The 110,605-nt window shown below is 67.2% G+C and carries 110 protein-coding genes, 2 tRNA genes and 1 pseudogene (1 of these 113 only partly in view); 55 read left to right on the top strand and 58 right to left on the bottom strand.

The annotated features are described in order from the left end of the window. The 5 genes from AC3A6J_RS11165 to AC3A6J_RS11145 all read right to left on the bottom strand — a co-directional run. On the bottom strand, positions 1 to 673 hold the 5' portion of the coding sequence (locus AC3A6J_RS11165; RefSeq protein WP_487859989.1) for a molybdopterin molybdotransferase MoeA. The gene continues 629 nt to the left of window position 1, outside the view; 673 of the gene's 1,302 nt are visible here — the first part of the coding sequence; its start codon is at positions 671 to 673; its stop codon lies off the left edge, out of view. Beyond that, entirely contained in the window at positions 666 to 1,211 is a 546-nt protein-coding gene (gene mobB, locus AC3A6J_RS11160; protein ID WP_487859988.1) for a molybdopterin-guanine dinucleotide biosynthesis protein B, read from the bottom strand. The genes AC3A6J_RS11165 and mobB overlap by 8 nt, the downstream gene beginning before the upstream one ends. An 81-nt stretch (positions 1,212 to 1,292) precedes the next feature. Beyond that, entirely contained in the window at positions 1,293 to 2,708 is a 1,416-nt protein-coding gene (gene thrC, locus AC3A6J_RS11155; protein WP_487859987.1) for a threonine synthase, read from the bottom strand. Next, positions 2,705 to 4,027 carry a homoserine dehydrogenase gene (locus AC3A6J_RS11150; protein WP_487859986.1) on the bottom strand — a complete coding sequence of 441 codons (1,323 nt, stop codon included), beginning with the start codon at positions 4,025 to 4,027 and terminating at the stop codon, positions 2,705 to 2,707. The genes thrC and AC3A6J_RS11150 overlap by 4 nt, the downstream gene beginning before the upstream one ends. 99 nt (positions 4,028 to 4,126) lie before the next feature. Further along, positions 4,127 to 5,356 carry a pyridoxal phosphate-dependent aminotransferase gene (locus AC3A6J_RS11145; protein WP_487859985.1) on the bottom strand — a complete coding sequence of 410 codons (1,230 nt, stop codon included), beginning with the start codon at positions 5,354 to 5,356 and terminating at the stop codon, positions 4,127 to 4,129. A 99-nt stretch (positions 5,357 to 5,455) separates the two neighbouring features. Here AC3A6J_RS11145 and AC3A6J_RS11140 point away from each other — a divergent pair, with 99 nt between their 5' ends. From AC3A6J_RS11140 to AC3A6J_RS11115, 6 genes are all read left to right on the top strand, one after another. Continuing rightward, positions 5,456 to 5,839, top strand: coding sequence for an Mth938-like domain-containing protein (locus tag AC3A6J_RS11140; RefSeq protein WP_487859984.1), 384 nt, complete (start codon positions 5,456 to 5,458; stop codon positions 5,837 to 5,839). Positions 5,840 to 5,968: 129 nt separating this feature from the next. Next, a complete protein-coding gene (locus tag AC3A6J_RS11135) occupies positions 5,969 to 6,445 on the top strand; it encodes a peroxiredoxin (RefSeq protein ID WP_487859983.1) in 477 nt (158 codons plus the stop codon). Positions 6,446 to 6,666: 221 nt separating this feature from the next. Beyond that, positions 6,667 to 8,469, top strand: coding sequence for a PhoH family protein (locus AC3A6J_RS11130; protein WP_487859982.1), 1,803 nt, complete (start codon positions 6,667 to 6,669; stop codon positions 8,467 to 8,469). A 164-nt stretch (positions 8,470 to 8,633) separates the two neighbouring features. Continuing rightward, entirely contained in the window at positions 8,634 to 9,005 is a 372-nt protein-coding gene (locus tag AC3A6J_RS11125; RefSeq protein WP_487859981.1) for a VOC family protein, read from the top strand. Between the two features lie 3 nt (positions 9,006 to 9,008). Further along, complete coding sequence (locus AC3A6J_RS11120; RefSeq protein WP_487859980.1) at positions 9,009 to 9,461, top strand: GyrI-like domain-containing protein; 453 nt, start codon at positions 9,009 to 9,011, stop codon at positions 9,459 to 9,461. A gap of 31 nt (positions 9,462 to 9,492) precedes the next feature. Further along, the gene (locus tag AC3A6J_RS11115; RefSeq protein ID WP_487859979.1) at positions 9,493 to 10,206 is read left to right on the top strand and encodes a helix-turn-helix transcriptional regulator; all 714 of its coding nucleotides are present in this window, start codon (positions 9,493 to 9,495) and stop codon (positions 10,204 to 10,206) included. A gap of 21 nt (positions 10,207 to 10,227) precedes the next feature. On the opposite strand, the gene dnaB is transcribed toward AC3A6J_RS11115, so the two are convergent. The 7 genes from dnaB to ppsA form a co-directional block, all read right to left on the bottom strand. Continuing rightward, positions 10,228 to 11,637 carry a replicative DNA helicase gene (gene dnaB, locus AC3A6J_RS11110; RefSeq protein ID WP_487859978.1) on the bottom strand — a complete coding sequence of 470 codons (1,410 nt, stop codon included), beginning with the start codon at positions 11,635 to 11,637 and terminating at the stop codon, positions 10,228 to 10,230. 173 nt (positions 11,638 to 11,810) lie between these two features. After that, positions 11,811 to 12,263, bottom strand: coding sequence for a 50S ribosomal protein L9 (rplI, locus tag AC3A6J_RS11105; RefSeq protein ID WP_487859977.1), 453 nt, complete (start codon positions 12,261 to 12,263; stop codon positions 11,811 to 11,813). Positions 12,264 to 12,275: 12 nt separating this feature from the next. Further along, positions 12,276 to 12,557, bottom strand: coding sequence for a 30S ribosomal protein S18 (gene rpsR, locus AC3A6J_RS11100; protein WP_007830781.1), 282 nt, complete (start codon positions 12,555 to 12,557; stop codon positions 12,276 to 12,278). Positions 12,558 to 12,578: 21 nt separating this feature from the next. Continuing rightward, positions 12,579 to 12,896, bottom strand: coding sequence for a primosomal replication protein N (priB, locus tag AC3A6J_RS11095; RefSeq protein ID WP_487859976.1), 318 nt, complete (start codon positions 12,894 to 12,896; stop codon positions 12,579 to 12,581). 4 nt (positions 12,897 to 12,900) lie between these two features. Next, positions 12,901 to 13,278 (bottom strand): 30S ribosomal protein S6, encoded by a 378-nt coding sequence (gene rpsF, locus AC3A6J_RS11090; protein WP_487859975.1) that lies wholly within the window; start codon positions 13,276 to 13,278, stop codon positions 12,901 to 12,903. A gap of 125 nt (positions 13,279 to 13,403) precedes the next feature. Beyond that, positions 13,404 to 13,892: a hypothetical protein gene (locus AC3A6J_RS11085; RefSeq protein WP_487859974.1), complete on the bottom strand. Its 489-nt coding sequence runs from the start codon at positions 13,890 to 13,892 to the stop codon at positions 13,404 to 13,406. A gap of 123 nt (positions 13,893 to 14,015) precedes the next feature. Next, positions 14,016 to 16,409: a phosphoenolpyruvate synthase gene (gene ppsA, locus AC3A6J_RS11080; RefSeq protein WP_487859973.1), complete on the bottom strand. Its 2,394-nt coding sequence runs from the start codon at positions 16,407 to 16,409 to the stop codon at positions 14,016 to 14,018. Positions 16,410 to 16,596: 187 nt separating this feature from the next. Here ppsA and ppsR point away from each other — a divergent pair, with 187 nt between their 5' ends. Beyond that, positions 16,597 to 17,418, top strand: a complete 822-nt coding sequence (gene ppsR, locus AC3A6J_RS11075) for a posphoenolpyruvate synthetase regulatory kinase/phosphorylase PpsR (RefSeq protein ID WP_487859972.1) — start codon at positions 16,597 to 16,599, stop codon at positions 17,416 to 17,418. 18 nt (positions 17,419 to 17,436) lie between these two features. Here the strand turns inward: ppsR and ahpF are convergent, their stop codons facing one another. Beyond that, positions 17,437 to 18,993, bottom strand: a complete 1,557-nt coding sequence (gene ahpF / locus AC3A6J_RS11070; RefSeq protein WP_487859971.1) for an alkyl hydroperoxide reductase subunit F — start codon at positions 18,991 to 18,993, stop codon at positions 17,437 to 17,439. Between the two features lie 91 nt (positions 18,994 to 19,084). After that, positions 19,085 to 19,648, bottom strand: coding sequence for an alkyl hydroperoxide reductase subunit C (gene ahpC / locus AC3A6J_RS11065; protein WP_487859970.1), 564 nt, complete (start codon positions 19,646 to 19,648; stop codon positions 19,085 to 19,087). A 256-nt stretch (positions 19,649 to 19,904) separates the two neighbouring features. Between ahpC and bfr the strand changes: the two genes are divergently transcribed. From bfr to hemP, 13 genes are all read left to right on the top strand, one after another. Then, a complete protein-coding gene (bfr, locus tag AC3A6J_RS11060; RefSeq protein ID WP_487859969.1) occupies positions 19,905 to 20,381 on the top strand; it encodes a bacterioferritin in 477 nt (158 codons plus the stop codon). Positions 20,382 to 20,516: 135 nt separating this feature from the next. Beyond that, the gene (locus AC3A6J_RS11055; protein WP_487859968.1) at positions 20,517 to 21,161 is read left to right on the top strand and encodes a PepSY-associated TM helix domain-containing protein; all 645 of its coding nucleotides are present in this window, start codon (positions 20,517 to 20,519) and stop codon (positions 21,159 to 21,161) included. A 38-nt stretch (positions 21,162 to 21,199) separates the two neighbouring features. Continuing rightward, positions 21,200 to 21,733 (top strand): DUF2271 domain-containing protein, encoded by a 534-nt coding sequence (locus AC3A6J_RS11050; RefSeq protein WP_487859967.1) that lies wholly within the window; start codon positions 21,200 to 21,202, stop codon positions 21,731 to 21,733. 61 nt (positions 21,734 to 21,794) lie between these two features. Beyond that, on the top strand, positions 21,795 to 22,601 hold the full coding sequence (locus AC3A6J_RS11045) for a DUF4198 domain-containing protein (protein WP_487859966.1): 807 nt from the start codon (positions 21,795 to 21,797) through the stop codon (positions 22,599 to 22,601). 14 nt (positions 22,602 to 22,615) lie between these two features. After that, the gene (locus AC3A6J_RS11040) at positions 22,616 to 23,668 is read left to right on the top strand and encodes an FAD:protein FMN transferase (protein WP_487859965.1); all 1,053 of its coding nucleotides are present in this window, start codon (positions 22,616 to 22,618) and stop codon (positions 23,666 to 23,668) included. Continuing rightward, a complete protein-coding gene (locus AC3A6J_RS11035; protein ID WP_487859964.1) occupies positions 23,665 to 25,056 on the top strand; it encodes a sulfite reductase subunit alpha in 1,392 nt (463 codons plus the stop codon). Before AC3A6J_RS11040 ends, AC3A6J_RS11035 begins: the two co-directional genes overlap by 4 nt. A gap of 216 nt (positions 25,057 to 25,272) precedes the next feature. Continuing rightward, on the top strand, positions 25,273 to 27,573 hold the full coding sequence (locus tag AC3A6J_RS11030; protein ID WP_487859963.1) for a catecholate siderophore receptor Fiu: 2,301 nt from the start codon (positions 25,273 to 25,275) through the stop codon (positions 27,571 to 27,573). An 87-nt stretch (positions 27,574 to 27,660) separates the two neighbouring features. Further along, positions 27,661 to 28,341 (top strand): Fe2+-dependent dioxygenase, encoded by a 681-nt coding sequence (locus AC3A6J_RS11025; RefSeq protein WP_487859962.1) that lies wholly within the window; start codon positions 27,661 to 27,663, stop codon positions 28,339 to 28,341. A gap of 124 nt (positions 28,342 to 28,465) precedes the next feature. Further along, entirely contained in the window at positions 28,466 to 28,738 is a 273-nt protein-coding gene (locus AC3A6J_RS11020; RefSeq protein ID WP_487859961.1) for a (2Fe-2S)-binding protein, read from the top strand. Between the two features lie 108 nt (positions 28,739 to 28,846). Beyond that, positions 28,847 to 29,545: a TonB family protein gene (locus tag AC3A6J_RS11015; RefSeq protein ID WP_487860057.1), complete on the top strand. Its 699-nt coding sequence runs from the start codon at positions 28,847 to 28,849 to the stop codon at positions 29,543 to 29,545. 21 nt (positions 29,546 to 29,566) lie between these two features. Beyond that, entirely contained in the window at positions 29,567 to 30,283 is a 717-nt protein-coding gene (locus tag AC3A6J_RS11010) for a MotA/TolQ/ExbB proton channel family protein (RefSeq protein ID WP_487859960.1), read from the top strand. Positions 30,284 to 30,288: 5 nt separating this feature from the next. Then, positions 30,289 to 30,702, top strand: coding sequence for an ExbD/TolR family protein (locus AC3A6J_RS11005; RefSeq protein ID WP_487859959.1), 414 nt, complete (start codon positions 30,289 to 30,291; stop codon positions 30,700 to 30,702). Positions 30,703 to 30,797: 95 nt separating this feature from the next. Continuing rightward, positions 30,798 to 31,010 carry a hemin uptake protein HemP gene (hemP, locus tag AC3A6J_RS11000; RefSeq protein WP_487859958.1) on the top strand — a complete coding sequence of 71 codons (213 nt, stop codon included), beginning with the start codon at positions 30,798 to 30,800 and terminating at the stop codon, positions 31,008 to 31,010. A gap of 179 nt (positions 31,011 to 31,189) precedes the next feature. On the opposite strand, the gene AC3A6J_RS10995 is transcribed toward hemP, so the two are convergent. Then, a complete protein-coding gene (locus AC3A6J_RS10995; protein WP_487859957.1) occupies positions 31,190 to 31,597 on the bottom strand; it encodes a GlcG/HbpS family heme-binding protein in 408 nt (135 codons plus the stop codon). A 161-nt stretch (positions 31,598 to 31,758) separates the two neighbouring features. Between AC3A6J_RS10995 and AC3A6J_RS10990 the strand changes: the two genes are divergently transcribed. Then, the gene (locus AC3A6J_RS10990) at positions 31,759 to 32,460 is read left to right on the top strand and encodes a Bax inhibitor-1/YccA family protein (protein WP_487859956.1); all 702 of its coding nucleotides are present in this window, start codon (positions 31,759 to 31,761) and stop codon (positions 32,458 to 32,460) included. A gap of 47 nt (positions 32,461 to 32,507) precedes the next feature. On the opposite strand, the gene rlmD is transcribed toward AC3A6J_RS10990, so the two are convergent. The 4 genes from rlmD to surE form a co-directional block, all read right to left on the bottom strand. Beyond that, a complete protein-coding gene (gene rlmD / locus AC3A6J_RS10985) occupies positions 32,508 to 33,959 on the bottom strand; it encodes a 23S rRNA (uracil(1939)-C(5))-methyltransferase RlmD (RefSeq protein ID WP_487859955.1) in 1,452 nt (483 codons plus the stop codon). A gap of 73 nt (positions 33,960 to 34,032) precedes the next feature. Next, a complete protein-coding gene (locus tag AC3A6J_RS10980) occupies positions 34,033 to 34,917 on the bottom strand; it encodes a peptidoglycan DD-metalloendopeptidase family protein (RefSeq protein ID WP_487859954.1) in 885 nt (294 codons plus the stop codon). Between the two features lie 11 nt (positions 34,918 to 34,928). Next, entirely contained in the window at positions 34,929 to 35,702 is a 774-nt protein-coding gene (locus AC3A6J_RS10975) for a protein-L-isoaspartate(D-aspartate) O-methyltransferase (RefSeq protein WP_487859953.1), read from the bottom strand. A 2-nt stretch (positions 35,703 to 35,704) separates the two neighbouring features. Then, positions 35,705 to 36,463: a 5'/3'-nucleotidase SurE gene (gene surE, locus AC3A6J_RS10970; RefSeq protein ID WP_487859952.1), complete on the bottom strand. Its 759-nt coding sequence runs from the start codon at positions 36,461 to 36,463 to the stop codon at positions 35,705 to 35,707. Between the two features lie 134 nt (positions 36,464 to 36,597). On the opposite strand from surE, the gene AC3A6J_RS10965 reads away from it, so the two are divergent. After that, a complete protein-coding gene (locus tag AC3A6J_RS10965) occupies positions 36,598 to 37,584 on the top strand; it encodes an NADPH:quinone oxidoreductase family protein (protein WP_487859951.1) in 987 nt (328 codons plus the stop codon). A 91-nt stretch (positions 37,585 to 37,675) separates the two neighbouring features. On the opposite strand, the gene AC3A6J_RS10960 is transcribed toward AC3A6J_RS10965, so the two are convergent. The 3 genes from AC3A6J_RS10960 to AC3A6J_RS10950 all read right to left on the bottom strand — a co-directional run bounded on the left by AC3A6J_RS10960 (position 37,676) and on the right by AC3A6J_RS10950 (position 39,058). Further along, the gene (locus AC3A6J_RS10960; RefSeq protein WP_487859950.1) at positions 37,676 to 38,020 is read right to left on the bottom strand and encodes an H-NS histone family protein; all 345 of its coding nucleotides are present in this window, start codon (positions 38,018 to 38,020) and stop codon (positions 37,676 to 37,678) included. Between the two features lie 254 nt (positions 38,021 to 38,274). Then, positions 38,275 to 38,350: transfer RNA gene (locus tag AC3A6J_RS10955), tRNA-His, on the bottom strand. Between the two features lie 75 nt (positions 38,351 to 38,425). Continuing rightward, the gene (locus AC3A6J_RS10950; protein ID WP_487859949.1) at positions 38,426 to 39,058 is read right to left on the bottom strand and encodes a YbhB/YbcL family Raf kinase inhibitor-like protein; all 633 of its coding nucleotides are present in this window, start codon (positions 39,056 to 39,058) and stop codon (positions 38,426 to 38,428) included. A 148-nt stretch (positions 39,059 to 39,206) separates the two neighbouring features. On the opposite strand from AC3A6J_RS10950, the gene AC3A6J_RS10945 reads away from it, so the two are divergent. Both AC3A6J_RS10945 and AC3A6J_RS10940 read left to right on the top strand, forming a co-directional pair. Continuing rightward, positions 39,207 to 39,455, top strand: a complete 249-nt coding sequence (locus AC3A6J_RS10945) for a GlsB/YeaQ/YmgE family stress response membrane protein (protein ID WP_487859948.1) — start codon at positions 39,207 to 39,209, stop codon at positions 39,453 to 39,455. Positions 39,456 to 39,477: 22 nt separating this feature from the next. Beyond that, positions 39,478 to 39,810: a hypothetical protein gene (locus tag AC3A6J_RS10940; protein WP_487859947.1), complete on the top strand. Its 333-nt coding sequence runs from the start codon at positions 39,478 to 39,480 to the stop codon at positions 39,808 to 39,810. A 31-nt stretch (positions 39,811 to 39,841) separates the two neighbouring features. On the opposite strand, the gene AC3A6J_RS10935 is transcribed toward AC3A6J_RS10940, so the two are convergent. From AC3A6J_RS10935 to AC3A6J_RS10910, 6 genes are all read right to left on the bottom strand, one after another. Further along, the gene (locus tag AC3A6J_RS10935; RefSeq protein WP_487859946.1) at positions 39,842 to 40,516 is read right to left on the bottom strand and encodes a histidine phosphatase family protein; all 675 of its coding nucleotides are present in this window, start codon (positions 40,514 to 40,516) and stop codon (positions 39,842 to 39,844) included. Between the two features lie 101 nt (positions 40,517 to 40,617). Continuing rightward, positions 40,618 to 42,531, bottom strand: coding sequence for a SurA N-terminal domain-containing protein (locus tag AC3A6J_RS10930; RefSeq protein WP_487859945.1), 1,914 nt, complete (start codon positions 42,529 to 42,531; stop codon positions 40,618 to 40,620). A gap of 72 nt (positions 42,532 to 42,603) precedes the next feature. Beyond that, a tRNA-Val gene (locus AC3A6J_RS10925) sits at positions 42,604 to 42,679 on the bottom strand. Positions 42,680 to 42,707: 28 nt separating this feature from the next. Continuing rightward, the gene (locus AC3A6J_RS10920) at positions 42,708 to 42,980 is read right to left on the bottom strand and encodes an HU family DNA-binding protein (RefSeq protein ID WP_007830705.1); all 273 of its coding nucleotides are present in this window, start codon (positions 42,978 to 42,980) and stop codon (positions 42,708 to 42,710) included. Positions 42,981 to 43,212: 232 nt separating this feature from the next. Next, on the bottom strand, positions 43,213 to 44,298 hold the full coding sequence (locus tag AC3A6J_RS10915) for a tartrate dehydrogenase (protein ID WP_487859944.1): 1,086 nt from the start codon (positions 44,296 to 44,298) through the stop codon (positions 43,213 to 43,215). Beyond that, a complete protein-coding gene (locus tag AC3A6J_RS10910) occupies positions 44,295 to 45,209 on the bottom strand; it encodes an alpha/beta fold hydrolase (protein ID WP_487859943.1) in 915 nt (304 codons plus the stop codon). Before AC3A6J_RS10910 ends, AC3A6J_RS10915 begins: the two co-directional genes overlap by 4 nt. Before the next feature lie 70 nt (positions 45,210 to 45,279). Here AC3A6J_RS10910 and AC3A6J_RS10905 point away from each other — a divergent pair, with 70 nt between their 5' ends. Continuing rightward, positions 45,280 to 46,242, top strand: coding sequence for a LysR family transcriptional regulator (locus AC3A6J_RS10905; protein ID WP_487859942.1), 963 nt, complete (start codon positions 45,280 to 45,282; stop codon positions 46,240 to 46,242). A gap of 34 nt (positions 46,243 to 46,276) precedes the next feature. Here the strand turns inward: AC3A6J_RS10905 and AC3A6J_RS10900 are convergent, their stop codons facing one another. Genes AC3A6J_RS10900 through uvrC form a run of 3 tightly spaced genes read right to left on the bottom strand, consistent with a single transcriptional unit; the run spans position 46,277 to position 49,729 of the window. After that, positions 46,277 to 47,161 (bottom strand): DMT family transporter, encoded by an 885-nt coding sequence (locus AC3A6J_RS10900; RefSeq protein WP_487859941.1) that lies wholly within the window; start codon positions 47,159 to 47,161, stop codon positions 46,277 to 46,279. After that, positions 47,158 to 47,724 (bottom strand): CDP-diacylglycerol--glycerol-3-phosphate 3-phosphatidyltransferase, encoded by a 567-nt coding sequence (pgsA, locus tag AC3A6J_RS10895; protein ID WP_487859940.1) that lies wholly within the window; start codon positions 47,722 to 47,724, stop codon positions 47,158 to 47,160. The genes AC3A6J_RS10900 and pgsA overlap by 4 nt, the downstream gene beginning before the upstream one ends. A 43-nt stretch (positions 47,725 to 47,767) precedes the next feature. Continuing rightward, entirely contained in the window at positions 47,768 to 49,729 is a 1,962-nt protein-coding gene (uvrC, locus tag AC3A6J_RS10890; protein ID WP_487859939.1) for an excinuclease ABC subunit UvrC, read from the bottom strand. Positions 49,730 to 49,780: 51 nt separating this feature from the next. On the opposite strand from uvrC, the gene earP reads away from it, so the two are divergent. The 3 genes from earP to AC3A6J_RS10875 all read left to right on the top strand — a co-directional run bounded on the left by earP (position 49,781) and on the right by AC3A6J_RS10875 (position 52,627). Further along, a complete protein-coding gene (gene earP, locus AC3A6J_RS10885) occupies positions 49,781 to 50,881 on the top strand; it encodes an elongation factor P maturation arginine rhamnosyltransferase EarP (protein ID WP_487859938.1) in 1,101 nt (366 codons plus the stop codon). A 191-nt stretch (positions 50,882 to 51,072) separates the two neighbouring features. Then, positions 51,073 to 51,627 carry an elongation factor P gene (gene efp, locus AC3A6J_RS10880; RefSeq protein WP_012746921.1) on the top strand — a complete coding sequence of 185 codons (555 nt, stop codon included), beginning with the start codon at positions 51,073 to 51,075 and terminating at the stop codon, positions 51,625 to 51,627. Between the two features lie 136 nt (positions 51,628 to 51,763). Then, positions 51,764 to 52,627, top strand: coding sequence for an LOG family protein (locus AC3A6J_RS10875; RefSeq protein ID WP_487859937.1), 864 nt, complete (start codon positions 51,764 to 51,766; stop codon positions 52,625 to 52,627). Between the two features lie 28 nt (positions 52,628 to 52,655). Here the strand turns inward: AC3A6J_RS10875 and AC3A6J_RS10870 are convergent, their stop codons facing one another. The 5 genes from AC3A6J_RS10870 to pncB all read right to left on the bottom strand — a co-directional run bounded on the left by AC3A6J_RS10870 (position 52,656) and on the right by pncB (position 58,874). Next, on the bottom strand, positions 52,656 to 53,819 hold the full coding sequence (locus AC3A6J_RS10870; RefSeq protein WP_487859936.1) for an MFS transporter: 1,164 nt from the start codon (positions 53,817 to 53,819) through the stop codon (positions 52,656 to 52,658). After that, positions 53,816 to 55,123, bottom strand: a complete 1,308-nt coding sequence (locus tag AC3A6J_RS10865; RefSeq protein ID WP_487860056.1) for a DNA recombination protein RmuC — start codon at positions 55,121 to 55,123, stop codon at positions 53,816 to 53,818. Before AC3A6J_RS10865 ends, AC3A6J_RS10870 begins: the two co-directional genes overlap by 4 nt. A gap of 95 nt (positions 55,124 to 55,218) precedes the next feature. Then, complete coding sequence (locus AC3A6J_RS10860; protein WP_487859935.1) at positions 55,219 to 56,205, bottom strand: 2-hydroxyacid dehydrogenase; 987 nt, start codon at positions 56,203 to 56,205, stop codon at positions 55,219 to 55,221. 11 nt (positions 56,206 to 56,216) lie between these two features. Further along, a complete protein-coding gene (locus tag AC3A6J_RS10855) occupies positions 56,217 to 57,629 on the bottom strand; it encodes a sodium:proton antiporter (RefSeq protein ID WP_487859934.1) in 1,413 nt (470 codons plus the stop codon). Positions 57,630 to 57,653: 24 nt separating this feature from the next. After that, on the bottom strand, positions 57,654 to 58,874 hold the full coding sequence (gene pncB / locus AC3A6J_RS10850) for a nicotinate phosphoribosyltransferase (RefSeq protein WP_487859933.1): 1,221 nt from the start codon (positions 58,872 to 58,874) through the stop codon (positions 57,654 to 57,656). Between the two features lie 173 nt (positions 58,875 to 59,047). Here pncB and AC3A6J_RS10845 point away from each other — a divergent pair, with 173 nt between their 5' ends. Next, positions 59,048 to 59,272 carry a CsbD family protein gene (locus AC3A6J_RS10845; RefSeq protein WP_487859932.1) on the top strand — a complete coding sequence of 75 codons (225 nt, stop codon included), beginning with the start codon at positions 59,048 to 59,050 and terminating at the stop codon, positions 59,270 to 59,272. 78 nt (positions 59,273 to 59,350) lie between these two features. Next, positions 59,351 to 59,758, top strand: coding sequence for a hypothetical protein (locus AC3A6J_RS10840; RefSeq protein WP_487859931.1), 408 nt, complete (start codon positions 59,351 to 59,353; stop codon positions 59,756 to 59,758). A gap of 88 nt (positions 59,759 to 59,846) precedes the next feature. On the opposite strand, the gene AC3A6J_RS10835 is transcribed toward AC3A6J_RS10840, so the two are convergent. Then, positions 59,847 to 60,290: an acyl-CoA thioesterase gene (locus tag AC3A6J_RS10835; protein WP_487859930.1), complete on the bottom strand. Its 444-nt coding sequence runs from the start codon at positions 60,288 to 60,290 to the stop codon at positions 59,847 to 59,849. A gap of 237 nt (positions 60,291 to 60,527) precedes the next feature. Here AC3A6J_RS10835 and AC3A6J_RS10830 point away from each other — a divergent pair, with 237 nt between their 5' ends. Then, positions 60,528 to 61,079: a phasin family protein gene (locus AC3A6J_RS10830; protein WP_487859929.1), complete on the top strand. Its 552-nt coding sequence runs from the start codon at positions 60,528 to 60,530 to the stop codon at positions 61,077 to 61,079. A gap of 133 nt (positions 61,080 to 61,212) precedes the next feature. Continuing rightward, the gene (locus tag AC3A6J_RS10825; RefSeq protein WP_487859928.1) at positions 61,213 to 61,971 is read left to right on the top strand and encodes a 3-hydroxyacyl-CoA dehydrogenase; all 759 of its coding nucleotides are present in this window, start codon (positions 61,213 to 61,215) and stop codon (positions 61,969 to 61,971) included. On the opposite strand, the gene AC3A6J_RS10820 is transcribed toward AC3A6J_RS10825, so the two are convergent. Then, a complete protein-coding gene (locus AC3A6J_RS10820) occupies positions 61,919 to 62,860 on the bottom strand; it encodes a YihY/virulence factor BrkB family protein (RefSeq protein ID WP_487859927.1) in 942 nt (313 codons plus the stop codon). The two genes, AC3A6J_RS10825 and AC3A6J_RS10820, sit on opposite strands and share 53 nt — an antisense overlap. A 79-nt stretch (positions 62,861 to 62,939) precedes the next feature. Here AC3A6J_RS10820 and dnaG point away from each other — a divergent pair, with 79 nt between their 5' ends. After that, a complete protein-coding gene (gene dnaG, locus AC3A6J_RS10815) occupies positions 62,940 to 64,931 on the top strand; it encodes a DNA primase (protein WP_487859926.1) in 1,992 nt (663 codons plus the stop codon). Between the two features lie 125 nt (positions 64,932 to 65,056). Here dnaG and AC3A6J_RS10810 read toward each other — a convergent pair whose 3' ends face one another. After that, on the bottom strand, positions 65,057 to 65,398 hold the full coding sequence (locus AC3A6J_RS10810; protein WP_487860061.1) for a hypothetical protein: 342 nt from the start codon (positions 65,396 to 65,398) through the stop codon (positions 65,057 to 65,059). Between AC3A6J_RS10810 and rpoD the strand changes: the two genes are divergently transcribed. The 4 genes from rpoD to sugE all read left to right on the top strand — a co-directional run bounded on the left by rpoD (position 65,328) and on the right by sugE (position 70,543). Continuing rightward, positions 65,328 to 67,604 carry an RNA polymerase sigma factor RpoD gene (gene rpoD / locus AC3A6J_RS10805; protein ID WP_487860055.1) on the top strand — a complete coding sequence of 759 codons (2,277 nt, stop codon included), beginning with the start codon at positions 65,328 to 65,330 and terminating at the stop codon, positions 67,602 to 67,604. The two genes, AC3A6J_RS10810 and rpoD, sit on opposite strands and share 71 nt — an antisense overlap. Positions 67,605 to 67,704: 100 nt before the next feature. Continuing rightward, positions 67,705 to 68,940 (top strand): multidrug effflux MFS transporter, encoded by a 1,236-nt coding sequence (locus AC3A6J_RS10800; RefSeq protein WP_487859925.1) that lies wholly within the window; start codon positions 67,705 to 67,707, stop codon positions 68,938 to 68,940. A 13-nt stretch (positions 68,941 to 68,953) separates the two neighbouring features. After that, complete coding sequence (locus tag AC3A6J_RS10795) at positions 68,954 to 70,081, top strand: HPP family protein (protein WP_487859924.1); 1,128 nt, start codon at positions 68,954 to 68,956, stop codon at positions 70,079 to 70,081. 141 nt (positions 70,082 to 70,222) lie between these two features. Next, complete coding sequence (gene sugE / locus AC3A6J_RS10790) at positions 70,223 to 70,543, top strand: quaternary ammonium compound efflux SMR transporter SugE (RefSeq protein ID WP_487859923.1); 321 nt, start codon at positions 70,223 to 70,225, stop codon at positions 70,541 to 70,543. A gap of 6 nt (positions 70,544 to 70,549) precedes the next feature. On the opposite strand, the gene AC3A6J_RS10785 is transcribed toward sugE, so the two are convergent. The 3 genes from AC3A6J_RS10785 to AC3A6J_RS10775 are packed head-to-tail and all read right to left on the bottom strand — an operon-like array spanning position 70,550 to position 73,727. Then, the gene (locus AC3A6J_RS10785) at positions 70,550 to 71,524 is read right to left on the bottom strand and encodes a tripartite tricarboxylate transporter substrate binding protein (protein ID WP_487860054.1); all 975 of its coding nucleotides are present in this window, start codon (positions 71,522 to 71,524) and stop codon (positions 70,550 to 70,552) included. Between the two features lie 56 nt (positions 71,525 to 71,580). Next, positions 71,581 to 72,783 carry a CaiB/BaiF CoA transferase family protein gene (locus AC3A6J_RS10780; RefSeq protein WP_487859922.1) on the bottom strand — a complete coding sequence of 401 codons (1,203 nt, stop codon included), beginning with the start codon at positions 72,781 to 72,783 and terminating at the stop codon, positions 71,581 to 71,583. Beyond that, positions 72,780 to 73,727, bottom strand: coding sequence for a hydroxymethylglutaryl-CoA lyase (locus AC3A6J_RS10775; RefSeq protein WP_487859921.1), 948 nt, complete (start codon positions 73,725 to 73,727; stop codon positions 72,780 to 72,782). The genes AC3A6J_RS10780 and AC3A6J_RS10775 overlap by 4 nt, the downstream gene beginning before the upstream one ends. A 100-nt stretch (positions 73,728 to 73,827) precedes the next feature. Between AC3A6J_RS10775 and AC3A6J_RS10770 the strand changes: the two genes are divergently transcribed. Next, positions 73,828 to 74,745, top strand: a complete 918-nt coding sequence (locus AC3A6J_RS10770; protein WP_487859920.1) for a LysR family transcriptional regulator — start codon at positions 73,828 to 73,830, stop codon at positions 74,743 to 74,745. 18 nt (positions 74,746 to 74,763) lie between these two features. On the opposite strand, the gene AC3A6J_RS10765 is transcribed toward AC3A6J_RS10770, so the two are convergent. From AC3A6J_RS10765 to AC3A6J_RS10725, 9 genes are all read right to left on the bottom strand, one after another. Next, entirely contained in the window at positions 74,764 to 76,464 is a 1,701-nt protein-coding gene (locus AC3A6J_RS10765) for a tannase/feruloyl esterase family alpha/beta hydrolase (RefSeq protein ID WP_487859919.1), read from the bottom strand. Positions 76,465 to 76,503: 39 nt separating this feature from the next. After that, complete coding sequence (locus tag AC3A6J_RS10760; protein WP_487859918.1) at positions 76,504 to 77,211, bottom strand: ABC transporter ATP-binding protein; 708 nt, start codon at positions 77,209 to 77,211, stop codon at positions 76,504 to 76,506. Further along, a complete protein-coding gene (locus tag AC3A6J_RS10755) occupies positions 77,204 to 77,974 on the bottom strand; it encodes an ABC transporter ATP-binding protein (protein ID WP_487859917.1) in 771 nt (256 codons plus the stop codon). Before AC3A6J_RS10755 ends, AC3A6J_RS10760 begins: the two co-directional genes overlap by 8 nt. Then, positions 77,971 to 78,981, bottom strand: coding sequence for a branched-chain amino acid ABC transporter permease (locus tag AC3A6J_RS10750; protein WP_487859916.1), 1,011 nt, complete (start codon positions 78,979 to 78,981; stop codon positions 77,971 to 77,973). The genes AC3A6J_RS10755 and AC3A6J_RS10750 overlap by 4 nt, the downstream gene beginning before the upstream one ends. A 118-nt stretch (positions 78,982 to 79,099) precedes the next feature. Then, positions 79,100 to 79,975 carry a branched-chain amino acid ABC transporter permease gene (locus tag AC3A6J_RS10745; protein ID WP_487859915.1) on the bottom strand — a complete coding sequence of 292 codons (876 nt, stop codon included), beginning with the start codon at positions 79,973 to 79,975 and terminating at the stop codon, positions 79,100 to 79,102. Between the two features lie 45 nt (positions 79,976 to 80,020). Further along, positions 80,021 to 81,193 (bottom strand): ABC transporter substrate-binding protein, encoded by a 1,173-nt coding sequence (locus AC3A6J_RS10740; protein WP_487859914.1) that lies wholly within the window; start codon positions 81,191 to 81,193, stop codon positions 80,021 to 80,023. A gap of 151 nt (positions 81,194 to 81,344) precedes the next feature. Further along, on the bottom strand, positions 81,345 to 82,337 hold the full coding sequence (locus AC3A6J_RS10735; protein ID WP_487859913.1) for a PDR/VanB family oxidoreductase: 993 nt from the start codon (positions 82,335 to 82,337) through the stop codon (positions 81,345 to 81,347). 43 nt (positions 82,338 to 82,380) lie between these two features. Then, positions 82,381 to 83,157 carry a GntR family transcriptional regulator gene (locus tag AC3A6J_RS10730; protein WP_487859912.1) on the bottom strand — a complete coding sequence of 259 codons (777 nt, stop codon included), beginning with the start codon at positions 83,155 to 83,157 and terminating at the stop codon, positions 82,381 to 82,383. Continuing rightward, positions 83,154 to 84,263 (bottom strand): aromatic ring-hydroxylating dioxygenase subunit alpha, encoded by a 1,110-nt coding sequence (locus AC3A6J_RS10725; protein ID WP_487859911.1) that lies wholly within the window; start codon positions 84,261 to 84,263, stop codon positions 83,154 to 83,156. The genes AC3A6J_RS10730 and AC3A6J_RS10725 overlap by 4 nt, the downstream gene beginning before the upstream one ends. Positions 84,264 to 84,407: 144 nt before the next feature. Between AC3A6J_RS10725 and AC3A6J_RS10720 the strand changes: the two genes are divergently transcribed. The 3 genes from AC3A6J_RS10720 to AC3A6J_RS10710 are packed head-to-tail and all read left to right on the top strand — an operon-like array spanning position 84,408 to position 87,638. Next, entirely contained in the window at positions 84,408 to 85,529 is a 1,122-nt protein-coding gene (locus AC3A6J_RS10720; protein WP_487859910.1) for a 5-methyltetrahydropteroyltriglutamate--homocysteine S-methyltransferase, read from the top strand. Between the two features lie 26 nt (positions 85,530 to 85,555). Continuing rightward, positions 85,556 to 86,221: a glutathione S-transferase family protein gene (locus AC3A6J_RS10715; RefSeq protein ID WP_487859909.1), complete on the top strand. Its 666-nt coding sequence runs from the start codon at positions 85,556 to 85,558 to the stop codon at positions 86,219 to 86,221. A gap of 37 nt (positions 86,222 to 86,258) precedes the next feature. Then, a complete protein-coding gene (locus AC3A6J_RS10710; protein WP_487859908.1) occupies positions 86,259 to 87,638 on the top strand; it encodes a phospholipase D-like domain-containing protein in 1,380 nt (459 codons plus the stop codon). Here AC3A6J_RS10710 and AC3A6J_RS10705 read toward each other — a convergent pair. Further along, positions 87,616 to 88,728 (bottom strand): ROK family protein, encoded by a 1,113-nt coding sequence (locus AC3A6J_RS10705; RefSeq protein WP_487859907.1) that lies wholly within the window; start codon positions 88,726 to 88,728, stop codon positions 87,616 to 87,618. The genes AC3A6J_RS10710 and AC3A6J_RS10705 overlap by 23 nt on opposite strands. Positions 88,729 to 88,830: 102 nt before the next feature. Between AC3A6J_RS10705 and AC3A6J_RS10700 the strand changes: the two genes are divergently transcribed. Then, positions 88,831 to 90,384, top strand: a complete 1,554-nt coding sequence (locus AC3A6J_RS10700) for an ABC transporter permease/substrate-binding protein (protein ID WP_487859906.1) — start codon at positions 88,831 to 88,833, stop codon at positions 90,382 to 90,384. A 49-nt stretch (positions 90,385 to 90,433) separates the two neighbouring features. On the opposite strand, the pseudogene AC3A6J_RS10695 reads toward AC3A6J_RS10700, so the two are convergent. Continuing rightward, positions 90,434 to 91,246 (bottom strand): annotated as a pseudogene (locus AC3A6J_RS10695) (LysR family transcriptional regulator); the annotation flags it as partial. 100 nt (positions 91,247 to 91,346) lie between these two features. On the opposite strand from AC3A6J_RS10695, the gene AC3A6J_RS10690 reads away from it, so the two are divergent. Continuing rightward, positions 91,347 to 92,588, top strand: a complete 1,242-nt coding sequence (locus tag AC3A6J_RS10690) for an MFS transporter (RefSeq protein ID WP_487859905.1) — start codon at positions 91,347 to 91,349, stop codon at positions 92,586 to 92,588. Here the strand turns inward: AC3A6J_RS10690 and AC3A6J_RS10685 are convergent. The 5 genes from AC3A6J_RS10685 to AC3A6J_RS10665 form a co-directional block, all read right to left on the bottom strand. Beyond that, on the bottom strand, positions 92,573 to 94,009 hold the full coding sequence (locus AC3A6J_RS10685; protein ID WP_487859904.1) for an aldehyde dehydrogenase family protein: 1,437 nt from the start codon (positions 94,007 to 94,009) through the stop codon (positions 92,573 to 92,575). The two genes, AC3A6J_RS10690 and AC3A6J_RS10685, sit on opposite strands and share 16 nt — an antisense overlap. A gap of 50 nt (positions 94,010 to 94,059) precedes the next feature. After that, the gene (gene gudD / locus AC3A6J_RS10680) at positions 94,060 to 95,424 is read right to left on the bottom strand and encodes a glucarate dehydratase (RefSeq protein ID WP_487859903.1); all 1,365 of its coding nucleotides are present in this window, start codon (positions 95,422 to 95,424) and stop codon (positions 94,060 to 94,062) included. A 47-nt stretch (positions 95,425 to 95,471) separates the two neighbouring features. Next, positions 95,472 to 96,383: a 5-dehydro-4-deoxyglucarate dehydratase gene (gene kdgD / locus AC3A6J_RS10675; RefSeq protein WP_487859902.1), complete on the bottom strand. Its 912-nt coding sequence runs from the start codon at positions 96,381 to 96,383 to the stop codon at positions 95,472 to 95,474. Between the two features lie 35 nt (positions 96,384 to 96,418). Further along, positions 96,419 to 97,393 (bottom strand): Bug family tripartite tricarboxylate transporter substrate binding protein, encoded by a 975-nt coding sequence (locus tag AC3A6J_RS10670; protein ID WP_487859901.1) that lies wholly within the window; start codon positions 97,391 to 97,393, stop codon positions 96,419 to 96,421. 78 nt (positions 97,394 to 97,471) lie between these two features. Then, positions 97,472 to 98,293 (bottom strand): FadR/GntR family transcriptional regulator, encoded by an 822-nt coding sequence (locus tag AC3A6J_RS10665; RefSeq protein ID WP_487859900.1) that lies wholly within the window; start codon positions 98,291 to 98,293, stop codon positions 97,472 to 97,474. Between the two features lie 88 nt (positions 98,294 to 98,381). Between AC3A6J_RS10665 and AC3A6J_RS10660 the strand changes: the two genes are divergently transcribed. The 12 genes from AC3A6J_RS10660 (at position 98,382) to asd (ending at position 110,501) form a co-directional block, all read left to right on the top strand. After that, positions 98,382 to 99,206 carry an NAD-dependent epimerase/dehydratase family protein gene (locus AC3A6J_RS10660; RefSeq protein WP_487859899.1) on the top strand — a complete coding sequence of 275 codons (825 nt, stop codon included), beginning with the start codon at positions 98,382 to 98,384 and terminating at the stop codon, positions 99,204 to 99,206. Between the two features lie 88 nt (positions 99,207 to 99,294). After that, positions 99,295 to 100,287: a TRAP transporter substrate-binding protein gene (locus AC3A6J_RS10655; RefSeq protein WP_487859898.1), complete on the top strand. Its 993-nt coding sequence runs from the start codon at positions 99,295 to 99,297 to the stop codon at positions 100,285 to 100,287. Positions 100,288 to 100,332: 45 nt separating this feature from the next. Then, on the top strand, positions 100,333 to 100,866 hold the full coding sequence (locus AC3A6J_RS10650; protein ID WP_487859897.1) for a TRAP transporter small permease: 534 nt from the start codon (positions 100,333 to 100,335) through the stop codon (positions 100,864 to 100,866). Continuing rightward, the gene (locus tag AC3A6J_RS10645) at positions 100,866 to 102,149 is read left to right on the top strand and encodes a TRAP transporter large permease (RefSeq protein ID WP_487859896.1); all 1,284 of its coding nucleotides are present in this window, start codon (positions 100,866 to 100,868) and stop codon (positions 102,147 to 102,149) included. The genes AC3A6J_RS10650 and AC3A6J_RS10645 overlap by 1 nt, the downstream gene beginning before the upstream one ends. Before the next feature lie 14 nt (positions 102,150 to 102,163). Then, on the top strand, positions 102,164 to 103,159 hold the full coding sequence (locus AC3A6J_RS10640) for an NAD(P)-dependent oxidoreductase (protein ID WP_487859895.1): 996 nt from the start codon (positions 102,164 to 102,166) through the stop codon (positions 103,157 to 103,159). 19 nt (positions 103,160 to 103,178) lie between these two features. Then, on the top strand, positions 103,179 to 104,030 hold the full coding sequence (locus tag AC3A6J_RS10635) for an amidohydrolase family protein (protein WP_487859894.1): 852 nt from the start codon (positions 103,179 to 103,181) through the stop codon (positions 104,028 to 104,030). Then, on the top strand, positions 104,027 to 105,049 hold the full coding sequence (locus AC3A6J_RS10630) for a lactonase family protein (protein ID WP_487859893.1): 1,023 nt from the start codon (positions 104,027 to 104,029) through the stop codon (positions 105,047 to 105,049). Before AC3A6J_RS10635 ends, AC3A6J_RS10630 begins: the two co-directional genes overlap by 4 nt. Next, entirely contained in the window at positions 105,046 to 106,635 is a 1,590-nt protein-coding gene (gene garD, locus AC3A6J_RS10625) for a galactarate dehydratase (protein WP_487859892.1), read from the top strand. The genes AC3A6J_RS10630 and garD overlap by 4 nt, the downstream gene beginning before the upstream one ends. 27 nt (positions 106,636 to 106,662) lie before the next feature. Next, positions 106,663 to 107,424: an SDR family NAD(P)-dependent oxidoreductase gene (locus AC3A6J_RS10620; RefSeq protein ID WP_487859891.1), complete on the top strand. Its 762-nt coding sequence runs from the start codon at positions 106,663 to 106,665 to the stop codon at positions 107,422 to 107,424. A gap of 18 nt (positions 107,425 to 107,442) precedes the next feature. Next, a complete protein-coding gene (locus AC3A6J_RS10615; protein ID WP_487859890.1) occupies positions 107,443 to 108,513 on the top strand; it encodes a lactonase family protein in 1,071 nt (356 codons plus the stop codon). A gap of 40 nt (positions 108,514 to 108,553) precedes the next feature. After that, the gene (locus AC3A6J_RS10610) at positions 108,554 to 109,549 is read left to right on the top strand and encodes a Bug family tripartite tricarboxylate transporter substrate binding protein (RefSeq protein ID WP_487859889.1); all 996 of its coding nucleotides are present in this window, start codon (positions 108,554 to 108,556) and stop codon (positions 109,547 to 109,549) included. 100 nt (positions 109,550 to 109,649) lie between these two features. After that, complete coding sequence (gene asd, locus AC3A6J_RS10605) at positions 109,650 to 110,501, top strand: archaetidylserine decarboxylase (protein WP_487859888.1); 852 nt, start codon at positions 109,650 to 109,652, stop codon at positions 110,499 to 110,501. Positions 110,502 to 110,605 lie beyond the last annotated feature (104 nt).

The following is a 110,605-nucleotide window of genomic DNA, read 5'->3' as shown; positions in this document are numbered from 1 at the left end:
TGTAGATGGCGCCGGGCTTCATGGCCTCGGGTGCGACCTCGTCGGGCATCACCAGCTCGTCGCCGGTGGACAGCAGCGCGACACGCGGGCGCCGCGCCACCTGCAGCCGATCGAACCCGACGCTGGCCGCAAGGCCGAGCCCTGCGGGCGTCAGGCGCTCGCCCTTGCCGAGCACGACATGGCCGGCCGCCACGTCCTCACCGGCACGGCGGATCCACTGGCCGGCGGAGGGCACCGAGGCGATGCGCACGGCGCCGAGGCCTCCCTCCTGCGGCAAGGGCTCGGTGTCTTCCTGCATCACGATGGCATCGGCACCCTCGGGCACCTGCGCGCCGGTGAAGATGCGCGCCGCGGTGCCGGCTGCCAACGGCGTGCCGACGCTGCCCGCCGGGATGCGTTGCGCGACCTGCAGCATGGCCCCTGGCGCGGCGCAGTCGGCCACGCGCACCGCGTAGCCGTCCATCGAACTGTTGTCGCGCGGCGGCACCGTGATCGCGGCAACCAGGTCCTGGGCGAGCACGCGGCCATCGGCATCGAAGGTGCCGACGCTCTCGGCCGGCAGCATCGGCCTGGCCTTGGCGAGCAGGATGGCCAGCGCCTCGTCGAGCGCCATCAGCGGCGGGCGCGACGACGATGCGGAAGAAGACACGGAAGAAGGCGGTGAATCAGCCATGGTGCCTCGGTTTGTAGTCGAAGCGATCGCCGCTGTCGATCAGCCACTGGGCGATGCCCTCGATGTCGTCGAGGTCGAACAGCGGCCGCTCGGTGGGCTCGGGCAGGCTCTCGGGCGCATTGGTGGCAATGGCGGTCACGAACGGATCATCGATGTACTGCAGGGGCCGCGGCTTCTGGCCCGGCTCGGGCGCGCGCCAGACCTCGATCTTGAGCAGGTCGCTGTGCTTGAAGCCCTCGACCAGCACCCAGTCGACACCGTCGTAGAGCTCGGCGATGAGCTCGTGCACCGACAGCTGCGCGGGCTGCTCGAATTCGCGGATCAGCGCCAGCCGCCGGTCGGACGCCACGACCACTTCGAAGGCGCCGGCCTCGCGGTGGCGGTAGGTGTCCTTGCCGGGGTGGTCGATGTCGAACTTGTGGTGCGCATGCTTCACGACCGAGACGCGCTGCCCATGGAGCCTGAGCACGGGGATCAGGCGCTCGACGAGCGTGGTCTTGCCCGAACCCGAATACCCGGAAAAACCGATCACCTTCATGACGAGTTCCTGAGGCCGCGCGTCAAGCGCGAGCCGAATGCTGATGCAAGGCGGCCATCACGACGTGCTGGCCGGCGCCGTTCAATCGCAGTTCTCGGCGATGTAGGCCTTCACGGCCTCCGCATCGGCCGCAAGCCTGACGACTCGCTTGGGCAGCGACTCGATGCCCTCGAACCTGGCCGGTCGCGGGGGCTCCTGCCCGAGCGCTTCCACCAGCGTGGCGGCGAACTTGATCGGCAGCGCGGTCTCGAGCACCACCATCGGCACGCCCGGCGTGAGGTGCTCGCGCGCGGTCTTGAGGCCGTCGGCGGTGTGCGGATCGATCAGCGTGGCGAAGCGCTTCTCGGTGTCGCGGATCGTCGCGAGCCGGTCTGCATGCGTGCTGCGGCCGCTGCGGAAGCCGAAGCGCTCGGCGGCCTGCGCGAAGACCGGATCGGCGCCGAGGTCGAACTTCGCCTCGCGGCCCAGCTGGTCGACGAACAGCGCGCGCAGCCTGCCGGCATCGCGCCCGACCAGGTCGAACACGAAGCGCTCGAAGTTGCTGGCCTTGCTGATGTCCATCGACGGGCTGGAGGTCTCGTGCGTGTCGACCCCCGCGCGCACGCGGTAAACGCCGGTGCGGAAGAACTCGTCGAGCACGTCGTTCTCGTTGGTGGCCACCACCAGCGTGTGGATCGGCAGGCCCATCATGCGCGCCACGTGGCCCGCGCAGACGTTGCCGAAGTTGCCCGAGGGCACCGCGAAGCTCACGAGCTTGTCGTTCGATGCCGTGGCTTGGAAGTAGCCCGCGAAATAGTAGACCACCTGTGCGAGCAGCCGCGCCCAGTTGATCGAGTTGACCGTGCCGATGCGGTACTTGCGCTTGAAGGCCAGGTCGCTCGACACCGCCTTGACGATGTCCTGGCAGTCGTCGAACACGCCGGTGATGGCGATGTTGTGAATGTTCGCGTCCTGCAGGCTGAACATCTGCGCCTGCTGGAACGGGCTCATGCGACCGTCGGGCGAGGTCATGAAGACGCGCACGCCCTTCTTTCCGCGCATCGCGTACTCGGCCGCGCTGCCGGTGTCGCCGCTGGTGGCGCCGAGGATGTTGAGCTCGGCGTCGCGGCGGGCCAGTTCGTACTCGAACAGGTTGCCGAGCAGCTGCATCGCCATGTCCTTGAAGGCCAGCGTGGGGCCGTTCGACAGGGCTTCGAGGTAGACGCCGTCTTCGAGCTCGCGCAGCGGCACGATCTCGTCGGAGCCGAAGACCTCCGCGGTGTAGGTCTTGGCGCAGAGCGCCTTCAGGTCCGCCGGCGGAATGTCGTCGATGTAGAGCGAGAGGATCTCGAAGGCGAGTTCGGCGTACGGCAGGCTGCGCCACTTCGCGAGCGTGGCCGCGTCGACCTGCGGATAGTGCGCGGGCAGGTAGAGCCCGCCGTCCGGCGCGAGGCCCTCGAGCAAAATCTCGCAGAAGCGCTTGCGGTCGGGATGGCCGCGGGTGCTCAGGTAGTTCACTTCAACTCTTCCTTGCGGATGCGCACGATCGGCTGCAGCACCGTGGGCAGCGCCTGCAAATGCGCGAGCGCATCGTCCATCGTGCCTTCGCGCGCATCGTGCGTGAGGATGATGAGGTCGGTCTGGTTCGAGCCTTCGCCGCCCACTTCGTCGGCTTCGCGCTGCAGCACCGCGTCGATGCTGATGCCGGCATTGGCGAGCAGGCCCGTCACCTTGGCCAGCACGCCGGCCTCGTCGGCCACGCGCAGGCGCAGGTAGTAGCTGGTGACGACCTCGGCCATCGGCAGCACCTGCAGGTCGCTCATCGCATCGGGATGGAAGGCGAGGTGCGGCACGCGGTGGGCCGCGTCGGCCGTGTGCAACCGGGTGATGTCGACCAGGTCGGCGATCACCGCGCTCGCGGTCGGCTCGCTGCCTGCGCCCTTGCCGTAGTAGAGCGTGGTGCCGACGGCATCGCCGTGCACCACCACCGCGTTCATCGCGCCCTCGACGTTGGCGAGCAGCCGCTTCGACGGCACGAGCGCCGGATGCACGCGCAGTTCGACGCCTTGGGCCGTGCGCTTGGTGATGCCGAGCAGCTTGATGCGGTAGCCGAGCTGCTCGGCGTACTTGATGTCCTGCGCCGCGAGCTTGGTGATGCCCTCGATGTGCGCCTTGTCGAACTGCACCGGGATGCCGAACGCGATCGCGCTCATGAGGGTGGCCTTGTGCGCGGCGTCGACGCCCTCGATGTCGAAGGTGGGGTCGGCCTCGGCATAGCCGAGGCGCTGCGCCTCCTTGAGCACGGTCGCGAAGTCGAGCCCCTTGTCGCGCATCTCGGAGAGGATGAAGTTGGTGGTGCCGTTGATGATGCCGGCGATCCACTGGATGCTGTTGGCGGTGAGGCCTTCGCGCAGCGCCTTGATGATCGGGATGCCGCCGGCCACCGCAGCCTCGAAGGCCACCATCACGCCCTTGGCATGGGCGGCCGCGAAGATCTCGGTGCCGTGCACCGCGAGCAGCGCCTTGTTGGCCGTGACCACGTGCTTGCCGGCCGCGATGGCCTCGAGCACCAGCTGCTTGGCGATGCCGTAGCCGCCGATCAGCTCGATCACGATGTCGATGTCGGGGTTGGCGATGACGGCGCGCGCGTCGGCCACCACCTGAACGCCCGCGCCCGCCACCTCGCGTGCGCGCGCCTGGTCGAGGTCGGCGACCATGGTGATCTCGATGCCTCTGCCGGCACGGCGCTTGATTTCTTCCTGGTTGCGCAGCAGCACCTTGAAGGTGCCGCTGCCGACCGTTCCTGCGCCGAGCAGGCCTACCTGGATGGGTTTCATGGGAGATTCGGGTTCAATGGTTTCGTAGAAATGGACAACAGGGCCCGCCGCCGCGCGGCGGCCTCGTCAGCGGCGCAGCAGCAGCGGTCGGCGAAGGCCTCACGCGCTCTTGCTGCGCAGGCGGTAGGTCTCCAGGAACATGGCGATGCGGTTGATGGCCTCGCGCAGGTCGTCTTCATGCGGCAGGAACACGATACGGAAATGGTCGGGCGTCGCCCAGTTGAAGCCCGTCCCCTGCACCAGCATCACCCGGGTTTCCTTCAGCAGCTCGAGGAAGAACTGCCGGTCGTCCTCGATCGGGTAGACCGCGGGATCGAGCTTCGGAAACATGTAGAGCGCGGCGCTCGGCTTGACGCAGCTCACGCCCGGGATCGCGGTGATGAGCTCGTAGGCCAGGTCGCGCTGGCGCCGCAGACGGCCGCCCTCGCCGACGAGGTCGTTGATGCTCTGGTAGCCGCCCAGCGCGGTCTGGATCGCCCATTGCCCCGGCACGTTGGCGCACAGCCGCATGTTCGAGAGCATGTTGAGGCCCTCGATGTAGTCGCGCGCGCGCTTCTTGTCGCCCGACACCACGAGCCACCCCGCGCGGTAGCCGCAGGAGCGATAGCTCTTGGACAGCGAGTTGAAGGTGAGCGTGAGCACGTCGGTCGACAGGCTCGCGATCGCGGTGTGCTTCACGCCGTCGTAGAGCACCTTGTCGTACACCTCGTCGGCGAAGATCACGAGGTCGTGTTCGCGCGCGATCGCCACGATGCGCTTGAGCAGGTCGTCGGAGTAAAGGGCGCCGGTCGGGTTGTTCGGGTTGATCACCACGATCCCCTTGGTGCGGGGCGTGATCTTGGCGCGGATGTCATCGAGGTCGGGCATCCAGCCGTTGGCCTCGTCGCAGAGATAGTGCACCGGCGTGCCGCCCGACAGGCTCGAGGCGGCGGTCCAGAGCGGATAGTCGGGCGCGGGCAGCAGCATCTCGTCGCCGTCGTTGAGCAGCGCGTTGGTGGACATCGCGATCAGCTCGCTCGCCCCGTTGCCCAGGTAGATGTCGTCGAGCGCGACGCCGGCGATGCCCTGCTTCTGGGTCTCGTGCATCACGGCCTTGCGCGCCGCGAAGATGCCCTTGCTGTCCGAATAGCCCGCGGATGCCGGAAGGTTGCGGATCATGTCCTGCTGGACTTCTTCCGGCGCGTCGAAGCCGAACACGGCGAGGTTGCCGATGTTGAGCTTGATGATCTTCTGGCCCTCTTCCTCCATCTGCTTGGCCGCATCCATGATGGGGCCGCGAATGTCGTAGAGCACATTGGCCAGTTTGGCCGATTTCCTGAACTGCTTCAAAGGGCCCTCCCGGGCGCGGGTTACTCGATGTCAAAAGGCCCTTGGAGGCCCCGTGTCACTGGGAAAACCTATAATTTGACCACAGTTCCCAGTGCACCGATGAAGCTCCAGCCCGACAAATCCGACGCCCAGGCCCTGACCGCTCACGGCCCCGGCTGGGTCGCGATCAACAACGAAAAGGTCGAGGGCAGCGTCGTCGTCGGCTCCCACGGGGAGCGTTTCGAGTGGAACTGCACCCGCTTCGACGAAATCGGCCCCGAGCACTTCGCGCAGCTCGCGGCGCTCGGCGCCGAGTTGATCATTTTCGGCAGCGGATCCCGCATCCGCTTCCCGCAGCCCGCCTGGCTCCAGCCGCTGATGGCCCGGCGAACCGGCGTGGAAACCATGGACACGCCCGCCGCCTGCCGCACCTACAACATCCTGGCCGGCGAGGGGCGCCACGTGGTGGCGGCCCTTCTGGTCGAGCCTGCAACCGGCAGCTGAGGGCCATTTCGAGGTAAAATACCGGGTTGCGAACAGGCCTGCTGCCCTCAGTTAGCAACGACCAATACGCCATGTCCGGGCGCGCGTCTACGCGCCGAGCCATGGCAACCAACGGAGAAAACAAGTTTCATGGCGATCGTTGTCAACAAACCCATTCCTGAATTCGACGCCAACGCCACGGGCGGCTTGAAAGTCTCGAATACCTCGCATCTCGGCCAAGTGCTGGTCATGTATTTTTACCCGAAAGATAACACCCCGGGTTGCACGACCGAAGCCATGCAGTTCCGTGACCGCTTCAAGGACTTCGAGAAAGCCGGCGCCACGGTGTTCGGCGTGTCGCGCGACAACATGAAGTCGCACGACGAATTCAAGGCCAAGCTCGAGCTCCCCTTCGAGCTCATCGCCGACACCGAAGAAAAGATGTGCCACATGTTCGGCGTGGTCAAGAACAAGATCATGTACGGCAAGAAGGTCAAGGGCATCGAGCGCAGCACCTTCCTGATCGGCGCCGATGGCATTCTCAAGGCCGAATGGCGCGGCCTCAAGGTGCCGGGCCACGTCGATGACGTGCTCAAGGCCGTCAAGGCGCTGAAGAAAGCCGCCTGAAAAGCCGACCGAGTTACAGCTTGCGCCGACTGTGCGCTTTTGCATCATGCCGTGGGGAATGCCCAACGGCTTGTGCAAAGAGCGCAGAACGCGTCACCTGCGGTGTGCATAATGGCCTCATGCCGTTGAGCTCCACGACCGCATCCTCCGAACGAAGCCGCCTGGCCCTCAGGCGGCTTTTTCGTTTTCCGGTTTCCACTTTCCTGCGAGCGACCTGACTCATGCCATTGCCTCCCGCCCCTACGAAACGCGCCGCACTGCTCTCGCCGGATGCGGTCGACGCACCCGCCCGCTCCACGCACAGGGGCTCGCGCCGCGCCGGCGATCAACGCGATGACGAGGCCGCGGCACCGAACCTGCCCCAGCCCCTCGAGTTGTTCGACAGCCCCGCCAGCGAGACGCCGGGCGGCGGCAACAGCAACAGCACAAACTCGCGCCCGCCACGCCGTGCGGCCACCAAGTCGCGGGCGGCGCCGTCGCACGTGAGCGCACCGCCGCAGCCCCAGCAGCCCGCCGCTGTGCAGGTCGAGACGCGCGTCCAGGCAGCGCCCCCCGCCCCTGTCGCGCCGGCCCCGCAGGCGCCGGCCCGCCCGAAGCGCGCCAGATCCACCGGCCCCGCCAAGCTCTTCGTGCTCGACACCAACGTGCTGCTGCACGACCCGATGTGCCTGTTCCGCTTCGAGGAGCACGATATCTTCCTGCCGATGATCGTGCTGGAGGAACTCGATGGCCACAAGAAGGGCACCACCGAGGTCGCACGCAACGGCCGCCAGACCAGCCGCACGCTCGACGCACTGGCCGCCGCGCAGGACGCCGACATCGACAAGGGCCTGAAGCTCGACACCACCGGTCATCGCGAGGCCGGCGGCCGCCTGTTCTTCCAGACCGCCCCGCTCGACTACGCTTTGCCGATCAGCCTGCCGCAGGGCAAGGCCGACAACCAGATCCTCGGCGTGGTGCACGCACTGCGCGACGAATACGCGAAGGAACAGCCCGGCCGCGCGAAGCGCGAAGTGGTGCTGGTGTCGAAGGACATCAACATGCGCGTCAAGGCGCGCGCGCTGGGCCTGGCCGCCGACGACTACCAGAACGACAAGACGCTCGAAGACGGCGACCTTCTCTATTCGGGCTCGCTCGCGCTGCCGCCCGATTTCTGGACCCGCCAGAGCAAGACCGTCGAGAGCTGGCAGAGCGGCAGCAACACCTTCTACCGCGTGAGCGGCCCGCTGGTGCCGAACCTGTACATCAACCAGTTCGTGTATTTCGAGGCGCCGGGCGAACCGAGCATGTACGCGCGCGTGACCGAGATCCGCGACAAGACGGCGGTGTTCAAGACGCTCAAGGACTACAGCTCGGGCAAGAACGCGGTCTGGGGCGTGAACACCCGCAACCGCGAGCAGAACTTCGCGATGAACCTGCTGATGGACCCCGAGATCGACTTCGTCACGCTTACGGGCACCGCCGGCACGGGCAAGACGCTGATGGCGCTGGCCTCGGGCCTCACGCAGGTGCTCGACGACCGCCGCTACACCGAGATCATCATGACCCGCGCCACGGTGAGCGTGGGCGAGGACATCGGCTTCCTGCCCGGCACCGAGGAAGAGAAGATGGGCCCCTGGATGGGTGCGCTCGACGACAACCTCGAATTCCTCGCCAAGGGCGACGGCGGCAACGCCGGGGAATGGGGCCGCGCCGCCACCAACGAGCTGATCCGCAGCCGCATCAAGATCAAGAGCATGAACTTCATGCGCGGGCGCACCTTCCTCAACAAGTACGTGATCATCGACGAGGCGCAGAACCTCACGCCCAAGCAGATGAAGACCCTGGTGACGCGCGCAGGCCCGGGCACCAAGATCGTCTGCATGGGCAACCTGGCGCAAATCGACACGCCCTACCTGACCGAGGGCTCCTCCGGACTGACCTTCGCGGTCGACAAGTTCAAGGGCTGGCCCCACAGCGGCCACATCACGCTGGCGCGCGGCGAACGCTCCCGGCTGGCCGACTTCGCGAGCGAGGTGCTCTGACGACGCCAGGCCTTCGGCAGCCGATCGGCCCGCAATGCGCCCTGCGCATTGCGGGCCTTTTCATTTGTGGAAGATGGCGGCCGCAGACAGGCTCCTGACAAGACGCTGTCAGGAGCCGCGCCGCACCATCGGCTCCCTTCCACAGAAACGAAAGAGAGTCTTTCATGCAAAACGCCATCACCTGGTTCGAGATCCCGGTCGCCGACCTGGACCGGGCCCAGCGCTTCTACGAAACCGTGCTCGGCCGCGCATTGCGCCGTGAGACGTTCGGTGCCGAGGCGCTGGCCATGTTTCCCCACGACGAGCCTGCGACCGGCGGTTGCCTGCAACCCAGCACCAGCGGCAGCGCCGCACCGGGCAGCGGCATCCGGATCTATCTCGACTGCAACCCGAGCATCGACACCGTGCTCGGGCGCATCGCAGCGGCGGGCGGCGAAGTGACCGTGCCCAAGACCGAACTGCCCAAGGGCCTCGGCTTCATCGCCCACCTGCGCGACACCGAAGGCAACGAGGTCGGGCTGCACGCACTCGCCTGAAGCATGGAACCTGTCCGTCAACCCCAAGCGGCGTTCCATGTGGCGGGCCTCACGGTCCGCACCACGAACGGCGACGAAAGCGACCCGTCGAGCGGCCGCCTCGCGGCGCTCTGGACTCGGTTCTTCGACCAGGAGATCTATGCCTCGACACCGCACCGCAATGCCGACAAGCGCCTGTTCGGCGTCTACTCGGGCTACGAATCGGATGCCCACGGCGCGTTCGACGTGACCGCAGGCGTGTCGGTGGCCGAGGGCGTGGGCAGCAGCGTGGCCATCGAGGCCGGCGACTACCTCGTCTTCACTGCGCGCGGCGAGATGCCGCGGCTGGTGATCGATGCGTGGCAGCGCGTCTGGGACTATTTCGAGGCGCACCCGGAGATCGTGCGCCGCTACCGCAGTGATTTCGAGGCCTACGACGGGCCGGATGCGGTGGCCATTCACATCGGGGTTGCATGACCCTGCCCTGCCCTTTTGCCGACTGACATCGATGCGCCGCGCCGACCGCCTGTTCCAGCTCGTCCAGCTCATCCGCGGCCGCCGGCTCACCACGGCCGCGTTCCTGGCCCAACGCCTCGAGGTGTCGGAGCGCACCGTCTACCGCGACGTGGCCGACCTGCAGCACCAGGGCGTACCGATCGAGGGCGAAGCGGGTGTGGGCTACCGGCTGGGCGCGGGCTTCGAACTGCCGCCGCTGATGTTCACGCAGGAGGAAGCCTCGGCGCTCGTGGCAGCGGCGCGCGTCGCGCAGAGCTGGGTCGATCCGGCGCTGGCGCGCAACATCGAAACCGGGCTCGGCAAGATCCTCTCGGTGCTGCCGCCGGCCGCGCGGGTCGGCGCAGAAGCACTCGCGCTCTACGCGCCCGGGATGGGGCTGGACGATGCAATGCGCGCCCGGCTGCAGGTGCTGCGCGAGGCGGTGGCGGCGCGGCAGAAGCTGCACCTGCGCTACCGCGACGTGTCGGGCGATGCGAGCGAACGCACGGTGCGCCCGCTCGGTTGTTTCTATTGGGGGAAGGTCTGGACGCTCTCGACCTGGTGCGAGCTGCGTGCCGACTTCCGCGCTTTCCGCCTCGACCGCATGGACGGCCTCGACGCGCTGCCCGAGCGCTTCCGCGACGAGCCGGGCAAGACGCTGGCCGACATGCTGCGCCAGCTCAAGGCACGGCACGCCGAGGAGAACCGGCCGCCGCTGCAGGCCTGATGCCCGCCCGGCAACCCATCGTCAGTAGTCGTCGCTGCCGCCGTAGCTCGCGAGGTTCTCGAATTTGGTGAGCGGCTTGAGGAACGCGAGCTTGACGGTGCCGGTGGGGCCGTTGCGGTGCTTGCTGATGATCACCTCGGCAACGCCCGGCTCCTTGCTGTTCTTGTCGTAGTAGTCGTCGCGGTAGATGAACATGATGATGTCCGCGTCCTGCTCGATGGCGCCGGATTCGCGCAGGTCGCTCATCATCGGGCGCTTGTCGGTGCGGCTCTCGACTCCACGGCTCAACTGCGACAGCGCAATCACCGGGCACTTGAGCTCCTTGGCGAGCATCTTGAGGCCGCGCGAGATTTCGCCCACGGCGGTGGCGCGGTTCTCGTCGCTCATGCTGCTCGACACGCTCATGAGCTGGAGGTAGTCGACCACGATCAGGCCGAGCCGCCCGTACTGGCGTGCCAGGCGGCGCGCGTTGGCGCGCAGCTCACTGGTCGTGAGGCCCGGCGTCTCGTCGATGTGCAGCGACACGTTGCGCAGCTTCTCGATCGCCTCGGTCAGGCGCGGCCATTCCTCGTCGCTGAGCTTGCCGGTGCGCAGGTGGCCCTGGTCGATGCGCCCGATCGAGCCCACGATACGCACCGCGAGCTGCGAAGCGCCCATTTCCATCGAGAAGACCGCCACCGGCAGGCCTTCGTTGAGCGCGACATGCTCTGCAATGTTGATGGCCAGCGAGGTCTTGCCCATCGAGGGCCGTGCGGCCAGCACGATCATGTCGCCCGGCTGCAGGCCCGAGGTCATCTTGTCGAACTCGTAGAAGCCGGTGCGCACGCCCGTGATGTCGTTCGGGTTCTCGGCCATCTCGGTCACGCGGTCGAGCAGTTCGACCACCAGGGCATCCATGCTCTGGAAGCCCTGCTTCATCCGCGTGCCTTCTTCGCCGATGTTGAAGATCTTCTGCTCGGCCTCGTCGAGGATCTTGTCGACCGACTTGCCCTGCGTGTTGAACGCATTGGTCGCGATCTCGTCGCTCGCCGACACCAGCTTGCGCAGGATCGAGCGCTCGCGCACGATCTCCGCATAGCGGCGGATGTTGCTCGCGCTCGGCACGTACTGCGCGAGCGAGTTCAGGTAGACCAGCCCGCCGATCTCCTCGGCCTTGCCGAGGCCCTGCAGCTGCTCGTAGACGGTGATGACGTCGGCCGGCTTGCTCGCGTTGATCAGGCCGCCGATGGCGGCGTAGATCAACTTGTGCTCGTGGCGATAGAAATCGCCGTCCACCAGCAGGTCGCCCATGCGGTCCCAGGCCCCGTTGTCGAGCAGCAGGCCGCCGAGCACGCTCGACTCGGCCTCGATCGAATGAGGCGGAATCCGGAGCTTGGCAACTTGGCGGTCGGCCGACGGGTCATTGTCGGCATAGGAGAAAACGGCGGACATGGACTTCCCTTGCAACCCTGCATGCTAAGCCGCGCACGCGATCGCGTGTGTGGACAAGGTTGTGAATAAACGGTGATCTTTCGGTGCACCGAACTGGAAAACCGGTGCGCAGAAATACAAAAGCCGCCCGAGGGCGGCTTTTGCGGGCAGCGCACCAGGCGCCGCGGAAACGATCAGGCGGTTTCGCCGTAGACCGTGACGTTGATGTCGACCACCACGTCGGTGTGCAGCGAAACGCTCACCGTGGTGTCGCCGACCGTCTTGATCGGGCCGTTGGGCAGGCGCACTTGCGACTTCGCGACCTTGTAGCCTTGCTTGCCGAGCTCTTCGGCGATGTCGCCGTTGGTGACCGAGCCGAACAGGCGGCCGTCGACACCGGCCTTTTGGGTCAGCTTGACGGTCGTGCCGCCGAGCTTCTCGCCCTGGGCTTGCGACTCGGCCAGCTTGGCAGCCGCAGCCTTTTCGAGTTCGACGCGCTTGGCTTCGAATTCGGCCTTGTTGGCAGCGGTAGCGCGGCGGGCGCGGCCCGTCGGGATCAGGAAGTTGCGGGCGTAGCCGTCCTTGACCTTGACGATGTCGCCGAGACCGCCGACGTTCAGGACCTTGTCCAGAAGAATGATTTGCATGGTGCGGGCTCCTTAGACGCGGTGCTGGTCGCTGTACGGCACCATCGCGAGGAAGCGTGCGCGCTTGATCGCGGTGTTGAGCTGGCGCTGGTAGATCGCGCGCGTGCCGGTCAGGCGGGCGGGAATGATCTTGCCGTTTTCGCTGATGAAGTCACGCAGCGTGTCGATGTCCTTGTAGTCGATCTCTTCGACGCCAGCGACCGTGAAGCGGCAGAAGCGCTTGCGCTTGAACAGCAGCGACTGGGTGTTGCGCTTCGGGCGCTTGTCTTTGTTGAATTTCTTGAACGTGGCCATTTCGGGACCTCTTTTCGAAAATTAATTTTGCTGAAAATCCTGGATGTGCAGGACCGGATACTTGCCGTTGCCCGGTGTCGCGAGAAAGCCCTGAAAACGCCAGAGGCTCCCCATCGACTGACTTGCGAGCCGTTCGGCGACAGCGCCGAAGGCCACGGCCTTGAGGGCCGTTTTCACCTGCCTGGCTTTTCCTGCCTCCTGGAGCGTCGATTCGTGCTCGAGCTTCAGGTCGATGGCGGGAAGGCCGGCGGGCGTGTATCGCAAGGCTCCGAGTTCGGCGACAGAGGCGGTCAGCAGCAGCTGGTTGAGCCCGGTCGCCGCAGCAGCGGCAGCGGTCACGCCATCAGCTGTTGTTGTTGGCGGCGTATTCGGCCTGCTGAGCCTTGCGGGCTTCTTCGCGCTCGACCGTCTTCATCATCGACGAAGGACCGGTGTCGGCCTTCTTCTTCTGGACGGTCAGGTGGCGCAGCACGGCGTCGTTGAACTTGAACGCATGCTCGAGCTCGCCCATCACGGTTTGTTCAGCTTCGATGTTGACGCACAGGTAGTGCGCCTTGTTGAGCTTGTTGATCTGGTAGGCCAGCTGACGGCGGCCCCAGTCTTCAACGCGGTGGACCTTGCCGCCGCCGGCCGTGATCAGGCCCTTGTAACGCTCCAGCATGGCCGGAACTTGTTCGCTCTGATCCGGGTGGATCAGCAAAATGATTTCATAGTGACGCATGGCACTCCTTGTGGGTTCTTCCGGGGAAGAGAAAAAGCCACCTGCAGCGTCGGGCGCAGTGTGGCAAGGCAAAGCCGGCGATTATAGCCCTGTAGCGAGCACTACGGCAAGTCGACGCGGCTGGATCAGTCGTTGAGGGCCTGGTCGAGCGCAGCGGCCTTGTCAGGCCCGACTGCGGCGCGGATCTTGGGCGCCAGCGCGAGCAGGTCCTCGTAGCTCGTGGTGCCCTCGACCTGGAGGTTGAGCCGGAAACCCCTGAGCCCGAGGCTGCCGGTGAGCTGGGTGGCGATCGGGTAGGCGTCCTTGTAGCGCTGCTGCCTGCTGCGGCCCGGCGCTGCCGGACCCGGAGCGGGGACAGCAGCCGCTGCAGCAGATGCCGCCGCCTCGGCCAGCGGCGCACTGCTGCTTTCGCCATGGCCGCCGGGCGCCTCGAGCAAACCGAGCAGGACCATCTGGTCGACGTCTTCGCGCGCAATGCCCATGCCGCCGGCCAGCACCTCCTCGATCGAGCGCTTGCCGTCGAACAGGATGAAGGCCGAGCGCTGGCGCGGCGACAGCGCCACCGATCGGTCCTTGAAGGCCTGCTGGCCAGCCGGAGTCTTGACAAGAATCATGTGGTCTTCCCCATCCGGGATACGCCCGTTCTCCTTCAAGTTTGTCACCAAATACGCATTTGGTTTCAAAAATACGCGCCAGCCGCGGGAATCCCCGCATGGGGATTTCCGCCATCCGAAGCCTCAGCGCTTGGCGAGCAGCTGCCAGGTGTCGATCACGCTGTCGGGATTGAGCGAGATCGACTGGATGCCCTGCTCCGCCAGCCAGAGCGCGAAGTCGGGATGGTCGCTGGGGCCCTGGCCGCAGATGCCGACGTACTTGCCTTCGGCCTGGCAGGCCTTGATGACGCGGCTCAGCAACGCCTTGACGGCCGGGTCGCGCTCGTCGAAGTCGGCCGCCAGCAGCTCGAGACCCGAGTCGCGGTCGAGGCCGAGCGTGAGCTGGGTCAGGTCGTTCGAGCCGATGGAGAAGCCGTCGAAGAACTTCAGGAACTCCTCCGGCAGCACCGCGTTGCTCGGCACCTCGCACATCATGATCAGCTTGAGCTCGTTCTCGCCGCGCTTCAGGCCGTGCTCGGCCAGCAGGTTGGTGACGCGTTCGGCCTGGCCGAGCGTGCGCACGAACGGCACCATGATCTGCACGTTGACCAGCCCCATGTCGTTGCGCACGCGCTTGAGCGCCTCGCACTCCATCGCGAAGGCTTCGCCGAAGTCCTTGCTCAGGTAGCGCGCGGCACCGCGGAAGCCGAGCATCGGGTTCTCTTCCTCGGGCTCGTAGCGGCTGCCGCCGATCAGCTTGCGGTATTCGTTCGACTTGAAGTCCGACAGGCGCACGATCACCTGCTTGGGCCAGAACGCGGCCGCGATGGTCGCGATGCCCTCGGCCACCTTGTCGACGTAGAAGGCGCGCGGCGAGGCATGGCCCCGGGCCACCGACTCGACGGCCTTCTTCAGGTCGTTGTCGACGTTGGGATAGTCGAGGATCGCCTTCGGGTGGACGCCGATGTTGTTGTTGATGATGAACTCGAGTCGCGCGAGGCCGACGCCGTGGTTCGGCAGCTGCGCGAAGTCGAACGCGAGCTGCGGATTGCCGACGTTCATCATGAGCTTGATGTCGATCTCGGGCATCACGCCGCGCTGCACCTCGGTAACCTCGGTCTCGAGCAGGCCGTCGTAGATGAAGCCGGTGTCGCCCTCGGCGCAGCTCACCGTCACCAGCGTGCCCTCCTTCAGCAGGTCGGTGGCATCGCCGCAGCCCACGACGGCGGGAATGCCGAGCTCGCGCGCGATGATGGCCGCATGGCAGGTGCGCCCGCCGCGGTTGGTCACGATGGCGGCGGCGCGCTTCATCACCGGCTCCCAGTTGGGATCGGTCATGTCGGTCACGAGCACGTCGCCGGCCTGCACCTTGTCCATCTCGCTGATGCTGTGCACCAGGCGCACCGGGCCGGTGCCGATCTTCTGGCCGATCGCGCGGCCTTCGGCGAGCACCGCGCCCTTGCCCAGCAGCTTGTAGCGCTGCTCGGCCTTGCCCTGCTGCTGGCTCTTCACGGTCTCGGGACGCGCCTGCAGGATGTAGAGCTGGCCGTCGGTGCCGTCCTTGCCCCACTCGATGTCCATCGGCCGGCCATAGTGCTCCTCGATGACGAGCGCGTATCTGGCGAGCTGCTCGACGTCTTCGTCGGTCAGCGAGTAGCGGTTGCGCTGCTCGGCCTTGACGTCGGTGGTCTTCACGAGCTTGCCGGTGGCCTTCTTCTCCTCGGGCGTGGCGAACTCCATCTGGATCAGCTTGGAGCCGAGGTTGCGGCGGATCACCGCGCGCTTGCCCGCGCGCAGCGTGGGCTTGTGGACGTAGAACTCGTCGGGGTTGACGGCGCCCTGCACCACCGTTTCGCCGAGGCCGTAGCTCGAGGTGATGAACACCACGTCTTCGAAGCCCGACTCGGTGTCGATGGTGAACATCACACCGGCCGCGCCGAGGTCGGAGCGCACCATGCGCTGCACGCCCGCCGACAGCGCCACCACGTCGTGCGCGAAGCCCTTGTGGACGCGGTAGCTGATGGCGCGGTCGTTGTAGAGCGAGGCGAAGACTTCCTTCATCTTGTGCAGCACATCGTCGATGCCGACCACGTTGAGGAAAGTCTCCTGCTGGCCTGCGAACGAGGCATCGGGCAGGTCTTCAGCCGTGGCGGACGAGCGCACCGCGAACGAGGCTGAAGGGTTGCCTTCGCTGAGCTTCGCAAAGGCCTCGGCGATCGCCTTTTGAAGGTCGGCCGGGAAAGGTTGCGCTTCGACCATGGCGCGGATCTCGGCGCCGGCGGTGGCCAGCGCGCGGACGTCCTCGGTGTCGAGTGCAGCGAGCTTCTTGCTGATCTTGTCGGCCAGCCCGTCGTGTGCCAGGAACTGGCGGAAGGCATGCGCCGTGGTCGCAAAGCCCGTGGGCACCCGCACGCCCTGCGGCAGCTGCGAAATCATCTCGCCGAGGCTGGCGTTCTTGCCGCCGACCGACTCGACGTCGGTCATCCTCAGGTTTTCAAACGGTACGACCAGGGCGGTCGCGTCGAAAAGTGCAGACATGGGAAAGCTCCAGAAGTTGAAATCGGTGCGGCATGCAGGCGGCGCGGCACGATCGTTCTCGTTGCTCTGGGTGCGGTCGCGGCGTGCATGGAGAAGAAGAATTCTGAACGGGCAGGCGGATTCCCGATAATGGGCCGGATTGTAGGGGGGGCGGGATGGCCCGCGCCGCAGGACAAGGCCGCAAGACATGACCACACGCACAGTTTTCTTCATTTCGGACGGCACGGGCATCACCGCCGAGACCTTCGGCAACGCCGTGCTGGCGCAGTTCGAGATGAAGCCGCGCCATGTGCGCCTGCCCTTCACCGACACCGTCGACAAGGCGCACCAGGCGGTGCGGCAGATCAACCACACGGCCGAACTCGAGGGCGTGCGCCCGATCGTCTTCACGACGCTGGCGAACATGGAAGTGCTGGAGGTGATCGAAACCGGCTGCAAGGGCATGCTGCTCGACATGTTCGGCACCTTCGTGCGCCCGCTCGAGATCGAGCTGGCCATGAAGTCGAACCACCGCATCGGCCGCTTCAGCGACGTCAGCAAGAGCAAGGAATACGACGCCCGCATCGCGGCCATCGATTTCAGCCTGGCCCACGACGACGGCCAGAGCAACCGCGACCTCCAAGGCGCCGACGTGATCCTGGTCGGCGTGAGCCGCAGCGGCAAGACGCCGACCTCGCTCTACCTGGCCATGCAGCACGGCCTGAAGGCGGCCAACTACCCGCTGATCCCCGAGGACTTCGAGCGCCGCCAGCTGCCGCCCGCGCTGATGCCCCACCGCAAGAAGATCTTCGGCCTCACGATCCAGCCCGAGCGGCTGAGCCAGATCCGCAACGAGCGCCGGCCCGACTCGCGCTACGCCAGCCTCGAGAACTGCCGCCACGAGGTGAGCGAAGCCGAGGCCATGATGCGCCGCGCGGGCATCCGGTGGCTCTCGACCACGACCAAGTCGATCGAGGAAATCGCCACCACCATCCTGCAGGAACTCAAGCCCGAGCGGCTCACGTACTGAGCCGCCGAGGCGGCCGGCTCAGGCCGGTGCCGACGTGCGGATCAGGTGGTCGAAGGCCCCCAGCGCCGCCTTCGCGCCGTCGCCGGCCGCGATGATGATCTGCTTGAACGGCACCGTGGTCACGTCGCCTGCCGCGAACACGCCCGGCACCGAGGTCTGACCGCGCGCATCCACGACGATCTCGCCGTGCTTCGTGAGCTCGACCACGCCCTTGAGCCAATCGGTGTTGGGCACGAGGCCGATCTGGATGAACACGCCTTCGAGCTCGACCTTCTTCAGTTCGCCCGATGCGCGGTCCTTGTAGACCAGGCCGTTGACCTTCTGATCGCCGGTGATCTCGGTGGTCTGCGCATTGGTGAACACGTCGACGTTCTTCAGGCTGTGGAGCTTGCGTTGCAGCACCGCGTCGGCGCGCAGAGCCGTGTCGAACTCGATCAGAGTGACATGGCCCACGATGCCGGCCAGGTCGATCGCCGCTTCGACGCCGGAATTGCCGCCGCCGATGACCGCGACGCGCTTGCCCTTGAACAGCGGGCCGTCGCAGTGGGGGCAGTACGCCACGCCCTTGTTCTTGAACTCGTGCTCGCCGGGCACGTTGATGTTGCGCCAGCGCGCGCCGGTCGAAATGATGATGGACTTGCTCTTGAGCGAAGCGCCGCTTTCAAGCTGCACTTCGATCAGGTCATTGCCGGGCACCAGCGCCTTGGCACGCTGCAGATTCATGATGTCGACGTCGTAGTCGCGCACATGCTCCTCGAGCGCGTGGGCGAACTTGGGGCCTTCGGTTTCCTTGATCGAGATGAAGTTCTCGATGCCGAGCGTGTCGAGCACCTGGCCGCCGAAGCGCTCCGATGCCACACCGGTGCGGATGCCCTTGCGCGCCGCGTACACGGCGGCTGCGGCACCAGCGGGGCCGCCGCCGACGATGAGTACGTCGAACGGGTCCTTGGCGGCGATCTTCTTGGCTTCGCGCTCGACGCCGCTGGTGTCGATCTTGGCGAGGATTTCTTCCAGGCTCATGCGGCCCTGGCCGAACTCGGTGCCGTTCAGGAACACGGTCGGCACGGCCATGATCTGGCGTTCCTTGACCTCGTCCTGGAAGGTCCCGCCTTCGATCATCGTGGTGCGGATGCGCGGGTTCTGCACCGCCATCAGGTTCAGCGCCTGGACCACGTCGGGGCAGTTGTGGCAGGTGAGCGAGACGTAGATCTCGAACTCGAAGTCGCCATCGAGCGCCTTGATCTGGTCGAGCACGGCTTGCTCGACCTTGGGCGGGTAGCCACCGATCTGCAGCAAGGCAAGGATCAGCGACGTGAATTCGTGGCCCATCGGCAGGCCGGCGAAGCGCGGGCCGTGGTTCTCGCTCGGCCGGTTGATCGAGAACGAGGGCTTGCGGTGGCTGTCGTCGCGGCTTTCGGTCAGCTTGACGAGCGGCGAGGATTCGGCGACGTCCTTCAGCAACGACAGCATCTCGCCCGAGGCCTTGCTGTCGTCGAGCGAGGCGACGATCTCGATCGGCTGCGTGGCGCGTTCGAGGTAACTCTTCAATTGGGCCTTGGTGGCGGTGTCGAGCATGAGGGACTCTCTTTCGATAACTGGAAACTATCAACCAAGGGACAAGAAAGCCCGGGGCCTCGTGAGCGCCCGGGCTTGCGCGCGGTACGCCTTAGATCTTGCCGACGAGGTCGAACGACGGTGCGATGGTCTTGTCGCCTTCGTTCCACTTGGCCGGGCAGACTTCGTTCGGGTGGGCGGCCGTGTAGACGGCTGCCTTCAGCTTGCGCAGCGTTTCCTTCACGTCGCGGGCGATTTCGTTCGAGTGCACTTCGGCGGTCTTGATGACGCCGTCGGGGTTGATCACGAAGGTGCCGCGCAGTGCCAGGCCTTCTTCGGGGATGTGCACGCCGAAAGCGTTGGTCAGCGCGTGGGTCGGGTCGCCAACCAGGGGGAACTTGGCCTTGCCCACGGCCGGCGACGTGTCATGCCAGACCTTGTGCGAGAAATGCGTGTCGGTGGTCACGATGTAGACCTCGGCGCCCAGCTTCTGGAACTCAGGGTAGTTGTCGGCCGCGTCTTCGACTTCGGTCGGGCAGTTGAAGGTGAAGGCCGCCGGCATGAAGATCAGCACGGACCACTTGCCCTTGAGCGTCTCGTCGGACACATCGATGAACTTGCCGTTGAGGTAGGCCTGGGTCTTGAAGGGTTGGACTTGGGTGTTGATCAGGGACATGGTGATTCCTTGGATGCTGCGGGTGGACAAAAGTAACTGCGAGCCATGAGTATAACTACCAATCCATATCTTTCAATAGTCACTATCTATTAAAAGTATTGGCGCTTGCTATGTTCTCGATGGCCGCGCCGAGGATCGAATACGAACGTGTATCACCCTCACACGCATGCAGACCAGTGGCGTATGGGATTGCTTGCAAGTGCTTACCCGCCCCTCTGACAATCGGGGCTTCCAGAATAAACACAAGGAAGAAATCATGAAGGGCGACCCCAAGGTCATCGAGCATTTGCAGGCGCAGCTCAAGAACGAGCTGACCGCGATCAACCAGTACTTTCTGCACTACCGCATGCTCAAGCACTGGGGCCTCGACAAGCTGGCCAAGAAGGAATACGAAGAGTCGATCGGCGAGATGAAGCACGCCGACAAGCTGATGGACCGCATCTTCATGCTCGACGGCCTGCCGAACCTGCAGGACCTCGCCAAGCTGAACGTCGGCGAAGACGTGCCCGAGATCCTGGGCTGCGACCTCGGCGCCGAAACCGGCGCACAGGCCACCATCAAGGACGGCATCGCCTACTGCGAAAGCGTGCGCGATTACGTCTCGCGCGACCTGCTGCAGGAAATCCTCGACGACACCGAGGAACACATCGACTTCCTCGAAACCCAGATCGAACTGATCGGCAAGGTCGGGCTGCAGAACTACCTGCAGTCGCAGATGGGCGAGCTCAGCTGATCGACCAAGCACATTGCTTTTCATCCAAAACGGGACTTCGGTCCCGTTTTTCGTTGTGTTTTTCGTTGCTTTACCTAGCTTTCTTTAACGCGAATAACAGTCATTCTCATTTGCGCCCTACAATCCGCGCCTTCGATGAATGCTGCCCGCCCCGACACCCGCCGCCGCGCCTACTGGCTCAAGACCTTGCACGAATGGCACTGGGTGAGTTCGGCGATCTGCCTGGTCGGCATGATTCTGTTCAGCATCACCGGCTTCACGCTCAACCACGCCGGACAGATCGAAGCCAAGCCGGCCATCACCACCCGGAGCGGCACCATCGACGAGGCGCTGCGCACGCAGCTAGAGCGTCAACTGCCTGACGCCAAGGCCCGGAACGGGCGCGCACCCGTTCCGCCGGCTTTGCAGGCCTGGGTGAAGGCGCAATGGGGCATTGCCACCGCCGGCCCCGACGCCGAATGGTCCGAAGACGAAATCTACCTCTCGCTCCCCCGCCCCGGCGGCGATGCATGGCTGCGGTTGAGCCTGGCGGATGGCGGGATCGAATACGAGCGCACCGACCGCGGCTGGATTTCCTACCTGAACGATCTGCACAAGGGTCGCAACACCGGCGCCGCCTGGGGCTGGTTCATCGACATCTTCGCGGCCGCGACGCTGGTCTTCTCGATCACCGGCCTGTTCATTCTCAAGATGCACGCGGGCAACCGCCCTTTCACCTGGCCGATGGTCGGAATGGGCCTGGTCGTACCGGTGCTGCTTGCGCTGCTGTTCATCCACTGACCTGTCTGCGCTTCATCGATTCACGAAAGAGGTTTTCCGTGCACCTTCGCCACTCCCTTGCCCCCATCGCCGCGTCGGCGCTGTTCGCGGCCCCGGCCCTTGCCGCCGGCCTCTCCGCCACCATCGAGATTCCGCGACTGAACGTCTCGGAGTACCACCGCCCCTACGTGGCCGCGTGGATCGAACGCGCCGACAGCTCCATGGCCGGCACGCTGGCGGTCTGGTACGACGTTCGGACCAAGACCAACAACCCCGAAGGCGAGGGCACCAAATGGCTCAAGGACCTGCGCCAGTGGTGGCGCCGCGGCGGCCGCGAACTCGCGATGCCGGTCGACGGCGTCTCGGGCGCCACCAAGCCCGCGGGAAAACATGCACTGAACTTGAGCGAAGGCTCCGGCGCCATGCCCAAGCTGGCGCCGGGCGCCTACAAGTTCGTGGTGGAAGCCGCGCGCGAAGTGGGCGGGCGCGAGGTGGTGAGCCTCCCGTTCCAATGGCCGCCGTCGGCTGCCACCGAAGCCGCGGGCAGCGGCAAGGAAGAACTGGGCGAGATCAAGCTGCAGCTCAAGCCCTGATCCCCCAGCCCGCCCGGCCTCGGCCTCGTTCATTCATCGCTCGCTCCTTCAAGGATTTTCCATGACCCGCTTCATGCTGCGCACCACCGCTATCGCCATCGCCCTGTCTGCGGCCTCGCTGTCCCAAGCCCACAACGCCTGGCTGCTGCCCTCTTCCACCGTGTTTTCCAAGGCCGACACCGTGACCGTGGATGCCGCGGTGTCCAACGACCTCTTCGTGGCGAACCATGCGCCGCTGCGCCTGGAGGGCCTGCAGATCACCGCGCCCGACGGCAGCATGGTGAAGGCCGAGAACGAAGCCAAGCTCAAGCTGCGCAATGTGTTCGACGTGCCGCTCTCGGCACCAGGCACCTACCGCATCGCCGTCGTCAATGCAGGCCTGTTCGCGAACTGGAAGGACAAGGCCACGGGCCAGCCCAAGCGCGCGCGCGGCACGGCCGAGACCATCGGCAAGGCGATTCCGGCAGATGCACAGGAGCTCGCCATCACGCAGTCGTCGGGTCGCATCGAAACCTTCGTGACGGTCGGCAAGCCTTCACCGCTGCAGCTCACCGGCCAGGGGCTGGAGCTGATCGCCTCGGGCAGCCCCACGGACCTCGTCAAGGGCGAGAAGTCGACCTTCACGCTCCACCTGGACGGCCAGCCGGCCAAGGACATCGAGGTGACGCTGACGGCAGGCAATACGCAGTACCGCGACAAGCTCGAAGAGCACAAGCTCAAGACGGACGACAAGGGCCAATTCAGTGTCACCTGGCCGAGCGCCGGCATGTACTGGCTCGATGCCAGCATCAGGGACGACAAGGCCACCGTGCCGCAGGCCAAGCAGCGCCGCCTGAGCTACGCGGCCACGCTCGAAGTGATGCCCTGACCGGGCCTGCCGCCTTGGGCATTTCGTTCAGCACCTGGCGCGCAGGCGGCTATGCCAACGCGGCCACCCCGCGCGCCGCAGACCCCGCGACGCTGCAGCAGCTCGCCGGGGAGACGATGGGGACCACTTGGTCGCTGCGCTTCGACAACCCGCGCATGCTGCCGCTGCGGGACGTTCGCGATGCCGTCCAGGCATCGCTGGACCGAGTGGTCGCCCAGATGAGCCATTGGACGCCGGATTCGGACGTCAGCCGGTTCAACCGCGCTCCCGCCGGATCGACGCACATGCTGCCGCGCGAGTTTGCGCGGGTGATGGGCTGCGCGTTGCATTGGGCCGACGCGAGCGAAGGGGCGCTCGATCCGAGCGTAGGGCCCCTGGTCGCCTGCTGGGGGTTCGGTCCGGCCGCGCACGCCGGCTGCAGCACCGCGGCCGTGCCCGATCCTCGAGCGCTGGCCGAAGCCCGTGCACGCACCGGGTGGAAACGCCTGGCGTTCGATCCCGCGCTAGGCGCGCTGCTGCAGCCGGGTGGCGCGGAGCTCGACCTGTCGGGCATCGCCAAGGGGTTCGCCGTGGACCATGGCGTGGAAGCGCTGTGTGCACTCGGCCTGGCCGACCTGCTGTTCGAGGTTGGCGGCGAATTGCGCTGCGTCGGGCGACGCCCGGGCGGCCAGCCATGGCGCGTGCGCGTCGATGACGGGCAGGCGCATGCCGCGCGCAACATTGCACTCGCCGACATGGCGATCGCCACCTCGGGCGACCGCTGGCACAGACGAACGGCCGGCGCTCGCCACTGGTCCCACACCATCGACCCGCGCACCGGCGAGCCGGCGGCGCATGCGCTCGCCAGCGTCACGGTGCTGCACGCGCAATGCATGCAGGCCGATGCGCTGGCCACCGTGCTCGCGGTGCTGGGCCCAGACGACGGCTTCGTTTTTGCGGAACGGCACGGCATCGCCGCGCTGTTCGTGCGGCATGCCGACGCGGCGGCGGAGCCCGTTGTGCACGCCACGCGCACCTGGCCAGCCCCAACCGACGCCAACGAAGCCAACGAAGCCATGCTCGCATGAGCGAGATGGTTTGGCGAGCGCTGGGTGCTGCGGCCACCGTGGCCGCCTACACGGCCCTGTGCGCATCGATCTACCTGCGCGAGCGACGCCAGCGGATCGCCGTCGCGCGGGATGCGGCCGAACTCTCGGGCCACGCCGGCAACCCTGGCGATACCCACGACGCGGCGGCGCCGCCGGTGCTCGTTCTGTTCGCCAGCCAGACCGGGCAGGCCGAAGCGATCGCGTGGCAGACGGCGCGGCAATTGAGCGCGTCGGGAATGCCCAGTCGCGTCATGGAATTGAATGCGCTCGATGCGGCAACGTTGGCCAGTGCGCGACGCGCGCTCTTCGTTGCCAGCACCTACGGCGAGGGCGACGCGCCGGATGGCGCGAGCGTGTTCGCCGAGAGGGTCATGCCATCACCGCCCATCCTGGCGAGGCTGCGCTACGCCGTGCTGGCCTTGGGCGACCAGCAGTACGCGGCGTTCTGCGGTTTCGGCCGCGCGCTCGACGAATGGCTGAGTGCAGCCGGTGCCGTGCGCGAGTTCGAGCGCATTGAAGTCGACAACAGCGATCCCGACGCACTGGCGTCATGGCACGCGCGCTGGGGCGCAAAGGCTGCACCTGCCCAGGCGTACGGCACCAACGAGGCCTTCTCGCCCTGGCGCATCGTGTCGCGCGTGCTGCTCAACCCCGGCAGCGCCGGCGCACCCGTGTTCCACCTGGGCTTGGTGCCGCAGGCGGGCCCGATGCCGACATGGTTGTCCGGTGACCTGGCGCAGATCCGCGTTGCCGGCGATCCTTTACGCCCGAGGGACTATTCGATCGCGTCCCTGCCCGACGATGGCGAGCTGCAGTTGCTGGTGCGCCAGGCACCACATCCCGACGGCACGCTCGGTGCGGCCTCTGGATTGCTCACGTCCACCCTCGCCATCGGTAACACGGTGGCGCTTCGGCTTCGACCGCACCGCGGGTTTCGGCTCGAAGGCAACGAAATGCGCCCGCTGATTCTCATCGGCAATGGCACCGGACTGGCGGGCTTGCGGGCGCACCTGCGCGCATGCGCGGCAACGGGCAACCATGGCCACTGGCTGGTGTTCGGCGAGCGCCAGGCGGCGCATGACTTTTTCTACCGCGAGGAAATTCAAGCTTGGCAGACCAGCGGCGTGCTGCAGCGCGTTGATATGGTGTTCTCGCGCGACCATGAAGAGCGCCGCTACGTACAGCACCAACTCCTGCGTTCTGCCGAATCCCTCATGCAATGGCTCCACTCGGGCGCAGCCATCTACGTGTGCGGCAGCCTGCAGGGCATGTCGGCCGGGGTGGACGCCGCACTGCGGCAGATTGCCGGCGACAAAGTCGTTTACGAACTCACCGCTTCTGGTCGCTACCGTCGCGATATTTACTAGTTTCGGCGACATTTATTGTCTTTCGGCGACAATTTGCACGAAGTTGTACATCCAATCAAATGCCTGTCCGCTTCAATCAACTACGAATGCCTATCATTCTTATCGGTCTACAGAAATAGACCGCTCACACAGCCAGTCTGCCCGTTTCTCCCAAAGAAATTCGTTGCCAGGACACAGCCAGTCGAGTCCTCGCCGCCACCTTTGGAGAAACATTTCATGACCTACATCAAAGCCCGCAAGCGCGCCGTTGCTCGCGCCGTCCCTCATTTTTCAGGCGCTGCCGCCGCAACCCTGATCGCTATCGCGGCCCCCGGCGCGTTCGCGCAGTCCACCCTTCCGGAAATCCGGGTGCAAGACTCGTCGGTGGTCGATTACAAGACGGACGCCTCGGCCAACACCAAGTTCACGGCGCCGCTGGTGAACACCCCCCAGACCGTGCAGGTCATCAAGGAACAGGTCATCCGCGAACAAGGCGCGACCACGCTCACCGAAGCACTGCGTAACAGCCCCGGCGTCGGGACGTTCTTCCTCGGCGAGAACGGCAACACGACCACCGGTGACGCCGTCTTCATGCGTGGTTTCGACAGTTCGAGCGCCATCTTCGTCGACGGCATTCGCGACCTCGGCTCGGTGTCGCGCGACACCTTCAACATCGAGCAGCTCGAAGTGGTCAAGGGTCCCGCAGGCACCGACGTCGGCCGCACGTCGCCCACCGGCTACATCAATCTCGTGACCAAGAGGCCCACGCTGGAAAACAGCTTCACGGGCTCTGTCGCATTCGGCAGCGCCGACTTCAAGCGCGGCAGCGTCGACTGGAACAAGTCGCTCAGCGGCGAGAACGGCATTGGCGCGGCATTCCGCCTGAACGCCGTGATGGCAGGCGCTGGCGTTCCCGGACGCGATGACGTAAGGAACAAGCGCACGGGCATTGCGCCGTCGCTCGCCCTCGGCCTGAACAGCCCGACGCGCTTCTACTTCGACCTGCTGCACGTCAAGCAAGACAACGTGCCGGACGGCGGCGTGCCCACCATCGGCCTGCCCGGCTACTCGTCGCCGGACCCGAAGCGGGGCTACCTGAACACCGCGCAGCGCGTCGATTCGCGCAACTTCTACGGCACCAGCTCGGATTTCGACAACGTGAGCACCGACATGTTCACGGCGCGCGTCGAGCACGACCTGACACCGGACGTCACGATCCGCAACACCACGCGCTTCGCCAAGACGCACCAAGACTACATGCTCAATGCGTTCACGAGCACCAAGGACAACCTCGTGACCCCCAATGCGATGCTGCCGATGGGCTGGACCTTGGCGCGCAGCATCCCGACCAACAAGGACCAGGAAAACACGATCTTCACGAACCAGACGAACGTCAGCGCCAAGTTCAACACCGGCAGCGTCGGGCACAGCCTCAACGCCGGCCTGGAGCTGATCCGCGAGAAGCAGGACTCCAACGGCTACTACGGCCAGAACGCAACGGTGTTCAACGTGCCGGGGATCGCCAACAGCGGCGCCTGGCCGGCCGCCAACCTGTACGCGCCGAACCCGCATGTGTTCGGCTACAACCGCATCCGGAACGGCGTCATCGCTTCCGGCGAAACGACCACCATCGGCGCCTATGTCTTCGACACGGTGAAGTTCAACGAGAAGTGGATGCTCACCGGCGGCCTGCGCTATGACCATTACTCCACCCGCTACGATGCGACGACCCTGAATGCCAAGAGCGGCGTGCTCACCCCGAACAACCTGAAGCTCTCGGACAACCTCGTCTCGGGCAAGCTCGGCCTGGTCTACAAGCCGACCACCAACAGCAGCATCTACGCCGCCTACGGCACGGCCGCCCAGCCCCCAGGCGGTGCCAACTTCCAACTGGCTGCCGGCGGCACCGGTCGCAGCGCAGGGCGCACCGACTTCCTGCCGCAGAAGGCCAAGACCTACGAACTTGGCACCAAATGGGAGGTGCTCAACAAGCGCCTGGCCTTGACCGCCGCCGTGTACCGCACCGACGTGAGCAACGAAGTGGTCCAAGACACCGTGACCAGCGAGTACAACCAGACTGGCAAGAAGCGCGTGCAAGGCATCGAGCTGGGCGTCTCGGGCGCCATCACCGACAACTGGGGCGTCACCTCGGGCTTCACCACGATGGACACCAAGGTACTGAGCGGCCCGTCGGTGCTGGCAGACGGCTCCACCGCCCTTGCCTACACCCCGAAGAATGCGTTCACCCTTTGGTCGACCTACCAGCTCCCGTTCGGCCTGACCGTCGGCGGCGGCGCGCGCTACAACGGCAAGCTGCTGCGCGGCAAGGATGGCGCCGTCGGCACGCCGGCCTATGTCGACGCGTACTGGGTGTTCGACGCGATGGCCTCGTACCGGATCAACAAGAACGTCGACCTCCAGTTCAACGTGTACAACCTGTTCGACAAGGAATACGTGGCGTCCATCAACAAGAGCGGCTACCGCTACACCCCGGGCGCACCGCGCACCTACAAGGTCACGGCGAACTTCGCCTTCTGATCGCTGGGGCGTGCTGCGCGTCTGGCGCAGTGCGAAACCGAAGCCCTGGCCCCAGCCGGGGCTTTTCCATTGCGGAGTTATCGAAACATGATGCTGCATGTTCCCAATGTGCTGAGCCCGGTCCAGGTCCGCGACATGCGCACCGCACTGGCGGCGGCCGACTGGACCGACGGGCGCGAAACGGTCGGCGACCAGGGCGCGCAGGTCAAGCGCAATCGCCAATTGCCGACCCAGTCGCCCGTTGGGCGCGAACTCGGGAAGGTGGTGCTCGCCGCCTTGGCCCGCAACGCGCTGTTCTTCTCGGCCGCGCTGCCGCTGCGCTTCGTACCGCCGCTGTTCAATAGCTACGAAGGCGGCGAACACTACGGCCTGCACGTCGACGGCGCGGTGCGGGCCATGCCCGACGGGGCGCAACAGCTGCGCACGGACCTGTCATGCACCCTGTTCCTGTGCGAACCCGAGGAATACGAAGGCGGCGAACTCGAGGTGCTCGACACCTATGGTTCGCATGAAGTGAAGCTGCCCGCGGGCGACCTGATACTTTATCCGTCGAGCAGCCTGCACCGCGTACATCCCGTGACAAGCGGCGCACGCATCTGTTCGTTTTTCTGGCTGCAGAGCCTGGTGCGCAGCGACCAGCAGCGCAGCATGCTGTTCGAACTCGATCAGACCATCAGCAAGCTGCGCGTCCGACTCGGGGAATGCGAGGAGACGGTGGCGCTCACCGGCCACTATCACAACTTGCTGCGACTCTGGTCAGAGGTGTGACGCGTACTTTTTGGGCTTTGCGCGCCCTCGTACGCCCAGTCACACCATAGTTATTGCAAATGCGACGGATTCTTATTTATAATCAGGCCACCTCATCAGCCAGCCAACTGCCGCTTTCACAGCCATGATCGTTTGCGTCTGCCGCCGAGTCTCCGACCGTGAAATCGCACGTCATGTGCGTGCCGGCATGACTTTCGACGAAGTCCAATTCGAGTTGGGCGTCGCCACCCAGTGTGGTCAATGTGAAGGCTGTGCGCGCGACGTCGTTGCGCAGTGCAGCGCCTCCCATCCGGTCGCCGCGTTGAATCGCGAGCCGGGCTCGAGGGCGATCCAGCTTGCCACCTCCATCTCGGAAAGCAAGGCATGGAACTCTTCTCGGCACTCGGCGGCAGCCTGATTCTCGTTGCAGGTTCGGTCTGGTGGATCTTTCGTAAGTAGACAGTCGTCGTAGCGGTTTTGCTGCAATCGGGGCCTGCGTCAGGCGGGCCCGCATTCGAATTGGTTGATCGTGTCTGACCGCTTTGCCCCCCCTCCTTCCGTTCTTGGCCTCTCGCGCAATGCCGTCATTGCCGGGGGCGTGATCCTGTTTCACGCGGCCGCGCTGTGGGCGCTGCAAAGCGGCCTGCTGCGCAAGGCGGCCGAAGTGGTGGTTCCGGTCGAAATCCTGAGCCAGTTCATCGAGCCGCCCAAGCCGGCACCGCCGCCGCCCCCGCCTCCGCCACCTCCCGCACCCAAGCCCAAGGCCGTGAAGCCGCCGCCGCGCCCGGTGGCCATTCGCGAACCCAAGCCGGTTCCCGCACCGGCCGCGCCGGTCGGCGTGCCCGAGCCGCCGCCGCCGGCGCCCGCGCCGGTGGTCGAAGCCCCACCGCCGCCTGCGCCACCGGCCCCGCCACCCGCACCGCCGGCACCCCAGACGATCGAGATCACCCAGGGCCAGACCCGTTACGTGAGAGAGCCCCGGCTGGTCTACCCGAGCATGAGCAGGCGGCTGGGCGAATCGGGCACCACCGTCGTCTCCATCTTCTTCGATAGCGAAGGGCTCGCCAAGCGAGTCGAACTCTTCAAGTCGAGCGGCTTTGAGCGGCTCGACGAGGCGGCGCTCGCTGCAGCCCGCACCGCGCAGGTCACGCCCTTCCGGCAAACCGGCGGCAACGCGCAGACCACCTATGTGCTGCGGGCGCCCTTCTCATTCAAATTGAACTAACTTTCTCTGGAGCAACTTCGTATGGATTCCCAATTCGGCTTGATGAACGTCTGGAACCAGGGCGATTTCGTCACCAAGGCCGTCGCGGTGCTGCTGATCGGCATGTCGCTCGCGTCATGGATCGTGATCGTCATCAAGGCCCTCGACGTCATCAAATACAAGCGACTCGCCAAGCATTCGCAGGACTTCTGGCACAGCGAGGATTTCGCGACCGCGCTCAACAAGCTCGGCGGCGACGACAGCAACCCGTTCCGCGCGCTGGCACTCGAAGGCCGCGAGGCGGCTGCGCACCACCGCAACACCAAAGCCCACCTGCATGACGCACTCGACGTGAGCGACTGGATCACGCGCTCGCTGCGCAACGGCATCGATGCCTTCACGGCGCGCCTGCAGACCGGTCTCGCGATCCTGGCCTCGGTCGGTTCGACGGCGCCGTTCATCGGCCTCTTCGGTACGGTGTGGGGCATCTATCACGCGCTCATGAGCATCGGCTCGGCCGGCCAGGCCACCATCGACAAGGTGGCAGGCCCGATCGGCGAGGCGCTGATCATGACGGCGCTCGGCCTCGCGGTGGCGATTCCCGCCGTGCTGGGCTACAACGCGCTGGTGCGCGGCAACAAGTTCGTGCTGACCAAGCTCAACAGCTTTGCCCACGACCTGCACGCCTACTTCGTGACCGGTGCACGCGTGCAGAGCGGCAGCGGCGACGCCGTCGTGCTTCCGCTGAAGAAGGGCTGAGCACCATGGCTTTCGGAACCCAGGACGAACCCGACGAGGTAATGAACGAGATCAACATGACGCCGCTCGTCGACGTCATGCTGGTGCTCCTGATCATCTTCATCATCACCGTGCCCGTGATGAAGCATGCGGTCAACATCGATCTGCCCCGCGCCAGCAGCGAGCCCGAGCAGCAGAAGCCGGAGAACATCCTGTTCAGCATCGCGGCCGACGGCTCGTACCACTGGAACGAGCAGAAGATCGACGACAGCGAACTGGCCGGCCGCCTGGCCGCCGAAGCGGTGAAGGAACCGCAGCCCGAACTCCACATCCGCGGCGACAAGGAAGTGCGCTACGAACGCGTTGCCAAGGCGATGTCGCAGGCGCGCGAAGCCGGCGTGCGGAAGATCGGCTTCATTACCGAACCCGAAGCAAACTAGTTCACGGGCGATGAGAAAAAAAAATTGATCGCGGCGATTGACTTATCAATGCGAATCATTATCATTCACTCATCGCTTCGATAAGGGGATTTCAGATGCAAGCCAAACCGAACGCCTTTTCCGTCCTGAGCCACCCGTCGCTCGACCAATCGGGCGGCGGCCATGCGTCCATTCAGGCGGCGCGTCCCGCGCCCACGGTCGAGAGTGCTCAGCTTCTCAAGGGCAGCAAGACCGTCGGCATCATGCACAACGGCTCCCTCTATCGGCTCCAGGCCACCAAACTCGGCAAGCTGATCCTGACCAAGTAAGCAGGTTCAGCCCGCCTCTCGCGCAAGTTTCATCGTGGGGCGACTCGAGGAGATTCCATCTCCGAAGGGTCGTTTTTTGCTAGCCATCGGTTCGCCGACTAGCCATGCTTTTTTTCACGCTGATGTCCAAACAGAAACGCCGACCCAAGGGTCGGCGTTTTGCTTTAGGCGCCAGGTTGTCAGAGGCCGAGGGCTGCAATGCCCGCCTTGGCGATCTGCGCGTCCTCGTTCGACTTCACGCCGCTCACGCCGACGGCGCCGATCACTTCCCCGTCCTTCACGATCGGCACGCCGCCTTCGAGCAGGCCCTGCACCGCAGGTGCGGTGAGGAAGGCGCTGCGGCCACCGTTGATGATGTCTTCGTAGACCTTGCTTTCGCGGCGCCCCATGGCGGCCGTGTGGGCCTTGGCCGGCGCGATGTGCGACGAAAGCGCCGCTGCGCCGTCGAGGCGCTGCAGCCAGAGCAGGTTGCCGGCATCGTCCGAAATGGCGATGGTCACGGCCCAGTTGTTCTTGAGCGCTTCGGCTTCCGCGGCGGCCGCGATGGCCTTGACGTCTGCGAGTTCGAGGAAGGACTTGGTCTTCATGATGAGGTCGGGTAGCTTAAAACCCCACAGCATAACGGCCAATGCGCACCGCGCCGCCGGCAGCTTTAGGACCATCGCCCGTACGGTCTTTTCGGGGGCCCTCTTGCAGCCCCCTAGAATGAGCCCAACTGCGTTTGCAGTAACCCATAGGAGCTACGGCCATGAACGACCGCGTAACGACCCTCGACAATTCCGCCGGCTACGGCCAGGTGCTGCCGCAGGCTGAACGCCAACGCGTCCTGCGCAACACGTACTGGCTGCTCGCACTGAGCCTGCTGCCCACGGTGCTGGGCGCCTGGATCGGCGTGAGCACGGGCCTCACCCGCTCCCTGACGGGCGGGCTCGGCCTGATCGTCTTCCTCGGCGGCGCCTTCGGTTTCATGTTCGCCATCGAGAAGACCAAGAACTCCGCGGCCGGCGTGCCGGTGCTGCTGGCCTTCACCTTCTTCATGGGCCTGATGCTGTCGCGATTGATCGCGATCGTGCTGGGCTTCAAGAACGGCCCCGACCTCGTCATGACGGCGTTCGGCGGCACGGCCGGCGTGTTCTTCGTGATGGCTTCGCTCGCCACGGTGATCAAGCGCGATCTGTCCGGCATGGGCAAGTGGCTCTTCGTCGGCGCGATGGTGCTGCTGGTGGGCTCGGTCATCAACGTATTCGTCGGCTCGTCGGCCGGCATGATGGCCATCTCGGTGGCCGCGATCGGTATCTTCTCGGCCTTCATGCTCTATGACCTGAAGCGGATCATGGACGGTGGCGAGACCAACTACATCAGCGCCACGCTCGCGCTCTACCTCGACCTGTTCAATGTGTTCCAGAGCCTGCTGGCACTGCTGGGCCTTGCCGGCGGCGAGCGCGACTGAAGAAAAGAACGTGCCTCTGACAAAAAGGGCCCGCGAGGGCCCTTTTTTCATGCCAGGTCGAAGACCGCGATCGACTCCACGTGCGCCGTGTGCGGGAACATGTTCACCACGCCCGCGAAGCTGCAGCGGTAGCCGGCCTGGTGCACGAGCAGCCCGGCGTCGCGCGCCAGCGTGGACGGATTGCAGCTCACGTAGACGATGCGCTTCGGCGGCGTCCAGCCGTCGGTGCGCAGCTCGGGCTGCAGGTGCAGGTCGGCCATGGCCTTGGCCAGCGCGAAAGCGCCCTCGCGCGGCGGATCGACCAGCCACTTGTCGGCAGGGCCGTCGGCGACCAGCATCGCCGGCGTCATCTCGAACAGATTGCGTGCGACGAAGCGGGTCGGCGACAGCGCGCGCCTCGCCGCGGTGGCAGGCTGGTTCCTGCTGAAGTTGGCGCCCGCGCGCGCAACCAGCGTGTCGCTGCCTTCGATGCCCAGCACCTCGCGCGCGCGGCTGGCCAGCGGCAGCGTGAAGTTGCCGAGCCCGCAAAACCAGTCGATCACGCGCTCGTCGGGCCGCACGTCGAGAAGCCTGAGCGCCCTGCCGACCAGCGCCCGGTTGATGTGTGGATTGACCTGGGTGAAATCGGTTGGCTTGAACGGCATCGTGACGCCGAACTCCGGCAGCTCGTACGAGAGCAGCTCGCCCGCGTTCTCCTCGAGCAGCTTCACCGTGTCCGGCCCCTTGGCTTGAAGCCACCACTGGATGCCGGCGTGCTCGGCGGCAAAGGCCTTCAGCCGGTCGACGTCGCCGCCGGACAGCGGCTCCAGGTGGCGAAGTACGAGCGCGATGGTGCCGAGCACGGTGGTGCCCGGCGCATCGCCGCAGGCGAGCTCGATCTGCGGACAGGTGTCACGCGCATCGAGCGAGGCGATCAGTGCGCGCAGCGGCATCAGCATCGCGCTGACGGTCTTCGGCAGCACCGGGCACACCTGCATATCGGCCAGGTAGCGGCTCTTGCGTTCGTGGAACCCGATGAGCACCGTGCCCTTCTTGACCACGTGGCGCACCGAGAGCCGGGCGCGGTAGCGGTAGTGCCATGCAGGGCCTTCCATGGGCCGCAGCACGTTCTCGGGCCGGACCTTGCCGAGGTGCCACAGGTTGTCTTCGAGGGCGCGCTGCTTCACCGCGACCTGCGCCGCCGCATCCAGATGCTGCATCTTGCAGCCTCCGCATGCACCGGTGTGCAGCCCGAAGTGCGGGCAGCCGGGACGCACTCGCTGCGACGACTCGCGCCGGATGGCCGTGACCGTGCCCTGCTCCCAGTTGTTCTTGCGGCGGTGCACGTTGAACTGCACCTCCTCGAACGGCAGGGCGCCTTCGATGAAGACGACCATGCCTTCTGCGTTGTGCGCCACGCCTTGTGCATCGAGGTCGAGAGATTCGACCTCGAGCCATTCGCCGGCGGCGGTCGCGGGGGGTTTCGTGGAGACTTTCTTTTCTTCGGTGGATTCCGTCATCCCCCGATTGTCTCAGCCGCAGGCACGGCCATCCGCGGAGCGCGCACAGAAGCGCGCGCGGCCGCGTCTGCGGTTACCGCGGCGGCAGGTAGCGCGCCGGATCGACAGGCTTGCCCTGCCGGCGGATCTCGAAGTGCAACTTCACGCGGTCGGCGTCGCTGTTGCCCATCTCGGCGATCTTCTGGCCCTTTTGTACCGACTGGTCTTCCTTCACGAGCAGCGTCTGGTTGTGCGCATACGCCGTGAGGTAGGTGTTGTTGTGCTTGAGGATGATCAGATTGCCGTAGCCCCGCAGGCCCGCGCCGGCGTAGACCACGCGGCCGTCGGCCGCCGCGAGCACCGCATCGCCGGCCTTGCCGCCGATGTCGAAGCCCTTGTTCTTCGCGTCGTCGAATCCGGCGAGGAGCGTGCCCTGCGCCGGCCAGATCCAGCCGATGTCCTCGTCGCCGGAACTGGCCGACGGCGTCGAGGGCGATGCCGTCACCGGCGGCTTGCCGACCGCCGCGCTCGCAGGTGCCGTGGGCGCGATGGCCGACGGTGGCAGCACGGGCTTCGTCACGACGCCTTCCACCGGCGCTGCGGCCATGGTGGTGGACGGTCCCACCGGGGGAACCACGCGCAGCACCTGGCCGACTTCGATCAGGTCGGGGTTGTCAAGGTTGTTCCAGCGCGCGATGTTCTGCCAGGTGTGGCCGGTCTCGTTCGCGATGCGGCGGATCGTGTCGCCGGGCCGCACGGCGTAGTAGCCCGGCTTGCCATAGTTCTCGATGCCCGGCAGCGGCTTGCCCGAGGGATCGGTGGTGATGAGCGGGCCTCCGGGTGCCGCAGCGGGCCCGCGCGACATGGTGCCTCGATCTTCGACCGGCGCCGGTCCGCGCGGTGCGGCGCACCCTGCGATCACGAGCACAACGGCCAACGTGACACCAGCGCACCAACTCCGATTGCCAAAACCCTGCATTTGTTGTTCCTTCAAGCGATGCCCGATTTTAGGGGGACAAAGTGAACCGCCTCAAGAATGCGTCGCTCGAGTCCGCGGGCGGTTTTGTCGATGACGACGAGCGCCTGTCCGCCGCTCGCCGACTGCGTGGGTGCGACGATGCGGCCGCCGACCGCCAGCTGGTCGACCCAGGCCTGCGGCACGGCTTCGCCACCCGCCGCGGCGATGATGCCGGCGTACGGCGCGCCCTTGGGGTAGCCGATCATGCCGTCGCCCAGGATCAGATGCACTGTCGCGAGCCGGAAGTACCGCAGGTTCGCGCGCGCGCGTTCGTGCAGTCCGCGCAGCCGCTCGATGCTGTACACCTCGGTGGCCACGTGGTTCAGCACGGCGGCCTGGTAGCCGCAGCCGGTGCCGATCTCGAGCACGCGGCCGAGCTTGTCCTGCGGCTTGCCGGCCAGCGCGGGTGCGCCGAGCAGAAGCTCGATCATGCGTGCGACCACGCTGGGCTTCGAGATCGTCTGTCCCAGCCCGATCGGCAGGCTCGTGTCTTCATAGGCCTGGTTCATCAGCGCGCTGTCGACGAAACGATGCCGCTCGACTGCGCCGAGAGCGCGCAGCACGCGCACATCGGCAACGCCCTGGGCGGCGAGCCTCTGCACCATGCGCGCACGCACCGCGTCGGAAGCCATCGAGGGCGTGCTCGGCACCACAGGTTGGGCGGGCACGGCCGGCATGCGCCCGCGTGTGGCGGCCGATGCGGTGGGTGTCAGGCGAACCGGGAAGCCAGGCCGTTGCGTGGCCATGTTCAATGGCCCAGACGGGCCACGGTCTCGCGCCACTGCCCCAGGTTGGCATGATCGGTCAGGTCGATCTGCAGCGGCGTCAGTGCGACATGGCCCTCTGCCGTGGCATGGAAGTCGGTGCCTTCACCGCTGTCCTTGGCACCGCCGGCGCCCGCGATCCAGTACATGGTTTCGCCGCGCGGGCTTTCCTGCGTGATGACTTTTTCCGCGGCATGGCGCCGGCCAAGGCGGCAGACCTTGATCGGCCTGAGTTCGTCCAGCGGTCGATTCGGCACGTTCACGTTGAGCAGGAACGCGCCCTGCTCCACCATGCGTTCGTGTTCGATCCGCTGCACCAGGCGGCGCGCCACCTGCGCGGCCGCATCGACATGGGCCCAGCCCTTTTCGATTTGCGAGAAGGCGATGGCAGGAATGCCGAACAGGTAGGCTTCCATCGCGGCGCCCACGGTGCCCGAGTAGATGGTGTCGTCACCCATGTTGGCGCCATTGTTGATGCCCGAGACCACGAGGTCGGGCCGGTAGCCGAGCAGACCCTTGAGCGCGATGTGGACGCAATCGGCCGGCGTGCCGGTCACGTACCGGAAGCCGTTGTGCGCCTTGTGCACGTAGAGCGGCGCAGCGAGCGTCAGCGCGTTCGACTTCGCGCTGTTGTTGTGTTCGGGCGCGACCACCTCGACATCGGCGATGTCCTTGAGCGCGTCGTGCAATGCGACGATGCCCGGCGCCTGAAAACCATCGTCGTTGGAAATGAGTATCTTCATGGTGCTTTTCGGTGTTCGGATTGTAGGCGGCGGGTGCGTCGCAGCAGGGACAAGGGTGTCCTGCGGCGCCCCCTATCATCGTCGCGCAACACTTGCCACACACGACCGATCGATTCATAGAAGGAGACCCGAGCATGCACGCATGGCTTTGCGAAAACCCCACCGGCGTCGACGCGCTGACCTGGAAAGAACTGCCGACGCCGACGCCCGGGCCGGGGCAGGTGCTGATCGAGATCAAGGCCGCCAGCCTCAATTTTCCCGATCTGCTGATCGTCCAGAACAAATACCAGATCAAGCCGCCGCTGCCCTTCGTGCCCGGCTCCGAATATGCCGGCGTGGTCCAGGCCGTGGGCGAAGGCGTCACGCACCTGAAGATCGGGCAGAACGTGGCCTGCCTGTCGGGCACGGGCGGCTTCGCGACCCACACACTGGCACCGGCTGCGCTCTGCATGCCGCTGCCCGAAGGCTTCGGTCACGTCGATGCGGCGGCTTTCATCATGATCTACGCAACCTCGTGGCACGCACTGATCGACCGCGCCCAGCTCAAGGCCGGTGAAACCGTGCTGGTGCTCGGCGCTGCAGGTGGTGTCGGCACGGCGGCCATACAGATCGCGAAGGCTGCGGGCGCACGCGTGATCGCCGCCGCTTCGACCGACGAGAAATGCGAACTCTGCCGCTCCATTGGCGCCGACGCGACGATCAACTACACCACGCACGCGCTGCCGGGCGGCTTTCGCGACGCGATCAAGGCCGCAACCGACGGCAAGGGACCGGACGTTATCTACGATCCCGTCGGCGGCGATTTCGCCGAGCCCGCATTTCGCTCCATTGGCTGGCGCGGACGCTATTTGGTGGTCGGCTTCGCTGCGGGGCCGATTCCTTCGCTGCCATTGAATCTGACGCTGCTGAAAGGTGCGTCCATCGTCGGCGTGTTCTGGGGAGATTTCGCGCGGCGCGAGCCCAAGGCCAATGCACAAATGATGGCCGAATTGGCGCAGTGGTACGGCCAGGGCAAGATCAAGCCCGTCATCGACAGCACCATGCCGATGGCGGATTTGAAAGCCGCCTATGCCCACATGGGCTCGCGTGGCGTCAAGGGTAAACTCGTGATGGTGAACTGAGGCCGCAGCGCTTCGCACGGCTGGCGCCACCCGACATTAAAAAAGCCCGCATGCGCGGGCTTTTTTAATGGCCGACGGCCAGCCGAGACGCTTACTTGATCTCGAACTCGGACAGCGACTTGCCAGCGGCCAATGCCTCGGTCACCCAGCGCGGCTTGCGGCCACGGCCTCCCGACCAGGTTTCGCCTGTCGGACCGCGGTATTTGGCCGCCGCCTTGGGTGCAGGCACACCCGCGCTTCGCTTGATCGAACCGCCGCGCGCGCTGAGTTTCAGGTCCGCAGCGGTCAAACCATATTCGGCGACCTTCCTGCGTACGTCTTCAATCACGCCGGAGCGTTCTTGGTTGCGAAGGTCTTCGGCCTGCTTGCGCAATTGCGCAATCTGCTCGTCGTACTTCTTGATCTGAGAATTGATATCGGCAAGGGTCGAAGCCATTCAGGACTCCTGAAAATTGGAAACGAGCGGATTTTAATTCAATTCACAATTAGCACAAGCAGGGCGACGCCAAAAAGCGGCCACGGCACGCGAAATGCGGCATCGCACAAAACACATGCACCGAGTTGGTGCTTTATCGAAGGAATGCAGAAGCTGCAGTGACGCCAGGACGGCGCCACAAATGACAACGCCGGGGCGGGCCCGGCGTCGTGGTTCCTGGATGCTATTGCGCAATAGCAGTCAGAACGATGTTTTGGGGTGGCTGATGGGACTCGAACCCACGACGACCAGAATCACAATCTGGGACTCTACCAACTGAGCTACAGCCACCGGAGAGCCCGCAATTATAGCGGGAAAAATCACGCCTTCCGCCTCCGCGTGCCGCGAAGCCGATTGAAATTCTGCTCAACCCGCTGCAAGCGGCCCCGCCGGAGCGGACTGCGGGATCTTGGCCATGCCGTCCGGCCGCTCGCAGGTGCCGATCAGAAGGCCGCTGGCCAGCGCATGCGCCTGTAGCGCATCGAAGATCTCATCGCGTCCCGGCGTGCTTGAAAATTCCGGCGTGCTGTCGAGCGCGAACAACTGGAACGCGTAGCGGTGCGCGCCATGGCCGGGGGGCGGATCGGGCGGCATCCAGGCGGCCTGCAGCCCGGAGTTGCGCCCGACATGCAGCCCCTCGTCGCCGTCGCTCTCGCGGCTCGGAATGGCCGCCTCGTCGAGCTTTCCGTCGCCGGGCGGCAAGCCCACGACGATTGCGTGCACCAGCGGATTGGGCGTCGGGGAGTCGGCGTCTTCGACCACGAGAACGAGCGACAGCGCGCCAGCGGGAATGCCTGTCCACTGCAACGGCGGCGAGAGGCCCTCGCCGTCTGCGGTGTAACGCGGGGCCATCGGACCATGGTCGACGAACGCGACGCTCTCCAGCACGATCGACGCCATGCCCTGCCGCATGCCGAGCGAGTTGAAGACGATCTTGTCCAGGCCGGCGCGCATGCCGTGCAGCGCGTGGCCGATGGCTTCGGGAAGTTTTTCGAGCATGCCTACGGTATAGCCCCGCGCACCGTCCCGGCCTGTAGGACGCAGCAGCAAGCGCGTCTTGACGGCTCCGCTATCATGAGTGCGGCCCGCAATTTACCGCGGTGCACGCCGCTTTCTGCACCCCTTCCACCGCCAAAGGAGTTTCTTCATGAGCATCGTCTGGACCATCCTGATCGGCTTCATCGTGGGTCTCGTGGCACGGGCCGTCAAGCCGGGCGACGATTCCGCTGGCTTCATCGTCACCACGCTGATCGGGGTCGCGGGTTCGCTGATCATGACCTACGTCGGCCAGGCCATGGGCTGGTACACCGCCGGCGAGGGCGCGGGCTTCATCGCGTCGGTGGTCGGCGCGATCGTGCTGCTGCTGCTCTACGGGCTGGTGAAGCGCAAGCGCTGAACGCGCGCCGCGCCCGCCACAGATGCCGCGCAAGCCGAGGGCCGGGCATCACGTCTACGTGGTCGAGCTCGACGACCGCGTATGGAACAACGGTCGCTTCAGGCGGGCCAACCCCGACTCCCAGCTCGGCAAGCCCTTCGTCTACGTGGGCATGACCGGCCTGGACCCCGACATCCGTTTCGACAAGCACAAGGCCGGCATCCAGTCCAACAGCTTCGTGCAGGCGTTCGGGCTGCGGCTGCTGCCCGCCCTGTATGAACGCTACAACCCCATGAGCTATGACGACGCCCGGTCGATGGAGGTCGAGCTCGGCATTGCACTGCGCCGCATCGGCTACGGTGTCTGGCAGGCCTGAACTGCCCGCGTTTCCTTGCGCCCGCGCATCCTCAGGCGTAGGTCACCCAGTCTTCGTAGGCGGGCGCATCGAGGTGCGGCAGCGTGTTGTACGTGACGAGCATGTGGCGCTTCGGCGTGAAGGCGAACTCCGTGACCGCGGTGTTGCGGATGCGCAGGTTCAGTTCGATCGTCACTTCGGGTGAAGTGCCGAGCACATGGCCGACGGCCGTGCTGATCGGTCCGCCGCTCGACACCACCAGCACCCGCGCACCGTGGTGGCGGTCGCGCACATGATCGAGCGCCGTCGTCACGCCCGCGAGGAAATCGATGTAGCTCGGCATGCCCACCGGCTGGGTGCGGCCCTGCATCCAGGCGCCGAGACCGTTGCGCAGCAGCCGGAAATGGTGCCGGTACATCTCGGGCGTGTCGGCTTTCTCGAGCTTGCCCTCGTGGATGGTCGCGATGACCGCCTCGCTGTCGTACTCGTTGAGGCCGGGCCAGGGCAGCACGTCGTCGCGCTCGAGCCCCAGGCCCTTGGCAATGCCTTCCCAGGTCTGGCGATGACGCTTCAGGGTGCCGGTGATCACCGCATCGAAATGCATGCCGCGCTCGCGCCAGTATTCACCGAGGCGCACCGACTGCCGGTGCCCGAGCTCGCTCAGGTTGTCGTAGTCGGCAGCGCCGAAGCTGGCTTGGCCATGGCGCACGAGGTAGAGGGTTCCCATGCACGGAATTCTGGCCACAACCGCAGGACGCGCTTGTCCCACCGGCGACGGCGCCTGCGCTCAGCGACGCCCACGCGACACCGCGCGCAAAGCGATGAAGGTCAACGCGCGGTCGCCGACAGAGTGTCCGCCGGCTTCGGCACCAGGATCTCGGCCTTGAAGCGATCCTTGAGCATGTTGTAGTAGGCGGTGCTTTCCGCCGCAGCCACCGACTGCGCGACCTGCGCGTTCTCCTGCTGCGCCTCTTCGGGCGCCGAGGGCGTGCGCGGAACGACCTTCGTGACGCGCAGCACGGCGTAGCCCTGGGTGCCCAGGTCCACGCCCACGAGCGCGGGCAACTTGGCCGGGTCCGCGCGCAGCGCGGCATCGATCACCGCGAGGGGCTGCGACTGCGCATCGCGCCGCGACACGGTGACCGGCTTGCCGAAGCTTGCATCGTCGGCCTTGGCGGTCCAGGCCGCGAGCTTGGCTTCACCCTCGGCCTTGGCCATGACGGCGGCACGCTCGTTGACGAGTTGGGCGCGGATCTTGTCCTTCACCTCGGCCAGCGGCATCGGCTGCGCAGGCGAATACTGGGTGATGCGGCCCGACGCGAGCTGGTTCGCGCCGACTTCGATGGCCTCGGTGTTCTGCTTGCGGCTCAGCGAATCGGCCGCAAACAGCGCATTGAGGAAGTTGCGGTTGGCCAGCACGCCGGTGGCCCCGGGTGCGGGCGTGCGCGCCACGTTGCTGGCGGTCTGGACCGTGAGCTTCAGCTTTTCGGCGGCCGGCTGCAGGCTGTCGGGTTGCTGGTACACGGTGTCGGTGAAGGTTTCCGCCGCCTTGGCGAATTCCTGCGTGGCCTGCTGCGCGCGCACTTCGTTCTCGATGGTCGCGCGGACCTGCTCGAAGGGCTGCACCACGCCGGGCTTGATGTCGGTGAGCCGGATGATGTGGTAGCCGAACTCGGTCTCGACCACGTTGCTGATGTCGCCCTTGTTGAGCGCGAACATCGCATCTTCGAACGGCTTGACCATGGCACCGCGCGTCACGAAGTCGAGGTCACCGCCCTTCTCCGCGGAACCGGGGTCCTGCGAATTCTTGCGCGCCACGTCGGCGAAGCTTGCAGGTGCCTTCTTCACTTCGGCCAGCAATTGTTCCGCCTTGGCCTTTGCCTTGGCGCGCTCGTCCGACGAGGCGCTCGCGGGTGCGGTGATCAGGATGTGGCTCGCACGGCGCTCCTCCTTCGTGCCGAAGCGTTCCTTGTTCTGCTCGTAGTAGGTCTTGAGGTCGGCTTCGTTGACCGACACGTTCTTCTTCGCGGCCTCGATGTCGAGCACCAGGTATTCGATGCTGGCCTGCTCCTGCGCCTGGAACTGGGCCGCGTGGTCCTTGTAGTAGGTTTCGATGTCGGCGTCGCTGACCGTCACCTTCGACGCGAAGCTGTCGGGTGCGAAGCGCGCGACCTGGATCTCGCGCTGGTCATAGAAGGCGCCGATCGTGGCGGCCGTCAACGCAGGCGGCGCAAAGGCCGTTCCCGAGATGCCGAGCAGCACTTGCTGCGTGGCGAGTTCCGCGCGCATCGAGGCTTCGTACTGCTCCGGCGTGCGGCCGGTGACGCGCTGGAAGGTTTCGCGGTCGAACTTGCCATCCGGCGTGCGGAATGCCGCAAGGCCCGTGTCCTGCGCGAAGATCCGCGTCAGCCGCTCTTCCGAGATGCTCACGTTCGACTTGGCAGCCGCGGCGGCCAGCACGCGGTCGCGCACCATGCGCTCCAGTGTGGCGTAGCGCATCACATCCGACTCGAGCAGTGCGGGGTCCACGTTGGGCGACTGCTGGCGGATGCGGTCGATCTCGTTGCGATGCTGCATGTCCCACTCGGGCCGCGTGATGGAGTTTCCGTCAATGCGTGCCACCTTCTCGTCGACGCCCGAGCTCTGGTACTGATCGACCCCGAGAAAGACGAACGAGGGAATGATCAGCAAGAACAAGACGAACATGACGATCTTGTTGTACTTGCGGAAGAAATCAAACATGCTTGAACACTCTCTTCGACGGATGTCGCACGGCAATAAAAAAGGCGAACCTGTGTTCGCCTTTGCATCGGGTGGTGGGTGCTGAGGGGCTCGAACCCCCGACCTACGCCTTGTAAGGGCGCCGCTCTACCAGCTGAGCTAAGCACCCCACCGGAAATACGCTCCGAGTGTACGTCCTAGTTGAGCGCGTCTTTCAGCGCCTTGCCCGGACGGAACTTCGGAATCTTGGCGGCCTTGATTTTAATCGCGTCGCCGGTGCGCGGATTGCGGCCGGTGCGCGCAGCCCTCTTGCCGACCGCGAAAGTGCCGAAACCGACCAGCGACACGGAGCCGCCTTTCTTGAGCGTGGTACGAATGGCGCCGATGGTGGACTCCAGCGCGCGGGTGGCGGCTGCCTTGGAGATGTCGGCGTTTTTTGCGATGTGCTCAATGAGTTCGGTCTTGTTCACAAGGGCCCCTAGTCGAAGAAATTAAGTTGGTCGGCTTCGTCAGCTGCGAGTCGGTCGCGGAATGACGCGACACGCAAAGCCTGGCAGGACTGACGCCTCGGCAGCGCGCTGCCAGAAGGATTACAACCACTGGTCTGCAGGGTGTCAATACGACGCGAAGCCATGCAAGACAGCGGAGCGCGCGATTTTAGGGGCGTTTCGCGCGCCCACTTTTACAGCGACCGAAGCGCGATCAAAGCGCTTCGGCGATGGCCTTGCCGAGGTCGGACGTGCTCGCCGTGCCGCCGATGTCGGGTGTGCGCGGTGCGCCACTTTGGGGTGCGAGCACCTTCTCGATGGTCGCGAGGATCGCGTCGTGCGCGTTCTTGTGGCCCAGGAATTCGAGCATCATCGCGCCGCACCAGATCTGGCCGATCGGGTTCGCGATGCCCTTGCCCGCGATGTCCGGCGCAGAGCCGTGCACCGGCTCGAACAGCGACGGCGTCGTGCGCTCGGGGTTGAGGTTGGCGCTCGGCGCGATGCCGATGGTGCCGGTGCATGCCGGGCCCAGGTCGGACAGGATGTCGCCGAACAGGTTGCTCGCAACCACCACGTCGAAGAAGTCGGGCCGCTGCACGAAGTGCGCGGTGAGGATGTCGATGTGGAACTTGTCGAGCGTCACGCCCGGGTAATTCTTCGCCATTTCGACCACGCGCTCGTCCCAGTAGGGCATGGTGATCGAGATGCCGTTCGACTTGGTCGCGCTGGTCAGGTGTTTCTTCGGACGCGACTGGGCCAGTTCGAAGGCGAACTTGAGCACGCGGTCGACGCCGTGGCGGGACATCACGGTCTCCTGCACCACGATCTCGCGCGGCGTGCCTTCGTACATGCGCCCGCCGATGCTCGAATATTCGCCTTCGGTGTTCTCGCGCACGATGTACATGTCGATCTCGCCGGGCTGGCGCGGCGTGCCGTCGCGCCGCACCACGGGCGCGGTGATGCCGGGCATCAGCCGCGCGGGGCGCAGATTGATGTACTGGTCGAACTCGCGGCGAAACAACAGCAGCGAGCCCCAGAGCGACACGTGGTCGGCGATCTTCTCGGGCCAGCCCACCGCGCCGAAGTAGATCGCATCGTGCCCGCCGATCTGGTCCTTCCAGTCGTCGGGCATCATCTTGCCGTGCTTCTCGCAGTAGTCCCAGCTCGAGAAGTCGAAGTGGTCGAACTTCAGGTCGATGCCGAACTTGCGCGCCGCGGCATCGACCACGCGCAGGCCTTCGGGCATGGTTTCCTTGCCGATGCCGTCGCCGGCGATGACTGCGATGCGGTGGGTGGTCATGGTGTGGTTCCTTCTTGCTGGAGGGGTGTGAAAAACGCGAGGGCCTCGGCGAGCAGTTCGTCCGGCGCTTCCTCGGGAACATAGTGGCCGCACGGCAGCGCGCGGCCCGAAACTTCGTCGGCGCGTTCACGCCACAGCGCGAGCACGTCGAAACAGCGCCCGACCGCGCCATGCTCGCCCCAGAGCACGCGCAACGGCTGCGGGAGCCGCCGGCCGGCGGCGACGTCGGCGCGGTCGTGGACGAGATCGATGGTGGCGGAGGCGCGATAGTCCTCGCAGATCGATTCGGCCGTGCCCGGGATCTGCGCGCAGCGCTCGTACTCGGCAAGCACCTCGGGCGCGAAGGGCGCGAGCCCTGCATGCCTGCCGCCCATCACGCTGCGCACGTAGCGCACCGGGTCCGAAGCGATCAGCGCCTCGGGCAGCGGCGGCGGCTGGACCAGGAAGAACCAGTGCCAGTAGGCGCGGGCGAAGGCGTCGCTGGTGTTCTCGTACATCGACAGCGTGGGCGCGATGTCGAGCAGCAGCATGCGCTGGACGGCCGCCGGGTGGTCGGCGGCCAGGCGGTGCGCCACGCGCGCGCCGCGGTCGTGGGCGAGCACGCCGAAGCGATCGAAGCCGTGGTGCGACATTGCGGCCCGTGCGTCGAGCGCCATCTCGCGCTTGCTGTGCGCCAGGTGATCGGCATCGGCCGCCGGCCGGCCCGAGTCGCCATAGCCGCGCAGGTCCAGCGCCACCACGGTGAAGCGCTCGGCCAGTGCCGGCGCCACGCGGTGCCAGATCGCATGCGTCTGCGGATGGCCGTGCAGCAGCAGCAGCGGTGCGCCGCGGCCACCGACCCGGCCGTGCACGCGGACGCCGTTGCGCTCGATGTCGAAGGTGGGAAAGTCGAGGAAGGAGGAAGCAGTCACGCGGCGATTGTGCGTTGCGCTCCATCGATCATCAAGCAACAATCAGCCAATTCATACTTTCCAATTTGGCATGAATCCATTGGCGCTGGACCGCGGCGATCTCGAATTGGTGCTGGCCATCCGCGACCAGGGAAGCCTCGCGGGCGCCTCCACCGCGCTCGACGTCGTGCCGTCGGTGGTCACCAAGCGGCTCGGCGCGCTCGAGGCGCGGCTCGGGCAGCGGCTCTTCGAGCGCACCACGCGCCGGCTCAGCGTGACGGCCGAGGGCGAGGCGGTCTGCCTGCACGCAAGGACGCTGCTCGAGGGTTTTGCGGCGCTCGAGAGCGACCTCGGCGAGCGGCAGAACGCGCTGGTCGGCACCATCCGCCTGGCCGCCACCTTCGGCTTCGGCCGGCGCTGGGTCGGCCCCACGCTGGCCGGCTTCCAGGCGCGCCATCCCGGCCTGCAGATCGAACTGCTGCTGACCGAGCGCCTGCCCGATCTCGGTGCCGAGGGCTATGACGGCGCGCTGTGGCTGTGGGCCGTGCAGCAGCGCCGCGCGGCCGACTGGGCCACGCGCCGCATCGCGCGCAACCAGCGCGTGCTGGCCGCCGCGCCCGCCTACATCGAGCGGCGCGGCCTGCCGGCCACCGTCGACGCGCTGGCCACGCACGACTGCCTGGTCGCGCGCGAGAACGGCGAGGTGAACCAGCGCCAGTTCGCGCTGTGGACGCTGCGCCATGCGCGCGACGGCAGCACCGCGCGCGTACGGGTACAGGGACCGCTCAGCAGCAACTCGGGCGAGATGGTGCGCGATTGGTGCCTGGCGGGCCACGGCATCATGCTGCGCAGCCTGTGGGACATCGCACCGCAGCTCGCGTCGGGCGCGCTGGTGCGCGTGCTGCCGCAGTACGCAATGCCCGACGCCGACATCCACTGGATTGCCCCCTGGCGCCCGAAGACACCGCGGCGCGTGCGCCTGCTGCTCGACCACCTTGCGGAACAATTTCGCGGCGAGCCCTGGAAACCCGGCAAGACCAGTTCGCCGCGCTGAAAGAAGGCAGGAAAGAAGAAGAAAAAGCGCTGCTTCAGCGCTGGCTGCGCACAACCAGGCTCACCCCGGCGGCGGTAAGCCCGATGCCCAGCAAGGTCACGAGGCCGATCGGCTCGGCAAACAGCAGCCAGGCCATGACCGCGGTGCACGGCGGCACCAGGTAGAGCAGGCTCGTCACTGCCGTGGCGGTGCCGCGCTGGATCAGCATGTAGAGCAGCGAGCTGCCGCCGAGCGACAACGCCAGCACCGACCAGGCCATGGCGCCGGTCGAATAGGCATTCCATTCGATCGACTGCGGCTCCATCAGCGCAAAAGGCAGGGTGACGACGAGTGCCGCGGCCATCTGCACGGCGCTGGCACTGCGCACGTCGCACGGGGCGACGAAGCGCTTCTGGTACAGCGTGCCCGCGGTGATCGACACCAGCGCCATGACCGCGAGCGCCATCGTGAGCGCGTTCACCTCGGTGCCCTGCCCGAGCTTGCGCGAGACCACGAGCACCAGCCCCGCGAAGCCCAGCGTCAGCCCCGCCCATTGGCGCTGCGAAATGCGCCCGCCGCCGAGCGACAGCCAGATGGCGGTCAGCACCGGCTGGATGCCGACCAGCAGCGCCACCAGCCCTGCGCCCATGCCGGCATGCACCGCGGCCCAGACGCCGCCCAGATAGCCTGCCTGCATCAGCACCCCGGTGATCGCCAGGTGCCCCCACTGTGCGCGCTCGCGCGGCCAGGCAACGCGTGCGAGCGCCACCCAGATGCCGAAGCACACGAGCGACAGGGCAAAGCGCACGGCCAGGAACTTAAGCGGCGGCGCGTAGGGCATGCCGTAGCGCGCGACAATGAAGCCCGTGCTCCAGATCAGCACGAAGACCGCCGGCATCGCGCGCAGCCAGCCCGCGCCGCGGGCCGCGGCAAAGCTCATTTGGCGCGTGCCCGGATCTCGGGAATGGCCTTCTGGAGGTAATAGACCATCGACCAGATCGTCAGCACGGCCGAGATCCAGATCAGCCATTGGCCCCACCAGCCGGTGTCGATCACGCCGAAGAGCTGCCCGTCATAGAGCAGGAACGGGATCGCGACCATCTGCACCGTGGTCTTGACCTTGCCGATCATGTGCACCGCGACGCTCTTGCTCGCGCCGATCTGGGCCATCCATTCGCGCAGCGCCGAGATCGCGATCTCCCGTCCGATGATGATCAAGGCGACGAACACGTCGGCCCGGTTCAGATGCACCAGCACCAGCAGCGACGCGCAGACCAGGAACTTGTCGGCCACGGGGTCGAGGAAGGCGCCGAAGGCCGAGGTCTGGTTGAGCTTGCGCGCCAGGTAACCGTCGAGCCAGTCGGTAGCGGCAAACACGATGAACATGACCGTGGCGATCAGGTTGCGCGTCGGCTCGGCCATCGGCAGATAGAACATGCCGACGATCAACGGAATCGCGACGATGCGCGTCCAGGTCATGATGGTCGGAAGTGTCCAGAACATATGCGCGCGATTGTGTCATGCCAGCGTGAGCGACGGCGGCACGTCAGTGCAAGGCCCGATAGATTTCCTCGGCCAGCTCGGTGGCGATGCCCTCGACCGACGCGATGTCCTCGACGCTCGCCGCCGCCACGCCGCGGATGCCGCCGAAGCGCTGCAGCAGGCGGGCGCGCCGCTTCGGCCCGATCCCCGAAATGTCCTCGAGCTGGCTGCCGCCCACGCGCACCTTGGCGCGCTTGGCACGCATGCCCGTGATCGCGAAGCGGTGCGCCTCGTCGCGGATCTGCGCGACCAGCATCAGCGCCGCCGAGTCCTTGCCGAGGTAAACCTTCTCGCGGCCATCGGCGAACACCAGTTCCTCGAGGCCGACCTTGCGGCCTTCGCCCTTCTCGACGCCGACGATCAGCGACAGCGGCAGGCCCAGTTCGCTGAACACCTCGCGCGCCATCGACACCTGGCCCTTGCCGCCGTCGACCAGCACGAGGTCCGGCATGCGCGCGGCCCGCGTCTTGGGCGGCGCATCGCTGCCGGCACCGGCCGCGTCGCCTGCGGGCGGTGCATCGGTCTCGGCCGCCATCGCCTCGGCCAGGCGGCCGTAGCGGCGGTGCAGCACCTGGCGCATCGCCGCATAGTCGTCGCCGGGCGTGATGCCCTCGATGTTGTAGCGCCGGTATTCGCGGTTCTGCATCGCATGGTGCTCGAACACCACGCACGACGCCTGCGTTGCCTCGCCCGCGGTGTGCGAGATGTCGAAGCACTCGACGCGGAAGTTGTCGAGGTCGTCGGGCGCGAGTTCGAGCGCGTCGGTCAGCGCGCGCGTGCGCGCCTGCTGCGACCCCTCCTCGGCCAGCAGCCGCGCGAGCTGGAGGCCCGCATTCGTTTCGGCCATCTCGAGCCAGTGCCGGCGCTGCTCGCGCGGCTGGAATACCGCCGTCACGCGCGAACCCGCCTGCTGCGAGATCGCCTCGATCAGCGCACGGCCCACCGGATGGCTCAGCACCAGCGTGGCGGGCACCGGCACGTCGATGTAGTGCTGCGCGATGAAGGCCTCGAGCACCTGCACCTCGACCGGATCGGCGATCGCCGGGGGCGCGCCCTCTTCCGCATCGAGTTCGCCGTGGTGGATCTGCGAGGCATCCTCCACATGCACCGGAAAGTACGGGCGGTCGCCCAGGTGCCTTCCGCCGCGCACCATGGCCAGGTTGACGCAGGCCTTGCCGCCCTGCACCTTCACCGCGAGGATGTCCACGTCCTTGTCCGATGCGATCTCGATCGACTGCTGATGCAGCACGCGCGAGATCGCCGACATCTGGTTGCGCAGCTCGGCCGCCTGCTCGAACTCGAGCTTTTCGGAATGGGCGCTCATGCGCGCTTCGAGCTTGGACAGCACGAGCTGGGTGTCGCCCATCAGGAAGGCTTCGGCGCTGGCCACGTCCTGCGCATAGACCTCGGGCGCGATGTAGCCCACGCACGGGCCCGAGCAGCGCTTGATCTGGTACAGCAGGCAGGGCCGCGTGCGGTTGGCATACACAGTGTCCTCGCAGGTGCGCAGCTTGAACACTTTCTGCAGCAGCTGAATCGACTCCTTCACCGCCCAGGCGCTCGGGTAGGGCCCGAAGTAGCGGTGCTTCTTGTCGACGCCCCCGCGGTAGTAGGCGAGCCGCGGAAACTGGTGCGAGGCGATCTTCAGGTACGGATAGCTCTTGTCGTCCCTGAAAAGGATGTTGTAGCGCGGCTTGAGCGTCTTGATCAGGTTGTTCTCGAGCAGAAGCGCCTCGGCCTCGGAGCGCACCACCGTGGTCTCCATGCGCGCGATCTTCGAGATCATGTGGCCGATGCGCGTGCCGCCGTGGCTCTTCTGGAAGTAGTTGGCGACCCGCTTCTTGAGGTTGCGCGCCTTGCCCACGTAGAGCACCGCGCCCGCCGCGTCGAAATAGCGATAGACGCCCGGCAGCTGCGGCAGGGCCGCGACTTCGCTGAGCAATTGTTCGGAATGCACGTCTGACATGGCGGATATTGTGGCGTGCGCCGGCGCGCCGGGGCGGGCACACTCCCATGCATGCAATGGGACATCTTCTGCAAGGTCATCGACAACCACGGCGACCTCGGCGTCTGCTGGCGCCTGTCGAGCCAGTTGGCGGCGCTCGGCGAGCGCGTGCGGCTCTGGATCGACGACGCCACCGCGCTGCACTGGATGGCGCCGGCGGGATGCGAGGGCGTGCAGGTGATCGACTGGCTCGACCCCGACGCCGTCCGCCAGGCCGCGGCCGCGGCGCCGCCCGATGTGCTCGTCGAGGCCTTCGGCTGCGATCCGGCGCCCGAACTCGTGGCGCGCTTTGCCGAGGAAGCGCAGGACGCCGGCACCCCCGCCCGGGCCTGGATCAACCTCGAATACCTGTCGGCGGAACCGTATGTCGAGCGCCTGCACCGCCTGCCGTCGCCGGTCTTCAAGGGACCGGGCGCCGGGCTCACGAAGCGCTTCTTCTACCCAGGTTTCACGCCCGGCACGGGTGGGCTCCTGCGCGAGCCCGGGCTGGCCGAGCGGCGGGCGCGCTTCGACCGCGATGCGTGGCTCGCAGCACAAGAGGTTCCGCGGCAGGAGGGCGAACGCCTGGTGTCGCTGTTCTGCTACGAACCCCCGGCGCTGGCGGACCTGCTCGATCGGCTCGCGGCCGCGTCCGAGCCCACGCGGCTGCTGGTGACCGCCGGCCGCGCGACGCACGCGGTCAGGGCCTTTTTCTCGGCCCGCGGCCAGGCCGACCAGGCGCTCGCGGGCTTCGGTGCACTCTCGATCTCGTACCTGCCCTACCTGACGCAGGTCGATTTCGACCATCTTCTGTGGGCCTGCGACCTCAACTTCGTGCGCGGCGAGGATTCGCTCGTGCGCGGCCTCTGGGCCGGTGCCCCGCTGGTCTGGCAGATCTACCCGCAGGACGACGACGCGCACCACGCCAAGCTCGACGCCTGGCTCGACTGGCTCGGCGCCCCGCCGGCGATGCGGCGCTTCCACCACGCCTGGAACGGCTTCGGCGAGGTGCCCCTGCCCCCGCTGGGCGCCCTCGACCCGTGGCGCGAAACCGTGCGGGCCGGCCGCGAAAAGCTCTGGGCGCAAGAGGACCTGGCGACGCAATTGCGGCACCTGGTTGCCGGAAAAAGCTAAAATAGCGGGCTTTGCGGATTTCTGGGCGGGTCTGGGCGCGATGTGCAAGACCCGACATGCTCCGCCAAGCCCGCTTTTAACCCGCCGTGAAACCTGTACCGCGGGGCTCGCCGCGCCGGCCAACCTGCACCTTCCTGCAATAGCCGCCGAGGGCCCCGTGCACCGAGCGGCCAACATCCAGAGAACCTGATATGAAAATCGCTCAAGAAATCCGCGCCGGCAACGTCATCATGCACGGCAAGGACCCGATGGTCGTGCTCAAGACCGAATACAGCCGCGGCGGCCGCAACTCCGCCACCGTGCGCATGAAGCTCAAGAGCCTGATCGCCAACTTCAACACCGAAGTGGTCTTCAAGGCCGACGACAAGATCGACCAGATCGTGCTCGACAAGAAGGAGTGCACCTACTCCTATTTCGCCGACCCGATGTACGTCTGCATGGACACCGAGTACAACCAGTACGAAGTCGAAGCCGAGAACATGGGCGACGCCCTCAACTACCTCGAAGACGGCATGCCGGTCGAAGTGGTGTTCTACGACGGCAAGGCCATCTCGGTCGAGCTGCCGACCAGCGTCGAGCGCGAGATCACCTGGACCGAGCCGGCCGTCAAGGGCGACACCTCGGGCAAGGTCCTGAAGCCCGCCAAGATCGCGACCGGCTTCGAAGTGCCGGTGCCGCTCTTCGTCTCGCAAGGCGACAAGATCGAAATCGACACCCGCACGGGCGAATACCGCAAGCGCGTCTGATGACCCTGCTTCCTGCCGGCAAAGCTGCCGGCATGCGCTTTCAGAAAGGCTCCGCAAGGGGCCTTTTTCGTTTGGCACGCCCGGCGTCCGGCGGCCGCCACGCTGCACAATGCAGTGAGTCTTCCTGCACATTCCCATGAACAACACGCACGACCTTCACGACAAGCGCCTGGCCGACGCCTGGGCCACGCTCAAGACGCACGCCGAACAGGGCCTGCCGCTCGACCCCGATCCCTCGCGCATCGCCTTCGCCGACCCCGAATTCCTGCTGCGCCGCGAGACCCGCGGTGTGCGCATGCAGCTCGAGCTCATGAAGCCCGACGTCGAGCAGCGCGCCCACGGCATCGAGAACACGGTGGTGGTCTTCGGCAGCGCCCGCTTCCGCAGCGACGAAGAAGCCGCAGCGCTCGTCGCGCAAGCCGAGGCCGCCGGCGACGCCACGGCTGCCGAACGCTGGCGCCGGCTCGCGCGCAGCTCGCACTACTACGAGAAGGCCCGTGCCTTCGGCAAGCTGGTCGCGCAGTACAGCAACGACAAGGAGCCCGAGGACAAACTCTTCATCTGCACCGGCGGTGGCCCCGGCATCATGCAGGCGGCCAACCGCGGTGCGCACGAAGGCGGCGGCCTCTCGGTCGGCCTTGCGATCGCGCTGCCGATGGAAGAAGCGGCGAACCCCTACGTCACGCCCGCGCTGAGCTTCAAGTTCCACTACTTCGCGATCCGCAAGATGCATTTCATGATGCGTGCGAAGGCGCTGGTGGCGTTTCCGGGCGGCTTCGGCACGCTCGACGAGCTGTTCGAGGTCATCACGCTGGTGCAGACGCGCAAGTCCCAGCCGGTGCCGATCGTGCTGTTCGGCACCGACTACTGGAAGAAGCTCATCGACTTCGATTTCCTGGTCGAGGAAGGCGTGATCTCGCCAGGCGACGTGGACTTGTTCCAATACGTCGACACGCCCGAGGACGCCTGGAGCGCGATCAAGCGCTTCTACAAGCTGTAGGCGCACGCGGGGCTGGCCCGCGGCGCTGCTAGACCTTCAGGCCCCAGGTGGCGCGGGCGCCGAGCGCGAGCACGCCGCCCACAACCCAGAAAACGCCGGCAATGCCGATCAGCGCGCCGAGCGATCCGAACAGCATCGGCATCGCGACGCTCGACGCATTGATCGTCATGAGCCGCAGCCCCAGCGCCTCGCCGTGCCGCTCGTGCGGCGTGATCTGGTGCAGCATGCTCATCACCATCGGCTGCACGGCGCCCAGCGCGAAGCCGAGGATCACCGAGCACAGGCCCATGGTCCAGGCCGAGTCGAGCAGCGGATACACCGCGAACACCGCCGCGGTGACGATGGTGGAGACCAGGATCACGCTGCGCTCCGAAGCGCGCGAGGCGATCAGGGGCAGCACCACGCGAATGACGGCCGCCGCAACGGCGAAGGCACCGAGGATGGAACCGATCACCGACGCGCTGATGCCGCGGTCATGGCCCAGCACCGGCAGCACGAAGGCGTGCACGTCCCAGCTCGACGACTGCAGCCAGTTCACGAACAGCAGGCGCCGGAACATCGGTTCGCGCAGCAGGTCCCAGGCGCGCGTGGGCACGGCGCCGGCCACCGGCACGATGAGCGGCGGTTCGTGCGCGCCGCGCGCGAGCCACCAGCAGACGATCGGCAGGACGGCCATCACCGCAAAGCAGACGCGAAACGCCAGCATGTCCGCCGGCGCATGCCCGGCGTTGTCGATCAGCAGGCCTGCCGCGAAGGGTCCGACGAAATTGGCTGCCGCGGGCGCAATCGCGAGCCAGCTGAACACCCGCTTGAGTTGCGTCGCGTTGGTGGCCGAGCGGCCGACGTGGCGCTGCAATGCGATCACGGTCGCGCCGGTGGCGCCGCCCGTCAACAGTGCCGCGAGGCACATCACCGGGAAGGTCGGGAAGATGACCACCAGCCCCGCGCCGGTGGACGCCGCGATGACCGACAGCCACAACGGCCGCTTGAATCCGTACCGGTCGGCGAAGCGCCCGGCCGGCAGCGCAAGGAACACCTGCGTGAGCGCGAACAGCGCGATCAGCAAGCCCACCGCCGCGGCGCTGTAGCCCTGTTGCAGCGCCAGCAGCGGCGTCGCGAGCCGCATGCCGGCCATCGTCGCATGCAGGCAGACCTGGGCGCCGATCACGCGCAGCAGTTCGGAGCCTTTCACGGGGTGTCGTCGCCCTCGCTGTCGGCGGTGGGCGGCAGCAGCGCCTGCGACTGCGCCTCGGGCAGCGCCTCGACCTTGCGCAGCGCGAGTCGCATCTGCTTGGCGCGCGTGTCGGCCTTGTCGATGGTGTCGGAGGCCTTGGCCACCTGCTCCTTGATGCGCGACACCCATTCGCCATAACGCTCGAACTCGGTCTTGACCGCGCCCAGCACCTTCCAGACCTCGGAGGCCTGCCGCTCCAGCGCCAGCGTGCGAAAGCCCATGTGAAGGCTGTTGAGCATGGCCAGCAAGGTGGTCGGGCCGGCCAGCGTCACGCGGTGCTGGCGCTGGATCGCATCCATCAGGCCGGGGCGCCGCAGCACCTCGGCATAGAGGCTTTCGACCGGCAGGAACAGGATGGCGAAATCGGTGGTGTGCGGCGCAGCCAGGTAGCTCTCCGCGATCGACTTGGCTTCGCTGCGCACGCGCGCCTCGAGTGCCTTGGCGGCAAGCTCGGCGCCTGCGGCATCGGCGCGCTCATGCGCATCGATGAGGCGCTCGTAGTCGTCGCGCGGAAACTTGGCGTCGATCGGCAGCCAGACCGGCGCACCGTCGTCGCCGCGGCCCGGAAAGCGGATCGCGAAGTCGACGCGCTGGCCGCTGCGCGGCTTGGTCTCGACCTGCCGGGCGTACTGCTCGGGCGTGAGCACCTGTTCGAGCAGGGCTTCGAGCTGCACTTCGCCGAACACGCCGCGCGTCTTGACGTTGGTCAGCACGCGCTGCAGGCTGCCCACGCCCACGGCCAACGCCTGCATCTCGCCCAGGCCCTTGTGCACCTGCTCGAGCCGCTCGGCGACCTGCTTGAAACTCTCGCCGAGCCGCGCCTCGAGCGTGCTCTGGAGCTTCTCGTCGACGGTCTTTCGCATCTCGTCGAGCTTGGCGGCGTTGTTCTGCTGCAGTTGAGTGAGCTGCGTCTCCATGGTGGCGCGCACTTCGGCGAGCCGCCGGGCATTGGATTCGCTCAGGCCCTGCAGCTGGTTGTTGAGCGTGTCGCCGAGGTTCTTCTGCAGCGAGGCGAGCTGCAGCGCGAAGGCGTCGAGCTGGGCATTCTGCGTGCGTGTGGCCTCTGCGCCCTGCTGCACCAGCGCCTGCTGGAAGGTGGCGAAGGCCTGTGCAGTTTCCTGCCGTGCGCCGCGCGAGCTTTCGGCGATCTCATGGCGCAGTTCGCGCTCGGTGCGCTCGTTCGCGCTGCGCATCGCGGCGAGTGCGCCCAGAATTTCGCTGTGGTCGGGCTCGGGCTGCCGCCGCGCGAGCAGCCAGACCATGAGCAGCAGCTGGATGAGCGCGAGCGCGCCCAGCGCGAAAAGAATCAGTTCGGTGGTTTCCAAGGGGGTCCGATGTCTCTTTCTGCGGCGTGCGCCTATTTGGTTGCCGCCGGCACGGGAGTCACGGGCGTGAGCGGCCCCTTGCCGCCGAACCATGCGATCAGGTTGTCGGCCGCAAGGTCGGCCATGGCACGCCGCGTGGGCACCGTGGCGCTCGCGATGTGCGGCGTCAGCACCACGTTGGGCACGGTCAGCAGGTCGGGATGGACCTTCGGCTCGCCTTCGAACACGTCGAGGCCCGCGGCTGCGATCTTCTTCTCGCGCAGCGCCGCGGCGAGCGCCGCGTCGTCGACGATGCCGCCGCGCGCGATGTTCACCAGCGTGGCGGTCGGCTTCATCAGCGCGAGTTCGGCCGCGCCGATGGTGTGGTGCGAGGCCGGCGAATACGGCACCACCAGCACCACGTGGTCGGCGGTCTTGAGAAGCTCTTCCTTGCCAATGTAGCTGGCCTTGCATTCGGCCTCGACCGTCGCGTCGAGGCGCGAACGGTTGTGATAGACCACCTTCATGCCGAAGCCGTGCGCGCCGCGCTTCGCGATGCCCTGCCCGATGCGGCCCATGCCGATGATGCCGAGCGTCGAGCCGTGGATGTCGGAGCCCGCGAACATGTCGAAGCTCCACTTCTGCCACTTGCCCGCGCGCAGAAAATGCTCGCTCTCGGCGATGCGCCGGGCCGTGGCCATCAGCAGCGCAAAGCCGAAGTCGGCCGTGGTCTCGGTCAGCACGTCGGGCGCGTTGGTGCCGAGCACGCCGCGCGCGGCCATCGCGTCGACGTCGAAGTTGTTGTAGCCCACGGCCATGTTGGCGCAGATCTTCAGGTCGGGGCAGGCGTCGAGCAAGGCGGCATCGATGCGCTCGCTGCCGGTGGTGAACGCGCCCTGCTTGCCTTGCAGTTTGGCAATCAGCTGTTCCTTGCTCCAGCTCTCGTCGGCCTGGTTCGACTCGACCTCGAAGTGCTGCGACAGCCGCTCGATGGTTTCGGGGAAGATCGCGCGCGCGACCAGGATCTTGGGCTTGCTCATGATGTCTGTGCCTAGCGGAAGAAGATGAAGGTGGAAAGAACGAACAGCGGAATAAGGATGGCTACCGACCACGCCATGTAGCCGAAGAAGCTCGGCATGCGCACGCCGCGGCTCTCGGCGATGGCCTTGACCATCAGGTTGGGCGCATTGCCGATGTAGGTGTTGGCGCCCATGAACACCGCGCCCGCAGAGATCGCCGCGAGCGTTGCGGCATGGGTCGTCATCAGCGTGGCAGCGTCGCCGCCCGCGGTGTTGAAGAACACCAGGTAGGTCGGCGCATTGTCGAGAAAAGAGCTCAGCACACCCGTGGCCCAGAAGTACATGGCCGGATCCGGCTGGCCGTCGGGCCGGGTGACGGCCGCGATCACCGCGCCGAACGGCCCCTGCACGCCGGCCTTGAGCATGGCGATGACCGGGATGATGGTCAGGAAGATGCCCGCGAACAGCTTCGCCACCTCGGCCATCGGGCCCCATTCGAACTGGTTGTCGGCGTGCACCTTGGCCGGCGTGAGCCGAAACGAGATCAGCAGGATCGCGATCAGCGCCGCGTCGCGCACCAATCCCGGCAGGCCGACGCGCGTTCCGAACAGGTCGAAGCCCACGGGCGACTTCCAGACCCCGGAGAGCAGCACGAAGAAGACGATGCCGCCGAGCAACCAGAAGTTGGCAGCGCCGTCGAAGGCGATGCGCGGCGTGTCCGGCGTCGGGTCGAACGGCAGCACGCCTTCCTTGCGGTACTGGTAGCGGTCGATGACGTAGAACAGGGCGAGCAGCGCCCCGACCAGGAACAGGGTCTCCGGCAGGATGTTTTTCGCGGTCCAGAAGAAGTCGACACCCTTCAGAAAGCCGAGGAACAGCGGCGGATCGCCGAGTGGCGTGAGCGAGCCGCCCACGTTCGAGACGATGAAAATGAAGAACACGACCACGTGCGCCTTGCTCCGGCGGTTGTCGTTGGCGCGGATCAGCGGACGGATCAGCAGCATCGAGGCGCCCGTGGTGCCCATGATGCTCGCGAGCACCGCGCCGACCGCGAGGATCGCGGTGTTGAGGCCCGGCGCACCGTGCAGGTTGCCGCGGATGTGGATGCCGCCGGCCACCGTGAACAGCGCGGTCAGCAGGATGATGAAGGGGATGTACTCCTCCACCATCGCATGCACCAGCTGCGTGCCCGCGAGCGGCGCACCGTAGATCGCCGCAAAGGGCAGCAGGAATGTCAGCGCCCAGGCGGCCGAGATCTTTCCGTAGTGGTGGTGCCAGAACGCGGGGGCCACGAGCGGCATCAGCGCGATCGACAGCAGGATGCCGGCAAACGGAACGCTCCACAGCGCGGACAGCTTGCTGCCGTCGAAATCGGCGGCCATCGCCAGGGCGGGAAACATCATCGGCAGCACTGCGGCTGCCGCGAAACGGACTCTTTTTTTCATGGGGCGTTACCGTACCAGACGAGGTCAGGCCGGCGGCTGCTCGATCTCGAACACCTGGCGCAGATAAGCCAGGTATTTCTCGTCCTCGCACATGTTCTTGGACGGCGTGTCCGACAGCTTGGCCACGGGCTGGCCGTTGCAGTTGATCATCTTGATGACGATCTGCAGCGGCTCGTAGCCGAGGTCGTTGGTGAGGTTGGTGCCGATGCCGAACGCCAGCTGGCAGCGGCCGCGGAACTGCTGGTAGAGCTCGATCGTGCGCGGCATAGTGAGCCCGTCGCTGAAGATCAGTGTCTTGGTCAGCGGGTCCACCCGGTTGGCGATGTAGTGCGCGAGCATGCGCTCGCCCCACTGGAACGGATCGCCGCTGTCGTGGCGCGCGCCGTCGAAGAGCTTGCAGAAGTACAGGTCGAAGTCGCGCAGGAAGGCGCTCATGCCGTAGACGTCGGACAGCGCGATGCCGAGGTCGCCGCGGTATTCGCGCGCCCAGGTTTCGAAGCCGAAGATCTGGCTGTCGCGCAGCCGCGGGCCGAGCGCCTGGCAGGCCTGCAGGTATTCGTGCGCCATCGTGCCGAGCGGGATCAGGCCGAGCTTCATGGCATAGAGCACGTTGCTGGTGCCCGCGAGCTGCGGCAGCCCGTCGCCGGGCCGTGCCGGCAGCGCCGGGGCGGTCACGGCACCGAGCCGCGCCACCAGCGTTCGCAGCACCTCTTCGTGCCAGTCCTTCGAGAAGCGGCGGCGGGTGCCGTAGTCGGCGATCTTGAGGTCGGACAGCCCCGCCTCCTGCAACTGCGTGATCTTGGTCTCGAGCCGCCGGCGTCCCTCGACGAAATCCGGCTTCTTCTGCGTGTTGCGGAAGTAGACCTCGTTCACGATCGCGAGCACCGGGATCTCGAAAAGGATCGTGTGCAGCCACGGCCCCTTGATGCGGATCTCGAGCTCGCCCGAGGCCTGGGGAGTGATGGTGATGTACTTCTCGTTGAGCCGGAACAGCCCGAGGAAGTCGACGAAGTCGCTCTTGATGAAGCGCATCGAGCGCAGGTAGGCGAGTTCGGCGTCGCGGAACTGCAGCGAACAGAGGCTGCGAACCTCCTCGCGGATCTGCCCCGCGAATTGAGCGAGGTCGACGCCGGGATTGCGGCACTTGAACCGGTACTCAACCCGGGCACCGGGAAAGTGATGCAGCACGACCTGCATCATGGTGAACTTGTAGAGGTCAGTGTCGAGCAGGCTGTGAATGATCATGTTTCGGCGCGCGTTGTCCCGGTCTTTTTCGGCGTGCGTCCGATTATCACGGGCGCCGTCGGCTTGTGCCTACGGCGCTCGCGCAGGGCGTCCTACCAGCGGGGTGAATGGCGCGAACGACAGTGAGTGCACGGCGGCAGTCCATGCCGCTGGACAACCTCAAGGAGATTCGCATGAACAAGGACACCATCGAAGGCAACTGGAAGCAGCTCAAGGGCAAGGTCAAGGAGCAATGGGGCAAGCTCACCGACGACGACTTCGACGTCATCGCCGGCAAGCGCGACCAGCTGCTCGGCCGCATCCAGGAGCGCCACGGCATCAGTCGCGACGAGGCCGAGAAGCAGGTCAAGGAATGGGAATCCCGCGACGGCCGCAGCGCCGACAGCCTCTGGTACTGAAAGCACTGACGCTTTCCGCATGACGGCCCGCATGGGCCGTCCGCATGCCCCCTCTCTCCAAAAACCTAAAAGGAAAAAATGAAGAAACATTTGCTCATGCTGGCACTCGCCTCCACCTGCTTCGTCGCGACCCACGCCTCGGCAATGACCCAGGACGAATACAAGGCCGCCAAGCAGAAGATCGAGGCCGACCACAAGTCCGCCAAGGCCCAGTGCGATGCCATGAAGGACAACGCGAAGGACGTCTGCGAGAAGGAAGCCGAGGGCAAGGAAGACGTCGCCAAGGCCGAGCTCGAACAGCAGTACAAGCCGAGCGATGCCCATGCCCGCAAGGTCGCCGAGGAAAAGGTCAAGGCCAGCTACGAGGTCGCCAAGGAAAAGTGCGACGACCAGAAGGGCGAAGCGAAGGATGCATGCGTGAAGCAGGCCAAGGCCGACGAGTCGCAGGGCAAGGCCGACATCAAGGCCATGAAGAAGACCATGTAAGCGGCGCCATGGCCCTTGTGGGCCGTGCGAAGCTGTAAACAGAACGGCGCCTTCTAGGGCGCCGTTTTGCTTTTGCAGCGCGCGGCCGTCAGGCCTTCAGCGAATCGACCACGCGCTGCAGCGCGTCTGGCAACGCCACCGGGCGCTGGGTCGCGCGGTCGACATATACGTGCACGAAGTGGCCTTGCGCTGCGGCGGTGTCGGCTCCTTCGGCGAACAACCCGATCTCGTAGCGCACGCTCGAGCGGCCGGCCTGGGCCACGCGGATGCCCACCTCCACCGTCTGCGGAAACGCGATGGGGGCGAAATAGTTGCACTGCGTCTCGACCACGAAGCCGACGGTCTGGCCCTGGTGGATGTCGAGGGCGCCGCGTTCGATCAGGAGCGCGTTCACCGCGGTATCGAACCAGCTGTAGTAGACGACGTTGTTGACATGGCCATACATGTCGTTGTCGGCCCAGCGCGTGGGAATGCTGCGAAAAACCCGGTAGCTGCTGCGGGCGTGGGGGGTCGGTTTGGCGGCGGAGCTCATCGCGCGGCATTGTGCCAGCGGGCGGCGGCGCAGGACCGGCCCGACACCACCCGATAGGCTCTCGGAGGGCCGCAAGCCAGATTTAGAAAGCACGTTCTAATTTGCTGCAAAGCAGCAAAAACCCCTTGATCGCCAGCCTGTGCTGCCTATACTTGAGGCCATGCTGCACCGCAACATAGACGACGAGGCGCAGCGCAACGTGACCGACACCATCTCATTCCTTTTCGGAGATTCCAAATGGCCCTGACCGCTGACCAGATCCTCGCCGCTCAAAAAGCAAACCTCGAAACCCTGTTCGGCCTCACCACGAAGGCCTTCGAAGGCGTCGAGAAGCTCGTCGAACTCAACGTGACCGCTTCCAAGGCCGCCCTGGCCGAAGCCGCCGCCACCGCTCAAGCCACGCTGAACGTCAAGGACGCACAGGAACTGCTGACGCTGCAAGCCAGCCTGTACCAGCCCCTGGCCGAAAAGACCGCCGCCTACAGCCGCCACCTCTACGACATCGCCCAGGGTACCGGCGCCGAATTCTCCAAGGCCTTCGAAGCCAAGGCCGCCGAAACCCAGCAAGCCTTTGTTGGCCTGGTCGACAGCGCCTCGAAGAACGCCCCGGCCGGTTCGGAAACCGCTGTTGCCGTGATGAAGAGCGCCGTGGCCGCCGCCAACAACGCCTTCGAATCGGTCCAGAAGGCCGTCAAGCAAGCCGGCGACGTCGCCGAAGCCAACTTCAACGCCGTGTCGACCCAAGCCGTCGCCGCTGCCAAGACCGCCACCGCTTCGCGCAAGCGCTAAGCTGCCGGACGCTTACCACCAGTTGTCTCCTTGGGTCCTCACGGATCCAATTCAGGCCTCATCTTCGGATGAGGCCTTTTTTTTGCTCGGCCACGCCTCTTCGATAATGCCGGTCTCATTCCAGGAGACTTTCATGCAGATCGACGGCAAGGTTTTTATCGTGACCGGTGGCGCTTCGGGCCTCGGCGAAGGCACGGCGCGCATGCTGGCAGCGAACGGCGGCAAGGTGGTGATTGCCGACATGCAGGCGGAAAAGGGCGAGGCCGTCGCGCGCGAGATCGGCGGCGCTTTCGTCAAGTGCGACGTGAGCCAGGAGGCTGACGGCCAGGCCGCCGTGGCCGCGGCGCTGAAGCTCGGCAAGCTCGTGGGCCTGGTCAACTGCGCCGGCATTGCGCCGGCCGAGAAAACGGTCGGCAAGAACGGCGCGCATGCATTGGCCGTGTTCAGCAAGACCGTCACCGTCAACCTGATCGGCAGCTTCAACATGATCCGCCTCGCGGCCGACGCCATGAGCCGGAACGAGCCCGAAGCCACCGGCGAGCGCGGCGTGCTGATCTCGACCGCCTCGGTAGCAGCCTACGACGGCCAGATCGGCCAGGCCGCCTACAGCGCCTCGAAGGGCGGCGTGGTCGGCATGACGCTGCCGATTGCCCGCGACCTGGCGCGCAACGGCATCCGCAACATGACGATCGCCCCCGGCATCTTCGGCACGCCCATGCTGTTCGGCATGCCGCAGGAGGTGCAGGATGCGCTGGCCGCCAGCGTGCCCTTCCCTTCGCGCCTGGGCACGCCCGAGGACTACGCCAGGCTGGCGAAGCACATCATCGAGAACGACATGCTCAACGGGGAGGTGATTCGTCTCGACGGAGCGATCCGGCTTCCTCCCCGGTGAGCGGCGGCACGGCCGTGCTCCCGGTGCGCTCGAGCCGCTCGTACTGGGCGATCACTTGGGCGCCCAGCAGTACGAGCGTGGCGGCGATCTCCAGGCTCAGCAGCACCACGATGGCCGTGGTGAGCGAGCCGTAGACCACGTTCACCTGCGAGAGCGTCGAAAAGTACCAGACCAGCACGTGCCGCGTGGCTTCCCAGAGCAGCGCGGCCGTGACGCCGCCGAGCAGCGCATGGCGCAGCGACATGCGGCCGGCCGGCATCACGAGGTAGAGCGAGGTCAGCATGAAGATCTCGCCGCCCAGGCCCACCAGGTAGAGCAGCAGGCCCGACACCCCTGAGAGCGACCATTCGCGCCCGAACAGATCGACGCTTTCCTGGCCCACGAGCCGCAACGCGCCCGAGACCACCGTCACGAGCAGCAGCCCGATGCACAGGCACAGGATGTAGATGTAGGGCATGACCGCCGAGATCAGGAAATGCCGCCGGTGGTCGGCCTTGCGGTGGTGGAAGATCACCGCCATCGCGCTTTCGAGCACGCTGAAAGCCAGCGAACTGAAGAAGATCATCGTCACCAGCAGCACCGGCCCCATCACGTCGCGATGCTCGAGAAAATTCGACAGCGCCGTGACGATCTCGGTCGACTGGCCCGGCAGCAGCCACTCGAGGTAGCGGCCGATCGTGCGCAGCAGTTCGCCCTGGTCGATCAGGTGCGACATCGCGATCACGCTGACGATCGACAGCGGCACGATCGAAAGCAGCGCGTAGTAGGCCACGGCCCCCGCGAGCAGCAGCCCCTGGTTGGCGCGGAAGGCCTTCAGCGCATCCCAGATGAAGCGCAGCGGGTGGCGCAGCAGCGGCGCGGCGTGGTGCAGGGGTTTGGTCGATGTCATCCGTGGAAATCCGATGGGAAGTATGCCGTCCGGCGCAGGTCGCCGGCCGCTTGCGTATGATTTGCCGCTCTTCGCCTACATGACCATCCCCGCTTCTTTCATCCAGGAACTCATCGCGCGTGCCGACGTGGTGGAAATCGTCGGGCGCTATGTGCAGCTCAGGAAGGCGGGCGCCAATTTCATGGGCCTGTGCCCGTTCCACGGCGAGAAATCCCCTTCGTTCTCGGTCAGCCCGACCAAGCAGTTCTATCACTGCTTCGGCTGCGGGGTGCATGGCAACGCCATCGGTTTTCTGATGGAACATGCGGGCATGGGCTTCGTCGAGGCGGTGCACGATCTTGCGGGCCAGTACGGCCTGCAGGTGCCCGAGGACGACGCCTCGCCCGCCGAGCGCGCGCGCGCCGCAAGCCAGCGGCAGAAGCAGGCCACGCTGACCGACGTGCTCGAAAAAGCCGGCGAGGCCTATCGCAAGGCGCTGCGGCAGGCGCCCGGCGCCATCGAATACCTCAAGGGCCGCGGCGTCTCGGGCGAGATCGCCAGGCAGTTCGGCATCGGCTATGCGCCCGCCGGCTGGCGCACGCTGGCGAGCGTGTTCCCCGACTACGACGATCCGCTGCTCGCCGAAAGCGGCCTCGTGATCGCCAACGCCGAGGACGGCGCCGAGGAAGCCAAGCGCTACGACCGCTTTCGCGACCGCGTGATGTTCCCGATCCGCAACGTCAAGGGCGAATGCATCGGCTTCGGCGGGCGGGTGCTCGGCGACGAAAAACCCAAGTACCTCAACTCGCCCGAGACGCCGGTCTTCAGCAAGGGCCGCGAGCTCTACGGCCTGTACGAGGCGCGCGCCGCGTTCCGCGACCGCGGCTACGCGCTCGTGACCGAGGGCTACATGGACGTGGTTGCCCTGGCCCAGCTCGGCTTTCCGAACGCGGTCGCCACGCTCGGCACCGCCTGCACCGCCGAGCATGTGCAGAAGCTCTTCCGCTTCACCGAATCGGTGGTGTTCAGCTTCGACGGCGACGCGGCCGGCCGCCGCGCGGCGCGCAAGGCGCTCGACGGCGCCCTGCCCTATGCCACCGACGTGCGCAGCATCAAGTTCTTGTTTCTGCCCACCGAGCACGACCCCGACAGCTTTATCCGCGAATTTGGCGCCGAGGCGTTCGCGCGCTTCGTGCAGGAAGCCACGCCGTTGTCGCGTTTCATGATCGAGGTGGCACGCGAAGGCTGCGACCTGGCAACGGCCGAGGGCCGCGCCCACATGAGCAGCAATGCGCGGCCGCTCTGGAGCGCCATGCCCGACGGCGCGCTCAAGCGCCAGCTGCTGAGCGAGATCGCCACGATGGTGCAGTTGGACGCGACCGGACTGGCCGAACTCTGGGCCGCCACGGCCGGGCCGCGCAGCAAGGCCGCCGCAGCGCCCGCCGCGCACCACGGCAGCGAGGCAGCAAGCGACGAATTCGGCTATGACCCCGGCATGCCGCCGCCCACCGACTACGCGCCGCCACGCTACGAAAACGATAGCAAATCGCGCAAATTCACCAAGGGCAAGCGCTGGGGCGGCAAGTTCGAGCCGGCGCCCGAGCCGCTGCGCGGCCGTGGCAAGCCGCCGAGCCGGCCCGACGTGGCGGCCCGGCTACTGCTGTCGAACATGACCCAGTGGGACGCGCTGTCGCACGAACTGCACCTCCTGCTGTGCGACCTGCCCGGGCCGCACGGCGCGCTCTTCACCTGGCTCGACAGCCAGTTGCACGAGCACGGCGTCCAGCCCTGGGCGGCGCTGCGCGAGGGCATGCGCGGGCTCGATTTCGAGCCGCTGGCCGAGCGGCTCATGAGCGTGGCCGAGGCAGCGCCGGTGGCCGAGGGCGAAGAGGAACAGCATTTCGCCGACGCCGCCAAAGAGCTCGCCAGCGTGCTCGACTTCATGCTCGATGACCGCCTCAAGGCCCAGCAGAACGAGGCCATCGCCGCGGTCGGCACGGACCCGAAGGCGCTCGAGCGCTACAAGGCGCTGGAGGCCCGGCGCCTCGAATTGCGCCAGCGCTTGAACTCGCGCGGCGCAGAAAGTGCTTGAAATTCTCGCGGCGGGCTATAATGTACGGCTTCGCAACTGGCGAAATTAGGCAAGAGCGACAGCAGCACCTCCGGGCCGACCCCCTCGCGCAATGCACTCCAACGGTAAAAATCCGGCGGAAAGGGTCAATAACCGCAAGGACTGCACACCAAATGTTCGCCCGACATCTTGCCTGACGAGGAATCTTTTCTTCCTCTTTCCCAATTGTCTGCCTGCGCCTGTGCGCGGGCTTCGTGTCTTGTGGCGACGCCGCCCGTGCGGTGTTGCGCCTGTGAGTTCGCTTGGTCCATCTTTCCGTAACGAGGTCGTATGCCCAGTTCAAAGAAGCCTGCTCCTTCACTCGCCAAAAGCGTCGCCCCGAAGTCTGTTGCAGAAAAACCGTTGAAAGCCGGCGTTGTGCCGGCAACTAAGTCGGGTGCCGCCGCTTCCAGATCGGCAACCGCTACGAAAGTGAAAACCGTGCCCACGAAATCGACCTCCCTCGACGATCCGAAGAAGGCTGCCGCCAAGGCCGCCGCCGTTGCCGCGCCTGCCGCTCCCGCCGCCAAGAAGGTCGGCCGCCCGCCCAAGGCCGCCGGCGCCGCCGCGCCCGCCACCGGTGCCAAGCGCGGCCGCAAGCCCAAGGCCGGCAACGAAGCCGCCGAGAGCGACATCGACCTGTCGGACATCGAGGACGACCTGACCGGTGAAGAGCCCGTGGCGGCGGCGACCGAGGAAAAGGTCAAGCCGCTGCGCATGAAGATCAGCAAGGCGAAGGAACGCGCGCTGATGAAGGAGTTCGGCCTCGACGAGACCGTGCTCTCCGAGGAAGACCTGGCCAAGCGCCGCTCGCGCCTCAAGACCCTGATCACGCTCGGCAAGACCCGCGGCTACCTCACGCACGGCGAAATCTCCGACCACCTGCCCGACAAGCTGGTCGACGCCGAGACCATGGAAGTCGTGGTCACCATGCTCAACGACATGGGCGTGGCGGTGTACGAGCAGACGCCCGACGCCGAGACCCTGCTGCTGAACAACACCGCGCCGACCGCCACCACGGTGGAAGAAGCCGAAGAAGAAGCCGAGGCCGCGCTCTCGACGGTGGACAGCGAATTTGGCCGCACGACCGACCCGGTGCGCATGTACATGCGCGAGATGGGCACGGTCGAACTGCTCACGCGCGAAGGCGAAATCGAGATCGCCAAGCGCATCGAAGGCGGCTTGATGGCGATGATGGAAGCCATCTCGGCCTCCCCCGCCACGATCGCCGAGATCCTGCGCCTGGCCGCCGACATCCGCGAGGGCAAGGTGGTCATCTCCACCGTGGTCGACGGCTTCTCGAACCCCAACGAAGCCGACGACTACGTGGCCGAGGAAGACTTCGACGAGTTCGACGAGGAAGACGACGACGACGGCAAGGGCGGCTCCAAGGCGCTCACCAAGAAGCTCGAGGAACTCAAGCGCGACGCGCTGGAGCGCTTCGACCGCATTGCCGGGATGTTCGAGAAGGTCCACAAGATCTACGACAAGGAAGGCTACGGCACGCCCGCCTACCAGAAGGCCCAGCAGGCCCTGTCGGACGAGCTCATGACGATCCGCTTCACGGCCAAGACCATCGAGAAGCTGTGCGACCTGGTTCGCACGCAGGTCGACGACGTGCGCAAGAAGGAGCGCGAGCTGCGCCGCATCATCGTGGACAAGTGCGGCTTCCCGCAGGACGAGTTCATCCGCGACTTCTCGGGTTACGACAAGAACGGCAACCGCATTGCGTCGAACCTGCTGAACCAGAAGTGGGTCGAGAAGCAGGCCGCGTCGGGCAAGCCCTGGAGCGCCGTGCTGGCCCGCAACATTCCGCCGGTCCAGGAACTCCAGCAGAAGCTCGCCGACATCCAGTCGCGCGTGGTGGTGCCGCTCACCGAGCTCAAGGACATCAACAAGCGCATGAACGAGGGCGAGGCGTCGTCGCGCGACGCCAAGAAGGAAATGATCGAGGCCAACCTGCGCCTCGTGATCTCCATCGCCAAGAAGTACACCAACCGCGGCCTGCAGTTCCTCGACCTGATCCAGGAAGGCAACATCGGCCTGATGAAGGCGGTCGACAAGTTCGAATACCGCCGCGGCTACAAGTTCTCGACCTACGCCACGTGGTGGATTCGCCAGGCCATCACGCGCTCGATCGCCGACCAGGCCCGCACGATCCGCATCCCGGTGCACATGATCGAGACGATCAACAAGATGAACCGCATCTCGCGCCAGCATCTGCAGGAGTTCGGCTTCGAGCCTGACGCCGGCATCCTGGCCGCGAAGATGGAGATCCCGGAAGACAAGATCCGCAAGATCATGAAGATCGCGAAGGAGCCGATCTCGATGGAAACTCCCATCGGCGACGACGACGATTCGCACCTGGGCGACTTCATCGAGGACAGCAGCAACACCGCGCCGATCGAGGCGGCGATGCAGGCCGGCCTGCGCGACGTGGTCAAGGACATCCTCGACAGCCTCACGCCGCGCGAAGCCAAGGTGCTGCGCATGCGGTTCGGCATCGAGATGTCGACCGACCACACGCTCGAAGAAGTGGGCAAGCAGTTCGACGTGACGCGCGAGCGCATCCGCCAGATCGAGGCCAAGGCGCTGCGCAAGCTCAAGCATCCGTCGCGTTCGGACAAACTCCGCAGCTTCATCGATACTCTGTAATCCGGGTTCCCTGAAGCCACAAGCGCCCGCAGCGCCCCCTCACGGGGGCGGCGGGCGTTCCCTTTTGTGCCACGCAAATAAGAAGAATGGATCAATCGCCATGAATCCAGACGCAGCCAAACTCTGGCAAGCCCCGCGCTGGGCGCTGGCCGTGCTGCTCGCGGTGCTGGGCATGCTGGGCCCCTTTTCGATCGACACCTACATTCCGGCCTTCTCGGGCATTGCGCAATCGATCGGCGCCACGCCGGCCGAAATGCAGCAGACGCTCTCGGCCTACCTGTTCGGCTTCGCGTTCATGAACCTGTTCCACGGCGCGCTTTCGGACAGCTTCGGGCGCCGGCCCGTCGTGCTGTGGGGCCTCGCGGTGTTCACGCTCGCCTCGCTGGGCTGCGCGCTGTCGCAGAACATCGCGCAGCTGGTGCTGTTCCGTGGCCTGCAGGGCCTGTCGACCGGCGCCGGCATCGTGGTCTCGCGCGCGGTGATCCGCGACATGTTCCCGCCAGCCGATGCGCAGCGCGTGATGAGCCAGGTGACCATCTACTTCGGCGTGGCGCCGGCCATCGCGCCGATCGTCGGCGGCTTCCTGTTCGTGCATGCGGGCTGGCATGCGATCTTCTGGTTCCTCGTGGCGGTGGGCGTGATCCTGTTCGTGGCCAACTACAAGCTGTTGCCCGAGACGCTGCACCAGAGCCAGCGCCAGCCCTTCCAGGTGCGGCACCTGATGCGCGGCTACCGGGACCTGTGCTCCGATCCGCGCTTCGTGCTGCTCGCCTTCGCGAGCGGCGTGCCGTTCAACGGCATGTTCCTGTACGTGCTCGCCGCACCCGCCTTTCTCGGCGACCATCTCGCGCTCGCGCCCACGCAGTTCTTCTGGTTCTTCCTGCTGAGCATCGGCGGCATCATGGCCGGCGCCTGGGCCAGCGGCCGCATGGCGGGCAAGGTCGCGCCCAAGCGGCAGATCCGCGACGGCTTCCTGATCATGCTGCTGACTTCCGTGGTCAACGTGGTGGCCAATGCGCTGTTCGAGCCGCATGCGGCCTGGGCGCTGTGGCCGATCGCCGTGTTCGCCTTCGGCTGGGCGCTGATGGTGCCGGTGGTCACGCTGCTGGTGCTCGACCTGCATCCCGAACGCCGCGGCATGGCCTCGTCGCTGCAGGCGGTCATCGGCTCCACCGCGAACGGCGTCGTCGCGGGCGTGATCGCGCCGCTGGTCATGCATTCAACGCTGGCGCTCGCGCTCACTTCGATCCTCATGCTCGCCATCGGGCTGGTGGCCTGGGTCTGGCTGCACCGGCGCTGGCCCGAGATCGGCCGCATGGTGGCCGCGGAGGTCTGAGCCCATCGCATCCATGCAAGTCTCCACCCTTGTTTCCTATGCGCGTGCCTGGCTGCCGGGCCGCAACGCCGTCGATGCACGCGAGCGCATGCGCGCAGCCATTGGCGCAGGCGTGGGCCTGCTGATCACCGCGCTGATCTGCCGCTGGATGGCGCCGTTCACCGGGCACAGCATCTGGCTCATCGCGCCCATGGGCGCCAGCGCGGTGCTGGTGTTCGCGGTGCCGGCCAGCCCGCTGGCGCAGCCCTGGTCGGTGCTCATGGGCAACACGCTCTCGACGCTCGTGGGCATCGCCTGCGTGCGCTGGATACCCGACACCGCCTGGGCCGCAGCCGCCGGCGTGGGCCTGGCGATCGGGCTGATGTTCGCCACGCGCAGCCTGCATCCGCCCGGTGGTGCGGCGGCGCTGCTCGCGGTGCTCACCCACACCACCGATTTCTCGGCCGCCTTCTTTCCGGCATTCGCCAACTCGCTGTTGCTGGTGCTCGCGGGCGTGGCCTACAACAGCCTCACGGGCCGGCGCTATCCGCATGTGGCCCGGCCGCCCTCCGCCGAGGCAGGCGACGCGCGCTTCAGCCAGGCCGACATCGACGCGGTGCTGGCGCGCTACAACCAGGTGCTCGACATCAGCCGCGACGACCTCGAATCGCTGATCCAGCAGACCGAGCTCGAGTCGTACAAGCGCCGGCTCGGCACGCTGCACTGCCGGGACATCATGTCGCCCGACCCGATCTCGGTGGAGTTCGGCACGCCGCTGCAAGAAGCCTGGATGCTGATGAAGCAGCGCCAGATCAAGGCACTGCCGGTGACCGACCGCACGCGCCGCGTGGTCGGCATCGTGACGCGGGCCGACTTCTTCCGCCAGCTCGATCTCGATCACCACGAAGGCATCGCCGGGCGCCTGCGCGACCTGATCCGCGCCACGCGCACGGTGGTCTCGAACAAGCCCGAGGTGGTGGGCCAGATCATGACGCGCCAGGTGCGCGTGGCCAGCGCCGACCGGCCGGTGGTCGATCTCGTGCCGCTGTTCTCCGAGGGCGGGCACCACCATATCCCCATCATCGACCATGAAAAGCGGCTCACCGGCATGATCACGCAGTCGGACTTCGTGCGCGCCTTGTACCGCGCAGTGAAACCATGACGCCCCCCGAAGCGGCTCACTTCGTGTAGCCGCCTCCCCCCACTGGGGGGCGCACCCGGTGGCCCGGCAAAGCCGGTTCCACCGGTGCACTGGGTTGGGACTGTTACGGAACTGGCTCGACTTTTTTTTCAAGGAGCGCGCATGGCGTGGATCGTGTTGTTCGTGGCGGGTCTGCTCGAAGTGGGCTGGGCCATCGGTCTCAAGTACACGGAGGGCTTCACGCGGCTGTGGCCCTCGGTCGGCACTGCCATCTCGATGGTGCTCAGCGTGGTGCTGCTCGGCTGGGCGATGCGCACGCTGCCCGTGGGCACGGCCTATGCGGTGTGGACCGGCATCGGCGCGGTTGGCACCGTGGCGCTCGGCATCGTGCTGTTCCACGAGCCCGCCAATGCGGCGCGGCTGGTCTGCGTGGGTCTCATCGTCGCAGGCATCCTGGGCCTCAAACTGACCAGCGCCCACTGAACCGCGCTATTCGACCACCACGTTCGCCTTCTTCACCAGCGCTGCATAACGCGCGGCCTCGCTGCGGAAATACGCCGCGGCCTGCTCGGGCGTGGTGGGCTTGACGATGTTGCCCTGCTTGTCCATGGCCTCGCGCACCTCGGCGCTTGCGAAGGCGGCGGCCACGGCGTCGTGTACCCGCTGGATGTCGGCGGCCTGCATCTTCGGCGGCCCGATCACGGCGAACCAGCCCTCGACGGTGTAGTTGGGCAGCCCCTGCTCCGCGATCGTCGGCAGGTCGGGCGCGGCCGGCGACCGGGCAGGTCCGCACAGGCCGATGGCGCGCAGCGCCCCGCTCTTCAGGTGCGGCTGCACCGCGGGCAGCGCGATCACGCCGATCTCGACCTGGCCCGCGATCATGTCGGTGACCATCGGGCCGGTGCCCTTGTAGGGAATGTGCCGCGCCTTGACCCCCGCTTCCTCGAGGAACATCTCGCCGGCCAGGTGGATGATCGTGCCGTTGCCCGACGATGCGTAGTTGTAGGCATCGGGCTTGGCGCGCAGCAGTGCGACCAGTTCGCGCACGTTCTTCGCCGGCAGCTTCGGATTGGCGGCCAGCACCAGCGGCGTCGCGCCCACCACGCTGATCGGCGTGACGTCGCCGATCGGGTCGAAAGGCATCTTCCTGTAGACGGCCGGGTTGATGACGTGGTTGTTCGACACCATGCCGAGCGTGAGCCCGTCGGGCGCGGCCTTGACCACGGCCGAGGTGCCGGTGATGCCACCCGCACCCGGCAGGTTCTCGATCACCACAGGCTGGCCGAAAGCCTTGCCGAGCGCCACCGACGCCGCACGCGCGATGGCGTCGACGCCCGAGCCCGCGCTGATCGGCAGGATCAGGCGGATCGGCTTGTCGGAACCCTGCGCCAGCGCGGGAAGCAAAGGAAAAGCGGCCAGCCCGGCAGCCGAGGCGCCAAGGCCCAACACCGCGCGGCGGCGCATTGCAAAGAAAGTGGTGTGCATGGTCTGTTTGTCTCTCTTGTGGTTCTGGAAAGAAATCAGGCGACGGCGCGCTCGGCCTGCATCGCCGCGATCTGCGCGTCGGCGTAGCCGAGTTCGGCCAGCAGCTCGCGCGTGTGCTCGCCGAGCGTGGGCGGATCGAGTCGCACGCCGAGCCGCTCGCCGCCCAGCGTGATCGGGAACAGCGTGGTCTGCGCCACTTCGCCCGCGCGCTCGCCGTCGGGCAGACGGATGTCCGCGAGGCCGCCGGTGGCCTTCAGGTGCGGATCGTCGTAGAGGTCCTCGGGCCGCGTGATCGGCGCGAACGGCAGGCCGCGCGCCTCGAAGATCGCCGACAGCTCAGCCGCGGGCCGGTCGGCGAGCCGGCTGCGTAGTTCCGCGAGCAGCGTCGGCCGCAGCCGCACGCGGTCGTTGTTGGTGCGCAGCGCCGGGTCGTTCCGGAGGTCGTCGAAGCCGAGCGCGTCGCAGAACACCACCCATTGCGCGTCGCTCACCGCGGCCAGGAAGATCTGCTCGCCGTCCTTCACGGTGAACACGTCGTACAGCGCCCAGGCCGAGATGCGCTCGGGCATCGGCGCCGCGGGCTGCCCCGTGATCGCGTACTGCAGCATGTGCTGGCCGACCAGGAACACGTTGTTCTCGAACAGCGCGGAGTTCACTTCCTGCCCCTCGCCGGTCTGCGCGCGCTGCATCAGCGCGGCCATGGCGCCGATCGCGCCGAACATGCCGCCCATGATGTCGTTCACGCTGGTGCCGGCGCGGAGCGGATCGCCGGGCCGCCCGGTCATGTAGGCGAGCCCGCCCATCATCTGCACCACTTCGTCGAGCGCGGTGCGGTGCTCGTACGGCCCGGGCAGGAAGCCCGTGTGGTTGACATACACCAGCCGCGGGTTGAGCTTCGCGAGCGCGGCATGGCCGAGGCCGTACTTGTCCATGGTGCCGGGCCTGAAGTTCTGCGCCACCACGTCGGCACCGACGCACAGGCGCAGCGCCGCCTCGAGCCCCTGCGGATGGCGCAGGTCGAGCGCGATGCTCTTCTTGTTGCGGTTGAACATCGGGAAGAAGCCCGCGCCCGCTCCCAGAAGGTGGCGCGTGCGATCGCCTTCGATCGGCTCGACCTTGATCACCTCGGCGCCCAGGTCGGCCAGCACCATGCCGCAGGTCGGGCCCATGACCATGTGCGTGAACTCGACCACGCGGATGCCCGCGAGCGGCAGCGGCTTGGCCTGCTCCGCGCTCATGCCGCAATGCCTTCGGCAGGCGCGAAGGTCTTCGGAAAGCCCGCGCGCCAGAGCGTGCCCTGCAAGGTCTCGCCGTCCAACCACTCGGCCACGCGCGCACGCAGTGCGAGCAACTGCGGCAGGTCGACGCCGGTCGCCACGCCCATGCGCTCGAGCATGAAGACCAGGTCCTCGGTGTCGACGTTGCCGCTCGCGCCGGGTGCATGCGGACAGCCGCCGATTCCCGCCAGGCAGGCGTCGAAGCGCGTGATGCCGACTTCAAGTGCGGCATAGACGTTGGCCAGCCCCAGCCCGCGCGTGTCGTGGAAATGGCCGCACCAGAGCCGGTCGCCGGCCATGCGCAGCGCGCGCTCGAACAGGCTGCGCACCATCGCAGGATCGGCATAGCCCACGGTGTCGGCGAGGCTCACGCGGTCGGCGCCCGCATCGAGCAGTGCCTGCATCAGGCGCAGCACCTCGTCGGTGTCGACATGGCCCTGCAGCGTGCAGCCGAAGGCCGTGCCCACGCCGCCCTCGATCAGCGTCTTCGCGCCCGCCGCATCGCGTGCGGCGCGAATGCGGCCGACCTCCGCGACCACTTCGTCGGGCGTCTTGCGCAGGTTGGCGAGGCTGTGCGCATGGCTGGCCGAAAGCGGCACGACCATCAGGTCGGCCTCGCCCGCGATCGCCCGCTCCGCGCCCTTCAGATTGGGCACCAGTACCGAGGCAAAAAGCCCCGGCAGCGTCTTCGCATGCGCGAGCAACTCGGCCGTGTCGGCGAGCTGCGGAAGCAGGTGCGCCGGCACGAAGGAGCCGACCTCGATCTCGCGCTGCCCCGCGGCGTGCGCCGCGTCTATCCATGCGAGCTTGCGGGCGGTGGGCAGCACGCGGGCGATGCTCTGGAGGCCGTCGCGCAGGCCCACTTCGCGGACGACCGCGCGCGGCGGCAGGAAGGCGTGGATCAAGGTGTCTGTCTCCGTCGTGAGGGAATGCGCCGATCTTAGAAGTGCCAATCTGATCCAGAAGGTACATTTCGGAAGGCGTTCGATTCCGAACAGGAACATCATGCGAGACCTCGACCTCACCACCCTGCGGCTCTTCGTGGCCGTTTGCGAAACCCGCAGCATCGCGCGCGCCGGCGAGCAGGCCAGCATCGTCGGCTCGGCCATCAGCAAGCGCCTGGCGCAGCTCGAAGACGCGGTGGGCACGCCGCTGCTGGTGCGCAAGCGCCGCGGCGTGGCGCCCACGCCGGCCGGCGAGACGCTGTTGGAACATGCGCGCGCCATGCTCGGCAGCGCCCGCCGCATCGAACGCGACATGGCCGCCTATGCGGGCGGCGCGCGCGGCCATGTGCGCATCCTCGCGTCGGCCTCGGCGCTGGCCGAGTCACTGGCCGAGGACGTGGCGAACTTCCTGCAGAACCCCGCGCACCGGAACATCCGCGTCGACATGGAAGAGCGCGTCAGCCCCGAGATCGTGCGCGGCATTCGCGAGGGCAGCGCCTCGATCGGCCTGTGCTGGGACGCGGCCGACCTCGAAGGCCTGCAGTGGCGCAGCTACCGCAGCGACCACCTCGCGATCGTCGCACACCCTTCGCATCCCGCAGCGCGGCCGGGTCCGCTTCGCTTCGAGGACGTGCTCGACCACGAGTTCGTCGGCATGCCCGCGCTCAGCGCGGTGCAGCTGATGCTCGCGCGCGAGGCGGCGGTGGCCGGCAAGCCGCTGGTGTACCGCGTGCTCGTGTCCAACTTCGATGCCGCGCTGCGCGTGGTGCGCGCCGGGCTTGCGATCAGCGTGGTGCCGGCCGAAGTGGCGCAGCCTTTCACCGACACCTACGGCCTGCGCCTGATGCCGCTCGCCGACGCCTGGGCCAGCCGCCGCTTCGCGATCTGCTTTCGCGACGAAGCGACGCTGTCGCCCTCGGCGCAATTGCTGGTCGCGCACCTCGAACAATGCGCGGCAGAGCGCGATGCGGGCGCTTGAGCTGCTACGCGGCGCGCGCTACCTGCTGCACTCGAAGCTCGACGCCAGCGCCGCATCGCCGCGCGTGTAGCGCGGCCACAGCGGCCATTCGCACAAGGGCCGTGCGCGAACCGTCCTGAACGGCGGCTGCACCTCCTGCTCGGCGAGTTGCAGTCCGGCCGGCGCGCGCCCGCGCTCGACCCAGTCGACGAGCGCGGCGAGCATGTCGACGTTGGCCGGCGCACCGCTGCCCACGTGGTCCACGCCGGGCGCGGTGTAGAGCCGCATGAAGCGGTCCACGTTGCCGCGGCCCATGCGGGCCACGACCGATTCGTAGTACTGGATGCCGGCGAACGGGCTCTGCGCGTAGTCGGCCATGTTCTCGAGCATCAGCAGCTTGCCGCCGCGTGCGCTGAAGGCCGCGAGATCGGGGTTGGTCGAATCCATCAGCTGCGAGACGGCGGCAATGCGGGCCGCGAAGTCTTCCGCACGGTAGTTGCGCACGTCGAGCGACGGATTGCGCGCATAGAAATACTGCAGCGCCCCGCTGCCGTAGAACCACGCGATGCCGTTGGCCGGCTGCGGCGGCACGCTGGGCGCGGCCGTGCCGGTCCACCACGCGGTCCATCCGCCGGTGGCCGCGAACGCGGGCGTCGCCTCGCCGCCGATGCCCCAGCCCGGATACTCGGCCACGCCATTCGCGAGCGGCACGGGCGAGCGCCACGGCGAGTGCAAGGTTCGCACCGCTTGCACCTGCGCATCGTTGAGGCAGTCGTCGCCGCGCGTGCCCGCCGCGCAGCGCAGGCCGGCGGGGTCGAAGCGCTGCAGGCAGCCCACGGGGTTGGACACGATGCGGTCCGCCACCCCATCGGCGGCATCGCAGGCGGCGAGCACCGCGTCGTGCACCCGCTGCACCTGCGCGGGCCGCAGCCAGCCTTCGCCGAAGGTGGCGATGCCGTTGCGCGTGCCCGCATGCTGCAGACCGGTCCAGTTGATCACCGGCACGCGGCTGAAGATGCCATCGAAATCGTTCGGATAGCGCTGCGCCATCGTGAGCGCCTCGCGCCCGCCCTCGGAACTGCCCACGAAGTACAGCTTTCGCGGCGCCTGCGCATAGGCGCGCTGCATCAGCGCGACCGCCACGTCGCGCACCTTCTTGTACGAGGCATGCGCAAAGTTCACCAGCGCTTCGTCATTGAGCGCAAAGGCCTGGGGCGGCTGGCCCGCGACGTTCTGGTGGCCCGAGTCGGTGCCGTAGGTCACATAGCCTTGCGCGAGCGGCGACGGCAGCTCGAAGCGCGCGCCCGGCACCAGCGCCAGGCCGGTGATCAGCGTGCCGTTGAAACCGCCGCCACCGTACTGCACGCTGCGGCCGTTCCATGCGAGCGGCAGGTTGACCTGGAACAGGATCGGCGGCGCGATCGCGTCGAGCGGCGCGATGCGTCCGAGCAGCCTGCAATGCGCCGGCGTCGCGGGCGTGATGCGCGCGGCCGGGGTCGGCCCACGCTCGGCCACCGCCAGCGGGGCCGCCGGCACGAGCGTCGCAGAGTCGATCTGCGCCGCGCCGCTCGGCAACCCGATGGCCGAGGCGGCGACCGGCGCCGCCAATGCCGTGCACGCGGCCGCGGGGTTGCTGCCGAGCGGGAGGCTCTGCGGGCCGCCGGTCGTGCCGCAAGCCGCGAGCAGGGCCAGGGCCGTCAGCATGGCGCCCCCGCGGAAAACTGTCTGGGGGATCGCCATCTGCTGTCTCCTTGGAGTTGCCTGTTGTTCGCCGCGGCGCTACCGCGCCACACCCAGCAGTCGTTCGAGCACCTGCGGCTGTCCGCGCAGCGCCGCGGCACTGTCGCTGTGGACGATGGTGCCGTGGTCGAGCACCACGGCCTGATCGGAAATCGCGAGGATCGCTTGCGGATGCTGCTCGACGATGATCGCGGCCAGCCCTTCGTCCTGCGTGATGCGGCGAATGGCGCGCAACAGCTCCTCGACGATGATCGGCGCCAGGCCCTCGAGCGGCTCGTCGAGCAGCAGCAGCCGCGGGTTGAGGACCAGCGCACGCGCCACCGCGAGCATCTGCTGCTCGCCGCCCGACAGCTGCGTGCCGAGATTGCCCTTGCGTTCGGCCAGGCGCGGGAACATCTCGTAGACCCGCTGCGGCGTCCATTGGCCGGCTCGCTGCACCGCCGTGAGGTTCTCGTGCACGGTGAGCGACTTGAAGATGTTGCGCTCCTGCGGCACCCAGCCGATGCCGGCCGCCGCGCGCTGGTGCGGCGCCAGCCTGTGCAGCGCCTGCGTGCCCAGCATGATCGCGCCGCCGTGCTGGCGCGTGGCGCCCGCGAGCGTGTTGATCAGCGTGGTCTTGCCGGTGCCGTTGCGGCCCAGCAGCGCCAGCGTCTGGCCCTCGCCGAGCGCAAACGCCACGTCGTGCAGCACCACGGCCTCGCCGTAGCCGGCGCTGAGGTTCTCGATGCGCAACAGCAGCTCAGACATGCGCAGCCTCCGCGCCCGTGCCGTGGCCCAGGTAGACCTCCTTCACCTTCGGGTCGTTGGCGATGGTCTCGGGATCGCCCTCGGTCAGCAGCGTGCCGTTGACGAGCACCGTCATGCGGTCGGCAAAGCTGAACACCAGGTCCATGTCGTGTTCGATCAGGAGCACCGACACGTCGGCGGGCAGGTTGGCCACGGTCTGCAGCAGTTCCTCGCGCTCGCCCGCGGGCACGCCCGCCACCGGCTCGTCGAGCAACAGCACGCGCGGCTCGCAGGCGAGCGCGATCGCGATCTCGAGCAGCCGGCGCTTGCCATAGGCCAGGTGCTTCACCTGCTGTCCGGCCACCTCGGCCAGGCGGAACTGTTCGAGCAGCTGCGACGCCCGCGCGGTCACGGCCTTGTCGGCGCCCAGCGGACGCCACCAGCCCGCGCCCAGGCCCCGGTGCTGCGACACCACGAGCGCGAGCGTCTCGAGCGGCGTCATCGAGTCGAACAGCTGGTTGATCTGGAAGGTGCGCACCAGCCCGCGCGCCACGCGCTTGTGCGGCGCGAGCGAAGTGATGTCCTCGCCGAGCAGCGAGATGCGGCCTTCGGTCGGCACCAGCACGCCGGTCAGCAGGTTGATGAGCGTGGTCTTGCCGGCACCGTTGGGGCCGATGAGCGCATGGCGCGCACCGCGCCGGAGTTCCATGGTGACGTTGTTGGTGGCCGTGATGCCGCCGAAGCGCATCACGAGCCCTTCTGTGGAAAGCACCGTGTCGGTCATGCCTTGGCGCCCTCCTTCTTGGATTTATTCCGGCCGGCACCGAGCCAGGCCCAAGGCTTCAGCAGCCGGTCGCGACCCACCAGCACCAGCAGCACCAGGATCAGGCCGATCCAGAACATCCAGTACTGCGGCGTGACGTTCGACAGCCAGGTCTGCAGCAGCTTGAAGACGATCGCGCCCGCCACGCCGCCGTAGAGCCAGCCCACGCCGCCGATCACGAGCATCAGCAGCACGTCGGCCGAGCGGTCGAAGGCCAGCACGTCGAGCGAGGCGAAGCCGGTGGTCTGCGCCAGCAGCGCGCCCGCGGCGCCGGCAATGCCCGCGGCCACGGTGTAGATCACAGCGAGCCGCGACACCACCGGAATGCCGATCGCCATGGCGCGCAGCCGGTTGTCGCGGATCGCCTTCAGCGTGGCGCCGAACGGCGAATGCACGAGCCTGCGCATCACGAGGAACAGCAGCAGCATCACCGACAGCGAATACCACGCGGCCGTGCGGCCATAGAGGTCGAATTCGAAGCGGCCCAGCACCGGCCCCATGACCACGCCCTGCAGGCCGTCGGCGCCGCCGGTCAGCCAGTCGAGCTTGTTGGCCAGTTCGAGCAGCAGCAGCGCCGTGCCGAGCGTGACCATCAGCCGCGTGAGGTCGCTGCCGCGCAGGATCGTCACGCTGGCCGCGAGGCCGAGCGCAGCCGACAGCACGACGGCGAACAACAGTCCCACGATCGGGTCGGGCATCACGAGCTTGGCGAACAGCGCCGCGGCATAGGCGCCGAAGCCGAAGAACGCCGCATGCCCCAGCGAGACGATGCCGGTGTAGCCCAGGATCAGGTCGAGCGACATCGCGAACAGCGCGACGATCACGATCTCGTTGACCAGCAGCGAATGCGAAGGCATGGCCAGCGGCAGCGCGAACGCCGCGGCCCAGACCACGAACTCCAGCGGGCGCCAGCGCGCCTTGCGCAGCAAGGCCAGCTGGCCATCCGCAACAGAATGGCGAGCGCTCATTTCACTCTCCGAACCGTGCGAGGAACACCGCGGAACCGGCTTTGCCGGGCCGCTGGTGTTGCCCCCCCGCAGGGGGGTTGGCGAAGCGACACGAAGTGTGCGAAGACTGGGGGGACGCTCATTGATTGCCTCCCTTGCGCGTGAAGAGGCCCTGCGGCCGCCACATCAGGATCAGGATCATCAGCAGGTAGACCGTGAAGGCCCCCATCTTCGGAATGAAGTACTTGCCCGCCACGTCGGCGATGCCGAGCAGCAGCGCGGCCGCGAGCGGGCCGGTGATCGACGAGGTGCCGCCGACCGACACCACGATCAGGAAATAGATCATGTACTTGAGCGGAAAGGTCGGGTCGAGCCCGAGGATCTCGGCGCCGAGCGCGCCGCCGAGCCCCGCGAGCCCCGAGCCGACCGCGAAGGTCAGCAGGAACACCACGTTCACGTTGATGCCGAGACCCGCCGCCACGCGCGGATCGTCGACCGCCGCGCGCAGCCGGCTGCCGAAGCGGGTCTTCGAGAGGATGAGCTGCAGCACCACGGTGAGCACCGCGCACACCGCGATGATGAAGATGCGGTAGTGCCCCATGCCGAGCAGCAGCGCACCGTCGCCGATCTCGGTGCGCCCGCGCAGCCATTCGGGCAGCTGCAGGTTCTGCTGCGACGAGCCGACGAAATAGTCGACGCCTGCCACCGCCATGAAGGCCAGGCCGATCGAGAACAGCACCTGGTCGAGGTGCGGCTTGCCGTACATCGGCCGGTAGAGCGTGCGTTCGAGCAGCGCGCCCATGAGCGCCGTCGCGACGAACGCCAGCGGCAGGCAGGCCAGGAACGGCAGGCCGAGCTTCTGCATCGCATACACGGTGAGATAGCCGCCGGCCATGGCGAAGGCCCCGTGCGCGAGGTTGATGAAGTTCATCAACCCGAGCGTCACGGCGAGCCCGACGGCCAGCACGAAGAGCAGCATGCCGTAGGCAATGCCGTCGAAAAGAATGGTGAGCATGGATGCAGTCGCCGGAGGCGGGCAGCCGAGCTGCCCGCCCGGTATTTACTTGGCTTTGCCGGGGTCCTTCACGCCCTTGATCACGTCGAACTCGACGTTGTAGAGCTGCCCGTCCTTCTTCTCGACCTTGCGCAGGTAGACGTCCTGCACGATGTCGCGCGTCTGCGCATCGATGTACACCGGCCCGCGCGGGCTTTCGAAGGTCTGGCCCTTCATGGCCGCGAGCAGCGCCTCGCCGCCGCCCTGGCCCTTGGTGGCCTTGAGCGCCTCGTAGATCACGCGCATGCCGTCATAGCCGCCCACGGCCATGAAGTTGGGGCGCATCTTCGGGTTCGCCTTCTGGAAGGCCTCGACGAACTTCTTGTTCAGCGCCGAGGGATGCGCCGCCGAATAGTGGTGCGAGGTGACCACGCCGAGCGCGCCGTCGCCCATGTCGTTGAGCTGGTCGTCGTCGGTCACGTCGCCGGTGGCGATCATGCGGATGCCGGCCTTGTCCATGCCGCGCTCGAGGAACTGCTTCATCACGGCCGCGCCCGCGCCCGAGGGCACGAAGACGAACAGCGCATCGGGCTTGGCGTCGCGCACCTTCTGCAGGAACGGCGCGAAGTCGGGGTTGCGCAGCGGCACGCGCAGCTTCTCGATCACCTTGCCGCCGTTGAGCTGGAAGCGCTCGGTGAAGAATTTCTCGGCGTCGTTGCCGGGGCCGTAGTCGGCCACCAGCGTGACCACGGTCTTCACGCCGTTCTTCGGCGCCCAGTCGCCCATCGCGACCGACACCTGCGGCAGCGTGAAGCTCGTGCGCACGACGTACGGCGACGCTTCGGTGATGCTCGACGTGGCGGCGGCCATCACCACCTGCGGCGTCTTCGACTGGGTGGCGAGCGGCGCGGCCGCGAGCGCGGCCGGCGTGACGCCGAAGCCCGCGATCACGCTCACCTTGTCGTTGACGATGAGTTCCTGAGCCAGGCGCTTGGTCACGTCGGGCGTGGCCACGTCGTCCTTGACGATGAGCTCGATCTTCTTGCCCGCGACGGTGTCGCCATGCTGCGCCATGTAGAGCCGCGCCGCCGCCTCGATCTGGCGGCCGGTCGAGGCCTGCTGCCCGGTCATGGGCAGGATCAGCCCGATCTTGAAGGTGTTGCCCTGCGCGCTCGCGAGCGACATGGAAAAGGCGAGCGCCGTCAGGGCCGCGGTCTGGAGGATGTGGCGTCTTTGCATGGGTTTCCTTCGAGAGACGAGATGGCGAAATCGCGCTATTTTGTGCACTTTGCAACAGAACGCGGGGCAGGCATTTACCTAGGCCCCGCGCAGCAAGCTGGTTTGTGCGCGATGAACAAACCAGCTGCGCGATCATCGCGCAACGGCCGGCTCAGCAGTCCGGCCGGTACGACGAGTCGAGCGTCACCGTGCCGACCGCCCGCGAGACGCAGGCGCAGATCCGCGTCGTGGCCTGCTTCTCGTGCTCGCTCAAAAACACGTCGCGGTGGTCGATCTCGCCGTCGACCGCCAGCACGTCCATGGCGCACAGGCCGCACTCGCCGCGCTTGCAATCCGAGAGCGTCTCGACGCCGGCCGCTTCGAGCGCCTCGAGCAGCGTGCGGTCGGGCGGCACGGTGATCGCCAGGTCGTGCCGCGGCAGACGCACCTCGAAGGCCTGCGCGGCCAGCCGGCCGCTGCTGCCGAAGGTCTCGAAGCGCAGGTCGGCCGGGGCGCGGCCCGCCGCCTGCCAGGCGCGCTTCACGGCTTCGAGCATCGGCACCGGGCCGCAGGTGTAGAGCTGTCCGCCGGCCGGCAGCGCGGCGACGGCGCCCGCAAAGTCGATCGGCGAAGCGCCTTCGTGCAGCACCAGCGCGTCGCCGAGCGCCTCGCGCAGCCGGTCGCCGTACGCGAACTCGCCCGCATGCCGCGCGCCGTAGAGCATCGTCAAGGGCACGCCGCCGCTGCGCGCCAGCGCCGCCAGCCGCTCGGCCATCAGCACCAGCGGCGTGATGCCGATGCCGCCCGCCACGAGCAGGTAGCCGCTTGCGCGGGTGTCGAGCGGAAAGTGGTTCTGCGGCGTGCCCACCTGCAGCCGGTCGCCCACGGCCAGGCGCCACATCGCGAGCGAACCGCCGCGGCCGTCGTCGAGCCGCTTGACGGCGATGCGCCAGCTGTCGCCGCCGGCCCCACCCCCTCCCACGAGCGAATAGGACCGGGTCTGCAGCCGGCCCTGCGCCGTCATCACCTGCACCTGCAGGTGCGCACCCGGCTCCCAGGTGCCGGCCGCGCCGGTCTCGGGCCGCAGTTCGAACTCGCGCACGGTCGGCGTGATGTCGCGCAGCGCCACCACCTGCGCCTGCATCCATTGAAGATCGCTTTTCATCGGGAAAGAACACCCACAGGAAAGAAATAGAAGGAACGGCCGGTCAGCCGCGCCGGCGGATCAGCTGCACGCCCGGCAGCGGGCGCTGCGCCGCGCCATGCGTGCCGTGCAGCGCCTCGCGCAGGTTGCGCCGCGCGATGCGGCTGTGCTCGCGCATCAGGGCCTCGGCACGCGAGCCCTCGCCGGCCTCGATCGCGTCGAGCACCTGCCGGTGCTGGTCCTGCGCGATCACGAGCATGTCTCGCGCGGCGGGCGAATTGGCCTGCACGATCACGAAGCCCGAGGGCGATGCGAACGGCAGGTTGACCACGCGGTCGAGCTGCTGTGCGATCACCGGGCTCGCGGCCATCTCGCAGAGAAGCGCATGAAATTTCTCGTTGTGCGTCACGTAGCGCGAGAAGGCCGCGTCGTCGAGCGCCGGCTCGCGCAGCAGTTCGTCGATGCGGTCGAGGCAGGCTTGCGCCTCGCGCAGCACCACGGGCGCCGCGCCGCGTTCGGCCGCGAGCCGCGCGACCAGCCCTTCGAGCGTGCCACGCAGTTCGATGGCGTCGGCCACGTCGCGCTCGGAAAACGTGCGCACCGCATAGCCGCCGTTGGGCAGCGCCTCGAGCAGCCCTTCCTGCTCGAGCCGCATGAGCGCGCTGCGCACCGGCGTGCGCGACACGCCGAGCTGCTCGGCGACCGCCACCTCGGCGATGCGCGCGCCACCGGGCAGCTCGCCCGCGAGGATCATCTCGCGCAGCCGCAGCTGCGCCTTCACCGCCTGCGAGCTGCCGGTGTCGCCGGGTTCGGCGACCGGCGCGATGGCCGCGACCTTCATGCCGCCTTCCGTTCGTCGACCGGGCGAATCGGGATCGCCGCGCGCGCGGGCCGCTCCCTCTCGACCATGCGGTCGATGAGCCGGCGGGCCCACATCGAGCCGGCGTCGATGTTGAGGTTGTAGAACTGGTGCCCGGGGCGCGCGTCGATGGCCTTCTGCTGCGCCTCGAGGACGATCTCGTCCTCGCGGAAGATACCGGCCACGCCTTCGCGCAGTTCGTGCGTGAGCCGCTGCTCGCCAAGGCAGTAGTTGCGCGCGAAGGCCCAGAAGTAGAGGCAGGTCTTGTCGGTCTCGGGCGTGATGGTGTTGAGCACGTAGCCGTTCACGCCCTTGCTGCGGTCGCCGGGCTGCCCGTCCTTCGGCACCGCACCGCTACCGGCCTCGGCCACGCCGACGTCGATGTTGACCGTGCAGGGCGCCTCGAAGCGAATGATCTGCCAGCGGTCGACCTTGCCTGCGTAGCCGCGCGCGTGGCGGATCTGGCCGCCCCAGAAAGGCGGCGCCTCGATGTTTTCCATCCATCGCGTGACCGTGGCGGAGCGGTCGCCGTGCGTCGCCACGAACGGCGCCTCGGCCACTTCGCGGTTGCCAATCGAGGAGCCGTGCACGAAGGTTTCGTGCGTGAGGTCCATGAGGTTGTCGACCACCAGCCGGTAGTCGCAGGCCACGCGGATCATCTTGCCGTCGCCGGCCCAGGCCGGATCGTCGTTCCAGTGCATGTCGGGCACCAGCGCCGGGTCGGCCTTGGCCGGGTCGCCGGGCCAGATCCAGACGAAGCGGTGCTTCTCGACCACCGGGAAGCTGCGCACGCAGGCCGAAGGGTTCAGGGTCTCCTGGCTCGGCATGTGGGTGCAGCGGCCCTGGCTGTTGTAGACCAGGCCGTGGTAGCCGCAGACCAGTTCGTCGCCTTCGAGCCGGCCCATCGACAGCGGCATCAGCCGGTGCCAGCAGGCGTCCTCGAGCGCGGCGACCTGGCCGTCGGTGCGGCGGAACAGCACGATCTTCTCATTGCAGACCGTGCGCGAGAGCAGCGCGTGGCGCACCTCGACGTCGTAGGCGGCGGCATACCAAGCGTTCAGGGGGAAGGCAGCGGTGGGCGTGTTCATGGATACCCAATGTATACAGAACAGCAGAAATTTCCAGCGCTTTTGCGCCTATTCAAGGGTAATTCCCTATCTAACTGTATACAGAACAATTATTTCTCCAGGCGATAGGATGTGATTCGTTTTTCAGCCACGACGGAGAACCCCATGTCCCAGCACGCCACCCTGCCCGCCCGCTACGACCACGTCGGCAGCTTCCTGCGCCCCCGCTACCTGCTCGAAGCGCGCGAGCAGAACGCCAAGGGCGAAATCACGCCCGAGGAACTGCGCAAGGTCGAAGACAAGGCCATCACCGAGATCGTGAAGTTCCAGGAGGACATCGGCCTCAAGAGCATCACCGACGGCGAGTTCCGCCGCACCTACTTCCACATCGACTTCCTCGACCAGCTCGGCGGCGTGAAGACCGACATCCCGGTGACGATCCGCAAGCCCGACGGCACCGAGGAGCTCGCGCCGCCCGCGATGCGCGTGATCGACAAAGTGCGCCACGTCAAGGACATCCAGCTCGCCGACTTCCAGTACCTGAAGAGCCAGGTGTCGGCCGGCCGCACGCCGAAGGTGACCATCCCTTCGCCGACCATGCTGCACTTCCGCGGCGGCCGCGCGGGCATCAGCAAGGAGGCATATCCCGAGCTCGATCCCACCTTCTACGACGACGTGGCGAAGGCCTATGGCGACGAACTGCGCTCGCTGGCCGCGGCCGGCTGCACCTACGTGCAGATGGACGACACCAACCTGGCCTACCTCTGCGACGAGCACATGCGCGAAGCGGCCCGCAAGCGCGGCGACGATCCGAACGAACTGCCGCACCGCTATGCCGCCTTCATCAACAAGGTGGTGGCGCAGAAGCCGCCGGGCATGCTGCTGGCCATGCACCTGTGCCGCGGCAACTTCAAGAGCACGCACGCGGCCGCCGGCAACTACGAGCCGGTCGCCGAGGCACTGCTGAAGGAGATGGACCTCGACGCCTACTTCATGGAATACGACGACGCCCGCTCGGGCGACTTCAAGCCGCTGCGCTTCCTGCCCAAGGGCAAGACCGTGGTGCTGGGCCTCGTGACCACCAAGTTCGGCGAGATGGAGGACAAGGACGAGCTCAAGCGCCGCATCGAGGACGCCGCCAAGTACGCGCCGCTCGAGCAGCTCGCGCTGTCGCCGCAATGCGGCTTCTCGAGCACGGTGCACGGCAACAACATCGCCGTGGAAGCGCAGCGCGCCAAGCTGCGCCTCGTGGTCGAGACCGCCGAAGAGGTCTGGGGCTCGACCTGACTGCGCATTTCTGTTGAAGTCGCGGCATGGCAACCACCCTCTACTCCGGCCCCCTCAGCCTGTTCGGCGCGAAGGTGCAGATCGCCGCGCTCGAAAAAGGCATTCCCTTCGAGCTCGTGATGGTGCCGTTCACCAAGGACGACGCCTACGAGCCGAAGCATCCCGAGGTGCTGCGCGTCAACCCAGTCAAGCAGCAGGTGCCGGTGCTCGTCGACGACGAGGTCGCGCTGTTCGACTCGACACAGATCTTCGAGTACCTCGAAGACCGGTATCCCGACACCGCCCTTTGGCCCCGCGGCATCGCCGAGCGGGCCCGGGCGCGGCAGCTCGAGCACAAGTCGGACGAGGTCTTCTGTCCGAACGTGTTCAAGCTTTTCGTCCTGCAGCATGACATGCAGGGCGCGGCGGCGGTCGCGGCCTGCGCCGCCTGCGCGCGCTACTACGGCGAGATGGAAGCCCTGCTGGCCGGGCGCGACCACCTGGCCGGGCCGTACTCTTTCGCCGACATCGCGTTCTACATGGCCTGCATCTTCGCCGACCGCAAGGGCGCGCGCATGACCGGCGACACGCCGCGCCTGCTGGCCTGGCGCAGCCGCGTCGGCGAGCGGCCCGCGGTGCGCGCGGTGGTCGATCCGATGATGCGGTTCCTGGTGTCCGAGGGGCGCGAGACGGCCTCTTTCTGGCAAGGTTGATCGGCGCGGCGCGCGCGCCCTCGGGCATCATCGCGCCATGCCGACTCCGTCACTCGACTGGCTGCCCTCCGCGTCACAGCACTTCCTCGCGGTCACCGTCGCACTGCTGGTCTACATACTGACCACGCGCGCGCGCCGCGAACAGCGCGCGCCGACCACCGCCATCGCATGGGTCATGGGGCTGGTGCTCATGCCCTACCTGATCCTGCCGATGTACCTGCTGTTCGGCCAGCGCAAGCTGCGCCCCGCGGGCTCGCCGCGCCCGCCGCGCTCGGCGCCGCGCGGGCATTGGGCCGCCGACCTCATCGAGAGCTTCGGCCTCGCGCCGCCGGGGCGCTGCGCGGTGCGCTTCCATGCCGACGGCGAGGCCGCGCGCGAGGCGCTCTGGCAGGTGATCGACGGCGCGCGCCAGCGCGTCGACGTGTGCACCTTCCTCATCGGCGACGACGCGATGGGCCGAGCGGTCATCGATCGACTGGCCGCGCGCGCGCGCGAAGGCATCCGGGTGCGCGTGCTGCTCGACGGCTTCGGCGCGCTGACGCTGCCGCGCCGCCACTTCGACGTCCTGCGCGAGGCCGGCGGCGAGGTCGCGGTGTTCCGCCCCTTCTTCAGCCTGCGCCGCCTCGGACCGCGCAACCTGCGCAACCACCGCAAGTTCACCATCGCCGACGACGGCTGGCTCTGGTCGGGCGGGCGCAACCTCGCAGGCGAGTACTTCACGGGCAGCGACAAGTTTCCCGAAGCCTGGCGTGACCTATCGTTCGACCTGCGCGGCAGCGTGGCCGCCGCCGCGGCACGCCAGTTCGACCACGACTGGCGCTCGGTGCGCGGACGCAAGGCACGCGCCATCGCCGCCGACGAGATCGAAGAAGGCGCGGGCGGCGCGCTGGCCCAGTTCCTGCCGAGCGGCCCCGACCAGACCGAGGACACCGCGCATGCACTGCTGATCGATGCGTGCTTTCGCGCCGAGCACCGCGTGCTTGCCGTGACGCCCTATTTCGTGCCCGGCGACGGCCTGCGCGATGCGCTGCGGCTCGCGGCCCGGCGCGGCGTGCAGGTGACCATCGCGATGCCCGCTCGCTCGAACCATCGCCTCGCCGACTTCGTGCGCGCCCGCGCCATGCGCGACCTCGCGCGAGCCGGCGCGAGCTTTCGAATGCTGCCGTTCATGGTTCATGCCAAGGCGGTGGTGGTCGACGACGACCTTGCCCTCTGCGGCTCGATCAACCTCGACCTGCGCAGCCTGCTGCTCAACCACGAAGCCGCCGTGGTGTTCTACGGCCCGCGCGAGATCGACTGGCTCGCCGAATGGATCGAGACCACGGCCTCGGCCGGCGAGGCCTACCGCGCGCGCCGCCCCGGCCTCGTGCGTGACGTGGCCGAGGGGCTGCTGCTCACCGTGGCTTTCCAGCTTTGACGGACACCCCGCTGCCTTTCGCGTCGGTGTTGGTGAAGCTCACGTTGCCGAGGCCCGTGCCGATGGTCAACACACCCCAGTGCTTCACGTCGCGCATGAAAGGCAGCTCGCTCAGGCCCTGCACCACCGCGTCGTTGTGCATCAGCACCAGCATCGGGTCCGACCCCAGCGCGAGCATGCGGCGCCATACGGCGGTCGGCAGGTGGAACGCATGGCTCTCCCAGTCGCCCGGCAGGTTCTGCGCGCCGCGCGCGATCGAACCGTCGGGACGGATCAGCCCAGGGCAGCCGATGCCCACGAACGGCGCGAGGCGGATCTTGTTGCGCTCGCTGTAGCGCACCATGTCCATCAGCATGTCCGAGATGCGCTCGACCATGAGGCTGCGGCTCGGGGCCTCGTCGGCATGGCGCCATTTTTCGCGCCGCACCACGCCCGCGCGCGAGAAGTCGTGGGCTTTCTGCCAGCGTGTCTTCACGATGCCGCAGCGCACGTTGGTGCCCCCGATGTCGACCGCGAGCAGGGCGTCGTAGCGGCGCAGCATGGCCTGCGGCGCGAGGTGCACCCAGCCGATCAACCCGCCGTCGTCCACGTTGTGCGACAGCCGGCCGAGCTGCACGTGCAGACCGATCTCCTCAAGGATGGCTGCGGTCTGCAGCACCGCGCGCTCGCCGACGTCGCTTTCGGGGAAGCCGCCGCCGATGACGATGCGCTCCACCTTCTGCCAAGAGGGCTGCCGCAGGAACCGCTGAACCACCTCGGCGAGTTCTTCGGTGAACTCCTCGATCACCCCCTCCACGACGTCGCCGGCCTCCGAGCCCTTCTTCGCCCGGAGCACGCGGTCGAGCGTCTTCTTGCTCATGTCGCGCGAGTGCAGCTTGCCGAGTGGGTCCTTGCCGTTCTTGCGGCGGCGCTTGCGCCAGCGTTCGAGCAGTTCGCGGAAGGCCGTCTGGCTCGCCTGGTCGCCGACGAAGCCGTCCTTGTCGCGCAACTGCAGGCTGTAGCCTTCGACGCGGACGCCGGGCAGTTCGCGCAGGCCGTGCACGTCGGCAGCGGGTAGAGGTTCGGCCGATGCCGCAGATGAAGTTTTCATTTGTTAATGATGCTTCGCCTCGCGCCGCAGCGCATGGGCGCCGGATCACCACGCGGTGTAGGAGATTGGCGGGCCTGCGGGTCTGTCGATACACTGCCCGCGATGCAACGCCCAAGCCGCATCCTGTTGCGCGCCATCCTTCTGTTCACGCTGATCTGGCCGCTCCTGGCGGTTTCCGCGCAAGACGCCGGGTCGCTGCGCGTGGGCTCCAAGCGCTTCACCGAGTCGTACATCCTGGCCGAGCTGATCGCGCAGAAGGCCGCGCCGCACACGGCGTCGCCGCCCGTGGTGCGCCAGGGCCTGGGCAACACGGCCATCGTCTACGAAGCCCTGCGTTCGGGCGCGATCGACGTCTATGCCGAATACACCGGCACCATCGCGCTCGAGATCCTCAAGGGTGCGCCGGCAGCGACACGCGACGAAATGAACGCGGCGCTCGCGCCGCTTGGCCTTGGCGTGGCCGTGCCGCTCGGCTTCAACGACGGCTATGCGCTCGCCGTGCGCGCCGCCGATGCCGAGCGCCTCGGGCTGCGCACGCTGAGCGACCTCGCACGGCATCCGTCGCTCAAGCTCGGCCTGTCGAACGAGTTCATCGGCCGCGCCGACGGATGGAAAGGCCTGGCCGCGCGCTACGGCTTCACGCAGACGCCGACCGGCCTCGACCACGGCCTGGCCTACGACGCGATTGCCGCGAAGCAGATCGATGCGATCGACATCTACACCACCGATGCCAAGATCGACCACCTCGGCCTGCGCGTGCTCGAGGACGACAAGCGCTACTTCCCGCGCTACGACGCGGTGCTGCTCTACCGGCTCGACCTGCCGTCGCGGCTGCCGCGCGCCTGGGCCGCGCTGCAGGCGCTCGAAGGCCGCATCGACGAACACGCGATGATCGCCATGAACGCACGCGCCGAGCTGCAAAGCGTGCCCTTCGATGCGATTGCGCGCGACTTCCTGGCCGCGAAGGGCACGAACGCCCAGGCGCCGGCCTCGGAACTGCGGCGCGGCTTCGTCGCCAAGCTGTTCGGCCCCGACCTCTGGCCGCTTGCACGCCAGCACCTGCTGCTGGTGCTGGTGTCGGTGGGCGTGGCGATCCTGATCGGCGTGCCGCTCGCGATCTCGGTGTTCGCGCATGTGCGACTGCGTGCATTGGTGCTCGGCCTGGCGGGCCTGCTGCAGACCGTACCCTCGCTCGCGCTGCTGGCGGTGCTGATCTCGATGCTCGGCGCGATCGGCGCGCTGCCCGCGCTGATTGCGCTCACGCTCTATTCGCTGCTGCCGATCATGCGCAACACCGCGGCCGGGCTGGCCGAAGTGCCGGACGGCCTGCGGCTCGCAGGCACGGCCTTGGGCATGACGCCGCGGCAGAACCTGCGGCTGGTGCTGTTGCCGCTCGCGCTGCCCACGCTGCTGGCGGGCGTGCGCACCGCCACGGCCATCGCGATCGGCACCGCGACCATCGCGGCCTTCATCGGCGCGGGCGGATTCGGCGAACGCATCGTCACCGGCCTGGCGCTCAACGACCGCGAGTTGCTCGTCGCGGGCGCGCTGCCGGCGGCGGCGCTGGCGCTTTTGAGCGAGGCGCTTTTCGAGCTGATCGAGATGCTGATGCGCCGCCGGCGCCGGGCTCCCCCGCTGCCTTCGCCTGCGCCATGAAGCACGCGCGCAGCAGCGCGGCACCCGCGCCGAGTGGCTTGTCGGCGCGGTGGCAGAAGTAGCACGGCTGCTGCGCCCTGCCGGCCGGACCGATGCGGCGCATCGGCAGCTGCACGAGCGTGCCCGCCGCAAGGTCGCCGGCCACCATCCATGACGGCATCTTTCCCCAGCCCAGGCCCTCGCGCAGCAGCGCGAGCTTGATGTTCATGTCGCTCACGCGCCAGGTCGCGGGCGAGAGCACGTCGATGTCGTAGCCCTCGCTCAGCGTGCTCGGGTCTTCGACCACGATCTGCACATGCTCCGCCGCCGCGGCATCCAGGCCCGCGGCGCCGCGCTCGGCGGCACGGGCCGCGAGCGCATGCGAAGGCGCAGCCACGGCGACGGTGTGGAGCTGCATCAGGAATTCGCGGTCGATCTTCGCGTCGGCATGACCGAAGGCCGCGATCGCGAGATCGCAGCGGCCGGTGTTCAACGCATCGATGGTGCCGCCCACCGAGCTGTAGGCCACACGCACTGCAATGCCCGGATAGCGCGCATGCATGCCGCGGATGGCGCTCGCCACGAGCGCTGGCGGAAACAGCGTGTCCACCGCCAGCGAAAGGCCGAGCTCGATGCCTTGCGCGACGCCCTGCGCCCGCGTATGCAAGGCCTCGACCTTCGACAGGATCACCCGCACGTCGCCGAGCAGCGCTGTGCCCGTGGGCGTGAGCACCGGCTTGTGCCCTGAGCGGTCGAACAGCCGCACCTGCAGTTGCGCCTCGAGGCTGGCGATCGCATGACTCACGGCCGACTGCACACGGTGCAGCCGGGCCGCGCCCGCGCGAAAGCTTCCGGTGTCGGCCACCGCCGCGAACATCTGCATCTGGCTCAATGTGAGGGCGTCCAGCATGATCTCTCCAGTCGATCGAGTTGGCCGATATTATTCGCTTTCATTCATGCGCCGTTCGGCCCAAAGTGGCGGCATGCGCAACCCGCTCGCACCCTCCCCCACGCACGCGATGACGCACTGGCCCGGTGTCGCGCTGGTCGTCGCCGCCGGCGTGGTCGCATCGCTCCAGGTCGGCAAGGTCGCCATCGCGGTGCCGCAGTTGCGCACCGACTTCGGCCTCGACCTGACGATGGTCGGCTGGCTCATGGCGATGTTCTCGCTGCTGGGCGTGCTCGGTGCGGTGCCGGTGGGCGCGTGGGTCGAGCGCGCCGGCGACCGGCGCCTGGTGCTCGCGGGCCTGCTCGCGATCACCGCGGGCAGCACGGCGGGCGCGCTGTCGCACAGCGTGGCAGTGCTGCTCGCGGGGCGCGTGGTCGAGGGGCTGGGCTTCGTGCTGATCACCATCGCCGGTCCTTCGGTGCTGCAGCGCATGGTCGCGCCCAGCGGCCAGGACCTGGCCTTCGCGATCTGGAGCTGCTTCATGCCGGCCGGGATCGCGCTCGCGCTTTTCAGCGGCGCACTGCTCGACGGGTGGCGCGGCTTCTGGCTCGGCAATGCCGCGCTCGCGGCCGTGGTCGCGCTGTTGGTGCTGTCCTTCGTTCCGCGCGGCGCCCTCAGCGGTGGCGCGTCGGCGTCATGGCGCAGCATGGGCCGCGATGCGGCCGCGACGCTGCGTGCCGGTGCGCCGGCATTGATCGCCGCCGCGTTCGTGGTCTACAGCCTGCAGTTCTTCGCGCTCTTCAGCTTCCTGCCGGTGCTGCTGATCGAGCGCATGGGCGTGGACACGGCCGCGGCCGGCGCGCTGAGCGCGGTGGCCTGCTGCGCCAACGTGGCAGGCAATCTCGCGGCCGGCATGCTGCTGAAGCGCGGCGCGCCGCGCTGGCTGCTGGCGGCCTCGGCCAGCGCGGTGATGGGGCTCGCGGCCATCGGCATCTTCCTGCCGCTGCTCGATGCGCTGCCAGCGTTTGCGCTGTGCCTGGTGTTCTCTGGCGCGGGCGGGCTGCTCCCGGCCACGCTGATCGGCACCTCGCCGCTGGTGGCGCCGAGCCTGCGCCTGGCGCCGATGGCAATGGGCCTGCTGATGCTCGGCAGCAACCTGGGCCAGATGATCGGCCCGGTGGTGGTCGGCGGCGCGGTTGATGCGCGCGGCTGGCCCGCGGCGGCGGCCATCGTGGCCGTGGCGGGCGTGGCCGGCGTGCTGCTGGCGCTCGGGCTGCGGCGCGCGATGGGGCGCACCGGCGGCAGCCCGGGCCGGCAGCCTCAGGCGAGCGTGTAGGCCGTCTTCACGGTGGTGAAGAACTCCTGCGCATAGCGGCCCTGCTCGCGCGGACCATAGCTCGAGCCCTTGCGGCCGCCGAACGGCACGTGGTAGTCCACGCCCGCGGTCGGCAGGTTCACCATCACCATGCCGGCCTGACTGTGGCGCTTGAAGTGCGTGGCGTACTTCAGCGAGGTGGTCGCGATGCCGGCCGAGAGACCGAACTCGGTGTCGTTGGCCGTGGCCAGCGCCTCGTCGTAGTTCTTCACGCGGATCACGCTCGCGACCGGGCCGAAGATCTCTTCCTTGTTGATGCGCATGGCCGCGGCCGACTCGCTGAACAGCGCCGGCGACATGTAGTAGCCGTCGGTCTCGAGCTTCAGCAGCTCGCCTCCGGCCGCGAGCGTGGCGCCCTCGCCCTTGCCGATGGCGATGTATTCCATGTCCTGGTCGAGCTGCGACTTCGACGACACCGGACCGACGTCGGTGCCTTGCGCGAGCGCATCGCCGACCTTGATCTTCGCCATGCGCGCCTTCATCGCCTCGATGAACTTGGGGTAGATGCCTTCGGTCACGATCAGTCGGCTCGACGCGGTGCAGCGCTGGCCGGTGGAATAGAAGGCGCTCTGCACGCTGAGCTCGACGGCCTGCGCGAGGTCGGCGTCGTCGAGCACCACCTGCGGGTTCTTGCCGCCCATCTCGAGCTGCACCTTCTTGCCGTTGGTGGCGCACTGCACCGCGATGTTGCGGCCCACGCCGACCGAGCCGGTGAAGCTGATCGCATGCACGCCCGGGTGGTCGACGAGCGCATTGCCGATCACGCTGCCGCGCCCCATCACGAGGTTGAACACGCCCGCGGGAATGCCCGAGCGGCTGATGATCTCGGCCAGCGCCCAGGCGCAGCCCGGCACGAGGTCGGCGGGCTTGAAGACCACGCAGTTGCCGAACGCGAGCGCAGGCGCGATCTTCCAGGCCGGAATGGCGATCGGAAAGTTCCAAGGCGTGATCAGGCCGACCACGCCGACCGGCTCGCGCGTGATCTCGACACCGATGTTCGGGCGCACCGAGGGCACGAGCTCGCCCGCGAGGCGCAGGCACTCGCCGGCAAAGAACTTGAAGATGTAGCCCGCGCGCGCGGCTTCACCGATGCCTTCGGCGCGCGTCTTGCCCTCTTCGCGCGCGAGCAGCTCGCCGAGCTCTTCCTTGCGCGCAAGGATCTCGTTGCCGATCTTGTCGAGCGCGTCGGAGCGCGCCTGGATGCCGCCTGTGGCCCAGGCCGGGAAAGCGGCGGTGGCGGCGGCCACGGCCGCCTCGACGTGCGTGGCGTCGCCCTGCGTGTAGTGCCCCAGCACGTCGGACAGGTTGCTCGGGTTGAGGTTGGGGCTGTAGCTCGTGCCGGCGCGCCATTCGCCGCCGATCAGGTTTTCGTGGTTCTGCATGAGGGGTCCTTGCTGGTCGAGGGAAAAGACAGAAATGGAAGGCTAAACCTTCACCTGACCATGCAGGGATTCTTGTTGTCGAAGGTCCATCCGGGAATCAGGTATTGCATCGCCTGTGCGTCGTTGCGCGCACCGAGGCCGTGCTTCAGGTACAGCTGGTGCGCCTTCTCGACCTCGGCCATGTCGAGCTCGATGCCCAGCCCGCCGCGCATCGGCACCTTGACCAGGCCGCCCTCGATCTTGAGCGGATCGCGCGTGAGGCGCTGGCCGTCCTGCCAGATCCAGTGCGTGTCGATGGCCGTGACCTTGCCGGGCGCGGCGGCCGCCACGTGCGTGAACATCGCGAGCGACACGTCGAAATGGTTGTTCGAATGCGAGCCCCATGTCAGGCCCCAGGCCTGGCACAGCTGCGCCACGCGCACCGAGCCCTGCATCGTCCAGAAGTGCGGGTCGGCCAGCGGGATGTCCACCGACTGCAGCGACAGGCTGTGCACCATCTCGCGCCAGTCGGTCGCAACCATGTTGGTGGCCGTCGGCAGGCCGGTGGCGCGCCGGAACTCGGCCATCACCTCGCGGCCCGAGAACACGCCTTCGGCGCCGCACGGGTCTTCGGCATACGCCATGACGCCATGCAGGTCGCGGCACAGGCGCACCGCGTCGGCCAGCAGCCAGCCGCCGTTCGGATCGAGCGTGACGCGCGCGTCGGGAAAGCGCTCGTGCAGCGCGCGGATGGCCTCGACCTCTTCCTCGCCGCGCAGCACACCGCCCTTGAGCTTGAAGTCGGTGAAGCCGTAGCGCGCATGCGTGGCCTCGGCCAGCCGAACGATGGCCTCGGGCGTCATCGCCTCTTCGTGGCGCAGCCGGAACCAGTCGTTGTCGGCGCCTGGGTCGCCTTCGTACGGCAGGTCGGTCTTGCTGCGATCGCCCACGTAGAACAGGTAGCCGAGCATCTGCACCGCATCGCGCTGCTGACCTTCGCCGAGCAGCGCGGCCACGGGCACTTCGAGGTGCTGGCCCAGAAGGTCGAGCAGCGCCGCCTCGACGGCCGTGACCGCGTGGATCGTGACGCGCAGGTCGAAGGTCTGCTGGCCGCGCCCGCCGCTGTCGCGGGCCGCGAACTCGCGGCGCATCGCATTGAGCATCGCGTTGTGGTTGCCGATCGGCTGCCCGACGACGAGGGCGCGCGCGTCCTCGAGCGTCTGGCGGATCTTCTCGCCGCCGGGGACTTCGCCGACGCCGGTGCGGCCCGCGCTGTCGGTCAGGATCAGCAGGTTGCGCGTGAAGAACGGGCCATGGGCGCCACTCAGGTTCATGAGCATGCTGTCGTGGCCCGCGACGGGCACCACGCGCATGGCGGTGACGACGGGCGTGCCCGTCGCGGTGCTGCGGGAGGGGGATTCTGGCGTGTGGTTCATCTTGTGGCGTCTATCCGCTGCGGGCAGCGCGTTGACCAGGCTTGCGCTTACTGCGGCCCGAGCGCGTCGATCAGGGCCTTGAGCTGTTCCATCTCGTCGGGCTTCAGGTCGGTGAGCGGCGCGCGCACCGGGCCCGCGTCGTGGCCGACGATCTTGGCACCGGCCTTGACGATGCTGACCGCATAACCCGGCACGCGGTTGCGCAGCTCGAGGTAGGGCATGAAGAAGTTCTTCAGCAGGCGGTGCTGCGTGGCCATGTCGTCGTTGGCGACCGCGTGATAGAAGTCCATCGCGGTTTTCGGAATGAAGTTGAACACCGCCGACGAATACACCGGCGTGCCCATGGCCTTGTAGGCTGCGGCATAGACCTCGGCCGTTGGCAGGCCGCCCAGGTAGGCGAAGCGGTCGCCCATCTTCTGGAAGATCGCGACCATGGCCTCGATGTCGCCCACGCCGTCCTTGAAGCCCACGAGGTTGGGGTTGCGCTCGGCCAGCGCGGCCAACGTGTCGGGCTTGAGGCGGCTCGAGGCGCGGTTGTAGACGATCACGCCGAACTTCACGCTCTTGCACACCGCCTCGACGTGCGCCGCCAGGCCTTCCTGGCCGGCTTCGGTCAGGTAGTGCGGCAGCAGCAGGATGCCGTGCGCGCCGGCCTTCTCGGCGGCCTGGGCGCATTGGATCGCGAAGCGCGTCGGGCCACCGGCGCCCGCGATGATCGGCACCACCCCGCGGCAGGTGTCGACCGCGGTCTTGATGATGCCGGGGTACTCGTCGCCGGTGAGCGAGAAGAACTCACCCGTGCCGCCGGCCGCGAACAGCGCGCTGGCGCCGTAGGGCGCGAGCCACTCGAGACGCTGCTCGTAGCCCTTCTTGTTGAAGTCGCCGTTGCTGTCGAAGTCGGTCAACGGAAACGAGAGCAGGCCGGAGCCCATGATGGTCTTGAGTTCTTGCGGGTTCATCGAAACACCAATGTGTAAGTTAGGGAAAAAAGCGATCAGTCCAGCTTGATGCCGGCGTCTGCCACGACCTTGGCCCAGCGCGCGCGTTCCTTGGCGAAGAACTGCTCTTCCTCGGCCGGCGCCATGGTCACGACCTCGGCACCCTGCCCCGCGAGCCGCGAGCGGATCTCGGCCGAGCGGATGACGGTGATCAGTGCCGTGTTGAGGCGCTGCACGATGGCGTCGGGCGTGCCCTTGGCCACGCGCACGCCTTGCCAGGTGCCCGACTCGTAGCCGGGCAGGCCCTGCTCCGCGATGGTCGGCACGTCGCCGATCAGCGGCATGCGCGTCGACTTGGAGACGCCGAGCACCTTGAGCTTGCCGCTCTGCACATGCGGCAGCGTGGCCAGCATGCCGTTCATCAGCACCTGGGTCTGGCCTGCCACGGTGTCCTGCACCGCCTGCACGCCGCCCTTGTAGGGCACGTACTGCCAGCGCGCGCCGCTTGCACGTTCGAGCGCCACGCCCGCGAGGTGCGGTGCGCTGCCGGTGGCGGTGACGGCGAAGTTGATGTCCGACTTCTTCGACAGCGCCACGAGTTCCTTGAGGCTGTTGGCCTGCACCGATGGATGCACCACGAGCAGGTGCGGCGAATAGGCCAGCATCGTCACGCCGCGCAGGTCCTTCGAGGGATCGAAGGCAAGCCGTGTGTAGACCGAGGGGCTGATGGCGAGTGCGCCGACGTCGCACAGCAGCAGCGTGTAGCCATCGGGCCTCGACTTGGCAACGTAGTCGGCACCGAGGTTGCCGTTGGCGCCCGGCTTGTTCTCGACGATCACCGATTGGCCCAGCGCCTCCGACAGCGGTTGGCTGATGGAGCGCGCAATGATGTCGGAGGAGCCGCCCGGTGGGTACGGCACCACGATGCGGATGGGTTTGGAAGGCCAGGCATCGGCCGCTTGCACGCCGCCGGCCGCGAGCATCCCGCCGCCGAGCGCGCCGAGCATCAGGTCACGTCTTTTCAAGCTCATTCAGGGTCTCCTGCTGGTTATGTTGTCAGTCATCGTACAACTGTAGATAACGGTTGTCCAGACTTTCGCGCGAATTCCTCAGGCCGGCGTGGCCGGCGCCTCGCCCGCAGCCTTCTGCGCGGCTTCCTGCGCCAGGCGCAGCCGCTCGCGGCTGTTGGTCAGGTGGATGCGCATCGCAGCGCGCGCCGACTCGGGATCGCGGCGCGCGATGGCGGCATAGATCTCTTCGTGTTCGCGGTTCACGCGGCTCAGGTATTCGCCGCGCCGGTCGTAGTTGCGGATCGCGGTGATGCGCGTGCGCGGGATGATCGTGGTGCCGAGGTGGCTCATGATGTCCGCGAAGTACGGATTGCCCGTGGCCTGCGCGATCTGCAGGTGGAAGCGGAAATCGGGCGCCACCGTGTCCCCTGCCGCCGACACGTTGCGCTCGAAATCGTCGAGCGCCTGGCGCATCGCAAGCAGATGCTCCTCGGTGCGCCGCGTGGCCGCCAGGCCTGCAGACTCGGTCTCGAGGCTGATGCGCAGCTCGAGCACGGCGAGCACGTCGACCGAGGTTGCGATGTCGGCGGAATCGAGCCGGAACATGCCCGCCGCGCGCGGCTGCAGCACGAAGGTGCCGACGCCGTGATGGGTTTCGACCAGGCCCGCGGCCTGCAGCTTCGAGAGCGCCTCGCGCACCACGGTGCGGCTCACGCCGAACGACTGCATGATGGCCGACTCGGTCGGCAGCTTGTCGCCGGGGCGCAACTGCTGGCTGCGAATCTTCTCGCCCAGATCTTCGACCAGCCCGTGCGCAAGGCCCCGCGCGCGCGGCCTCGGCCGGCCCATGAAGGGCCCGCTCGCAGCGGCTTCCGCCGCCGTTTCTCGATTTGAGGGATTACCCGCAGTCGTCTGGGCCATGGTCACGATAATAATCCGGTCTTAGTTGTACGACAACAGATAACTCAACACTTCTTGCCGTTCGAGGCGGTCCCCACGCTCCCAAGACATGTCGACATCCGAACAAGCCTCCCCTCCCTCACTCCATCGGCTGCTGTTGACCGGCGCAGCCGGCGGCCTCGGCAAGGTGCTGCGCGAGCGCCTGCGCCCCTATGCCGACATCCTGCGCCTGTCGGACATCGCGGCGCTCTCGGCGGCCGAAGGCGCGCACGAGGAGGTCGTGCCCTGCGACCTGTCGGACAAGGCTGCGGTGCATGCCCTGGTCGAGGGCTGCGATGCGATCGTGCACCTCGGCGGGGTTTCGGTCGAGCGCCCGTTCGAGGAGATCCTCGAAGCCAACATCAAGGGCGTGTTCCACATCTACGAGGCCGCACGCCGCCACGGCGTGAAGCGCGTGGTGTTCGCAAGCTCCAACCACGTGATCGGCTTCTACAAGCAGACCGAGCACCTCGATGCGCACGCTGCCCGCCGGCCCGACGGCTACTACGGCCTCTCGAAGTCGTTCGGCGAGGACGTGGCGCAGTTCTACTTCGACCGCTGGGGCATCGAGACGGTCAGCATCCGCATCGGCTCGTCGTTCCCAGAGCCGCTCAATCGCCGGATGATGAGCACCTGGCTCAGCTACCGCGACCTGACCACGCTGATGGAGAAATCGCTCTTCACGCCCGATGTGAAGCACACGGTGGTCTACGGCATGTCGGCCAACCGCGACGTCTGGTGGGACAACAGCGCCGCAGCGCACCTGGGCTTCGTGCCGCAGGACAGCTCCGAGGTGTTCCGCGACAAGGTCGAGTCGCAGCCGCCGGTGGCGCCCACCGATCCCAATGCGATCTACCAGGGCGGCGCCTTCACGGCGCAGGGCCCGTTCGAATGAATGAATAACCGACAAGAAGCAGCAGCCGCGCGCCTTCCGGGCCGCACTTTCGCCAGCTGACGCCCCCTTTCAACCAAGGAGACTTTCCATGACCTTTCGCCGAACCCTGATGGCCGCCTGCGTTGCCGCCACCGCCCTTGCCTGCCTCGGCGCCCCCAGCCTTGCCGCGGCGCAGAAGATGACGCTCAAGGCGTCCGACGTCCATCCCGCGGGCTACCCCAATGTGGTGGCCATCGAATCGATGGGCAAGAAACTCGAGGCCGCGACCAACGGCCGCATCAAGATCCAGATGTTCCCGGGCGGCGTGCTCGGCTCGGAGAAGGAAGTCGTCGAGCAAACGCAAGTGGGTGCGATCCAGATCGCGCGCATCTCGCTGGGCGTGCTCGGCCCGGTGGTGCCTGACGTGAACGTGTTCAACATGCCGTTCGTGTTCCGCGACGAAGCGCACATGCGCAAGGTGATCGACGGCGAGATCGGTGCCGAGATTCTCGCGCGCATCACCGCAAGCCCGGCCAGGCTGGTGGCGCTCGGCTGGATGGACAGCGGCTCGCGCAGCCTCTACACCAAGAAGCCGGTGCGCACTCCCGACGACCTCAAGGGCCAGAAGATCCGCATGATGGGCAACCCGCTGTTCGTGGACACCATGAACGCCATGGGCGGCAACGGCATCTCGATGGGCCACACCGAGGTGTTCAGCGCATTGCAGACCGGGGTGATCGACGGCGCCGAGAACAATCCGCCGACCTACTTCACGACCAACCAGTACACGACCGGCGCCAAGTACTACACCCAGACCAACCACCTGATCATTCCCGAGATCTTCGTGATGTCCAAGATCACCTGGGACAAGCTGACCCCGGCCGACCAGGCGCTGGTCAAAAAATTCTCGCGCGAGGCGCAGATGGAGCAGCGTGCGCTGTGGGACAAGAGCGTGGCCGAGTACACCGCCAAGCTCAAGGCCGGCGGCGTCGAGTTCATCAACGTCGACAACAAGCCGTTCTACGAGGCCACCGCGCCGGTGCGCGCCAAGTACGGCGCGCCCTTCGCCGACCTGATCAAGCGCATCGACGCCGTCAAGTAAGCCCGTCCCTCCGCGACATCGAACGACGAACACCCACCTGCACCCATGGCTCAAACCATTCCGCGTCTGCTCGACGCCGTCTATCGTTTCTGTATCTGGGGGGCAGGCGCCTCCATCGTCGTCATGTCGCTGATCGTGCCGTGGGGCGTCTTCACGCGCTACATGCTCGGCACCGGCTCGAACTGGCCGGAGCCGATCGCGATCATGCTGATGGTGATCTTCACCTTCCTGGGCACGGCGGCGTCGTACCGCGCCGGCGCCCACATTGCGGTCGCCATGCTGACCGACCGGCTGCCGCACGCGATGCAGAAGGGTGCGGACCTGATCGCCAACCTCGTCATGGCGGCGGTCTGCGTGTTCGTCGTGGTATGGGGCACCAAGCTGGTGATGGGCACTTGGGGCCAGTCGCTCGACTCGCTGCCCTGGATGCCCGTGGGCGCGACCTATGCACCGCTGCCGATCGGCAGTTTCATCACGCTGCTGTTCGTGCTCGAGCGCATCTTCATCGGCCCGCAGTGGCACCGTCCGATCGTCAGCTTCGGCGACGCAGCGGCAAACTTCGAGACGGAGGTTCGCTGATGGACGCGCTCGTTCTGCTCGGCAGTTTCTTTCTCCTGATGCTCGTGGGCGTACCGATCGCCTACGCGCTCGGCATGGCCGCCCTGGTGGGCGCCATCTGGATCGAGCTTCCCGTCGATGCGGTGATGATCCAGATCGCCTCCGGCGTCAACAAGTTCTCGCTGCTCGCGATTCCCTTCTTTGTGTTGGCCGGCGCGATCATGGCCGAGGGCGGCATGGCACGGCGGCTGGTCGCCTTTGCGAGCGTGCTCGTGGGCTTCATGCGCGGCGGGCTGTCGCTGGTCAACATCCTGGCGTCGACCTTCTTCGGCGCGATCTCGGGCTCCTCGGTGGCCGACACGGCCTCGATCGGCTCGGTGCTGATTCCCGAGATGGAGAAGAAGGGCTACCCACGCGACTTCTCCACCGCCGTCACAGTGAGCGGCTCGATCCAGGCCACGCTGATTCCGCCGAGCCACAACGCGGTGATCTATTCGCTGGCCGCAGGCGGCACCGTGTCGGTCGGCGCGCTCTTCATGGCCGGCGTGCTGCCTGGGCTGCTGCTGGGCCTGACGATCGCGGCGCTGTGCCTGTACACGGCGCGCAAGCGCAATTTCCCCAAGGGCGAAGCCATTCCGATGCGCCAGGCGCTGCGCATCTGCGTCGATGCGCTCTGGGGCCTGATGACCATGGTCATCATCCTCGGCGGCATCCTGTCGGGCGTGTTCACCGCCAACGAGTCGGCCTCGATCGCGGTGCTCTGGGCCTTCTTCGTGACGATGTTCATCTACCGCGACTACAAGTGGCACGAGCTGCCCAAGCTGATCCACCGCACTGTCAAGACCGTGACCATCGTGATGATCCTGATCGGCTTCGCAGCGGCCTTCGGCTACATCATGACGTTGATGCAGATCCCGACCCAGGTGACGACCTTCTTCACCAGCGTGTCGACCGACAAGTACGTGATCCTGCTGCTGGTCAACGTCATGCTGCTGCTGCTCGGAACGCTGATGGACATGGCGCCGCTGATCCTGATCTGCACGCCGATCCTGCTGCCCGTGGTCACGAGCCTGGGCGTCGACCCGGTGCACTTCGGCATGATCATGATCATCAACCTCGGCCTCGGCCTGATCACGCCGCCGGTGGGCACCGTGCTCTTCGTCGGAAGCGCGGTGGCCAAGCTGCCCATCGGGGTGGTCACGCGCGCCATGGCGCCGTTCTTCCTGGCGCTTCTGGTCGTGCTCATGATGGTGACCTTCATGCCGTGGCTGTCGCTCTGGCTGCCGCGGACCCTCGGCCTCTGAGCCTTGCCGATCCGATGGCCCCGCCGACGATCTTCCTCGCCTACCCGGCGGCCGCGCGCGCCAACTACTACCGCGACGGGCCGCTCGCAGCGCTGCAGGCACTCGGCACGGTGCGGCTGAACGAAACGGGCGCGCCGCTGGACGCACCCGCGCTCGCCCAGGCTGCGCAAGGCTGCCAGGTGATCGTGAGCGACCGGGCGACGCCCGGCGATGCGGCGGTGTTCGTCCAGAGCCCGTCGCTGGCCGTCTTCATGCGCTGCGCGGTCGACGTGCGCAACATCGACATCGTCGCGGCCAGCGCGAACGGCGTGCTCGTCACGCACGCAAGCGCGGGCTTCGGCAACGCGGTGGCCGAGTGGGTGCTGGGCATGATGCTCGACCTGAGCCGGCATCTCAGCGAGAGCGTGGCCGGCTTCCGCGCGGGGCAGCTGCCCGCGCCGCGCATGGGGCGCGAACTTCGCGGCGCGGTGCTCGGCATCCTCGGCTTCGGGCAGATCGGGCAGCGGCTCGCCGTGCTGGGCCTGGCGCTGGGCATGCGCGTGGTGGTCGCCGATCCGCTCGCGGCGGTGGCCGAGCCGGCCATCGAGCACCGCACGCTAGACGAGGTGCTGGCGCTTGCAGATCACCTGGTCTGCCTGGTGCCCGCGACACCAGCCACAGCCAATCTCATGAACGACGAACGCTTCGCGCGCATGAAGCCGGGCGCCTTCTTCATCAATGCCGCGCGCGGCGAACTGGTCGACGAAGGCGCGCTGCTGCGGGCCCTCGACAGCGGCCGCCTCGCAGGCTGCGCGCTCGACGTGGGACGCGCACCCGACCAAATGCCCTCGCCCGCACTGGCTGCGCATCCGCGCGTGCTCGCCACGCCGCACACGGGCGGCCTCACGCCCGCCGCCGTCGACCACCAGGCCAACGAGACCGTGGCGCAGCTTGCGGCGCTGCTGCGCGGCGACATGCCGGTCGGCGCACTCAACCCCGAACACGCACGCCGGCTCGCCGCGCTGCGCTGACCTGGATCCGCAGTTCTCGATGACGTCCTCTCCCCGCCTCATCGCCCCGCCGGGCGCCTGCGACACGCACATGCATGTGTACGAGGCGCGCTTCGGCCTGCGGCCCGGCGCGGCCTTCGTGCCGCCGCATGCGCCGGCATCGGACTATGCCGCGATGCAGCGTGCCACGGGGCTGTCGCGCGTTGTCGTGGTGCAGGCCAACGGCTACGGCGACGACAACCGCGGCATGCTCGAAGCGCTGCGCTTCTTCGGCGATGCCGCGCGCGGCGTTGCGACCGTGGCCACCGACATCGACGAGGCCGCACTGCAGGCGCTGCACGATGCGGGCGTGCGCGGTGCGCGCTTCCACATGCTGCCCGGCGGCTTCCTGCAATGGCCTGACCTCGGCGCGCTGGCGCAGCGGATCCGGCCGCTCGGCTGGCACGTGCAGCTGCAGCTCGACGGCAACCAGCTGCCGCAGCACGAGGCCGAACTGCTCGCGCTGCCCGTGCCGCTGGTGATCGACCACGTCGGCAAGTTCCTGCCCCCGCCCGGCCCGCAAAGCGAAGCCTTCCAGAGCCTGCTGCGGCTGCTCGATGCCGGGCGCTGCTGGGTCAAGCTGTCGGCGCCCTACGAATCGTCGCAGGCCGGCGGGCCGCGCTACGACGACGTGGCGGCGCTCGCGCGCGAACTCGTGCGGCGGCATCCGGCGCGCTGCCTCTGGGCCAGCAACTGGCCGCATCCGGCGCGCGAGCCGCGGCCCGACGACGCCACGATGCTCGACCTACTGCTCGCCTGGGCCGAGGACCCGGCCACGCGCCAACGCATCCTGGTCGACAACCCGGCCGCGCTCTACGGCTTCGGCCCCATTGCCGCGGGGACCGCGCCATGACCCAAACCCTCGTCTATGTTTCCCACGCCGAGAGCGGCGACATCCATGTGCTGGGCCTCGACACGCGCGAAGGCGTGTTGACGCCGCTGCAGCGCGTCGAGCTCGGCGGCATGCTGATGCCGCTGGCCCTCAGCCCCGACCAGCGCTTTCTCTATGTGGCGCGGCGCTCGGCGCCGCTGGCGGCGGTGGCCCTGGCCATCGACGCGAACACCGGACTGCTGACCCGCCTGGGCGAAGCCCTGCTGCCGCACAGCATGGCGGCGATCGCCACCGACCGCACGGGGCGCTGGCTGTTCAGCGCCTCCTACGGTGGCGCGCTGGTGGCCGTGAACCCGATCGGCGGCGACGGCGTACCGCAGGCCGCGCAGCAAGTGGTGCAGACCGGGCCCAACGCGCACTGCATCCAGGCCGACCGGCGCAATCGCCACGTCTACGCCACGAGCCTCGGCGGCGGCGAATTGCTGCACTGGCATTTCGATCCCGCGACCGGCCGGCTCGCCGCGGCCGATCCGCCCGCGCTGAAGCTGCACACCGACGCGGGGCCGCGGCATTTCGTGTTCGACCGCGCGGGCCGCCGCGCTTGGCTGCTGGGCGAACTCGACGGCTCGGTGACGCTGCTGCACTTGGCGGAGAACGGCACCCCCACGGCGGTTCAGACGGTCAGCACCCTGCCGCCGGGCTTCACCGGCGAGCCCTGGGCGGCCGACCTGCACCTGAGCCCCGACGAACGCTTTCTCTACACCAGCGAGCGGCGCTCGAGCACGCTCGCGGCGTTCCGCGTCGATGCGGCCAGCGGCGCACTGAGCCTCATCGGCCACACGCCCACCGAGACCCAGCCGCGCGGATTCGCGATCGATCCGGGCGGCCGCTTCGTGGTCACCGCGGGCCAGCAGTCGCACCGGCTTGCCGTGGACGCCATCGACCCCGACACCGGTGCGCTGCGCCGCTGCAGCACGCTGGACGTCGGCCGCGACCCGAACTGGGTCGAGATCATCACCTTGCCGCAGACCCTGCCATGACAGACCCAGCGCCCCCCCCCCGCGCGCCGCACCGCATCCAGATTCATCCGGCCGACAACGTGGCGATCGTCGCCAACGACGGCGGCCTGCCCGCGGGCACGGCCTTCGACGACGGGCTCAAGCTCGTCGACAAGGTGCCGCAGGGCCACAAGGTGGCGCTGGTCGACCTGGCCGAAGGCGACGCGATCGTGCGCTACAACGTGGTGATCGGTCATGCCTCGAAGGCGCTGCCGCGCGGCAGTTGGGTGCACGAGCGCGTGATGACCATGCCCACCGCGCCCGAGCTCGACGGCCTGCCTATCGCCACCGTCCAGGCGCCCGCGCTGCCGCCGCTCGAGGGCCATACCTTCGAGGGCTACCGCAACGCCGACGGCTCGGTCGGCACGCGCAACATCCTGGCCATCACGCAGACGGTGCAATGCGTGGCCGGCGTGACCGACTTCGCGGTGCAGCGCATCAAGGCCGAGCTGCTGCCGAAGTACCCGAACGTCGACGACGTGGTGGCGCTCGCGCACGGCTACGGCTGCGGCGTGGCGATCGACGCGCCCGACGCGGTCATCCCGATCCGCACGCTGCGCAACATCAGCCTGAATCCCAACTTCGGCGGCGAGGTGATGGTGGTGAGCCTGGGCTGCGAGAAGCTGCAGCCCGAGCGGCTGCTGCCGCCCGGCACGATCCCGATCGCCGACCGCCGCGGCGAAGCCGAAGCGGGCGCCGAGGCCGGGCTCGACGTGGTGTGCCTGCAGGACGAGGGCCACGTCGGCTTCATGTCGATGATCGATTCGGTCATGCGGCAGGCCGAGGTCCACCTGGCGCGGCTCGACGCGCGCCGCCGCGAAACGGTGCCCGCGAGCGAGCTCGTCGTCGGCGTGCAGTGCGGCGGCAGCGACGCGTTCTCGGGCGTCACGGCCAACCCGGCCGTGGGCTTCTGCACCGACCTGCTGGTGCGCGCGGGCGCGACCGTGATGTTCTCGGAAGTGACCGAGGTGCGCGACGGCATCGACCAGCTCACCGCGCGCGCGGCATCGCCCGAGGTGGCCGAGGCCATGGTGCGCGAGATGGCCTGGTACGACGCCTACCTGCAGAAGGGCCGCGTCGACCGCAGCGCCAACACCACGCCGGGCAACAAGAAGGGCGGGCTCTCGAACATCGTCGAGAAGGCCATGGGCTCGATCGTCAAGAGCGGCAGCGCGGCCATCACGGGCGTGGTGCCGCCGGGCGAGAAGGCACGGCAGAAGGGCCTGCTCTACGCCGCCACGCCCGCGAGCGATTTCATCTGCGGCACGCTGCAGCTCGCGGCAGGCATGAACCTGCACGTCTTCACCACAGGCCGCGGCACGCCCTATGGCCTGGCCGAGGTGCCGGTGATCAAGGTCGCCACGCGCAGCGACCTGGCGCGCCGCTGGCACGACCTGATGGACGTGAACGCCGGGCGCATCGCCGACGGCGAGGCCTCGATCGAGGACGTGGGCTGGGAGCTGTTCCGCCTGATGCTCGATGTGGCCAGCGGCAGGAAGAAAACCTGGGCCGAGCAGTGGAAGCTGCACAACGCGCTCGTCCTCTTCAACCCCGCCCCGGTGACCTGACTCCCCCCGACCTCGAAAGGAACATCCATGGAAGACCTCAAAGGCAAGACCGCCCTCGTGACCGGCGCCAGCACCGGCATCGGTGCCGCAGTGGCCATCGCCTTCGCCGCGCGCGGCATGCGCGTGGCGGTGCACTACAACAGCTCGGCAGATGCCGCGAACCAGGTGGTCGACACTATCCAGAAGGCCGGCGGCGAGGCGTTCGCGCTCCAGGCCGACGTGCGCGACACGGCGGCGATTCGCGACTGCGCGAAGCAGGCGGCGGATCGCCTGGGCCGCATCGACGTGCTGGTGAACAACGCGGGCAGCCTGGTCAAGCGCGTGCCGATCGCCGAATTCGACGATGCGCTGTTCGACGAGGTGATGCACATCAATGCGCGCTCGGTGCTCGCGTTCTCGCGCGAGGTGGTGCCGATGATGCGCACGCATGGCGGCGGCAACATCATCAACGTGACCTCGGTCGCGGCGCGGACCGGCGGCGGCCCCGGCGCCTACCTGTATGCGGGCGCCAAAGGCTTCGTGAGCACTGCCACGCACGGCCTGGCCAGGGAACTCGTGGGCGACAGGATCCGCGTCAACGCGGTGGCGCCCGGCGTGATCCAGACGCCGTTCCAGGACCGCTTCTCGACGCCCGCAATGCTCGAGTCGTTCCGCGCAAGCATCCCGATGGGCCGCATCGGTGCGCCCGACGAATGCGTGGGCGCCTTCCTCTTTCTCGCTTCGGAACAGCTCTCGGGCTACGTGACCGGGCAGGTGATCGAGGTGAACGGCGGCCAGTACATGCCCTGAGACGCTGTGAACCTCACCATGAAAACAAGCAGACTCCTTGGCACCCTGCTGTTCGCGCTGGCGGCCGGCCATGCGGGCGCGGCCACCTGGGTCTACGTGTCGAACGCCGACAGCCAGGAGATCTCGGTGCTCGAACTCGACCGCGGCCAGGGGCTGCTCAAGCCCGTGCAGACGCTCAACGTCGGCGGCATGGTGATGCCGATGGCGGTGAGCCGCGACAAGCGCGTGCTCCATGCCGCGCTGCGCTCGCAGCCGTTTCGCGTGGTCTCGCTCTCGATCGATGCGGCCAGCGGCAGGCTTGCCAAGCTCGGCGAGGCGCCGCTGGCAGACAGCATGGCCAACATCGACCTCGATGCGAGCGGCAAGTGGCTCTTCGCGGCCTCCTACCAGGGCGGCAAGGTCTCGGTCAATGCGATCGGCAAGGACGGCGCAGCGGGTGCGGTGCAGCAGCTGGTACAGACCGGGCCGAACGCGCATGCGATTCACGCCGATGCCGGCAACCGCTTCGTGCTCGCGACCAGCCTCGGCGGCGACAACCTCTCGAGCTGGCGCTTCGATGCCGAGCGGGGCCTGCTGTCGCCGAACGATCCGCCGCTCACCCAGGCGCCGGCGAAATCGGGGCCGCGCCACTTCGTGTGGGACACGCCGCAGCGCCATGTCTACCTGCTGGGCGAGCTCGATGCCGCGCTGCACATGTATGCATGGGACGCCGCACGCGGCACGCTCTCGCCGAAGCAGAGCACCAGCGCACTGCCGCCCGGTTTCGCGGGCAAGCCCTGGGCGGCCGACCTGCATCTGACGCCCGACGGGCGCTTTCTCTACGCCTCCGAGCGCACCTCGAGCACGCTCGCGGCATTCAGGGTCGACCCTGCCACGGGGCAGCTCGCGCTGATCGGCCACACGGCCACCGAGAAACAGCCGCGCAGCTTCGCGATAGATGCGAGCGGGCGCTGGCTGATCGTGGCCGGGCAGGAGTCGCACGCGGTGGCGCTGTACGCCATCGATCCCGCCACCGGCGCGCTGGGCCAGCCTGCGCGCACGGCCGTCGGCAAGAACCCGAACTGGATCGAAATCGTCGACATGCCGTGACGCCGGTCCGCCACCCATCACATACCAAAAGGAGATAGCCATGCAACGCCGCACACTGATCCGCACCGCCCTCGCCTCTTCGCTCGCCGCCGCGGGATTGCCCGCCTTCGCGCAGGGGAGCGGCAACTGGCCCACGGCCAAGGCCATCACCTACCTCGTGCCCTTTCCCGCGGGCGGCACGACCGACGTGCTGGCGCGCCTGATCGCGCAGAAGCTCGGCCCCGCGCTCGGCGCCAACGTGATCATCGACAACAAGGGCGGTGCCGGCGGCAGCGTGGGCTCGGAGATCGGCGCGCGCGCAGCACCCGACGGCTTCACCGTGGTGGGCGGCACGATCAGCTCGCATGCGATCAACGTGAGCCTCTATCCCAAGCTCGGCTACGACCCGCAGAAATCGTTCGCGCCGGTCACGCTGATCGGCACCAACCCGGTGGTGCTGGTGGTGAACCAGGCGAGCCCCTACAAGACCCTCAAAGACGTGCTCGAAGCCAGCAAGGCCAAGGCAGGCGGCCTGTCGTCGGCGTCGGCCGGCACGGGCACCTCGCAGCACCTCGCGCTGGAACTGCTGGCCTTCAAGTCGGGCGTGAAGTTCACGCACATTCCGTACAAGGGCAGCGGCCCCGCGATCCAGGACGTGATCGGCGGCCAGGTCGACATGATGTTCGACACCACCGTGGTGGCCGGCCCGCACATCCAGAGCGGCAAGCTGCGCGCCATCGCCGTGAGTTCGGCCAAGCGGCTGCCCTCGATGCCCGACGTGCCGACCGTGGCCGAATCGGGCATTGCGGGCCTGCAGGACTTCGAGGTGCTGTCGTGGCAGGCGATCTTCGTGCCCGCCGGCACGCCGGCGCCCGTGATCGACCGGCTGCACGAAGAGATCCGCAAGATCCTCGCCACCGCCGAGATGCAGGACAAGCTCAAGGGCTTCGGCATGCAGCCCGCCGACCTGAGCACGGCAAAGATCGCGGCGTTCCAGAAGGCCGAGGTCGAAAAGTGGGCGCAAGTGATCAAGGCGGCGGGTATCAAGGCGGACTGATCGCGTCGGCGCGGCCCGCGAGGCAGGGGAAGCGCCTACGCGGGGGCCGCGGCCTGCTTTATAGAATGCCGGTCCGATCCGAATTCCAGGCTTCCCACACGTGTCAGACCGCTCCGCCGTCCTTCCGCAATACCTGTTCCCCAAGCAGGCCCTGACCAACTTCGCCGGCTGGGTCGCGGGCAAGGAGCGCGGCGCCGTCACCACCTGGATCATCCGGCGCTTCGTGGCCAAGTACGGCGTGAACATGGACGAAGCGCTCGAATCGGACATCACCCACTACAAGAGCTTCAACCAGTTCTTCACGCGCGCGCTCAAGCCCGGCGTGCGGCCGCTCGCCGAGGCCGACCTGGTCTGCCCGGTGGACGGGGCGATCAGTCAGTTCGGCGCCATCGAGGGCGACCAGATCTTCCAGGCCAAGGGCCACAACTACACCACGACCGCCCTGGTCGGCGGCGATGCGGCGCTCGCGGCACGCTTTGCGCACGGCAGCTTCGCCACGGTCTACCTGAGCCCGCGCGACTACCACCGCATCCACATGCCCTGCGACGGGCGGCTGCTGCGCATGATCCACGTGCCCGGCGACCTGTTCTCGGTCAACCCGGTCACGGCGCGCGGCGTGCCGGGCCTCTTCGCCCGCAACGAGCGCGTGGTCTGCGTCTTCGAGTCGGCGCACGGCCCGTTCGTGCTGGTGCTCGTGGGCGCGACCATCGTGGGCAGCATGGCGACCGTGTGGCATGGGGTGGTCAACCCGCCGCGCGGCGGCGAACTGCGCGAGTGGCACTACGCCGACCAGCAGATCGTGCTGCACAAGGGCGACGAGATGGGGCGCTTCCTGCTCGGCTCGACCGTCGTGATGCTGTTTCCCGCGCCGCCGCTGGCCTTCAACCCCGACTGGGCACCGACGCGCGCGGTGCGCCTCGGCGAGGCCATGGCCAACTTCGCGAATATGTGAAGCCTTGTCTCTGGACCCGCGTCCAGCATGCAGCCGCAGCTATAAAACTAGTAGCATCGTGATCCTTGCGCTATAGTCGCGCGGGCCGATGGCCCGTCCAGCCC

Source organism: Variovorax sp. Soil_C_39 (genome assembly GCF_057656815.1).
This window is presented reverse-complemented; position numbering and strand designations above follow the sequence as displayed.

Bases quoted from the DNA above. Each gene is read 5' to 3' on its own strand.
- AC3A6J_RS10930 (WP_487859945.1), bottom strand. From the start codon at position 42,531: ATGTTTGATTTCTTCCGCAAGTACAACAAGATCGTCATGTTCGTCTTG.
- AC3A6J_RS10770 (WP_487859920.1), top strand. From the start codon at position 73,828: ATGCGAGACCTCGACCTCACCACCCTGCGGCTCTTCGTGGCCGTTTGC.
- AC3A6J_RS10740 (WP_487859914.1), bottom strand. From the start codon at position 81,193: ATGCAAAGACGCCACATCCTCCAGACCGCGGCCCTGACGGCGCTCGCC.
- AC3A6J_RS10660 (WP_487859899.1), top strand. From the start codon at position 98,382: ATGTCGACATCCGAACAAGCCTCCCCTCCCTCACTCCATCGGCTGCTG.
- AC3A6J_RS10665 (WP_487859900.1), bottom strand. From the start codon at position 98,293: ATGGCCCAGACGACTGCGGGTAATCCCTCAAATCGAGAAACGGCGGCG.
- AC3A6J_RS10840 (WP_487859931.1), top strand. From the start codon at position 59,351: ATGAAGAAACATTTGCTCATGCTGGCACTCGCCTCCACCTGCTTCGTC.
- AC3A6J_RS10835 (WP_487859930.1), bottom strand. From the start codon at position 60,290: ATGAGCTCCGCCGCCAAACCGACCCCCCACGCCCGCAGCAGCTACCGG.
- AC3A6J_RS10710 (WP_487859908.1), top strand. From the start codon at position 86,259: ATGCCGACTCCGTCACTCGACTGGCTGCCCTCCGCGTCACAGCACTTC.
- AC3A6J_RS11125 (WP_487859981.1), top strand. From the start codon at position 8,634: ATGCAAAACGCCATCACCTGGTTCGAGATCCCGGTCGCCGACCTGGAC.
- AC3A6J_RS11045 (WP_487859966.1), top strand. From the start codon at position 21,795: ATGACCCGCTTCATGCTGCGCACCACCGCTATCGCCATCGCCCTGTCT.
- ppsR (WP_487859972.1), top strand. From the start codon at position 16,597: ATGACCACACGCACAGTTTTCTTCATTTCGGACGGCACGGGCATCACC.
- dnaB (WP_487859978.1), bottom strand. From the start codon at position 11,637: ATGTCCGCCGTTTTCTCCTATGCCGACAATGACCCGTCGGCCGACCGC.
- AC3A6J_RS11115 (WP_487859979.1), top strand. From the start codon at position 9,493: ATGCGCCGCGCCGACCGCCTGTTCCAGCTCGTCCAGCTCATCCGCGGC.
- AC3A6J_RS10620 (WP_487859891.1), top strand. From the start codon at position 106,663: ATGGAAGACCTCAAAGGCAAGACCGCCCTCGTGACCGGCGCCAGCACC.
- AC3A6J_RS11120 (WP_487859980.1), top strand. From the start codon at position 9,009: ATGGAACCTGTCCGTCAACCCCAAGCGGCGTTCCATGTGGCGGGCCTC.
- AC3A6J_RS11085 (WP_487859974.1), bottom strand. From the start codon at position 13,892: ATGATTCTTGTCAAGACTCCGGCTGGCCAGCAGGCCTTCAAGGACCGA.
- AC3A6J_RS10730 (WP_487859912.1), bottom strand. From the start codon at position 83,157: ATGAAGGTCGCGGCCATCGCGCCGGTCGCCGAACCCGGCGACACCGGC.
- ppsA (WP_487859973.1), bottom strand. From the start codon at position 16,409: ATGTCTGCACTTTTCGACGCGACCGCCCTGGTCGTACCGTTTGAAAAC.
- AC3A6J_RS10705 (WP_487859907.1), bottom strand. From the start codon at position 88,728: ATGAAAACTTCATCTGCGGCATCGGCCGAACCTCTACCCGCTGCCGAC.
- surE (WP_487859952.1), bottom strand. From the start codon at position 36,463: ATGAAGATACTCATTTCCAACGACGATGGTTTTCAGGCGCCGGGCATC.
- garD (WP_487859892.1), top strand. From the start codon at position 105,046: ATGACAGACCCAGCGCCCCCCCCCCGCGCGCCGCACCGCATCCAGATT.
- AC3A6J_RS10670 (WP_487859901.1), bottom strand. From the start codon at position 97,393: ATGAGCTTGAAAAGACGTGACCTGATGCTCGGCGCGCTCGGCGGCGGG.
- AC3A6J_RS10700 (WP_487859906.1), top strand. From the start codon at position 88,831: ATGCAACGCCCAAGCCGCATCCTGTTGCGCGCCATCCTTCTGTTCACG.
- ahpC (WP_487859970.1), bottom strand. From the start codon at position 19,648: ATGTCCCTGATCAACACCCAAGTCCAACCCTTCAAGACCCAGGCCTAC.
- AC3A6J_RS10640 (WP_487859895.1), top strand. From the start codon at position 102,164: ATGGCCCCGCCGACGATCTTCCTCGCCTACCCGGCGGCCGCGCGCGCC.
- AC3A6J_RS10735 (WP_487859913.1), bottom strand. From the start codon at position 82,337: ATGAAAAGCGATCTTCAATGGATGCAGGCGCAGGTGGTGGCGCTGCGC.
- AC3A6J_RS10830 (WP_487859929.1), top strand. From the start codon at position 60,528: ATGGCCCTGACCGCTGACCAGATCCTCGCCGCTCAAAAAGCAAACCTC.
- uvrC (WP_487859939.1), bottom strand. From the start codon at position 49,729: ATGTCAGACGTGCATTCCGAACAATTGCTCAGCGAAGTCGCGGCCCTG.
- AC3A6J_RS10610 (WP_487859889.1), top strand. From the start codon at position 108,554: ATGCAACGCCGCACACTGATCCGCACCGCCCTCGCCTCTTCGCTCGCC.
- AC3A6J_RS11005 (WP_487859959.1), top strand. From the start codon at position 30,289: ATGGCTTTCGGAACCCAGGACGAACCCGACGAGGTAATGAACGAGATC.
- AC3A6J_RS10630 (WP_487859893.1), top strand. From the start codon at position 104,027: ATGACCCAAACCCTCGTCTATGTTTCCCACGCCGAGAGCGGCGACATC.
- AC3A6J_RS11130 (WP_487859982.1), top strand. From the start codon at position 6,667: ATGCCATTGCCTCCCGCCCCTACGAAACGCGCCGCACTGCTCTCGCCG.
- AC3A6J_RS10860 (WP_487859935.1), bottom strand. From the start codon at position 56,205: ATGAGCAAGCCCAAGATCCTGGTCGCGCGCGCGATCTTCCCCGAAACC.
- rpsR (WP_007830781.1), bottom strand. From the start codon at position 12,557: ATGGCCACGTTCAAGAAATTCAACAAAGACAAGCGCCCGAAGCGCAAC.
- AC3A6J_RS10715 (WP_487859909.1), top strand. From the start codon at position 85,556: ATGGCAACCACCCTCTACTCCGGCCCCCTCAGCCTGTTCGGCGCGAAG.
- AC3A6J_RS10900 (WP_487859941.1), bottom strand. From the start codon at position 47,161: ATGAGCTTTGCCGCGGCCCGCGGCGCGGGCTGGCTGCGCGCGATGCCG.
- rpsF (WP_487859975.1), bottom strand. From the start codon at position 13,278: ATGCGTCACTATGAAATCATTTTGCTGATCCACCCGGATCAGAGCGAA.
- AC3A6J_RS10975 (WP_487859953.1), bottom strand. From the start codon at position 35,702: ATGGCCACGCAACGGCCTGGCTTCCCGGTTCGCCTGACACCCACCGCA.
- AC3A6J_RS10645 (WP_487859896.1), top strand. From the start codon at position 100,866: ATGGACGCGCTCGTTCTGCTCGGCAGTTTCTTTCTCCTGATGCTCGTG.
- mobB (WP_487859988.1), bottom strand. From the start codon at position 1,211: ATGAAGGTGATCGGTTTTTCCGGGTATTCGGGTTCGGGCAAGACCACG.
- pgsA (WP_487859940.1), bottom strand. From the start codon at position 47,724: ATGTTCTGGACACTTCCGACCATCATGACCTGGACGCGCATCGTCGCG.
- earP (WP_487859938.1), top strand. From the start codon at position 49,781: ATGCAATGGGACATCTTCTGCAAGGTCATCGACAACCACGGCGACCTC.
- efp (WP_012746921.1), top strand. From the start codon at position 51,073: ATGAAAATCGCTCAAGAAATCCGCGCCGGCAACGTCATCATGCACGGC.
- sugE (WP_487859923.1), top strand. From the start codon at position 70,223: ATGGCGTGGATCGTGTTGTTCGTGGCGGGTCTGCTCGAAGTGGGCTGG.
- AC3A6J_RS10785 (WP_487860054.1), bottom strand. From the start codon at position 71,524: ATGCGCCGCCGCGCGGTGTTGGGCCTTGGCGCCTCGGCTGCCGGGCTG.
- AC3A6J_RS10650 (WP_487859897.1), top strand. From the start codon at position 100,333: ATGGCTCAAACCATTCCGCGTCTGCTCGACGCCGTCTATCGTTTCTGT.
- AC3A6J_RS10725 (WP_487859911.1), bottom strand. From the start codon at position 84,263: ATGAACACGCCCACCGCTGCCTTCCCCCTGAACGCTTGGTATGCCGCC.
- ahpF (WP_487859971.1), bottom strand. From the start codon at position 18,993: ATGCTCGACACCGCCACCAAGGCCCAATTGAAGAGTTACCTCGAACGC.
- AC3A6J_RS10635 (WP_487859894.1), top strand. From the start codon at position 103,179: ATGACGTCCTCTCCCCGCCTCATCGCCCCGCCGGGCGCCTGCGACACG.
- AC3A6J_RS10820 (WP_487859927.1), bottom strand. From the start codon at position 62,860: ATGACATCGACCAAACCCCTGCACCACGCCGCGCCGCTGCTGCGCCAC.
- AC3A6J_RS10745 (WP_487859915.1), bottom strand. From the start codon at position 79,975: ATGCTCACCATTCTTTTCGACGGCATTGCCTACGGCATGCTGCTCTTC.
- AC3A6J_RS10875 (WP_487859937.1), top strand. From the start codon at position 51,764: ATGAACAACACGCACGACCTTCACGACAAGCGCCTGGCCGACGCCTGG.
- AC3A6J_RS11010 (WP_487859960.1), top strand. From the start codon at position 29,567: ATGGATTCCCAATTCGGCTTGATGAACGTCTGGAACCAGGGCGATTTC.
- AC3A6J_RS10760 (WP_487859918.1), bottom strand. From the start codon at position 77,211: ATGTCTGAGCTGCTGTTGCGCATCGAGAACCTCAGCGCCGGCTACGGC.
- AC3A6J_RS11135 (WP_487859983.1), top strand. From the start codon at position 5,969: ATGGCGATCGTTGTCAACAAACCCATTCCTGAATTCGACGCCAACGCC.
- AC3A6J_RS11150 (WP_487859986.1), bottom strand. From the start codon at position 4,027: ATGAAACCCATCCAGGTAGGCCTGCTCGGCGCAGGAACGGTCGGCAGC.
- AC3A6J_RS10995 (WP_487859957.1), bottom strand. From the start codon at position 31,597: ATGAAGACCAAGTCCTTCCTCGAACTCGCAGACGTCAAGGCCATCGCG.
- AC3A6J_RS10945 (WP_487859948.1), top strand. From the start codon at position 39,207: ATGAGCATCGTCTGGACCATCCTGATCGGCTTCATCGTGGGTCTCGTG.
- AC3A6J_RS10655 (WP_487859898.1), top strand. From the start codon at position 99,295: ATGACCTTTCGCCGAACCCTGATGGCCGCCTGCGTTGCCGCCACCGCC.
- AC3A6J_RS10845 (WP_487859932.1), top strand. From the start codon at position 59,048: ATGAACAAGGACACCATCGAAGGCAACTGGAAGCAGCTCAAGGGCAAG.
- dnaG (WP_487859926.1), top strand. From the start codon at position 62,940: ATGACCATCCCCGCTTCTTTCATCCAGGAACTCATCGCGCGTGCCGAC.
- AC3A6J_RS11025 (WP_487859962.1), top strand. From the start codon at position 27,661: ATGATGCTGCATGTTCCCAATGTGCTGAGCCCGGTCCAGGTCCGCGAC.
- AC3A6J_RS10990 (WP_487859956.1), top strand. From the start codon at position 31,759: ATGAACGACCGCGTAACGACCCTCGACAATTCCGCCGGCTACGGCCAG.
- AC3A6J_RS10720 (WP_487859910.1), top strand. From the start codon at position 84,408: ATGTCCCAGCACGCCACCCTGCCCGCCCGCTACGACCACGTCGGCAGC.
- rlmD (WP_487859955.1), bottom strand. From the start codon at position 33,959: ATGACGGAATCCACCGAAGAAAAGAAAGTCTCCACGAAACCCCCCGCG.
- kdgD (WP_487859902.1), bottom strand. From the start codon at position 96,383: ATGAACCCGCAAGAACTCAAGACCATCATGGGCTCCGGCCTGCTCTCG.
- AC3A6J_RS10980 (WP_487859954.1), bottom strand. From the start codon at position 34,917: ATGCAGGGTTTTGGCAATCGGAGTTGGTGCGCTGGTGTCACGTTGGCC.
- hemP (WP_487859958.1), top strand. From the start codon at position 30,798: ATGCAAGCCAAACCGAACGCCTTTTCCGTCCTGAGCCACCCGTCGCTC.
- AC3A6J_RS10935 (WP_487859946.1), bottom strand. From the start codon at position 40,516: ATGGGAACCCTCTACCTCGTGCGCCATGGCCAAGCCAGCTTCGGCGCT.
- AC3A6J_RS10905 (WP_487859942.1), top strand. From the start codon at position 45,280: ATGAATCCATTGGCGCTGGACCGCGGCGATCTCGAATTGGTGCTGGCC.
- AC3A6J_RS10685 (WP_487859904.1), bottom strand. From the start codon at position 94,009: ATGCAGAACCACGAAAACCTGATCGGCGGCGAATGGCGCGCCGGCACG.
- AC3A6J_RS10865 (WP_487860056.1), bottom strand. From the start codon at position 55,123: ATGGTCTGGCTGCTCGCGCGGCGGCAGCCCGAGCCCGACCACAGCGAA.
- AC3A6J_RS10780 (WP_487859922.1), bottom strand. From the start codon at position 72,783: ATGAGCGCGGAGCAGGCCAAGCCGCTGCCGCTCGCGGGCATCCGCGTG.
- AC3A6J_RS11030 (WP_487859963.1), top strand. From the start codon at position 25,273: ATGACCTACATCAAAGCCCGCAAGCGCGCCGTTGCTCGCGCCGTCCCT.
- AC3A6J_RS11055 (WP_487859968.1), top strand. From the start codon at position 20,517: ATGAATGCTGCCCGCCCCGACACCCGCCGCCGCGCCTACTGGCTCAAG.
- AC3A6J_RS10825 (WP_487859928.1), top strand. From the start codon at position 61,213: ATGCAGATCGACGGCAAGGTTTTTATCGTGACCGGTGGCGCTTCGGGC.
- AC3A6J_RS10855 (WP_487859934.1), bottom strand. From the start codon at position 57,629: ATGAAAAAAAGAGTCCGTTTCGCGGCAGCCGCAGTGCTGCCGATGATG.
- AC3A6J_RS11020 (WP_487859961.1), top strand. From the start codon at position 28,466: ATGATCGTTTGCGTCTGCCGCCGAGTCTCCGACCGTGAAATCGCACGT.
- AC3A6J_RS11035 (WP_487859964.1), top strand. From the start codon at position 23,665: ATGAGCGAGATGGTTTGGCGAGCGCTGGGTGCTGCGGCCACCGTGGCC.
- pncB (WP_487859933.1), bottom strand. From the start codon at position 58,874: ATGATCATTCACAGCCTGCTCGACACTGACCTCTACAAGTTCACCATG.
- AC3A6J_RS10915 (WP_487859944.1), bottom strand. From the start codon at position 44,298: ATGACCACCCACCGCATCGCAGTCATCGCCGGCGACGGCATCGGCAAG.
- bfr (WP_487859969.1), top strand. From the start codon at position 19,905: ATGAAGGGCGACCCCAAGGTCATCGAGCATTTGCAGGCGCAGCTCAAG.
- AC3A6J_RS10940 (WP_487859947.1), top strand. From the start codon at position 39,478: ATGCCGCGCAAGCCGAGGGCCGGGCATCACGTCTACGTGGTCGAGCTC.
- AC3A6J_RS10615 (WP_487859890.1), top strand. From the start codon at position 107,443: ATGAAAACAAGCAGACTCCTTGGCACCCTGCTGTTCGCGCTGGCGGCC.
- rplI (WP_487859977.1), bottom strand. From the start codon at position 12,263: ATGCAAATCATTCTTCTGGACAAGGTCCTGAACGTCGGCGGTCTCGGC.
- AC3A6J_RS10690 (WP_487859905.1), top strand. From the start codon at position 91,347: ATGCGCAACCCGCTCGCACCCTCCCCCACGCACGCGATGACGCACTGG.
- AC3A6J_RS10750 (WP_487859916.1), bottom strand. From the start codon at position 78,981: ATGAGCGCTCGCCATTCTGTTGCGGATGGCCAGCTGGCCTTGCTGCGC.
- AC3A6J_RS10795 (WP_487859924.1), top strand. From the start codon at position 68,954: ATGCAAGTCTCCACCCTTGTTTCCTATGCGCGTGCCTGGCTGCCGGGC.
- AC3A6J_RS10950 (WP_487859949.1), bottom strand. From the start codon at position 39,058: ATGCTCGAAAAACTTCCCGAAGCCATCGGCCACGCGCTGCACGGCATG.
- AC3A6J_RS11140 (WP_487859984.1), top strand. From the start codon at position 5,456: ATGAAGCTCCAGCCCGACAAATCCGACGCCCAGGCCCTGACCGCTCAC.
- gudD (WP_487859903.1), bottom strand. From the start codon at position 95,424: ATGAACCACACGCCAGAATCCCCCTCCCGCAGCACCGCGACGGGCACG.
- AC3A6J_RS10800 (WP_487859925.1), top strand. From the start codon at position 67,705: ATGAATCCAGACGCAGCCAAACTCTGGCAAGCCCCGCGCTGGGCGCTG.
- AC3A6J_RS10965 (WP_487859951.1), top strand. From the start codon at position 36,598: ATGCACGCATGGCTTTGCGAAAACCCCACCGGCGTCGACGCGCTGACC.
- AC3A6J_RS10765 (WP_487859919.1), bottom strand. From the start codon at position 76,464: ATGGCGATCCCCCAGACAGTTTTCCGCGGGGGCGCCATGCTGACGGCC.
- AC3A6J_RS10960 (WP_487859950.1), bottom strand. From the start codon at position 38,020: ATGGCTTCGACCCTTGCCGATATCAATTCTCAGATCAAGAAGTACGAC.
- AC3A6J_RS10755 (WP_487859917.1), bottom strand. From the start codon at position 77,974: ATGACCGACACGGTGCTTTCCACAGAAGGGCTCGTGATGCGCTTCGGC.